The sequence below is a fragment of the Chroococcidiopsis sp. CCNUC1 genome, from assembly GCF_023546805.1.
Taxonomy (GTDB): Bacteria; Cyanobacteriota; Cyanobacteriia; order Cyanobacteriales; family Chroococcidiopsidaceae; genus Chroococcidiopsis; species Chroococcidiopsis thermalis.
The window spans coordinates 6,050,888-6,166,230 of sequence record NZ_CP097480.1 but is presented as its reverse complement, the minus strand read 5'-3'; the positions used below and the strand labels follow the sequence as shown (position 1 = coordinate 6,166,230).

At 44.9% G+C, this 115,343-nt stretch carries 105 protein-coding genes and 3 pseudogenes (1 of these 108 cut by a window edge); 41 read left to right on the top strand and 67 right to left on the bottom strand.

The genetic code is table 11. The features are described from left to right. Window positions 1-548 carry the start of a gluconeogenesis factor YvcK family protein gene (yvcK, locus tag M5J74_RS28545; protein ID WP_015157253.1) on the bottom strand. The gene continues 841 nt to the left of window position 1, outside the view, so only the first 548 of its 1,389 coding nucleotides appear in the window; its start codon is at window positions 546-548; the stop codon falls past the left edge of the window. A 203-nt stretch (window positions 549-751) separates the two neighbouring features. On the opposite strand from yvcK, the gene ruvC reads away from it, so the two are divergent. The 3 genes from ruvC (at window position 752) to M5J74_RS28530 (ending at window position 3,695) form a co-directional block, all read left to right on the top strand. Then, the gene (ruvC, locus tag M5J74_RS28540; protein WP_041463549.1) at window positions 752-1,297 is read left to right on the top strand and encodes a crossover junction endodeoxyribonuclease RuvC; all 546 of its coding nucleotides are present in this window, start codon (window positions 752-754) and stop codon (window positions 1,295-1,297) included. Window positions 1,298-1,477: 180 nt separating this feature from the next. After that, window positions 1,478-2,719: an FtsX-like permease family protein gene (locus M5J74_RS28535; protein WP_015157251.1), complete on the top strand. Its 1,242-nt coding sequence runs from the start codon at window positions 1,478-1,480 to the stop codon at window positions 2,717-2,719. A gap of 202 nt (window positions 2,720-2,921) precedes the next feature. Continuing rightward, window positions 2,922-3,695 (top strand): ABC transporter ATP-binding protein, encoded by a 774-nt coding sequence (locus M5J74_RS28530; RefSeq protein ID WP_015157250.1) that lies wholly within the window; start codon window positions 2,922-2,924, stop codon window positions 3,693-3,695. A gap of 82 nt (window positions 3,696-3,777) precedes the next feature. Here M5J74_RS28530 and M5J74_RS28525 read toward each other — a convergent pair whose 3' ends face one another. From M5J74_RS28525 to M5J74_RS28505, 5 genes are all read right to left on the bottom strand, one after another. Next, window positions 3,778-4,752 carry an NAD-dependent epimerase/dehydratase family protein gene (locus tag M5J74_RS28525; protein ID WP_015157249.1) on the bottom strand — a complete coding sequence of 325 codons (975 nt, stop codon included), beginning with the start codon at window positions 4,750-4,752 and terminating at the stop codon, window positions 3,778-3,780. Continuing rightward, window positions 4,727-4,960 (bottom strand): hypothetical protein, encoded by a 234-nt coding sequence (locus tag M5J74_RS28520; protein ID WP_250014638.1) that lies wholly within the window; start codon window positions 4,958-4,960, stop codon window positions 4,727-4,729. Before M5J74_RS28520 ends, M5J74_RS28525 begins: the two co-directional genes overlap by 26 nt. Window positions 4,961-4,975: 15 nt before the next feature. Then, entirely contained in the window at window positions 4,976-6,112 is a 1,137-nt protein-coding gene (locus tag M5J74_RS28515) for a hypothetical protein (RefSeq protein ID WP_250014636.1), read from the bottom strand. 223 nt (window positions 6,113-6,335) lie between these two features. Continuing rightward, entirely contained in the window at window positions 6,336-7,616 is a 1,281-nt protein-coding gene (locus tag M5J74_RS28510) for an aminotransferase class I/II-fold pyridoxal phosphate-dependent enzyme (RefSeq protein WP_015157246.1), read from the bottom strand. A 278-nt stretch (window positions 7,617-7,894) separates the two neighbouring features. Continuing rightward, complete coding sequence (locus M5J74_RS28505) at window positions 7,895-8,989, bottom strand: aromatic ring-hydroxylating dioxygenase subunit alpha (RefSeq protein ID WP_015157245.1); 1,095 nt, start codon at window positions 8,987-8,989, stop codon at window positions 7,895-7,897. A gap of 289 nt (window positions 8,990-9,278) precedes the next feature. Here M5J74_RS28505 and M5J74_RS28500 point away from each other — a divergent pair, with 289 nt between their 5' ends. Continuing rightward, window positions 9,279-10,478, top strand: coding sequence for an MFS transporter (locus tag M5J74_RS28500; protein ID WP_015157244.1), 1,200 nt, complete (start codon window positions 9,279-9,281; stop codon window positions 10,476-10,478). Here M5J74_RS28500 and M5J74_RS28495 read toward each other — a convergent pair. From M5J74_RS28495 to M5J74_RS28480, 4 genes are all read right to left on the bottom strand, one after another. Continuing rightward, on the bottom strand, window positions 10,438-10,575 hold the full coding sequence (locus M5J74_RS28495) for a hypothetical protein (RefSeq protein WP_250014635.1): 138 nt from the start codon (window positions 10,573-10,575) through the stop codon (window positions 10,438-10,440). The genes M5J74_RS28500 and M5J74_RS28495 overlap by 41 nt on opposite strands. Further along, window positions 10,565-12,250, bottom strand: coding sequence for a GH3 auxin-responsive promoter family protein (locus M5J74_RS28490; RefSeq protein WP_250014633.1), 1,686 nt, complete (start codon window positions 12,248-12,250; stop codon window positions 10,565-10,567). Before M5J74_RS28490 ends, M5J74_RS28495 begins: the two co-directional genes overlap by 11 nt. Window positions 12,251-12,353: 103 nt before the next feature. Continuing rightward, entirely contained in the window at window positions 12,354-12,500 is a 147-nt protein-coding gene (locus M5J74_RS28485) for a hypothetical protein (RefSeq protein ID WP_250014631.1), read from the bottom strand. After that, window positions 12,490-14,184 carry a GH3 auxin-responsive promoter family protein gene (locus M5J74_RS28480; protein WP_015157242.1) on the bottom strand — a complete coding sequence of 565 codons (1,695 nt, stop codon included), beginning with the start codon at window positions 14,182-14,184 and terminating at the stop codon, window positions 12,490-12,492. The genes M5J74_RS28485 and M5J74_RS28480 overlap by 11 nt, the downstream gene beginning before the upstream one ends. Window positions 14,185-14,393: 209 nt before the next feature. On the opposite strand from M5J74_RS28480, the gene M5J74_RS28475 reads away from it, so the two are divergent. From M5J74_RS28475 to M5J74_RS33710, 3 genes and pseudogenes are all read left to right on the top strand, one after another. Further along, window positions 14,394-15,362 (top strand): cupin-like domain-containing protein, encoded by a 969-nt coding sequence (locus M5J74_RS28475; protein WP_250014629.1) that lies wholly within the window; start codon window positions 14,394-14,396, stop codon window positions 15,360-15,362. Window positions 15,363-15,460: 98 nt separating this feature from the next. After that, a complete protein-coding gene (locus M5J74_RS28470) occupies window positions 15,461-15,670 on the top strand; it encodes a type II toxin-antitoxin system HicB family antitoxin (protein ID WP_106218440.1) in 210 nt (69 codons plus the stop codon). Further along, window positions 15,663-15,893, top strand: a pseudogene (locus M5J74_RS33710) (type II toxin-antitoxin system HicA family toxin). The gene M5J74_RS28470 and the pseudogene M5J74_RS33710 overlap by 8 nt, the downstream one beginning before the upstream one ends. A gap of 22 nt (window positions 15,894-15,915) precedes the next feature. On the opposite strand, the gene M5J74_RS28460 reads toward M5J74_RS33710, so the two are convergent. Then, window positions 15,916-16,632 carry a CPBP family intramembrane glutamic endopeptidase gene (locus M5J74_RS28460; protein WP_250014628.1) on the bottom strand — a complete coding sequence of 239 codons (717 nt, stop codon included), beginning with the start codon at window positions 16,630-16,632 and terminating at the stop codon, window positions 15,916-15,918. A gap of 326 nt (window positions 16,633-16,958) precedes the next feature. Between M5J74_RS28460 and M5J74_RS28455 the strand changes: the two genes are divergently transcribed. After that, window positions 16,959-18,065, top strand: a complete 1,107-nt coding sequence (locus M5J74_RS28455; protein ID WP_250014626.1) for a precorrin-8X methylmutase — start codon at window positions 16,959-16,961, stop codon at window positions 18,063-18,065. Window positions 18,066-18,445: 380 nt separating this feature from the next. Here M5J74_RS28455 and M5J74_RS28450 read toward each other — a convergent pair whose 3' ends face one another. The 9 genes from M5J74_RS28450 to M5J74_RS28410 all read right to left on the bottom strand — a co-directional run bounded on the left by M5J74_RS28450 (window position 18,446) and on the right by M5J74_RS28410 (window position 30,421). After that, a complete protein-coding gene (locus M5J74_RS28450) occupies window positions 18,446-19,483 on the bottom strand; it encodes a glucokinase (RefSeq protein ID WP_106218437.1) in 1,038 nt (345 codons plus the stop codon). Between the two features lie 10 nt (window positions 19,484-19,493). Continuing rightward, window positions 19,494-20,144 carry a histidine phosphatase family protein gene (locus M5J74_RS28445; protein ID WP_015157236.1) on the bottom strand — a complete coding sequence of 217 codons (651 nt, stop codon included), beginning with the start codon at window positions 20,142-20,144 and terminating at the stop codon, window positions 19,494-19,496. 281 nt (window positions 20,145-20,425) lie between these two features. Beyond that, window positions 20,426-20,857 (bottom strand): hypothetical protein, encoded by a 432-nt coding sequence (locus tag M5J74_RS28440; protein ID WP_250014624.1) that lies wholly within the window; start codon window positions 20,855-20,857, stop codon window positions 20,426-20,428. A 64-nt stretch (window positions 20,858-20,921) separates the two neighbouring features. Beyond that, window positions 20,922-22,727 (bottom strand): ABC transporter ATP-binding protein, encoded by a 1,806-nt coding sequence (locus tag M5J74_RS28435; protein WP_051033376.1) that lies wholly within the window; start codon window positions 22,725-22,727, stop codon window positions 20,922-20,924. A gap of 223 nt (window positions 22,728-22,950) precedes the next feature. Further along, window positions 22,951-24,453 (bottom strand): CHAT domain-containing protein, encoded by a 1,503-nt coding sequence (locus M5J74_RS28430; RefSeq protein WP_071925458.1) that lies wholly within the window; start codon window positions 24,451-24,453, stop codon window positions 22,951-22,953. Further along, a complete protein-coding gene (locus M5J74_RS28425) occupies window positions 24,420-25,847 on the bottom strand; it encodes a tetratricopeptide repeat protein (protein WP_250014622.1) in 1,428 nt (475 codons plus the stop codon). Before M5J74_RS28425 ends, M5J74_RS28430 begins: the two co-directional genes overlap by 34 nt. 38 nt (window positions 25,848-25,885) lie before the next feature. Beyond that, window positions 25,886-27,730, bottom strand: coding sequence for a ShlB/FhaC/HecB family hemolysin secretion/activation protein (locus M5J74_RS28420; protein WP_250014620.1), 1,845 nt, complete (start codon window positions 27,728-27,730; stop codon window positions 25,886-25,888). Beyond that, a complete protein-coding gene (locus M5J74_RS28415) occupies window positions 27,720-30,014 on the bottom strand; it encodes a filamentous hemagglutinin N-terminal domain-containing protein (RefSeq protein ID WP_250014618.1) in 2,295 nt (764 codons plus the stop codon). Before M5J74_RS28415 ends, M5J74_RS28420 begins: the two co-directional genes overlap by 11 nt. 122 nt (window positions 30,015-30,136) lie before the next feature. Next, window positions 30,137-30,421, bottom strand: a complete 285-nt coding sequence (locus M5J74_RS28410; RefSeq protein WP_250014616.1) for a hypothetical protein — start codon at window positions 30,419-30,421, stop codon at window positions 30,137-30,139. Window positions 30,422-30,925: 504 nt separating this feature from the next. On the opposite strand from M5J74_RS28410, the gene M5J74_RS28405 reads away from it, so the two are divergent. Together M5J74_RS28405 and M5J74_RS28400 are read left to right on the top strand one after the other, a co-directional pair. Beyond that, complete coding sequence (locus M5J74_RS28405; RefSeq protein ID WP_250014614.1) at window positions 30,926-32,449, top strand: carboxypeptidase M32; 1,524 nt, start codon at window positions 30,926-30,928, stop codon at window positions 32,447-32,449. A gap of 129 nt (window positions 32,450-32,578) precedes the next feature. After that, window positions 32,579-34,999: a sucrose synthase gene (locus tag M5J74_RS28400; RefSeq protein WP_015157228.1), complete on the top strand. Its 2,421-nt coding sequence runs from the start codon at window positions 32,579-32,581 to the stop codon at window positions 34,997-34,999. Window positions 35,000-35,033: 34 nt separating this feature from the next. Here M5J74_RS28400 and M5J74_RS28395 read toward each other — a convergent pair whose 3' ends face one another. Further along, window positions 35,034-36,683, bottom strand: coding sequence for an alpha-amylase family glycosyl hydrolase (locus M5J74_RS28395; RefSeq protein ID WP_015157227.1), 1,650 nt, complete (start codon window positions 36,681-36,683; stop codon window positions 35,034-35,036). Between the two features lie 543 nt (window positions 36,684-37,226). On the opposite strand from M5J74_RS28395, the gene M5J74_RS28390 reads away from it, so the two are divergent. Next, window positions 37,227-38,174: a hypothetical protein gene (locus M5J74_RS28390; RefSeq protein ID WP_015157226.1), complete on the top strand. Its 948-nt coding sequence runs from the start codon at window positions 37,227-37,229 to the stop codon at window positions 38,172-38,174. A 9-nt stretch (window positions 38,175-38,183) separates the two neighbouring features. Here the strand turns inward: M5J74_RS28390 and M5J74_RS28385 are convergent, their stop codons facing one another. The 8 genes from M5J74_RS28385 to M5J74_RS28350 form a co-directional block, all read right to left on the bottom strand. After that, on the bottom strand, window positions 38,184-38,804 hold the full coding sequence (locus M5J74_RS28385; protein WP_015157225.1) for a hypothetical protein: 621 nt from the start codon (window positions 38,802-38,804) through the stop codon (window positions 38,184-38,186). A gap of 177 nt (window positions 38,805-38,981) precedes the next feature. Next, the gene (locus tag M5J74_RS28380) at window positions 38,982-39,815 is read right to left on the bottom strand and encodes a class I SAM-dependent methyltransferase (protein WP_250014613.1); all 834 of its coding nucleotides are present in this window, start codon (window positions 39,813-39,815) and stop codon (window positions 38,982-38,984) included. A 54-nt stretch (window positions 39,816-39,869) separates the two neighbouring features. Beyond that, window positions 39,870-40,145 (bottom strand): hypothetical protein, encoded by a 276-nt coding sequence (locus tag M5J74_RS28375; protein ID WP_015157223.1) that lies wholly within the window; start codon window positions 40,143-40,145, stop codon window positions 39,870-39,872. A 502-nt stretch (window positions 40,146-40,647) separates the two neighbouring features. After that, on the bottom strand, window positions 40,648-42,075 hold the full coding sequence (locus M5J74_RS28370) for a ribulose bisphosphate carboxylase small subunit (RefSeq protein WP_250014611.1): 1,428 nt from the start codon (window positions 42,073-42,075) through the stop codon (window positions 40,648-40,650). A 79-nt stretch (window positions 42,076-42,154) separates the two neighbouring features. Next, window positions 42,155-43,057, bottom strand: a complete 903-nt coding sequence (locus tag M5J74_RS28365) for an Rpn family recombination-promoting nuclease/putative transposase (protein WP_250014609.1) — start codon at window positions 43,055-43,057, stop codon at window positions 42,155-42,157. A gap of 56 nt (window positions 43,058-43,113) precedes the next feature. Then, on the bottom strand, window positions 43,114-43,458 hold the full coding sequence (locus tag M5J74_RS28360) for a ribulose bisphosphate carboxylase small subunit (RefSeq protein WP_015157220.1): 345 nt from the start codon (window positions 43,456-43,458) through the stop codon (window positions 43,114-43,116). Window positions 43,459-43,553: 95 nt separating this feature from the next. Beyond that, the gene (locus M5J74_RS28355; protein ID WP_015157219.1) at window positions 43,554-43,955 is read right to left on the bottom strand and encodes a chaperonin family protein RbcX; all 402 of its coding nucleotides are present in this window, start codon (window positions 43,953-43,955) and stop codon (window positions 43,554-43,556) included. A gap of 138 nt (window positions 43,956-44,093) precedes the next feature. Continuing rightward, on the bottom strand, window positions 44,094-45,524 hold the full coding sequence (locus M5J74_RS28350; protein WP_015157218.1) for a form I ribulose bisphosphate carboxylase large subunit: 1,431 nt from the start codon (window positions 45,522-45,524) through the stop codon (window positions 44,094-44,096). A 319-nt stretch (window positions 45,525-45,843) separates the two neighbouring features. On the opposite strand from M5J74_RS28350, the gene panB reads away from it, so the two are divergent. From panB to rlmN, 4 genes and pseudogenes are all read left to right on the top strand, one after another. Further along, the gene (gene panB, locus M5J74_RS28345) at window positions 45,844-46,614 is read left to right on the top strand and encodes a 3-methyl-2-oxobutanoate hydroxymethyltransferase (protein ID WP_106547394.1); all 771 of its coding nucleotides are present in this window, start codon (window positions 45,844-45,846) and stop codon (window positions 46,612-46,614) included. 20 nt (window positions 46,615-46,634) lie between these two features. Further along, entirely contained in the window at window positions 46,635-47,351 is a 717-nt protein-coding gene (locus tag M5J74_RS28340; RefSeq protein ID WP_250014607.1) for a GNAT family N-acetyltransferase, read from the top strand. Between the two features lie 25 nt (window positions 47,352-47,376). Next, entirely contained in the window at window positions 47,377-47,544 is a 168-nt protein-coding gene (locus M5J74_RS28335; RefSeq protein WP_250014599.1) for a hypothetical protein, read from the top strand. Window positions 47,545-47,581: 37 nt separating this feature from the next. After that, a pseudogene (gene rlmN, locus M5J74_RS28330) lies at window positions 47,582-48,601 on the top strand (23S rRNA (adenine(2503)-C(2))-methyltransferase RlmN); the annotation flags it as partial. Window positions 48,602-49,304: 703 nt separating this feature from the next. Here rlmN and uvrC read toward each other — a convergent pair. Further along, window positions 49,305-51,272 carry an excinuclease ABC subunit UvrC gene (gene uvrC, locus M5J74_RS28325; RefSeq protein ID WP_250014597.1) on the bottom strand — a complete coding sequence of 656 codons (1,968 nt, stop codon included), beginning with the start codon at window positions 51,270-51,272 and terminating at the stop codon, window positions 49,305-49,307. Window positions 51,273-51,765: 493 nt separating this feature from the next. On the opposite strand from uvrC, the gene M5J74_RS28320 reads away from it, so the two are divergent. Then, window positions 51,766-51,945, top strand: coding sequence for a hypothetical protein (locus M5J74_RS28320; protein ID WP_015157212.1), 180 nt, complete (start codon window positions 51,766-51,768; stop codon window positions 51,943-51,945). 14 nt (window positions 51,946-51,959) lie between these two features. On the opposite strand, the gene M5J74_RS28315 is transcribed toward M5J74_RS28320, so the two are convergent. From M5J74_RS28315 to M5J74_RS28305, 3 genes are all read right to left on the bottom strand, one after another. Then, a complete protein-coding gene (locus M5J74_RS28315) occupies window positions 51,960-52,367 on the bottom strand; it encodes a response regulator (protein WP_015157211.1) in 408 nt (135 codons plus the stop codon). Window positions 52,368-52,592: 225 nt separating this feature from the next. Then, window positions 52,593-53,903 (bottom strand): LL-diaminopimelate aminotransferase, encoded by a 1,311-nt coding sequence (locus M5J74_RS28310; protein ID WP_250014595.1) that lies wholly within the window; start codon window positions 53,901-53,903, stop codon window positions 52,593-52,595. A gap of 59 nt (window positions 53,904-53,962) precedes the next feature. Beyond that, window positions 53,963-54,286: a co-chaperone YbbN gene (locus M5J74_RS28305; RefSeq protein ID WP_106169018.1), complete on the bottom strand. Its 324-nt coding sequence runs from the start codon at window positions 54,284-54,286 to the stop codon at window positions 53,963-53,965. Between the two features lie 223 nt (window positions 54,287-54,509). On the opposite strand from M5J74_RS28305, the gene M5J74_RS28300 reads away from it, so the two are divergent. Continuing rightward, complete coding sequence (locus tag M5J74_RS28300) at window positions 54,510-55,487, top strand: alpha/beta hydrolase (RefSeq protein WP_106216766.1); 978 nt, start codon at window positions 54,510-54,512, stop codon at window positions 55,485-55,487. Between the two features lie 260 nt (window positions 55,488-55,747). On the opposite strand, the gene M5J74_RS28295 is transcribed toward M5J74_RS28300, so the two are convergent. Both M5J74_RS28295 and M5J74_RS28290 read right to left on the bottom strand, forming a co-directional pair. Further along, window positions 55,748-56,527 (bottom strand): PspA/IM30 family protein, encoded by a 780-nt coding sequence (locus tag M5J74_RS28295; protein ID WP_250014593.1) that lies wholly within the window; start codon window positions 56,525-56,527, stop codon window positions 55,748-55,750. Window positions 56,528-56,744: 217 nt separating this feature from the next. After that, window positions 56,745-57,440, bottom strand: coding sequence for a PspA/IM30 family protein (locus tag M5J74_RS28290; protein WP_106169022.1), 696 nt, complete (start codon window positions 57,438-57,440; stop codon window positions 56,745-56,747). 336 nt (window positions 57,441-57,776) lie between these two features. Here M5J74_RS28290 and M5J74_RS28285 point away from each other — a divergent pair, with 336 nt between their 5' ends. Together M5J74_RS28285 and M5J74_RS28280 are read left to right on the top strand one after the other, a co-directional pair. Further along, complete coding sequence (locus tag M5J74_RS28285) at window positions 57,777-58,340, top strand: DUF721 domain-containing protein (protein ID WP_106169505.1); 564 nt, start codon at window positions 57,777-57,779, stop codon at window positions 58,338-58,340. A gap of 410 nt (window positions 58,341-58,750) precedes the next feature. Further along, window positions 58,751-59,059, top strand: a complete 309-nt coding sequence (locus M5J74_RS28280) for a hypothetical protein (protein WP_015157204.1) — start codon at window positions 58,751-58,753, stop codon at window positions 59,057-59,059. 288 nt (window positions 59,060-59,347) lie between these two features. Here M5J74_RS28280 and menB read toward each other — a convergent pair whose 3' ends face one another. Next, window positions 59,348-60,181 (bottom strand): 1,4-dihydroxy-2-naphthoyl-CoA synthase, encoded by an 834-nt coding sequence (menB, locus tag M5J74_RS28275; RefSeq protein ID WP_250014578.1) that lies wholly within the window; start codon window positions 60,179-60,181, stop codon window positions 59,348-59,350. Window positions 60,182-60,332: 151 nt separating this feature from the next. Next, window positions 60,333-61,247 (bottom strand): LysR substrate-binding domain-containing protein, encoded by a 915-nt coding sequence (locus M5J74_RS28270; protein WP_371934096.1) that lies wholly within the window; start codon window positions 61,245-61,247, stop codon window positions 60,333-60,335. A 213-nt stretch (window positions 61,248-61,460) separates the two neighbouring features. On the opposite strand from M5J74_RS28270, the gene M5J74_RS28265 reads away from it, so the two are divergent. Next, complete coding sequence (locus M5J74_RS28265) at window positions 61,461-62,318, top strand: SDR family NAD(P)-dependent oxidoreductase (protein WP_250014568.1); 858 nt, start codon at window positions 61,461-61,463, stop codon at window positions 62,316-62,318. A 208-nt stretch (window positions 62,319-62,526) separates the two neighbouring features. Here the strand turns inward: M5J74_RS28265 and ilvC are convergent, their stop codons facing one another. Beyond that, window positions 62,527-63,522, bottom strand: a complete 996-nt coding sequence (gene ilvC / locus M5J74_RS28260) for a ketol-acid reductoisomerase (RefSeq protein ID WP_015157199.1) — start codon at window positions 63,520-63,522, stop codon at window positions 62,527-62,529. 163 nt (window positions 63,523-63,685) lie between these two features. Beyond that, the gene (gene puuE, locus M5J74_RS28255; RefSeq protein ID WP_250014567.1) at window positions 63,686-64,597 is read right to left on the bottom strand and encodes an allantoinase PuuE; all 912 of its coding nucleotides are present in this window, start codon (window positions 64,595-64,597) and stop codon (window positions 63,686-63,688) included. Between the two features lie 149 nt (window positions 64,598-64,746). On the opposite strand from puuE, the gene rsmH reads away from it, so the two are divergent. The 4 genes from rsmH to carA all read left to right on the top strand — a co-directional run bounded on the left by rsmH (window position 64,747) and on the right by carA (window position 70,318). Next, window positions 64,747-65,658: a 16S rRNA (cytosine(1402)-N(4))-methyltransferase RsmH gene (gene rsmH / locus M5J74_RS28250; protein WP_106216762.1), complete on the top strand. Its 912-nt coding sequence runs from the start codon at window positions 64,747-64,749 to the stop codon at window positions 65,656-65,658. A 289-nt stretch (window positions 65,659-65,947) separates the two neighbouring features. Continuing rightward, window positions 65,948-66,253: a hypothetical protein gene (locus tag M5J74_RS28245; protein WP_015157196.1), complete on the top strand. Its 306-nt coding sequence runs from the start codon at window positions 65,948-65,950 to the stop codon at window positions 66,251-66,253. Between the two features lie 140 nt (window positions 66,254-66,393). Continuing rightward, the gene (gene cphA, locus M5J74_RS28240) at window positions 66,394-69,003 is read left to right on the top strand and encodes a cyanophycin synthetase (protein WP_250014565.1); all 2,610 of its coding nucleotides are present in this window, start codon (window positions 66,394-66,396) and stop codon (window positions 69,001-69,003) included. Between the two features lie 178 nt (window positions 69,004-69,181). Then, window positions 69,182-70,318 carry a glutamine-hydrolyzing carbamoyl-phosphate synthase small subunit gene (gene carA / locus M5J74_RS28235; protein ID WP_106166856.1) on the top strand — a complete coding sequence of 379 codons (1,137 nt, stop codon included), beginning with the start codon at window positions 69,182-69,184 and terminating at the stop codon, window positions 70,316-70,318. Between the two features lie 82 nt (window positions 70,319-70,400). Here carA and M5J74_RS28230 read toward each other — a convergent pair whose 3' ends face one another. The 5 genes from M5J74_RS28230 to M5J74_RS28215 form a co-directional block, all read right to left on the bottom strand. Beyond that, a complete protein-coding gene (locus tag M5J74_RS28230) occupies window positions 70,401-71,117 on the bottom strand; it encodes a DUF1028 domain-containing protein (RefSeq protein ID WP_250014561.1) in 717 nt (238 codons plus the stop codon). A 178-nt stretch (window positions 71,118-71,295) separates the two neighbouring features. Further along, a complete protein-coding gene (locus M5J74_RS28225) occupies window positions 71,296-72,606 on the bottom strand; it encodes an ABC transporter substrate-binding protein (protein WP_106216760.1) in 1,311 nt (436 codons plus the stop codon). A 217-nt stretch (window positions 72,607-72,823) separates the two neighbouring features. Next, window positions 72,824-72,964, bottom strand: a complete 141-nt coding sequence (locus M5J74_RS33705) for a hypothetical protein (protein WP_371934095.1) — start codon at window positions 72,962-72,964, stop codon at window positions 72,824-72,826. 167 nt (window positions 72,965-73,131) lie between these two features. Further along, entirely contained in the window at window positions 73,132-73,425 is a 294-nt protein-coding gene (locus M5J74_RS28220; protein WP_250014559.1) for a hypothetical protein, read from the bottom strand. Between the two features lie 316 nt (window positions 73,426-73,741). Further along, the gene (locus M5J74_RS28215; protein WP_106216758.1) at window positions 73,742-74,350 is read right to left on the bottom strand and encodes a DUF3318 domain-containing protein; all 609 of its coding nucleotides are present in this window, start codon (window positions 74,348-74,350) and stop codon (window positions 73,742-73,744) included. Window positions 74,351-74,579: 229 nt separating this feature from the next. Here M5J74_RS28215 and M5J74_RS28210 point away from each other — a divergent pair, with 229 nt between their 5' ends. Together M5J74_RS28210 and M5J74_RS28205 are read left to right on the top strand one after the other, a co-directional pair. Further along, complete coding sequence (locus M5J74_RS28210; RefSeq protein WP_250014557.1) at window positions 74,580-74,810, top strand: hypothetical protein; 231 nt, start codon at window positions 74,580-74,582, stop codon at window positions 74,808-74,810. 424 nt (window positions 74,811-75,234) lie between these two features. Next, window positions 75,235-75,444, top strand: a pseudogene (locus M5J74_RS28205) (hypothetical protein); the annotation flags it as partial. 71 nt (window positions 75,445-75,515) lie between these two features. Here M5J74_RS28205 and M5J74_RS28200 read toward each other — a convergent pair. From M5J74_RS28200 to M5J74_RS28190, 3 genes are all read right to left on the bottom strand, one after another. Beyond that, entirely contained in the window at window positions 75,516-76,679 is a 1,164-nt protein-coding gene (locus tag M5J74_RS28200) for a glycerate kinase (RefSeq protein WP_015157188.1), read from the bottom strand. Between the two features lie 94 nt (window positions 76,680-76,773). Beyond that, window positions 76,774-78,252, bottom strand: a complete 1,479-nt coding sequence (locus M5J74_RS28195) for an ATP-binding protein (RefSeq protein WP_250014555.1) — start codon at window positions 78,250-78,252, stop codon at window positions 76,774-76,776. Between the two features lie 170 nt (window positions 78,253-78,422). Then, window positions 78,423-79,928 carry an SLC13 family permease gene (locus tag M5J74_RS28190; protein ID WP_250014553.1) on the bottom strand — a complete coding sequence of 502 codons (1,506 nt, stop codon included), beginning with the start codon at window positions 79,926-79,928 and terminating at the stop codon, window positions 78,423-78,425. Window positions 79,929-80,316: 388 nt separating this feature from the next. Between M5J74_RS28190 and M5J74_RS28185 the strand changes: the two genes are divergently transcribed. Then, window positions 80,317-82,050 carry an iron uptake porin gene (locus tag M5J74_RS28185; protein WP_250014551.1) on the top strand — a complete coding sequence of 578 codons (1,734 nt, stop codon included), beginning with the start codon at window positions 80,317-80,319 and terminating at the stop codon, window positions 82,048-82,050. Window positions 82,051-82,061: 11 nt separating this feature from the next. On the opposite strand, the gene M5J74_RS28180 is transcribed toward M5J74_RS28185, so the two are convergent. Further along, window positions 82,062-82,295, bottom strand: a complete 234-nt coding sequence (locus M5J74_RS28180; protein WP_015157184.1) for a hypothetical protein — start codon at window positions 82,293-82,295, stop codon at window positions 82,062-82,064. A 164-nt stretch (window positions 82,296-82,459) separates the two neighbouring features. Between M5J74_RS28180 and M5J74_RS28175 the strand changes: the two genes are divergently transcribed. Next, window positions 82,460-84,595: an NAD(P)/FAD-dependent oxidoreductase gene (locus M5J74_RS28175; RefSeq protein WP_250014549.1), complete on the top strand. Its 2,136-nt coding sequence runs from the start codon at window positions 82,460-82,462 to the stop codon at window positions 84,593-84,595. 111 nt (window positions 84,596-84,706) lie between these two features. On the opposite strand, the gene M5J74_RS28170 is transcribed toward M5J74_RS28175, so the two are convergent. After that, a complete protein-coding gene (locus M5J74_RS28170; protein ID WP_015157182.1) occupies window positions 84,707-86,038 on the bottom strand; it encodes a hypothetical protein in 1,332 nt (443 codons plus the stop codon). 370 nt (window positions 86,039-86,408) lie between these two features. On the opposite strand from M5J74_RS28170, the gene M5J74_RS28165 reads away from it, so the two are divergent. The 3 genes from M5J74_RS28165 to M5J74_RS28155 all read left to right on the top strand — a co-directional run bounded on the left by M5J74_RS28165 (window position 86,409) and on the right by M5J74_RS28155 (window position 88,563). Beyond that, window positions 86,409-87,185: an alpha/beta hydrolase gene (locus tag M5J74_RS28165; RefSeq protein ID WP_250014548.1), complete on the top strand. Its 777-nt coding sequence runs from the start codon at window positions 86,409-86,411 to the stop codon at window positions 87,183-87,185. Then, entirely contained in the window at window positions 87,068-88,234 is a 1,167-nt protein-coding gene (locus M5J74_RS28160) for a hypothetical protein (RefSeq protein ID WP_250017181.1), read from the top strand. Before M5J74_RS28165 ends, M5J74_RS28160 begins: the two co-directional genes overlap by 118 nt. A gap of 146 nt (window positions 88,235-88,380) precedes the next feature. Then, window positions 88,381-88,563, top strand: a complete 183-nt coding sequence (locus M5J74_RS28155) for a hypothetical protein (RefSeq protein ID WP_041462642.1) — start codon at window positions 88,381-88,383, stop codon at window positions 88,561-88,563. A 93-nt stretch (window positions 88,564-88,656) separates the two neighbouring features. Here the strand turns inward: M5J74_RS28155 and M5J74_RS28150 are convergent, their stop codons facing one another. After that, the gene (locus M5J74_RS28150; RefSeq protein ID WP_106545418.1) at window positions 88,657-88,866 is read right to left on the bottom strand and encodes a hypothetical protein; all 210 of its coding nucleotides are present in this window, start codon (window positions 88,864-88,866) and stop codon (window positions 88,657-88,659) included. Here M5J74_RS28150 and M5J74_RS28145 point away from each other — a divergent pair. From M5J74_RS28145 to M5J74_RS28135, 3 genes are all read left to right on the top strand, one after another. Beyond that, a complete protein-coding gene (locus tag M5J74_RS28145; protein WP_250014546.1) occupies window positions 88,842-89,186 on the top strand; it encodes a hypothetical protein in 345 nt (114 codons plus the stop codon). The two genes, M5J74_RS28150 and M5J74_RS28145, sit on opposite strands and share 25 nt — an antisense overlap. A gap of 422 nt (window positions 89,187-89,608) precedes the next feature. Further along, on the top strand, window positions 89,609-91,666 hold the full coding sequence (locus M5J74_RS28140; protein ID WP_250014544.1) for a serine/threonine-protein kinase: 2,058 nt from the start codon (window positions 89,609-89,611) through the stop codon (window positions 91,664-91,666). Window positions 91,667-91,678: 12 nt separating this feature from the next. Next, complete coding sequence (locus M5J74_RS28135) at window positions 91,679-92,539, top strand: alpha/beta hydrolase (RefSeq protein WP_250014542.1); 861 nt, start codon at window positions 91,679-91,681, stop codon at window positions 92,537-92,539. Window positions 92,540-92,732: 193 nt separating this feature from the next. Here M5J74_RS28135 and M5J74_RS28130 read toward each other — a convergent pair whose 3' ends face one another. The 4 genes from M5J74_RS28130 to M5J74_RS32965 form a co-directional block, all read right to left on the bottom strand. Continuing rightward, window positions 92,733-93,236, bottom strand: coding sequence for a pyridoxamine 5'-phosphate oxidase family protein (locus tag M5J74_RS28130; RefSeq protein WP_250014540.1), 504 nt, complete (start codon window positions 93,234-93,236; stop codon window positions 92,733-92,735). Window positions 93,237-93,373: 137 nt separating this feature from the next. Continuing rightward, window positions 93,374-93,814 carry an ester cyclase gene (locus tag M5J74_RS28125; RefSeq protein ID WP_106168318.1) on the bottom strand — a complete coding sequence of 147 codons (441 nt, stop codon included), beginning with the start codon at window positions 93,812-93,814 and terminating at the stop codon, window positions 93,374-93,376. A gap of 90 nt (window positions 93,815-93,904) precedes the next feature. Continuing rightward, a complete protein-coding gene (locus tag M5J74_RS28120) occupies window positions 93,905-94,774 on the bottom strand; it encodes an AraC family transcriptional regulator (protein WP_250014539.1) in 870 nt (289 codons plus the stop codon). Further along, window positions 94,749-94,877, bottom strand: coding sequence for a hypothetical protein (locus tag M5J74_RS32965; RefSeq protein WP_256498641.1), 129 nt, complete (start codon window positions 94,875-94,877; stop codon window positions 94,749-94,751). Before M5J74_RS32965 ends, M5J74_RS28120 begins: the two co-directional genes overlap by 26 nt. 97 nt (window positions 94,878-94,974) lie before the next feature. Between M5J74_RS32965 and M5J74_RS28115 the strand changes: the two genes are divergently transcribed. From M5J74_RS28115 to M5J74_RS28100, 4 genes are all read left to right on the top strand, one after another. Beyond that, complete coding sequence (locus tag M5J74_RS28115) at window positions 94,975-97,614, top strand: DNA polymerase III subunit alpha (protein WP_127022266.1); 2,640 nt, start codon at window positions 94,975-94,977, stop codon at window positions 97,612-97,614. A 1-nt stretch (window position 97,615) separates the two neighbouring features. Then, window positions 97,616-98,395, top strand: coding sequence for an LAGLIDADG family homing endonuclease (locus M5J74_RS28110; protein ID WP_250014537.1), 780 nt, complete (start codon window positions 97,616-97,618; stop codon window positions 98,393-98,395). Beyond that, window positions 98,388-99,731 (top strand): trans-splicing intein-formed DNA polymerase III subunit alpha C-terminal partner DnaE-C, encoded by a 1,344-nt coding sequence (locus M5J74_RS28105; RefSeq protein WP_015157173.1) that lies wholly within the window; start codon window positions 98,388-98,390, stop codon window positions 99,729-99,731. The genes M5J74_RS28110 and M5J74_RS28105 overlap by 8 nt, the downstream gene beginning before the upstream one ends. 104 nt (window positions 99,732-99,835) lie before the next feature. Further along, window positions 99,836-100,258, top strand: a complete 423-nt coding sequence (locus tag M5J74_RS28100) for an EVE domain-containing protein (protein ID WP_106216753.1) — start codon at window positions 99,836-99,838, stop codon at window positions 100,256-100,258. Between the two features lie 9 nt (window positions 100,259-100,267). Here M5J74_RS28100 and M5J74_RS28095 read toward each other — a convergent pair whose 3' ends face one another. The 4 genes from M5J74_RS28095 to M5J74_RS28080 all read right to left on the bottom strand — a co-directional run bounded on the left by M5J74_RS28095 (window position 100,268) and on the right by M5J74_RS28080 (window position 104,975). After that, a complete protein-coding gene (locus tag M5J74_RS28095) occupies window positions 100,268-101,338 on the bottom strand; it encodes a hypothetical protein (protein ID WP_015157171.1) in 1,071 nt (356 codons plus the stop codon). Window positions 101,339-101,524: 186 nt separating this feature from the next. Next, window positions 101,525-101,800: a hypothetical protein gene (locus tag M5J74_RS28090; protein WP_250014536.1), complete on the bottom strand. Its 276-nt coding sequence runs from the start codon at window positions 101,798-101,800 to the stop codon at window positions 101,525-101,527. Beyond that, complete coding sequence (locus tag M5J74_RS28085) at window positions 101,779-103,782, bottom strand: amylo-alpha-1,6-glucosidase (RefSeq protein WP_250014534.1); 2,004 nt, start codon at window positions 103,780-103,782, stop codon at window positions 101,779-101,781. The genes M5J74_RS28090 and M5J74_RS28085 overlap by 22 nt, the downstream gene beginning before the upstream one ends. 239 nt (window positions 103,783-104,021) lie before the next feature. Next, on the bottom strand, window positions 104,022-104,975 hold the full coding sequence (locus tag M5J74_RS28080) for a stage II sporulation protein M (RefSeq protein WP_250014532.1): 954 nt from the start codon (window positions 104,973-104,975) through the stop codon (window positions 104,022-104,024). A gap of 331 nt (window positions 104,976-105,306) precedes the next feature. On the opposite strand from M5J74_RS28080, the gene M5J74_RS28075 reads away from it, so the two are divergent. Both M5J74_RS28075 and M5J74_RS28070 read left to right on the top strand, forming a co-directional pair. After that, the gene (locus M5J74_RS28075; protein WP_106167748.1) at window positions 105,307-106,149 is read left to right on the top strand and encodes a hypothetical protein; all 843 of its coding nucleotides are present in this window, start codon (window positions 105,307-105,309) and stop codon (window positions 106,147-106,149) included. A gap of 46 nt (window positions 106,150-106,195) precedes the next feature. Further along, window positions 106,196-106,981: an RDD family protein gene (locus tag M5J74_RS28070; protein WP_250014531.1), complete on the top strand. Its 786-nt coding sequence runs from the start codon at window positions 106,196-106,198 to the stop codon at window positions 106,979-106,981. Between the two features lie 44 nt (window positions 106,982-107,025). Here the strand turns inward: M5J74_RS28070 and M5J74_RS28065 are convergent, their stop codons facing one another. The 5 genes from M5J74_RS28065 to speB all read right to left on the bottom strand — a co-directional run bounded on the left by M5J74_RS28065 (window position 107,026) and on the right by speB (window position 111,373). Next, complete coding sequence (locus tag M5J74_RS28065) at window positions 107,026-108,159, bottom strand: geranylgeranyl reductase family protein (protein WP_015157165.1); 1,134 nt, start codon at window positions 108,157-108,159, stop codon at window positions 107,026-107,028. A gap of 153 nt (window positions 108,160-108,312) precedes the next feature. Next, complete coding sequence (gene frr / locus M5J74_RS28060) at window positions 108,313-108,861, bottom strand: ribosome recycling factor (protein WP_015157164.1); 549 nt, start codon at window positions 108,859-108,861, stop codon at window positions 108,313-108,315. Further along, window positions 108,848-109,576 carry a UMP kinase gene (gene pyrH, locus M5J74_RS28055; RefSeq protein ID WP_041463533.1) on the bottom strand — a complete coding sequence of 243 codons (729 nt, stop codon included), beginning with the start codon at window positions 109,574-109,576 and terminating at the stop codon, window positions 108,848-108,850. The genes frr and pyrH overlap by 14 nt, the downstream gene beginning before the upstream one ends. Window positions 109,577-109,639: 63 nt before the next feature. Beyond that, window positions 109,640-110,185: a thioredoxin family protein gene (locus M5J74_RS28050; RefSeq protein ID WP_015157162.1), complete on the bottom strand. Its 546-nt coding sequence runs from the start codon at window positions 110,183-110,185 to the stop codon at window positions 109,640-109,642. A 255-nt stretch (window positions 110,186-110,440) separates the two neighbouring features. After that, on the bottom strand, window positions 110,441-111,373 hold the full coding sequence (gene speB, locus M5J74_RS28045; RefSeq protein WP_371934094.1) for an agmatinase: 933 nt from the start codon (window positions 111,371-111,373) through the stop codon (window positions 110,441-110,443). Between the two features lie 211 nt (window positions 111,374-111,584). Between speB and M5J74_RS28040 the strand changes: the two genes are divergently transcribed. Then, window positions 111,585-112,130: a DUF4385 domain-containing protein gene (locus M5J74_RS28040; RefSeq protein ID WP_199755356.1), complete on the top strand. Its 546-nt coding sequence runs from the start codon at window positions 111,585-111,587 to the stop codon at window positions 112,128-112,130. Between the two features lie 39 nt (window positions 112,131-112,169). Here the strand turns inward: M5J74_RS28040 and chlG are convergent, their stop codons facing one another. From chlG to M5J74_RS32960, 4 genes are all read right to left on the bottom strand, one after another. Continuing rightward, the gene (gene chlG, locus M5J74_RS28035) at window positions 112,170-113,222 is read right to left on the bottom strand and encodes a chlorophyll synthase ChlG (protein WP_250014527.1); all 1,053 of its coding nucleotides are present in this window, start codon (window positions 113,220-113,222) and stop codon (window positions 112,170-112,172) included. Between the two features lie 64 nt (window positions 113,223-113,286). Then, a complete protein-coding gene (locus tag M5J74_RS28030) occupies window positions 113,287-114,381 on the bottom strand; it encodes an ArsA family ATPase (RefSeq protein WP_015157158.1) in 1,095 nt (364 codons plus the stop codon). Between the two features lie 80 nt (window positions 114,382-114,461). After that, entirely contained in the window at window positions 114,462-114,653 is a 192-nt protein-coding gene (locus M5J74_RS28025; RefSeq protein ID WP_015157157.1) for a DUF2862 domain-containing protein, read from the bottom strand. 258 nt (window positions 114,654-114,911) lie between these two features. Further along, the gene (locus tag M5J74_RS32960; RefSeq protein ID WP_256498640.1) at window positions 114,912-115,040 is read right to left on the bottom strand and encodes a hypothetical protein; all 129 of its coding nucleotides are present in this window, start codon (window positions 115,038-115,040) and stop codon (window positions 114,912-114,914) included. Window positions 115,041-115,343 lie beyond the last annotated feature (303 nt).

Here is a 115,343-nt window from a genome sequence, read left to right as displayed (position 1 = left end):
CCGATTTCGCGACGCAACCTTCCAGAGGAACCGCCATCGTCCGCTACGGTGACAACAGCAGTAATGTTAGCACTGTATGTTTTCAATCCCCGTAATAGCGTTGATAGTCCCGTACCACCACCCACAACCACAATTTTTGGTCCTCGGTTTAAGCGGCGATAGTTCAACAGTAAATCGATCAGTTCTTCATCGCCATCCGTGCGGAATACCTCAGTAATTGAACCTACGGTTCGAGATTGCCCCCAGAGAATTAACAAAAAGCCCAATAACAAAACTAAAGGACCGCTAATATAGCTAGGTAAAATAGTTGTAACTTTATTGAGAAACCCTTCAACTAATTGAATTGCATAAAAAATTGGTGTTAGTTTAATCCAGATTGCCAAACCTAAACCAACAAAACACACTCCACTAGCACTAATTAATAACCAGCGCTTGATTGATAAACCAGGAGATAACCACTTAAACCATTGGTTGACACGATAGGGAGTGACAGCGCGGGAGTCCTGCCGAAAATACTTGAGAATTCGTTTAGGAGTATTAAAAGGCATAACTGGATACGTGGCAGGTGGACATAACGCAGGTGAATCTGATGCAGGTGGATATGACAATGTATATCAGACGATCGACCAACTAGAAACTAAGTCACTTTAGAGAACTTGCAAAAGAGAACTTGCGGAACAATGATAGCAATCTAGACATGGGAACGAGGTAAAAGGGTTCAGTGGGATCGAAACAACAAATTGAACAACGGCTGGAAAAACGCCTAGAAAAACGGATTCTGGGATTAGATCCCGGGCTAGCAATTTTAGGCTTCGGTGCTATTTGTACGCCAGTAGGAGATCCGATCGCAACAGCAACTTCATTAAAGTCTGCCCCAATTCCGACCCAAGCGATCGCCACTTCGGTCAAGTTGCTAGACTTTGGCATAATTCAAACTGCTGCTAAAAACGAGATCGGCAGCCGACTTTGTACGATTTATGAAGATTTACATACCATACTTCAAGAATGGCAACCGGACTTAGTAGCAATTGAAAAGCTGTTCTTTTACCGCATGGCTAGTACTATTTCCGTAGCTCAAGCACGGGGAGTTTTAATGCTTGTCCTAGCCCAGCACAACATCCCCTACATCGAGTTTACTCCCGCCCAAATTAAGCAAGCGCTGACGGGGTGGGGCAATGCCGATAAACGCGATGTCCAACTCGCAGTAGCCCGCGAATTAAATCTAGACTACATCCCTCAGCCAGACGACGCTGCTGATGCTTTAGCAGTAGCCTTAACTGCATGGTTTCAAGTCTAGGGAGCAGTTACCAGTTATCAGTGACTAGTGACCAGTGACCAGTGACCAGCAACCATTAACCGTCAACTATCAACTACCAATTACCAATTACCAATTCCAAATGACAAATAACAAACTGTCTACTGTCAGAAAAACAAAAGTTGTTGCTCGGTAAGATATTCCTATACACGCTCTTGTCTTATGGTTTCACTCGCTCGTAAAAACCTGCTGGAAGATATTCCTCGCTTTTTGGTAGCGCAAGCAGGAATTATGTTCGCCGTGAGCCTGGTAACTATTCAAACAGGGATCTTCAATGGATTTACGCGATCGGCAGCACAGTTAATATATAATGCCAATGCTGATATTTGGGTAACTTCTGATACATTAGTCCAGCCAGAACTCAGCTTGCCGCTACCAGCAACAACATTAGACCAAGCTCAGGAGATAGCAGGAGTAGCACGCGCTGAAGCACTGATCTTTAAAAGTGCTGTTTGGCGACATTCCAGCAGCGATATCAATTTGGTAAGGGTGATTGGTTTCGATCCGCAAGGACAACTATTTAACCCCAACAATTTGATCCAGGGTAGTAGGCAAGCTTTGCAACAACCTTACACAGCGATCGCAGATACTAGCACGTTGCGATCGCTAAATGTTAGCAAAGTTGGCGACATAGCAGAACTTGGTTCTCTACCAGTGCGTTTGGTAGGCTTGACTCAAGGTAATCGCTCGATTACTTCTAATCCTTTTGTTTTCACGTCTTTAGAGAATGCCAATGCTTATGCAACTGGTGGTCAGAATGCTAGGTTGTCCTGTAAGTTGCAGACTGGTTCAGAAGACATTCAATGTACGAGTATACCGACAAATCAGAAACAGAGTCCTCAAGCTAAACCACGTCAGCTAGCAGCTTCAGATACGATTTCTTTCATTTTAATTCGCGCTCAATCTGGGCAAGACCTGCAACAGCTCAAGCAGAGATTAGAAACAGCTATTCCCAATACCACTGCATATACTCAAGCTGAGTTGATTAAGAAAACGCAGCAGTTCTGGCAGCGCCGAACGGGGGTTGGTTTTATTTTGGGGTTGGGTGCAACTGTAGGCATTATCGTAGGGGGCATCATTGTGGGTCAAATTCTCTATTCTTCCGTCTCTGACCATTTGCGCGAGTTTGGCACGCTTAAAGCAATGGGGGCATCCGATTGGACTATATATGGCGTAATTATCGAACAATCGCTTTGGATGGCGGTTTTGGGCTATATCCCAGGTATAGTTCTTTGCTTTGGAGTCGGTGCATGGACTTTTGCGACGCAGGGTATCACGATCTTGATTACCCCTGCTACGGCGATCGCCGTGTTTGGCATTACGGTAGCAATTTGTGTCGGTTCGGCAATCTTTGCCATTCAAAAAGTAACGCGGGTCGATCCGGCAATCGTCTTTAAGGCATAATTTCCTTCTTCCCAGGGAGAGAAAAAAACTATTTACAATATCTATATACAACTTCATAAATGCTTCATTTATTCCGAAAGCTATATAGGGAGAAATAAATAAGGTAAGTAGAATACATTCATGCATTACAAAGTTTAATATTTTTCCTGGCTACTCCAAATTTTCGTGAAGTTAAAACCATATCGATTAAATATTTGCAATAATGACAGCCTCTTTAATCAATTTCGCCACTGCAATTAAGCCTTCAATCAAGCACCGCAAAAGATCGGCGGAATCGAACTGTGGTGCAAATATCCCAGAATCGTCAGCCATTGTCGCTAAAGGGATAGAAATGGCATTTCAGTCAGGACAACAGCAGTATCCCGTGCTGAAGGGGATCGATCTCGAAATTCGAGCTGGTGATATTCAATTACTTATGGGACCATCCGGTTCGGGTAAGACAACTTTGCTATCAATTTTGGCAGGATTGCTTACGCCAACAGAAGGATGCGTTTACTTGCTTGGCAAAGAGATTACTAGAATGTCTCGGGAAAAGCTGGCGAAATTTAGATTACATAATATTGGTTTTATCTTCCAAGGTTTTAACTTATTTCCGGCGCTGACGGCAGCAGAAAATGTCGAGTTAGTGCTGAACTATAAGGGGATTAATGGTGCGATCGCCCAAAAACAAGCACGAACTTTGCTAGAACAAGTAGGATTAGGGGCGCAGGTGAATCAAAAACCTAGCGATCTATCCGGCGGACAAAAACAGCGAGTCGCGATCGCCCGTGCTTTGGCTGGTAATCCCAAGTTGATTATGGCAGACGAACCCACAGCAGCTTTAGATTCTCAAAGCGGTCACAACGTAATTCAGTTACTTCGCAATTTGGCAAAAGAGCAAGGTTGTACTGTTTTGATGGTGACACACGACCCCAGAATTATTGACGTTGCCGATCGCGTCAGCTATTTAGAAGATGGGATGTTGACGCAGAAGTAGGAATCGTAGGGTGTGTTAGATAACGCACCCCAATAAAAATTTCGATGTGGGTAGGGGCGCACAGCTGTGCGCCCCTTCCGTGTTATACCGATGATTGCGTTAATTCTTTCACAATTTGACGCAATACTTCTTCCACCGATCGCGGTTGCCAGCCTAACTCTTTTCTTGCCTTTGTCGCATCAACCCGCACGCAGCGATCGTACACGTAATGAACTCGTTCGCGGCTGAGGGGAGGTTGCCATTTTAGCAGTCTGCCAATTGGATCGAGAACATTACCGACAAGCTTTACAAGAGATTTGGGTGCTTCCTTGGGAACGGGAATTCCTGACTCTTGGGAGATAATTTGAAACATTTCCTTCGTAGGCAAATCTCCGGCAGAGATAATGAAATGTTCGCCAGTTTTGCCTTTTTCAGCAGCTAAAAGCATCGCTTCTACTAAGTCATCGACGTGAACGATACCCGTAATGCGATCGCCCCCCGCCCATAATTTCAGTCCGCCTTTAAGAAATTGTTTCAGTACGGGTCCGAAATGGGGATCGTCAGAGCCAAAAATACCCGAAGGCATGACACTAACTACAGGTAAACCTTGGGCAGCAAATTGGTCGGCTAACTTTTGTGCTTTGTATTTAGTCACGTCATAAGCAGAGGAAAAGTCAGTTTGAGTGCGATTAAAAGTTTCATCAATAACTTTCCCCTGAGTATCGCCGTAAATTCCTACAGTGCTACAGTAAACGACTTTTCCTACTTTCAATTCTTGGGCAACATCTAAGACAGCGTGGGTTCCTTCTACGTTGACCCGTTCCATCTTAGCTGCATCGACTATGCCTAATTCCACATAAGCCGCCGTGTGAAACACCACGTCTACACCAGCCATAGCAGCACGCAGAGCATGGCGATCGCTAATATCGCCGTAAACTAGCTCTATGGGGCAGTCAGCCAGACGGGAAAGATTGCTAGACTTGCGTATCAAACCAACAACAGTATCTCCTCGTTGGGTTAAAGCACGGACTAAATGAGAACCTGTAAAACCGTTAGCGCCAGTAACTAGTGCTTTCATGAAGGGTGTGGGTAATTGGTAGTTGGTAGTTGGTAGTTAGTAGTTGACGGTTAATGGTTGTTGGTAGTTGGTTGTTATTCTCCCTTGTCTCCCTTGTCCCCCTTGTCCCCCTTGTCCCCCTTGTCTCCCTTGTCCCCCTTGTCCCCCTTGTCCCCCTTGTCCCCCTTGTCCCCCTTGTCCCCTTTGTCCCCCTTGTCCTTCTTCCCACGAGTAGCTAAAACACTCACAAAGCTTTCTCGTAAATCCGGTAGGTTTTGTGAATTTTACCACCAGCAGCCTCTACAAGCTTGCGAGAAGCAGAGTTATCTTCGTAAATATGTCCTAATTCCGCTCGTTTGTAAGGCTTGCCTTTTTTAATTCCGCCTTGCATTCCCAAATAAATGAGAGCCAAAGAAACCATTTTGCGGCGATATTCAGGGAGGGAGCAAATGTAAATTACTCTCCCTTGGTCAATTTGGCGGCGATACCACAAGAATTTTAACGTGCCGAGCCAATCGAGTTTGCCACCTAGATGCTTGAGAGCGATATTGTAGTCAGGTAATCCCATCCACATCCCCACCATTTCACCGTTGTATTCCGCAATGGGAAAAACATCAGGATCGATCAGAGATTGGAACGATCGCGCTTTATCTAAAAACTCTGCTGGGGTTTGCGGTGAATAACTGTAGTTGTCGGTAAACATGCGCACGAGGAGATCGTAAACTTTCAGCGCATCTGCCTCAAATTCCTCACCCTTGGTTCTAATGGGACGAAAAGTTATGCCAGCTTTACAAGCGATACGATAAGCCTTTTCAAATTCCGTTGGTAAAGGTTTATCTAGGGGAAAGTTATACGTGTAAGCATCTTTACCTTTGTACCAACCATCCCGTTCGATAAACTCTGGGTAATAGGGTGGATTGTAAGGCATTAAAATCATCGGCGGGGAGTCAAAGCCATCGACTAAAAACAAACAGCCGTTGTGAGTTGAAAAATCGATTGGTCCCCTAACTACAGTCATACCTTGTTCTCGCAGCCAATCACAAGCAACCTGGAGGAGGGCTTGAGCCACATCAAAATCGGAGATACATTCAAAAAAACCGAAGACTCCGACTGGCTGACCTTCTTTCTCTATCAACCGTTGATTCACAGCAGCAACAATTCTGCCGATTGGTTCTCCTGACTGAGATAGAGCGATAAATTGCTGTGCCTTACCATACTCAAAGAAAGTATTGCTAGGCGAGAATTGCTTGGCTTCACTGCTGCGGATGGGGGGAACCCAGTAAGGGTCGTTCGCATAAACCCTAGCAGGAACATCGAGAAAAAGTTCTTGTTCTACTGGAGTCGTGACAGGTTTAATTTGAAACTTTGTAATCGTTTGCATAATTTACACAACAGTGTCAAAAAATTGTGCGATCGCTCTTATTTGTAACTGGATGAAATACACGCTCCGTGGGGGCGCACAGCTGTGCGCCCCTACAAATGTTATGGACGCAAGCGAAAATTATCTTTGAAAAAACGATTAAGACCAAAATACAGCAATGCATCCTGGTCTTAAAAAATTATCTAAGTTTTTAATAATTGAATTTGGAATTTAGCTCGTTTCGCTAGGCGCTGATCATGGGTTTGTAGATCGTATCCCGAATTGCTACCATTCCTTCGACTAACCGATCCATATCCTCTTCGGTGTGCAAGGCATTAACGGTGATCCGCAAGCGTGGCTTAGCAATGTACCAAATTGCCGATGCCCAGATGCCATGTTCTTGCATTAATTGACGGGCAAAGTATTTCGGATTGCACTCAGTGGGTAACACGACGGGGACGACGTTGGTTTCGCCCAAAGCTTCAAAATCATGCTTAGCCAAACGCGATCGCAAATATTTGGTTTTTGCTTGCAGTTGTTGTACCAGTTCGGGATGTTGGCGCACTTGGCGAATGCTTTCCAAAGCAGCAGCAGCGGTAGGTGCGGGTAAAGAAACCGTGCCGATGGAGGTGGGAGAGAAATTCATCAACGGGATCAATTCAGCCACAGGACTGCTAATTGCTGCCCCAGCCGAAGCCGCAAACTTAGAAAATGTGGTCATAATCAACGGCACGATCCCCCGCGCGATCGCATTTTGAGGGGTTATCCCAAAATACTCGTAAATCCCCCTCCCCGTGGCTCCAATCGCGCCGCTAGCGTGTGCCTCATCCATGACCAGCACGCTACCTTCATAGTTTTGCAGCACATCAAGCATATCTGGTAGAGGGGCGATGTCACCATCCATCGAGAAGACAGCATCGGACACTACCATAATTCTGTCGTCGGGACGAGCATAGCGATATAACTTCCGCTCCAAGTCTTCAGTATCGCAGTGGCGATAGGCTTTGACGCGGACGCGGGGACTGTGGCTGAAGACTTTTCCAGAGCGAGTCCCGGCATTGACAACAGCCGAGACAATACAGCCGTGGTTGAGTACGTCCGTCAGGATCAGAGTCTCTCGCGTATTTTGAAATCCTGGTACGGGAATAGCGAGATGACAAAAAGCATCCATCAAGGCTTGCATTGCCATCCAAGCATTCAAAAATAGCTGGGTGTGGGGCAGATGCTTAAAAGCAGAGATTTCTGCTTCGAGTTGACGGTGTAAGTCAATGCGACCGTTTAAAACTGAGGTTCCACTATTAGAAGTACCGTATTGCAAGATCGCATCAATTGCCGCTTGCTGCACGGCTTCGTTCTGCACCAGTCCCAATACATCATTGGTGCAGAATGTCAAGACATTTTGCCGCTTGCCCGTTGCTCCTTCTTCGATTTCAACTAAATTACCCTGACGGCGATGACAAATGAACTCGTCGGGGGCTAGCCCGCTGTCATATAAGCGCTGAACGTACTCTTTGACTACTTGCACGAATTTACTCCCCTCACCTGAAATTCCCAGATAGCTTTGTGCGTCTGGCTAAACATTATTAATATTTTCCCTGGTTAGGTAATTTTTAGACTATCCAGGTTGTCATTTCCTGCCGGCTCGGGCAGCTTAATTGAGTCTATGAATAAGACATTTTGCCAGCACTATACCATTCCTAGCGATCGAGCCAGCGATCTTTGACTGTATTGACGAGATAATTGCTTCATGCGATTGATAATAAATTAGCTTGACTATACCCGACTAGAAGAGATCGCTGCCGATTAAGACAGCGATTCCCCCTGCTGGTTCCCTGAAAGTTGGGAAGACAGGGTTTTGCGGCGATATTGCTCGTATTGCCGCATCATGACCTTTTGCAAGGCAATAATTGCCGGATTAATCTCTACATAGCGACGTTGGGGGTTGTTTGAATAAGTGCGTTGCTCGCTCTCCATCATTTCGATATCTTGATCGAGAAACTTGGAAAATAGAAAGCGCCAGATATAAGCAGAAATCAGGGGTTTGAACGGCTGCACCAACCACTTAGGTAAATTCAGCCGCAGAAACATCAAGGTAAACGATTTGGTTTCTGTTGCTCCCATAGGCGATCGCATCAGGTATAAAGAGGAAACCCCCTCTAGAGAACTGTGGTAGTGGGGATATTGGTAATGGAGCGTGACAGTCCGGGTTGTCACCTCATCACCGCGATCGCTCAAACCCAGAATTTTCGTCATGACTCCCTTATAAGACACTCGATAATCGGCATGAACCGATGATTCTGTTGTCTTCAAGCTAGTCAGCACGGGGTCAAACCAACCTTGGAGATTTTTGTGTAAAAACCCGTGAAACACATCCATCGTGTTTTCGTTGCAGATGGTGAAATGCGCCTGGAAATGAGCCGGAATCGGAACCATCAGACAATCTGGATCGTCGAATTCCGGTATTTCTGGTAAGGGAATGCTAGTTGCCAAACTCGCATCGCCAGGAAAAATCCAGATCAGATTATACTTTTCGCGGACGGGGTAGCTACGAACTTGAGCGCATGGTAGTTTGTGTGTCTCAGGGAGGTATGGGATTTTGACGCATTGACCTGCACCGTTAAATTCCCAACCGTGATAGGGACACAATAAATGTTTCCCTTGAATTTGCCCTTTATGTAGAGCCACACCCTTATGCGCGCACGCATCATCTAAAGCATGAAGTTGTCCGTCCGTGTCGCGGAAAACAGCAATTGCTTGTTTCCAGATCGTTACGGGCATAATATGACCAGGTTGCAGTTTATTTGCCCACCCAACCGGATACCAGTAATCTGGATTAATCCCGATCTCGCGGATAGCATTCTGAACTGTCTGACTTGTTAAGGTCGTAGCCAGTTCCATGAATCGTTCCTCTCTTGCCTGATTCTGACAATATTTAGCTTTCTAGTGTCCCTTAATTCAGCTAAATTGTCAGCATAATTCCTGACAGCACGCCAACTGTCCACTCATACTAATAGGGAATAGGGAGAGGAGAGCTGAGAGAGCCCAGGAGGCTGAGGGAGAGTCGCGGAGAAAAAACAAAAGTGCCTCTTGCCTCTCGCCTTTCACCAACAACCATCAACCAACAACCATCAACCAACAACGAATGACAAATGACAAATGACCAACTATCAGTGACGACTTCCTCAACATGCGCAAATTATCACTATCGCCAACAGTAGCTTTTGCCGCGATCGCCCGTAACCCACAGTTAATGGTGTTGATGGCGGCTGGCTCCCTAACTACGATGACTGGAGCAGTGTTTAACCCTGCCTTGGGGGAGATCAAACACCAACTTCAGCTGGCTCCAGAGATTGGCGGTTATTTAGCAGCCGCTCATGTTTGGGCGCTGGGTCTTTTTAGTCTTCCCTTGGGAATTCTCTCCGATCGCGTGGGGAGAGTAAAGGTACTCGTAGTTTCCCTACTTTGCTATGCCGTCTTTGGTGCTGCGGGAGTCACGGTAGACAATTTCCTCCCCTTAATCGCGTTGCGAGGATGTTTGGGCATCGCTACAGCCGGAATTACATCTGCTAGCTTGGGTTTGCTCACAAGTATGTATGAGGGCGAGGAACGAGCCAAAGCATTAGGTTACGCCACGGGGACGCTGACGCTAGCGGGGATCGTCTTTCCATTGTTAGGGGGCGGAGTTGGCTATTTCTTCCACTGGCGATACATTTTCTGCCTATACGCGATCGGGCTACCATTGGCAGTATTGACAGCCAAGATTTTGCCACAGCCACCCGAACGTACTTCAGTCAAAACAGAGCAACGACCTAAGCATAAACTATGGCAAGTTTTAGGACGCTACCAAACAATTTGGTTATTGCTAACTCTGAGCTTGACATCAATCGTGATGTACTCGGTTGTCTTCTATACCCCGCAGTATTTCAAAGACACCATTAATGCCAATACGCTAACTAACAGCCTCGTCTTAGCTTCTCGCGCTCTGGGTGCAGCCATTATTTCTGCTTTTGGAGCCAGAAAGCTATCTCAATCGTTGGGTTTGTATAAAGCTACGGCTGTAGGCTTCATCATGATGGCGCTGACACTTAGCACAATTCCCTTTTTACGAGAGATTAGTTTAATTATGTTAGCTGCGGTCGGTTTTGGTGCTGGGTTTGGTCTGATCCTACCCAACCTTTACGATGCTCTAGCGAGTCTGGCGCCTTCCCAGTTGCGATCGAGCGTTCTATCAGCGGGGGCTGGCGCGGGCTTCATCGGGCAATCTTTCTGTCCAATTGTGTTAGGCTTTATCGTCAAAAACAACGGCATAGAAGCTGCTTTTTACACGGCTGCAAGTGCTTCGATTGTCATCGGGATGCTGTTGCTCGTATTCGGGAGTCAGGAATGAGTGGTGCGTGGTGCGTGGTGCGTGAATGAATTTTGAATTTTTTGAATTGCTCCCTTGTCCTCCTTGTCTCCCTTGTCCCCTCCATCCTATGCTTCATCTTCTGGTAACCTCACTTCTTGCTGTACCTGCAAGCCAGATAAGAAATTGCGGTCTTCGCTGATGTGGGGAAACTTGAGTTGAGAATCGGGAATGCCCTTTTCTATCTGTCGTTGGCGGAGGATGGCAAAGCTACCAGGAGCTAAAATTCGCAGTCGGGGTGGCGGAATCGGATCTTTGCGGCTAATTTCATAGTGGGTGTTTGCCGCTTGTAATTTGCGATCGCACTCGCTTAAAAAAGCTTGCGGATCTTCAAGCTTGTAGCCATTAGCTAACTCAATATTGAGCAGGTAGCGAGCGGGAAAATCATTTTCCGATAAAGTCATACAAAAATCTTCTAGTAATAAGCTAAATTCCTGCTGTACGGCTTGCATCACCTGAGTCGCATGGGCTTCCGTCGTCTTTTCTGTCGTAGAAGAAATCAATCCACCTTGACGGTGACGAAATACGATTAACGGTGCTTGCTCGTAAAATCCGACTACCTCGATAACATCGCCAATATCGTAGCGATAAAATCCGTTATAGCTCGTAGTCAGAATGCGATAGCGTTCTCCCGATCTGACTTCGGTAGCGAGTAGCGTTTTCGGTTGTTCTTCTTGCCACTGGTCTTGCGGGATAAATTCAAAAAAACCGCTTTCCAGGGCTAAAATGCTGCTGTCGTCGTCGAGTTCGTGATAGATACTAAACATCCCTTCGGCAGAAGAAAATACTGCGCCGAAAATGGGTGTATTGTTGAAGTAGGTAGGGAATCGCTGAAAGTAAAAGTCGGACGTACCTCCACGGGCGCAGGCGACAAAAGACAAATTTGACCAGGCGAGATGAGGGGTGAGCTTACCTTCCGACTGGAGAATTTCCCGTAATTCATTGGCTCGAACTGGATTGGCTGATAAGCGCTGCTCTAATGCCAGTCGTAGTTCCGGTTCTACTTCTAACCAATTGGCAATGGTTCCTGTTTCGATATCGTGGATTAGGTCTTCAGCAAATTTCTCTAAATAGTTGCAGGTACGGAGGATGAGCATGGGAAAGTTAGCTAACATCCCCCGCATTAAAGGATCTTGTAAGGCAAATAATAAGGCGAGGTAGTGACGGGCAGAGCTATCTGCGACTTGGAGAGTCTCGTATGGCTGAGCAAAAAATTGCCCGTACAGCCATTTATCCATGCTGAGGACACCAGCACTAGCAGGACCGTAGGGAATACCAGCACTAGTACGTCCCCATTGTTGAGTAGAATTTGTCAGGAGAATTTTGCCAAACTGTTGCCCTCTAGAACGTAAGGCGGCGGTTAGAAAACCCATACTGGTTAGGGTAGCTTGACGAGTGATATTTTGCGATCGCCTCGTCGTCGGAATCATTTTCTTTTTCCCCGTCGAACCACTCGTCAGCGTCAAGTACACCACCGGATCGGCTGTTAGGATATTTTGCTTGCCATTGGCAATGCGCTCCAGAAAAGGTTCGTAGCTGGAATACGGTAAAATTGGCACTCGATCGCGAAAGCGATCGACTGTTTTAATCTCACCGAGCTGATATTTTCTACCAAATTCTGTATCGCGATGAGCTTGTAACAAGCGTAATAAAAACCGTTCTTGTACTTCTGCCGTCCGGCGAGTTTTTTTGATAAAGTTTGCCTTTGTCAAATCTGTAACAGCATTTAAAGCGGACAGAACGAGATTGACCATTCAGCTTTCTCAACTCATCAAATACTGATTCAAGCAGATTAATTGTGTTTAGAATATGACAATTTGGTGTCGAAGTAACTGGTAATTGAGGAGTGGCTGGTGGTTAGTGGCTAGTAGTAAATAGAGTATGGGAAGTGTGGGAAGTGTGAGAGGAGACAAGGGAGAATTTTTTCTCCCTTGTCTCCCTTGTCTCCCTTGTCTCCCTTGTCTCCCTTGTCTCCCTGCTCCCTGATAACTGGTCACTGGTCACTGGTCACTGACAACTGTACTTCTCGTTCCACTTGCAAGCCAGCGAGAAAATTGCGGTCTTCGCTGATGTGGGGAAATTTTAGTTGAGAATCTGGTACTCCTTTCTCTAATTGCCTTTGCCGCACGATCGCAAAGCTGCCAGGGGCAAGAATTCGCAATCTTGGCGGAGGAATTTGATCGTTGTTAATCCGCTTGACGGCGTAGGAAGTGTGAATTGCACTCAGCTGACGGTCAAAGCGATCGAGAAATTGCTGCGGATTTTCTAATATTTTTCCAGGCGCAAGCTCGATATTCACCAAATAATATGCGGGAATGACATCATCCGATAAGGTAATACAAAAATCTTCTAGAGGTAAGTCAAATTCTTGTTGTAATACCTGCATGACTTGAGTAACATGAAATTCCGTAGTTTTTTCTGAGGTTGAAGACAGCAAGCCACCGCGCCGATGGCGGAATACAATCAGTGGTGCTTGTTCGTAAAATCCGACGACTTCCATGACATCGCCAATGTCGTAGCGATAGAAGCCGCTGTAATTACTCATCAAAATTCGGTAGTAGTTTCCAGGTTTGACTTCGCTAGGTAGTAGTGTTTTTGGTTGTTCTACATCCCACTGATCTTGAGGAATAAACTCAAAAAATGCACTTTCGATCGCTAAAATACTAGCATCAGAATTTAGCTCTGGGTAAATGCCAAACGCGCCTTCTGACGAACAACAAACCGCGCCAAAACCTGGTGTCTTGCTAAAGTAAGTCGGAAAGCGCTCGAAGTAAAAATCTGAAGTCCCGCCTCTGGCTGCAACTGTGAAGGCAAGATTCGACCATACTGCTTCGGGGGTGAGTCTACCTTCTGCTTGCAAGATTTCTTGTAGTTGCTTGGCACGGTTGGGGTTAGCGACTATTTGCCGTTCTAGTTTTAAGCGCAATTCTGGTTCTAGTTGCAACCAAGGTGCAAGCATTCCTTTGTCAATGTCGCGAATAAAGTCTTCTGCATATTGTTCTAAATAGCCGCAGGTGCGGAGGATCAGCATGGGGAAGTTGGCGACTATTCCCCTTGTATCTGGCTGTTGTAGCGCAAATAGCAGACAAAGATAATGGCGCGTCAGGCTATCGGCTGCTTGCAGTGTCTCAAAGGGATGAGCAAATATTTGCTCGCAGAGAAATTTTCCCATCCGTAGGACTCCAACGCTAGCGGGACCGTAGGGAATTCCACCACTGGTACGTCCCATCAGTTGAGTTGAGTTAGTGGCGATCGCTTTGCCAAATTTAGAACCCCGTTGTCTTAATGCCGAGCTGAGAAAGCCAATACTAGTTAAGTTGGGACGGCGCAAGGAGTTTTGAAAGCGTTTGGTGACTGGGATGAGCTTGTGCGCTCCTGTAGAACCACTCGACAGGTTAAAAAAAACAACGGGATCGGGGGTGAGAATGTTCTGTTCCCCCTGGGCAATGCGATCGCAGTAGGGTGCATAGCTACTGTAGGATGATGTGGGGACACGCTGGCGAAATTGCTCGGCAGTTCTAATATCTTTAAATTCATACTTTTGCCCTAACTCTGTCGCCTGATAAGCTCGTAGTAAATCTCGCAGAAATCGCTCTTGTACTGCTTCAACTTGGCGCGTTTTTTTAACAAAGTTATCCTTTGTATGCTCGGCAACAGTTTGCAACAGTGGTAGCAATAAATTCGTCATTGGCTCCTCACACCTTTTGTCTGCGTTATTATAAATAATAATTGCTTTACCTAATTATTTCGAGTGCGCTTTGTTTAGCAATCGTTAATATATTTCTATGTCTTGCCAAGCTAAAAGTTATTAATAATTATTTAAATTGTATTAAAAAAGTATTTTTTCTTGCCTCGATGGGTAGGTTACGGAAAGTATATCTTACTCTTCATTTTTTTATGCGTTTAACTACTGATAATACTGCTGACAGTATAGCTGATAATACAGCAGTCTCAATTTCACGGATGGAGCTATCGTCGATATCGCCAGATTTATTTTTTGAAAGATATCAGAAAACGGGAACTCCAGTTATTATTACTGGATTAAAAGTAGATGACTGGAATCTAGAGTATCTTTGCAAACAGTTAGATCGGCAAGAATTTCTTTTTCGTTATTACGGACGCGAAAGATATCAACAAGATAAACGCACTTGGCAAAACATTGGCAGCGGGGTTCCTCTCAAAACAATGTCATTTACAGACTATGCAAAGCTGTTGCAAAGTCATGAAGCTCACGAAAAAGATCTTTATTTGGCTAAATGTTCGTTAAAAAATACAAAGTTAGCCGAGAATAATTTTTTTAGCAATATTAGTCAACAACTAGGGTTAAAAAAGCCTATAGGCAATGTTAATCTTTGGGTAGCCCCTGGAGGGCATTTAGAGTGCCTGCACTACGATACGCTGGATGGTATTTTGATCCAGATGCATGGAGCGAAAAAAGTCTTGTTATTTCCACCCAGTCAGACTTATAATCTATATCCATTTTCAATATTTGTCCATTTGCTACGCGGCTTAGAATTGCGTGCTTGGTTTAGTACGGTATATCCAGAAAATCCAGATTTGGTAGCATTTCCCAAATTCAAAAAAGCATTAGAACACAAGCAAGAACTAATCTTAGAGCCAGGAGAAATGCTGTATATTCCTATGGGTTGGTGGCATGAAGTTACGGCATTAGGTGATGAAATGGTGTGTTCTGTCAACCAATTTTGGGGTGTGTATCCTATCTCAAGAGCAATTTTATCTTGGTGTCGTTGGCGAGTGATTTTTAGCAATATGTTGGCAATACCTTACTTATTAACCAAGTTTGCGATCGCTTTTCTGAGTCAAAGCAGACAGCAGCAGATAAAACAAATTTTTTATCGGTTTTGAAAACTCAACTGTAGTAGGGTGCGTTAATTAACGCACCCTACTACTGAGCATAGGTTTTTACTTTTGGTAGTATTAACAAAGTTACCTAAACTCCTGTCATGAAAACTCGAAATTTTACTGCGATCGTTTATCGAGAAGATGATATGTATGTTGCTGAATGTCCAGAAGTCGGTACAGTAGATCAAGGAGAAACTATAGAACAGGCGGTTGCTAACTTGCGCGAAGCAACAAAACTTTATTTAGAAGAGTTTTCTTTACCTGAAATAACTCCTAGATATATTACTAATATAGAAGTTAGCTATGCCTAAGATACCAAGGATTTCTAGTCGGGAAGCAATTCGTGCTTTGGAACGTTTAGGATTTGTGCAAGTGTGACAAACAGGTAGCCATGTCATCATGAAGAAAGTAACAACAGAAGGCGAAATTGGCTGCGTCGTTCCAGTACATAGAGAATTGAAGATAGGAACCTTGAGCGGGATTCTTAAGCAAGCTAGAGTAACACCTGAAGATTTGATTGAAAGTCTTGATTGAAGATAGTAGTAGGGTGTGTTACTTAACATACTCTATTACTACGATGAGATACATTTGCAAAGTAAGGTAAAGCTAATTGCTGTTTGTACCAATTTTTATAAACAAAGCGAATCATAAAAGGAACTGTAACTATTGTCAACACAAGTCCCCAGTGTAGATATTCAGAAAAATTATAATTTATAGTTATTTGTTCACTGGGAAAGAAAAGTTCTAGAACAATTGTGGCAGCATTATTTATGGCATGAGCGATCGCAGGTACAATTAACGAGCGAGTTTTGAAATAAAGCAGTGTTATCAAAATTCCAAAAACTGCTGCACCGAAAGGAACAATATGCCCCAAACCAAAAATGATTGCAGAAACTAATATTGCTGGCGATATTCCCCATTTCATTGCCCACCGATGTATGAGTATACCTCGAAAAATAAACTCTTCTGTAACGGGAGCTACTACAACTAAAGAAATTACATTCAATAAGTAAGCAAGAACTGGTAAAGCTGAAGTACTAGCTGGGGGATCTTGCAACCAATTAACCAGGCTTACAGTTAGTGAAGGAGAAATTAAAGATAAGCTGTAAAAAAATAGCAGATCGATTCCCCACGTAAATAGGCAGATAGCGATCGCAATTCCACATAAAGATAGCCAGCGATCGCGACTTGGTAATTTGCCAATTAAATATTTAGGATGAATAGATAGCTGATGACATCTATGTAAAATCCAGATGCTAGGTAAAAGCATCATAAGATAGTAAATGAAATCGTAAAATATCGGATCGTCACTATTCCAGTTAAAGAAGAGTAATAGAAGATCGGAAATAAAAACAAACTCAACAATCAGAATCAAAAGTAAAATAAATATATTTCGAGTTTTAAATTTTACAAAGGGGTTATCCGATCGCAGGTTAAGCATAGGACTCGATTTGATATGGTGGAGGTAATCTATAGCAATCTAAATTGATTTGTGAACGCTTCCCATGTAGAGACGTTACATGTAACGTCTCTACATGGGCTATCTAACTATTTGATGTAATTCACTTAGATTTGCGATCGCATTCTTTCTTGAAAAACATGACAGCCGCACGTTTAACCATCAAAGAACTTACCGAGGCAGTTGGGGGAAATTGTACCCCAAGGATGGTGCGACACTATCACCAACTCGGCATTTTGCCACCCCCTGAGCGATCGCGTAGCAATTATCGCCTCTATACTCAGGAAAACGTGCAACAGTTGCGGCGGATTGTGGCACTCAAACAGCAAGGCTTTCAACTTTCCCACATTCGCGAACTCCTCAAAAGCGATGCTGCTATCGAAGTAAAAAATTTAACACATCAATTACAACAACAATATCACTCGGTGATGCAACAAATGGCGCGATTGCGGCAGACAGCGACGGCACTAGAAGGATTGATCGGACGCGATCGCTCCTGTCAAAACCTGCAAGCAGAAGCGATCGCGCAGTTACGCTTGTTAGAAGTGGAAAGCCAAGACGGATTGGGACAGTTAGAACAACTGTGGGAAAATTGGGATGCAGCCACTCACGCTCACCCAGAAGAATTTCAGGAATCCTTGCAACAATTGCTACCCGATCTCTCCAATCGTTCGGAGATTGAAATCGATTTGCTGTCCAAACTGGTGCTTGCTTGCGGCGATGTCAGTTTAGTTAATTTTATCCGTGTGGGTAAAGGGGCGATCGCGGCGGCGCGTCATGCCCTCACTCAAGGCTGTGAGATTGTCGGCGATGTTGCCCCTGTGGTTGCAGCTTGCGATCGCACCCGTTTATCTCATTTAGGTTGTCCGGTTACGACCTTAATCGCCGATCCTCACGTTAGCAGCGTTGTAGAAGCCGAGCAAGCCTTTTGGCATCAAAGCCAATGGCAAGAACAGCTACAACAGTTGCCACCAGGCTGTATTTTTGTTGTGGGATACGCCCCATCAGTGCTGATTGCTGCTTGTGATGCTATTGCCAAGGGACATTTTCAACCCGCTTTAATCATCGGGATGCCGATTGGTTTTAGCCATGCCCCAGCTGCCAAACGTCGCTTGATGCGTTCTGGTATTCCCTATATTACTGTCGAGGGAACAATGGGCGGCGGATTATTAGCGGCAGTAGCCTTAAATGCTTTAGTTGAATCGACAATTGAGAAACCGGATTGTCATTGTTATTTAGGAAAGTAGGTAGGGGCGGGTTGACCAAAAATCTTTGTCAAAACGAAGTTGTCTGGTGAACCCGCCCGTACGGGAGTTAGGAAAGGGTGTCGTGTAGGGGCGGGTTGACCAAAAATCTTTGTCAAAACGAAGTTGTCTGGTGAACCCGCCCGTACGGGAGTTGGGAAAGGGTGTCGTGTAGGGGCGGGTTGACCAAAAATTTTTGTCAAAACGAAGTTGTCTGGTGAACCCGCCCGTACGGGAGTTGGGAAAGGGTGTCGTGTAGGGGCGGGTTTAGCCCGAAATTCACAGCCACGGCAAGAAATCTTTCCTCAAAACTCGCCCTTACAGGGGTCATAGCGAATTGCGTAGCTTGCGAGTATCGTAGGGGTATTGCGAATTGTCTCCATCTACAAACGATCTGCGGCGATCGCAGCACCAACTAGCCCAATGTCCGATCGCAGGACGATATGCACGGGAACGTTTTCGAGTAAAGGGCGCATCCGTCCTTTACTGGTGAAAGCGCGGATAAAAGTACCTTCTTGCATTAGGGGAAGAATTTTCGCAGCGATACCACCAGCAATGTATAACCCTGCATACGGTAAGAGTTTGAGGGCGAGGTTTCCTGCTTCTGCGCCGTAAGCCTCAACAAAAATCTGCATTACCCGTTCTGACAGGCGATCGCTTTTTTCTAGGGCGGCTTTGGAAATTGCGGCGGCTGGATCGACGGTTTTTTCTTTCTTGCCAGCTTGTTTTTCCCAAGCTGCTACAACTTGGGCAATTTCTGGCGATTCTTTCACGTTTTGGCGATCGCGAAAAAATTCGTAGATGGCGACAATTCCTTGTCCCGATACCACTCGTTCTACTGAAACTCGTTGGATGTCGTGCTTGTCCAATAGGTATTTCAAGAGGTGAAAGTCTAACTCGGAACGAGGTGCGAAATCAGCGTGTCCGCCTTCGGAACTAAAGACATGGTAAGTGTCGCCTTGCTGAATTAAAAATCCCTGTCCTAATCCCGTTCCTGCACCAATTACCGCGATGGGCGTACCTGTTTGGGGTTTACCTGCTTGGAGGGTGTGCAAATCTGATTCCTGCAAACCCAATATACCGTAACCAACAGCGGCAAAGTCGTTGATTAGGGAAATGGACTCGATCCCCAACTCTTCTTCTAGCCTGGATGCTTCTAGCAGCCAAGTTAGGTTGGTTAACTGTACTCTATTGTTAACAACTGGACCTGCGATCGCAAAACAAGCTTTTTGCGGTAAGAGTTTTTTGCCCAACTTTTCCTCAGATGTGGCTAAAAACTCTTGGACTATGGGCGCTAAATCTGGATAGTCGCGACTGTTATAGCGTTGTTCGTAAAGGGCTTTGGGTGTTGCTTCTGTTGTTTCCACCAAACGCAAGATCGTCTTCGTGCCACCAATATCTCCTGCTAACAGTATTGTCATAGCGATCGCTTTAATGAAATCGAATAATTTTTTCGGTTTTACTTAAGTGAGATGTGTCGCCATTTAACTCCATCACCCAAGGTTGTTCTGGATCTGGACGAACAACTTTCACTAAACAGCACAAAGCAGCGTTAACCTCTGTCTGAGCCGTTGCGCCTACCAGACCCATTGTTGCACCTACTACAGATGCCCCGTGTCCTACCAACAGAATATCTTTGGAAAATTCTTCTGCTAATAACCGAGCCGTTTTACCTGCCCGTTCTAGGACAACTTCTCCAGTTTCGGGATATTCTGCCGTGACGCGAGAACTATAGCTAGTGTCGATCCTGGGAAACATGCGGGTTAAAACATCCAGAGGCGCTCTTTTTGGCGCTTGTGGCATCCAAGCAGGATTGAGCCATTCGCTCAAACCAGATTCTAAGTTAATCGAAAGGCTGAGGGCTTCTGCTACGTAGTTAGCTGTTTGCACCGTGCGCAAAAATGGCGAAGCAAAGATATGACTGATATTTTCTCCCTTCAGCCGTCGCGCCAGTTGTTGAGCTTGAACTTTACCATCTTCAGAAATCGGCGGATCGAAGGGTCGTTCTGCGGTGAGGAACCACTCAGGATTGACAAAATCAAGACGATTGGCGTGACGAGCAATCCAGACAATTTGAGTCATAGGAGACAATTCCCAAAGCATAGAATTCGCAGAATGCCAAACCTAAATATAAGCAAGTTAAAAGTCAAAAGTCAAAAGTCAAAAGTTAAAGGAAACAGGAGACAGAAGGAAAGCATGGATTTAAAATCACGGATTTCACCCACGCCTTATGCGCTTACCACCAATTGGCTCCTAACTTAAACCCAACCAACATGAAATAAGTAATTGGTCACTGATTACTGGTCACTGGTCACTGTTAACAGGCGATCGCCCCCAAGGGACGACATTTTCTAGTTTAAAAGTCATGTTTGCACGTACTGGCTCAAACGTTGCTCTAATTTACCTAATAATGTATCTACATCAGAAGCAAGATGCTCGAAACAAATAGGGGGAGGGGGTTCGATTTCAAATTGAATTAACTTAATTTGTCCGTTACCAATACCAAGAATTAAAACTTGTTTTTCAGGATTATGAGCATCAATAAATCCTAAAACTTCTTGGATCTGACTGTTGACGCGATCGTTTAATTTTTCAATTGCAGATTTAGGACAAAAGATAAAACGCGGTGTCGGTTGGATGTCGATACCCAAGGTGTCATCGCTGGCTCCTTTTTCCAAAAACAACCCCCAAGATAGCGCTGCTAACTCTTGTTGATTCTCCTTAACAAAGCAATCTAATTGCTGTCGCCATTGTCCATCTTCTCCAACAGGTTGAGGGCTACCAAATGAGAACATAGTTGGTAATTGGTAATTGGTAATTGGTAATTGGTAGTTGGTAGTTGTTCTATGAGGAACAAATTTATTTTATGCCGGATTGGACGCGCCAGAGCGTGGCGTAGATTCCTCCACGTTCTAGGAGTTGTTCGTGGGTTCCAGATTCGATGAGTTTGCCATACTCCATGACATAGATACAATCGGCATTGCGGACAGTGGAAAGACGATGGGCGATCGCAATTGTGGTTCTATCGACAATAATTCGTTCGAGCGATCGCTGAATAGCTGCTTCTGTTTCGTTATCGACGGCTGATGTCGCTTCATCCAAGATTAAAATTGGTGGGTTCTTTAATACTGCACGGGCGATCGCAATTCTTTGTCGTTGTCCGCCTGATAATTTTTGTCCCCTTTCCCCCACAATTGTTTCATAATCTTGGGGCAGTTGCATGATAAATTCATGCGCTTCTGCAACCTTTGCTGCTGAGATAATTTTATCTATATTGGCATCGGGACTACCATAGGCAATATTCTCAGCTACAGTACCGTGAAATAAGAAAACATCCTGACTGACTAAACCAATACAAGCGCGTAAATCTCTCAATTTTAAATCGCGGATATCGATCCCATCTAAGGTAATCGTTCCCGATCGCACCTCGTATAATCTGAGTAGGAGTTTGACTAAAGTACTCTTCCCCGAACCCGTGGAACCAACAATTGCAATGGTTTTCCCAGCAGGAATCTGCAAAGATAGATTTTCAATGACGGGCGATCGCTCGTAATAAGCAAAGGTAACATCTTTTAATATCACCTCTCCTTTTACCTCATGAATTGGTAAGGTAATATCTCCAGTATGAATATCAATAGGAGTGTCGAGTAAATTCATCACTCGATTTGTCGAAGCCATTGCCCGTTGATATTGGTCAAAGGTTTCGCCTAATCTAGTTAGGGGCCACAACAAACGCTGAATTAAAAAGATCAAGACGCTGTACGTCCCTACACTCATTCTGCCCGCGATCGCTTCCATGCCTCCAAATAAAAGTAAAGCGGTAAAACCCGCTAAAATAATCATCCGAATTAAGGGAACGAAGGCAGCAGATAGCGCGATCGCTTTTCTGTTACTCTGACGGTAGGCTTGGCTTTCCTCTGCAAGTCTGCTTGATTCATAGGCTTCGGCAGTAAAGCTTTTGATCGTCATAATGCCTGACAAATTATTTGCCAGCCTTGCATTCAATAAGCTAACTTTTTCTCGCACCTCTGCATAACGCGGAGCCAAAAGTCGTTGAAACGCTACCGAACCCCACAAAATAAAAGGCATGGGTAACATCGCCATCCAAGCGACGCTAGGAGCGAGAATAAAGAAAGCCCCGCCGATAATTAGAACTGTAGCGGTAACTTGGATAATTTCATTCGCGCCATTATCCAAAAATCGCTCTAATTGATTGATATCATCGCTCAAAACTGACATCAAGCCGCCCGTACTGCGTTCTTCAAAATAGGCGAGTTCTAATTCTTGCAAGTGGTTGTAAGCATCGAGGCGGAGTTCGTGTTGAATCCTCTGCGCCAAGTTACGCCATTTCCTAGCATAGGCATACTCAAAAATTGATTCTAGTATCCAAATAATCACTGTGAGGACGGAGAGAATCAGAAATTGGGCAAAAACATCCTTAACTCCCCAACGGGCAATAATTGAATCTTGACGCTGTACTACCACATCAACAGCAACACCAATCAATACAGGTGGAGCCAGATCGAAGATTTTATTTAAGACAGAATAGAAAGATGCCAGCCAAATTTCCCCGCGATAGTGGCGAGTGTAGGCGAGTAAGCGTTTGAGGGGATGCTTTGGTTGAGGGCGCAACCTTGGGGAAGATTTGCGTTTTGGCGATCGCATTAATGCCTGCGGCTGCATTATCTGTATTATTTACATCTGTGGGTGTATATTCCAAGATAGCGTGGTGAGTCAGGAGAATTCGGAATTCGGAATTCGGAATTCGGAATTGAATGTCACTTTTGCTTCACTCTTTATCTCTTCTCACGCACCACGACGCAGCTAATATCGGCTTATACGCTTCGCCGCTCGCTGCAACACCCCACGCACCACGCACCACTCACTTTTAAAGCCAATTTCCCACTAAAACATAAGCTGCCCAGTAGCCAGGGCGACGATAGTTAGGATAGTTTTTCATCAGATTCAGTTGGGCTTGACGTAGGGCTTCGGCACGGGTGAGTTTAGTTTTGGTGAGTTGTTTGTAAAATTCACCAATAAAAATAGCGGTTGCTTCATCGTCAATTTGCCACAGAGAAGCTAAGGTACTCCTAGCCCCAGCCCTGACAGCAATTCCTGCTAGTCCCAAGGCAGCGCGTCTGTCTCCTATAGCAGTTTCGCACGCGCTGAGGACGAGTAATTCGATCGCATTTGGACGGCGACGATTGCGCGATCGCAATAAGTCATCAAATTTCCTGACGTTAATTGGTCCATCAGCGGCGAGGATAAATGTATTCTCGGCTTGAGAACTGAATTGACCGTGAGTCGCTAAATGAACTACGTTGAAGCTAGTTGAGTCGATCTTGGTTTCTAGGCTTTTGCTAGTAAAGGCGCGATCGAGTAATTCGGCGATCGCGACTCCGGCTTGTTGAATTAAATTAAATTCCAACCTGACAGCGGGTAAGGGTGGAAAGGGAGAGTTAGCAGGCGGAACGCTAAGTCCAGCAGTTAAGGCTTTGAGATTGGCTGGAGAGATAGGCTGAGGGTTGATGAGTTGCAAACCCGGACTCACGGCGATCGCGTATTTTTCGACCAGATATTGCTTACCATCAAATAATGCAGACATGGGAATATTTCGCAACGCCCCATCTGGGACGAATACTAGGGTTTTGACTCCGCTTTGCTGCAACTCACTAGCAATAGGTTGGATCAGCCAACTGTATATTTGTTGAGATAAAGTTCTGACATCTTTAGTACGATCCGGCTCGGTTAGCGATCGCTGCAATCGTTCTACCGTTTGCTCGACCTGAGTTTGTGGCTGATGGATCGTGTAATGGCGTAGGGGTTGCTGGGGAATTTTGAGAATCACTTCCAGGCGATCGGGTAATATAATCGGATAAATTACCGCTGCTGTAGGATTATCCCGATCCACCACATTATCGATCGCTACAGGTTGGGCTTCGATACAGGCTTCCCGAAAAAAGTTATCTAGTTCCGCTAACTGCAACGCTTCGATCGTTTCGCGTGCCTGGGCGAGGTTTTGCTGAGGAGTTGCCTCGCCTGACTTTTGCTCAGATAACAGCAAGGCAACGAGTTCTCGATAGACTGGTTCTACTTCATCGCGAAAATTAAATTGAATCTCTGGGTTGACAGCGACGAGATCGTTACGCAGAGCTTTTAAAGTTTTGACTGCTTCTCTGTAGGTGGCGATCGCCCCTGAAGTATCTCCCTGCGCTCTCAATAAGCGTGCCAATTGCCACTGCCAGCGATAAGTAATATCCGGTGCATTCACTGCCTGAGATAAGATTAAAGCCTGCTGTGTCAGCTCTTGAGCGCTTTGCCATTGCCGATTTTGCTCGTATAGACTACCTAAACTACCTACTGCATAAGCCTCAGCTCGTTTATCGCCCAAAGATCGAGATTGGTGGACGGCGGTTGCGAGTAATTTGGCAATAAATGTGGGAGTGGTAATTTGTAATTGGTAATTGGTAATTGGTGTTTTTCTCCCTTGTCTTCCTTGTCCCCCTTGTCTTCCTTGTCCCCCTTGTCCCCCTTGTCCCCTTGTCCCCCTTGTCCCCCTTGTCCCCCTTGTCTTCCTTCCCCTAGTCTCATCAAACTTTGAGCGAAATCAATTTGGGCATATACTGTTTTACTACTGGGGGGGATGGTAGCAAGCAGAGATTGAATTTCGGGAATGAGCGATTGGGCAGTAGAATCTTGCGTGTCTACGAATAAGCTGAATTGGTTAAGTCGAGCTTGCAGTTTTGCAATCGGCGCGATCGCAGTAGTAGCAGCCTGTTGATAGTAGGCTAAGGCGGTTGGATTATCTCTTTGCGATCGCGCTGTATTACCGAGGCTAAATAAACTAGCCGCAATATCTGACTGTGAGTTGAGTTTTTGTGCTAAGACTAAACTCCGTTGCAATACTTGTTGGGACTGCGGCAAATCGCCTATCGATCGCAGTAGGTTCCCCATTTGGCGAAGTCCGGCAGCTTTCAGCGAAGAATCTGGAATAGCACTGAGGCTGCGATCGGCAGAAGTTAACGTGTCTAGAGCCCGACGATACAGTCCCAAGGCTTGCAGCGCTTGACTCTGATTCAGTAAACTACGGATGACTCCAGGGCGATCGCCTGCTCGTTCGTACACCGTAGCGGCTTGTTGCCACGTACTGAAAGCTGTGTCTGCTTGTCCCAATCCCAATTGCAAGCTAGCTTGGGTATTTAAGGCTTGAGCGAGAACTAGAAGAACGCGGGACTCGGGAGTCGGGAGTCGGGAGTGGCTAGTGGCTAGTGGCTGGTAGCTAGAATTTCTTCCTTGTCCCCCTTGTCCCCCTTGTCCCCCTTGTTCCCCTTGTCCCCCTTGTCCCCCTTGTCCCCCTTGTCCCCCTTGTCCCCCTTGTCCCCCTTGTCCCCCTTGTCCCCCTTGTCCCCCTTGTCCCCCTTGTCCCCCTTGTCTCCTTGTCTCATTTGCAAGGTATCCCAACAGATCGAAACTAACAGCGATCGCCTGTTCTGCCTGCTGCCACTGTCCGAGTTGCTGATAGGCTAAAGATAAATTGCTGGAGGCGATCGCGAGATTGAGCTTATCTCCTTTGGCTCTATAGTTTTGCGCTGCTTGTTGCCAGATTTTTACTGCTTGGGCAAATTGTCCGGCTGTATAGAGTTCTCTGCCTTGTTGCAATAATTGTGCATCATCACCGCTGCTCTGTGTTGGTTGCACAGCGATCTCTGGAGCGGATGGAGCTGCGATCGCCGTTCCAGGGAGGAAAATTAACAATACTGCGAGGTAAGTTTTTGAGATTGACATTGTTATTACCTCTCACCTCTTACCTCTTGCCTCTTGCCTTAAAACAAACTGTAATTGACCGAAAAATATACGCCGTTTTCTTGCCAGGTGCGATCGCGGTCTTCAATATCGACTAAGGGAATACCCCAATCTAGACGAGCAGTTACGGTGTCTGCTAGTTGAAAGCGCAATCCCAAGCCTACCGATACTAAGGTATCTTCGTCTTCAGGCGGAGTCAAATCATCCACCGATCGCCCAGCTTCGTTCCAAATCGTTCCAAAATCGACGAAGGGCGTGACTTGTAGTGTCAATTGCCGTTCGGGAACGCGATAAACTGGAATGCGCAGTTCTGCCGAAGCAAATAAACCACCATCTGATAGCAGTGCATCTTGACGGTAGCCTCTGACGCTTTCGAGTCCACCTACGCCAAATTGTTCTAAAGGTACGAGCGGATCGTCAGCAATTTGGATATTTGTACGGAGTAGGAATAAAGTATCGGGAGCCAGCAACCGTACCCATTGCGCTTGTCCTTGCCAGGAGAAGAAGCGACTGTCTGGAGCATCGCTGTTAATCGTAGCGTCAAATGCTCCCACACCTAAATTAAATTGCGATCGCGCTGCAAATACTTCTCTGGTATTACGTTGCGTCCATTCTTGAAAGAATTGGACGGCTGAAATGCGAGTATCTCCATCCTCATCTGCGCCTGGTGATAGCAAAGAGGAAGGATAGTCAAACTCTTCTAAAACATCAGAAGAAATTTCGCTTTCACGCCGCGCTGCTGTTAAACCAAGAGCGAATTCACGATTAGGAGATTGCAATATAGGTTGACGATAGCTGAGTTCAAAATAGCGGGAATTACCATCAATTTCGAGGTCGTCGAATGGAGGTTCGATCACGTTGCTGTCGGTAAATCCAACATTCAAGCTAACCGCGCCATTTTTAGCATTTACGGGGATTGTATAACTACCATCTATGCCGTTGCTACCATCGGTATTGCTATATGCAAAACTCAACCCATCGCCAAATCCGAGTAAATTAGCTTGATTCAATTGCACCCGTCGCCGGAAGCTACCAACACTAGGCGATCGCCCGTTATCCAATACAATTTGCGTATCAAAGGTATCTGCTTCTTTCACAGTGACATCTAGCACGCTCGTACCTGCACGAGTCCCTGCTGAAAGTTCGGCTGAGAGGTTTTGAATTAAGGGATTGAGTTGTAGCAGTTGCAAAGCCTCTAACAGGCGTTGTTGGTTCAGGGGTGTGGCTTGCGGAATGCGATCGCGAATGTAACTAGGTCTTAATCGCCGCGTTCCCTGTATGTTAACTGCTTCTAATCCCCCTTCGACGACTTGAATTTTCACTACGCCGTCTTGGATGGCTTGGGGTGGAATTAAAGCCCCAGAGGTAATATATCCTTTATCTATATATAGTTGCGTAACAGCAGTACGGGCTTGAAACAGTTCGGCAAAAGACAGCGATCGATTTGTGAAGGGAGCTAAAACTTTCGCGAAATCTTGGGGGCTAAATACCGTACTGCCAGTCACCTCAAACCTTTTAACTGTTAGTTTTTCTGGAATTTTTCCCGGTATAGGTGCGGGTGTGGGAGGTGCATCAGGTGGCTGTAATAAATCTTCTGGTGGTGGTAAGGGAGCGGGTGTCGGGAGTTCTGGAGGCGCGGGTTCGGAGCGCGGAATTACATCTTGGGGACGCGGAGGCGGTGCAGGGAGACGGGGAGTTTGAGCGATTGGGAGTTGTGCTTGTAAGTTTGTCCGTGCAACGACCGCCGGATCGGGGCTAGCATTAAGACTAGGAGTCAGTAAACAAAAACTAATGCTTATACAACCAATCCCTCCCGTTATTTGTATGAGGAGGGATGCAAAACTATTGTAAAATTTACGTTCCATTACAGCTATTCGGTCTAAACCAAGGAATATTAAGCGTATCGGTAATAACAGAAGCAGTCAGTATGACCTCACCATTAGAACCTACCACCCACCCTGTAGCTTCCACAAGTGGGGCGGGATTAACTTTATTGGAAATTTCTGCGGGAGTCGAAATTGCTTTTGACTTTTGACTTCTAACTTTTGACTTTTCTGCAATGCCCAAATCTGCCAAGATGGACTCGCTTCTAGTTGTTTCGGCAGGAGTTGGAGGTAAGCCACCTCGTCCAGCGATCGCGAAGCTGCTTTCTCCTGATGCTACGCCATCTACAGCACACCCTTGAGCCACCAAACCGCTGACATCGACGACATCTGCTGGTAAGATGACTAATTCAGCGCTGGGATCTACATCTGGTCTTCTAATTTCTACGATTCCATTAATGCCGCGATCGGAGCTGGCATCGATCGTACTATCGGGAGACACAAAGAGTCCTTGGGTTGTAATGCTGATATTACCACCGCGACCATCGACAGCTTTAGCTGTAATTTTGCTTCTTTCTGCTAGTACTAGATTGTCTGTATCAACATTTATATTGCCACCATCGCCTGCACCTTCCGCACTAGTAGAAATTTCACCATTGTTGCGTAATGTAAGTAAGTCCAGGTTTTGTAAGTTTATATTTCCACCGTCACTGCTGAATTTACTGGTAGCAGTAAGTTTGCCACCATCTTCTACACGGATGGAATTAGCTGTAACTTCCAAGTTGCCTGCATTACCCGTACCGAAACTGCTGACACTTATTTCCGCCTCATTCCCAATCGTCAAACTTTTTGTATTAATTCTCAGATTTCCAGCAGTTGCACCACCTTGAGCGATCGCAGTTAAGGTACTCGGAGAACCATTTTTTGTAGTCCCCGTCAGCTCTACAGATTCAGATGCGTTGATAGTGAGGTTTCCTCCTTTGCCTGTTGCTGGTACGAACTGGTTGAGAGTTAGATCGAAAACAATTCCCTCTGAGGCTGTGGATATTTTTGCTCCATCTCTGACAATGAGTTTTGAAGTATTAATTGTTAAGTCCCCTGCATTTCCAGCAGCAGCAGTTGCACTAGATAAACTACTAAATGCCTCAAAATTATCAATAGACAAAGGAAAACTACCGATTATTTGTACTGATTCTGATGCGTTAACAGTTAATTTTCCTCCAGCACCTGTAGCAAAAGTAGAAGTAAAAACTTGCGCCCCTTCTTTCACGGTTAAATTTTTAGTATTGAAAGTAATACTTCCGCCATTTCCTGCTCCAAAAGTTAAAGTAGATATTACGGTATTTACGCCCGCCAATTCTATATTATCTGAGGCGTTTATAGTCAAATTTCCTGGCTGTATTTCTTGTCTATTTATAGAGGTCAATCCATAATTGTTAATTTGAATTACCTTACCTTGAAGGTGAAGATCGCCATTACTTTCACCACTGACATCTAAATAAGGTATGTTTGCAAAGCTATTTAACTCAATATTTTGAAAATTTTGTACCTGCTCGTATCCCAACTTCCAGCCTTTTTCTGTGGGCTTGAGATTCACTAAACTATTATCGAAAACACTGCCTAGTTCAATTCGTCCCTCTGCTGCTGTCATATTTCCACCCTCTTGTAAAATACTACCTCCTACAAGTGCTAATGTTTTACCTGTCACTACTTGTAAACCAGCAGGAAAGCCAAAGTAATTTACTGCTCCGTTGAGAGACGCTTGAGAGCGGTTAACGATCGCGCCAGAATTGGAGCCAAATTGCAAGCCGATCGGCGTATTAACTGTTAGTAAGGGCGGAGTTTGAGAATGATTTGCATCGAACTGAGTGCCATCGGCAAAAATAATGCTACGCGCTGTACTAGCGAGAAATGAACCACCAATATTGAGCGAGGCATTAGTGCCAAAAATAATTCCATTTGGATTGATTAACAATAAGTTGGCGCTACCGTTAGCGGCGATCGCGCCATCTATATTAGAAGCACTAGAGCCAGTCACGCGGGTGATAATATTTTCAATATTTACATCGTTATTGAAGCGCACTTCACCATTTGCTGGGATAGAAAACTGGTCGAAGCTGTGAAATAGATTTTTACCCCGCGCTGCTCCACCTTCAATTTGAGAAGTTAGAGGAGTAGTTTGGTTAACTGATGAGCTTTCAGCACCTAATGTATTGTCGGGAACAACCTGAGCTGAAATCCGATCTTCAGTAGCGATCGCTCCACTAACTGCTACACAGCACGCCAGCCGTAGCCGCCAACCCCAACTACTCCTACTTTGAGCCATTTTTAAATTTACTCAGACATCGACATACTTAAGAGCATATCTGAGTATGTCAGACAGGCAACAATATAACTTAGAAAACCCCTCTTGTTGCAGGAATAATTCTAAACATACCTGTGGCTGTATCACCCAATCCACTTACCAGGAGGTGGCGCACAAGCTTGGTTTGGGGGGCAAGGGCAAAACCAAGCAGTGGTTCGGAATACACTATCTGGTGAGGGATCTGGCAACACGCTGGTATTTGGACGGCAATCGCGATCGGATGGTGTTTTCTCAAAAAAATTGAATTCTATGGAAATATTTTTAGTGTCTAACACGCCATATTTTTGAAATATGTTATTTAGTGAGGACAATATATCTTCCTGATTGAGAAGTGCCATTATTTCTTGTTGAATAGCATCGTTGTCCATTGTGCTTCTCCTAGAAAACTCTATTTTGTCAGCGATCGGTTGACAGCGATCGCCCACAGCTAAATTTCAATACAGAAGAAATAAGTTGAGTTCCCGAAATCTGTCAATCATAGTACTTTTGTGCTAAATCGAGCGATTTTTGAAATAGTTATGCTGTACAAGCGATCTGATGCTTTCAGGTGGGAAGCAAGAAGCTGAAGCTTGGCAATTATAAATCGCCGCTATAAAGGCTTAACCGATCTACCATGAGTCTGCGCTAACAGACTTTGTTAATGTAGTTACGGATTACATTCGCCCTTTCTCATAGCGATTTTCGATTGGGTAAAACACGCGATCCGTAGGGGCGCACAGAGAAAGCGCCCCTACAAATGTCACGCACGCAATCGAGAATTGCTATCAGACTAGAGTTTCCTGTTTCCTGAAAATAGTTGGCACTTCCATGCACATCTGGGCAAGTCGGACTTAGTATTGACAAAAGGAACCTAGAATCCACACGCTCAGCCCATGCAAACTCTGGAAAAGACAGAACCCAAACTCGCCCAACTTAAAACCCTCCTGACAGAGATTAACGACATTGAATCGGCTGCATCCCTCCTCTATTGGGATCAAGCAACGTATATGCCTCCCGAAGGCGCAGCAGCAAGGGGAAGGCAATTAGCCACGCTAGCGCAGATTGCCCACACGAAATTTACCGACCCGCAAATCGGACAACTATTAGAAGATTTACGCCCTTACGAACAAAGCTTAGCCTACGATTCAGATGAAGCAAGCCTGATCCGCATCACGCGCCACGACTACGAACGTGCGGTCAATATTCCCCCTGCTTTTACAGCTAAGTTTTCACAACATACGGCTGAGTGTTATGAAGTTTGGGCAAAGGCAAGGGCTACAAATGATTTTGCTACAGTTGCGCCTTATTTAGAAAAGACATTAGAACTGAGTCGCGATCGCGCTAACTTTTTTCCTGGGTACGAGCATATTGCCGATCCATTGATTGCAGATGCAGATTATGGCATGACAGTCAAGAGCGTGCGATCGCTATTTACTCAACTGCGTCAGGAACTCGTCCCCATTGTCGAAGCAATTGCTTCTCAACCCGTAGCCGACGCATCTTGCTTGCACCAGCATTTCCCTGAAGCCGAACAACTAGACTTCAGCTTCAAAGTTATCGAACAACTCGGTTACGATTTTCAAAGGGGACGACAGGACAAAACCCTACACCCCTTCATGATTAAATTCTCTACAGGGGATGTCCGCATCACCACTCGCGTGCGCGAAAATGACTTGAACGAAGGGCTATTTAGTACGATTCACGAAACCGGACACGCACTCTACGAACAGGGAGTGAGTCGGGCATACGAAGCCACGCCACTAGCGGGAGGAACTTCAGCGGGAGTGCATGAAAGTCAATCGCGGTTGTGGGAAAATATGGTGGGCAGAAGTCGTCCTTTTTGGAAATGCTTTTATCCCCAGTTGCAGGAAACCTTTCCCCAACAGTTAGGAAAAGTTGACTTAGAAACATTTTACCGAGCGATTAATAAAGTCGAGCGATCGCTCATTCGCACCGATGCCGACGAAGTCACCTATAATCTCCATGTCTTGATTCGTTTCGACCTGGAATTGCAGCTATTAGAAGGTAAATTAGCAGTTCGCGACCTTCCTGACGCTTGGAACGAACGTTACAAATCCGATCTTGGCATTACCCCACCCAACGATAGTATTGGTGTTTTACAGGATGTCCACTGGTACGGTGGTGCGATTGGCGGTGCGTTCCAAGGATATACCCTCGGTAACTTAATGAGCGCTCAATTCTTTGCTACTGCAACGCAAGCACATCCAGAAATTCCTCAACAAATCGCCTCTGGTAACTTTACCACCTTGCACGACTGGCTGAAACAAAACCTCTACCAACACGGTCGCAAGTATACGGCGGCGGAATTAATCCAACGGGTGACTGGTAGTCCCCTGCAAATCGAACCCTTTATCAGCTACATCAAACAGAAATTTGGCGAATTGTATGGAATTTAGGGAGTAGTGTCTGGTGACTAGTGACTAGTGACTGGATTCAAGATTCTGGTTCCACTAGCCACTAGCAACTCACCAACTACCACTCACCAACTACCAATTACCAACTACAACATTCTTGGGGAATTTATCATGTCCGAACTGCTGCAAACTGTTCTCGATAGTGAAGAAAGAAGCGATCTGCGCCAGTTTTTTAGCGAGATTCGTCATCAAGATAAGAAGTATTTGTTGAGAAACGACATTCTGATGTCGTATGTCGAGTACTGCAATAAGTACCAAAAGTCGGCTGAATTTTATAGCGGTTCTCATCTGGGTAAGCTCATTTACTATACCCAAGAAATCATTCTAGAAAATGGTAATCTTTGTTTAATTATCCGCCAAAAAATTGCCAGTCAAGAATTCTATCGAATCACAGAAGATTTGATGGTAGAAGTGCTGACGATACAGGAATTGCTTGATGTTCGCGATCGCTTTGTCAACCGCTACCATCCAAATGAAGGGGATATTCTCGAACTCGATTTTGGACCTTTTTACGACTACACTCCCACCATTCGCGACCCGAAAAATATTGGTAAGGGGGTACAGTATCTCAACCGCTATCTTTCCAGCAAATTGTTTCAAGACCCCAGACAATGGTTGGAAAGTATGTTTAACTTTCTCCAGGTACATCAATATGATGGAATTCAACTGCTAATTAACGGCAGAATTAAGTCCCATCAACAATTATCCGATCAAATCAAAAGAGCGATCGCATTTGTGGGCGATCGCGCCAGTGAAGAACCCTACGAAAATTTCAAATTTGACTTACAAATGATGGGGTTTGAACCTGGCTGGGGAAACACGGCGGGGCGGGTACAAGACACTTTAAGTATTCTCGATGAATTGATCGATTCTCCCGATCCGCAAACCCTGGAAGCTTTTATTTCTCGGATTCCGATGATCTTTAAGATCGCCCTTGTTTCATCCCACGGCTGGTTCGGACAAGAGGGAGTTTTGGGACGACCCGATACAGGGGGTCAGGTGGTATACATCCTCGACCAGGTAAAAAGTTTAGAAAAACAGTTGCAGGAAGATACGACCCTGGCGGGTTTGGACGGGATGAATGTGAAGCCGAAAGTTGTCATTCTCACCCGCTTAATTCCTAATAGCGATGGAACTCTTTGCAATCAAAGATTAGAGAAAGTTTATGGAACGGAAAATGCTTGGATCTTGCGCGTCCCGTTGCGAGAATTCAATCCTAAACTGACACAAAACTGGATCTCGCGGTTTGAGTTATGGCCCTACCTAGAAACTTTCGCGATCGATGCTGAGAAGGAATTACTAGCAGAATTGCATGGAAAACCCGATCTAATTATCGGTAACTATTCTGACGGTAATTTAGTCGCATTCTTACTATCGCGGCGGATGAAGATTACTCAGTGTAATATTGCCCACGCGCTAGAAAAGTCCAAGTATTTGTTTAGCAACCTGTACTGGCAAGATTTAGAAGATAAATATCACTTCTCGCTACAATTCACCGCCGATCTGATTGCCATGAATGCGGCTAATTTTGTCATTAGCAGCACCTACCAAGAAATTGTCGGGACTCGCGATAGTGTCGGGCAGTATGAATCCTACAAGTCCTTTACAATGCCAGACTTGTACCACGTTGTCAGCGGAGTCGAACTATTCAGTCCTAAATTTAACGTGGTTCCGCCTGGTGTGAATGAAAGTTACTACTTCCCATATTCGCGGATGGAAGACCGCGTGCCAAGCGATCGCGAACGGGTAGAAGACCTATTATTTACCTTGGACGATCCCGTTCAAGCTTATGGCAAACTCGACGACCCCAGCAAGCGTCCGATTTTCTCGGTAGCCAGGTTAGACCGGATCAAAAACTTAACTGGTTTAGCTGAGTGTTTTGGGAAAAGCGAAGCATTGCAAGAACATTGCAATTTAATCTTAATTGCTGGGAAATTGCGCGTTGAAGAATCGGAAGACAACGAAGAAAAGGATGAAATTGTCAAGCTTTATAGCATCATCGACCAGTACAATTTGCATGGCAAGATTCGCTGGTTAGGGGTACGCTTGCCTAAATCTGCTTCTGGGGAAGTTTACCGCGTCATTGCTGACCGTCACGGTATTTTCGTGCAGCCAGCGTTATTTGAAGCTTTCGGCTTAACCGTATTAGAGGCGATGATTTCTGGTTTACCGACTTTTGCCACTCAGTTTGGGGGACCGCTAGAAATCATTCAAGATAAGGTAAATGGTTTCTACATCAACCCAACGCATCTAGAGGAAACAGCCGATAAAATTTTGGAATTTGTGACGAAATGCGAACAAAATCCTAATTATTGGTATGAAATTTCCACGCGAGGAATTGACCGAGTTTACAGCACTTATACTTGGAAAATTCATACTACGCGCCTGCTATCTCTGGCACGAATTTACGGTTTCTGGAATTTTATTTCCAAAGAAAACCGCGAAGACTTGTTGCGTTATCTTGAGGCTTTATTCTATTTAATTTATCGTCCAAGGGCGCAACAATTGTTAGAACAACACATGCATCGTTAAGTTATCGGGTGCGTTAACAACGCACCCTACCTTACTACTGCCAAACAAAAACTTTGGCTTCGTAAGGACCAATGTCCAGCAGCATATCTTCCCCAGATTCGAGGTCGTAATTCCCCGTCCATTCGTGCCATTTTCCAGCAGCAGGGAAGTTATCGACGCGATACCCAGCTAAGAAGTTTTCTGAGAAATTAGCGATTACAACTACGCGAGAACCTTCATCGTTCCAACGAGTGTAAGCTACGACTTTAGCTTCTGGATTTTCGTGGAAGAAATCGATATTTTCCGTGTAAAGCGCGTGGTTGTGCTTGCGGAGGTTAATTAAGCCTTTGTAGTATTCAAATAAGTTGCGATTGAGATCGTTGCCCAGCAGTCCCCACTCGATTTTGGCAGATTCAGTTGTTTTTGGCTTATATTCGCCAAACTCTTCACCCATCCAAACTAAAGGAACACCAACAGCTGTCATTAATAAGGCAACTCCCAATCTAATTCTCCTGAAAGCTTCTTCGTCAAAGATTTGGCGATCGCCTAACTCTACCATCAAATGGTTGTGGTCGTGGTTGGTCAGGTAATTGACAACATTAGTTGCACCCATGAAGCCTTGACGCTTGCAGTCAATGACATCTTTAAGTCTTTCTAAGTCGAAGGTGTCACCGCAAATGTGCGCCAAAACATCGTGGTAAAAACTATCGTGCCAGCAACCATCCATCGGACCATCTACATTAGTAATGGATGTTGTTTCGGGAATGTGTTCGGCAACAGTATAAAATGGCTTCATGCTGGCTTTTTGCTTGGCTTCATTCACTATCCAATGCATGAAGTCATAGTTGGCAATTTGTCTTGCAGCGTCAAAGCGAATGCCATCAATATGAAATTCTTCCACCCAAAATCGCACGTTGTCGCCAATAAATTTCCGTGCTGGATATGTTTCTAAATTTTCATCGTAAAATTCGTAATTAAACTCTGGTCCCCAGTTATTATCGGGGTCGCGGGGTTCGTGATGATACCAATAATCGTGGTCGATTTGAGTTAGCGGACTTTCTGCTTCTGAGTGGTTGTAAATCCCGTCCATGATAACGCGAATGCCTTTTGCATGGCATTCATCGATCAGTTTTTTCAATCCCTCTGTAGAACCGTAGCTGGATTCTGTAGCGAAAAAGTGACGGGGATTGTAACCCCAGCTATGATCTCCCGGGTATTCTTTAACTGGCATCAATTCGATTGCGTTAACACCAAGTTCGCACAGATAATCTAATTTTTCAACAACGTGTTTGTATTTACCGCGTGCGTGAGGGTCGTCTTCACCACCAGAAAAATCGCCAACGTGCATTTCATATATTACCAACTCGCGATCGCTCGGTAATGGCTTGTCGTCGTGTTGCCATACATAAGTATCCAGAATCCGCTGTCCATCTTTTACCCGCACTACTGCATTCTGCGTTGGGTTATCGATATCTGTAGCATAAGGATCGATAACATCTACCCATTGGTCGGGTTCAAAGAACCAAGATTTAGACTGGACGCGAAACTTATATTGATATACGCCATCTTCTAATTCAACTTTTGTCCGAAAGTACCCGTCTTTACCTTTTTCCATCGCTATCTCTTCCCAATTGGAAAAGCAGCCAATTAGCTTCGCACCTTTGTTATATGGAGCAAATAAACTAAATTCTATTGGGCTTGCCATGATTTTTTTAATACAGTGACGAACACCCGTATTGTCTTACGCGCAAACAGAGTTTGAAAATCATTCACGGGGTAGAAGATAGGTTAATCTACCTTCCTCCCCAAGATATACGAGCGAACGATTCTTTTCAGGCAAGTCCCAAAAATTGATGAATTAACTGAGTGTTCGATCGCATCTCTATCAATTTTATGAAAAATCTCAATCCTATCTCCATCAACTGTACTTCTTCAGATATATGTCTATAGCCAGAGTTTGAAGTGGAGCGCGATCGCGCTTCAAAATATTTGTTAAGATATGTGTAGCTGATAATACAGACTTACATTTTATTTAACTTTAAATTTTCATTATTTAGATAGAACTGTGTTTTGTCTTGCGGCAGAGGGTGAGTAAACTGTAACAAAGCTAACCTAAAAACTAGGAAAGGAAATAGTTGGAGCTTTCCCTTTCTAAACCAAATTATTTTCAGCCAAATTATGGCGCTTGTACTGAATTAAAATTTCAGATGATGCGGCTAGAATAGACCTGATTTTTTCTAAAAATCCTATGCAGCTAGAATCCCTAAATAAAAGTTACAAGAGTAACAATATACCTGCGATCGAATTTCCCTTAGTCTTTTCTAGCTTTAGAAATGGATTGTGGCTGTTTGGAATTCCTTCCTGGTTATTTGGTATTGTCGATCGCAGTTTTGCCGCTTTTACTGATGGATATGTCTCTTCTATAGAGCTGGTACACTTATTTACAGCTTCTTTTTTCTTACTAGGCTGGATTTATCTCAAACCTGAAGAAAGCTCAAATATTGGTGGAATTGGTGCAGTCAGAAGTTATGCAATTGAGGCACGAAACTCTATAGATGAGCATAGCTTACACGCAACCACAGCTAGAATGTCAGAGCTGCAAGAGCAACATGTCATTCGTCAAGAATATATCTTACCCTTTCATTACATTTGCCAAATTTACCATCTTTTAAATCTCAAACACTTAGAGACAATCCACCATTTCAGTCTTAACAACCTTAAAGTGATTGGAGTTAGTCAAATTCAGCCGACACAAAGCGGGGGAATGGTAAGATTTCAAACTGTGTTAGATTCACCTGCTAACGTGTTACGAATTTGGCGACAACCAATAGTCGAAGTAGGATTAACCTTACATACTCCGTATACGGTAGAGTTGAGTATTCCGGTTTATAACCAGCGATACATTACTGTTTTGTTCAATGTTATTCCCGTTGGTGCTAACGAGCATAAGCTCATTATCGATATCTACAGCAATCTCAATTGGCCCCGACCATTATTGCAAGTCGTGTTGCATTTTGCCGCTTGTTTGACTTTGTTTGAAGATTTACCTTATTTGCAAAGAATCGCTCAGAAAAAAGTACATCATCTCGTCAATCTCAAAGGAATCTCCGAAAGAGATACGATGTGGTTGTATCGAAGATTTGTGAAATTGCATGGAGCGCGTCAAGTACTAAGCTTACCTGAAGCAAAGGCTTAAATATACGTGTTAATAAATCTCTTTCCAAGCTGCTACAGTACTCTTCCCGATTTCGCTATCTACAATTTCTCCGCTTTCCGTCACCAATCGAATGCCAATATTTTCACTTGGGGAGTTTTTCAAGGCAGAGGCTAAATCTGGTTTGACGCGAAACCTACTATTATCTCCTTCTAGTTGAAAAACGCGATCGCCGACTTTGATATATAGATTGGCAATTCCCAAAGCTGCGTTTGCGGTTAAACAGTCTCTACTGATACGATGGTCAAACCAGCCATGACCAAAATTGCAATCGCGATCGCTATAAGCTAATAAGAAGCGTACCGAATCATTCCGCCAGAGGCTAACGACTTGTATTCTGGCGTTTGTATTTAAAATACGTCGATAAAAGAAGTTTTTATCGAAAATACCCACATACTCTCCCTCAAATGGATCGATAATTCTTACAGGTTGCGACCACGGCACGTCAATCCCTGGATCTAAAGCTGCCGATCGCACGATCGGGAGTTCTTGGGAAATCGCAGATGGAATAGAGATATATACTGTAGCGATCGCTAAAGACGCAAAACATAATTTGACTGCTTGACGCTTCAGCGAATGTCTAAAAACACAAGTTAGGCTGATGGAAGACATAGAGTAATACCAGAAAGTCAGCTATTTTCACTCTAGTACTTTCATTGTAGTCTTCTCCTCCTTCATCAAGCCGATCCATTGCCACCGATATCAACCTAGTACCAATCGTCAGTTTTTTTAGTAGGGTGGGCGATGTCCATCTTACGCTTGAGTTTCACTCAAAAAAAACTATAATTTTTAAGCTATCTCAATTCGTAAAATTCGACCAGATTTTTTATATAAAGGTACTAAGATTGGAGTTAGGTATTTCAACCACCACGGTTGCAAACGGTGGGGATATTTGGCAAATTCGGTTAAATAATAAATTTCCTCTTTAACTCTAATTCCTACATTCCAAGTTTCTAGTTCTTGAGAATTGTCAATTCCCCAGCTAAATTGAGCGTTGGTTTTAGATACTGTATCGTGAGCTTGAGTATTCTTTGCTCGTTTAGAACTCAGCACGTCAAAAAGCATCTCGACTGGAGAAAACTGCTGGTGAATCTGCTGAAATAAGGTTCGTACTTCTGATGCTGTCAGATACATACTAACCCCTTCCATAATCATTAATACAGGTCGATCTTCTGCTCGATTAATTTTAGAAATCCATGCAGCATCTAAAAGCGAACTCGAAATTAACTGATAGCGATCGCTCGGAGTTACTAACTTGCGTTTTAGTTCGATGACTTCAGGGAAATCCACCTCATACCATTGCACCTCACCGTTATCGATGCGAAAAAATCGCGTGCAAAGTCCCGCACCTAAATTCACAACAATAGCTGTAGGATGAGTTTGCAGAAAATTGAGTACAGCGCGATCGTAAACTCTGGCACGAATAACACAACCTAGTTGAGATACCCATCCTTGACTATATTTCTCAAAGTCATAGTCTAACTTTTCGGCAATTTCTACTGCTTTTTCATCCTTGAGGATAGCATCTTGGCGTAAAGTTTCTACAGAACGAGCGTATAGAGTAATTGTTAGCGTTTCAGCCACACCCGTGAGTTTAGCAGTCGATTCTTTTACTTGACTCATAGTCTTTTAGATGCTGAAAAATTGGCTAGAGTTTTGGCGATCGCAAGTTTCAATCTATTCAAATTTATGCTGACATTGACGGCAAGCATGACATGGCTGAGTTCTGGGTTCAAAGTCGCGACAGGCAATTGCTGCTTCCGTACAGGCATTTATTGGGTTTACCGTGCATTTGAGCCGATAGTCGTTGGTGAAAAAGGCACACCCAGAACAGGGAATTTGATGTAGTGTTTTGATGCGATCGCTGGCTTTTTCAATGGAAAGGATGGCGCTAACGCAAGCGCCAATTGTCATTGCCCAAGCACAGCAAGCAAGAAAAATTGTCATTAACATTTGATTCCTATAGTTGGTTGCATGTCACGAGAGAGCTGCATTTCAAGATAATTTTGGCAGTGAAACCTAGATGTAATGAGACGAAGACAAACGAATTTTGCGTGTCAGCCGAGAATCTGGCTCACCGCACTTTTGGAACAGGCAAATTTTTTTGGAACACTCAAATTTTATTGATAATTACTTTCAATAAATTATTTGTATATAAAACTTAATATTTGCTGTCTGAACTCATACTGAAACCATGTTACTCAAACTAGACTACAGAAATTCATCTGTAGTCCCCCTGTTTAAGGGGGGTTGGGGGATCTTCTCTGCCGTAGTCAAATGTAAATCAGTGCGTGATACTTGTAGGGGCGCACAGCCGTGCGCCCCTACAGAGCGTGTTTTACCCAATTGAAAATTGCTATCAGTCGCACGTGCCAAACCTCCGTCAATAAAACAAATCAGGCGCTACAGCTAACTGCGCGCCCATACAGATTTATTACACTCAAACGAGAATTACTTACTCCGGTCGGTGGATAATTGTTTCCATCACCCGGCGCTTTGTTCTTGGCTCAATTCCGAATATTCGCAAATACTCATTTTGATATTCAGACAAATTGACTTCGAGCGCAGTAATTGCTTCTGATTCACCTACAATACTTTGACCGCAACTCTTCCAAGAATTAGTCCGAAATCGGCGTTTATCTACATGTTCGATACCAATGTGGTAGCCTTGCGCTATTAAATTTCGTACTTGCTCCAAAGTTTGTAAGCCAATTTGAGTTGATATTACCTCATTGTGACGATTATTATGAACTGGAAGCTCGTAAGATTCAACTGAGTTTACTACTCCACTACTAGCTTGGGGCAATTGAATACTTTCATTGACAAATCGATTCCCAGATTGCCAAACAGGAAGAGGCGTTTGTGTAGGTGAATAATTTTTTACTGGATTCTTTGCGGATTCTGCACCATTACCAAAGGGCGAAGTGACAGTTTCTGGCTGCGATGATTTCGGTTTTTCTAGTGGCGCTGGAGGAGTATATTCTCTAAAATACCTGTTTCCATCTAAAGCTCGATTATACTCTTTGACTAGCTGAGAACTCTGTACTTGTTGCTGCTCTTTCACCATCAAGTTACCCATTTCAATCAAACGGGATAGATTGAATTTGGGCTTGCTAAATTCTGGTGGTCGATCGGCACTATTTACAACTCTTCTCGATACCTGCTCTATACCAATTTTGAAGATAAAGTCGCGAATTTGCTCGTCGTAAATTCTAGAACGCAGGGCACTAAAGAAATCGACTGACTGGTTGGAGAAAGTATCGACTAACTGCTCTATTTCCCGTGATGAGAGTCCGTCGTCTGAATAAATTCCAGCTACGATACCGACTTTATCACTGCGATCGGGTTGCCAGTAAAATTTTTCCATTCTACCGTCTCGAATTAATGGCGCGTATAGAGTGGAAAAATCATTACCTGTAACAATAATTGGGACGCGATGTAAAGGTGTTTCGTCGTAACTACCAGGTAATTGTACGTTAGTTGGATTATCCGCAATATTCATCAACGTGGCGTTTACCAACTGAGTATTCACCGTATACTGAGTGCCTTCATCAAATCGTCCTGCGCCTGCATCGAGATCGTTAATCATGATGGCGCACATTTTACCCCGCACGCGGATCAATTCTGCTGTCTCTCGATAGCGCAGACGCAGCAAACGCGAAGGATCTCCAGCATCGGGGCTTTCCAATTCACCACCAGAAATATGAGTAATTTCTATCCCCATCTTCTCGAATACTAAATCGCACTGAAAAGATTTTCCCTCGCCTTTACGTCCGTGAACGCCTAAAATCAACGGTACGCGAATACCAGGAATATTTAAATAATTCTTGGTGATAAATACAGCGATTTTTTCGAGAAAACGAGGTGCAATGTAGTAATTCATGAATCTATCAGATAGGTCGAGCCGCTTAAACTTATCTTAAGTTTTTTTTGGTTGTTGCGATCGCTTTTTCTCGATCTACTTAAGATTGCTGTTGTGCTACTTTTCTCACAGCATCTATGTCTAATTGCAGTTGCTCGGCAATCTGTTCTACTGTTAATCCTGCTTTCAGTAACAAGGGTACTGCTGCTAGTTTACCTTCCTCTCTACCTTGTTCTCTACCTTGTTCTCTACCTTGCTCTCTACCTTGCTCTCTACCTTGCTCTCTACCTTCTGCTAAAGCTTCCTGGTAGACTTTGGTTTGTTTTAGTTCGTTTAATCCCAACATCGCTTCTATCTCCTCTCTGCTCAAGTCTGGAAATTTGTAAACGAATACAGTTTCTACTAATTCTATAAATTTTCTCTGATTTCCGGCATCGGTTAATTCACGTCTAATTCTTCCTACCAACCGCCTACCCCGTTCCGAAGCAACCTCTTGTCTTAAACCAATGAGTTGCAATAAACTTAGTCCCAAAGATAGATTTTCAGTTTCGCCTAATTCATCTAAGTAGATGCGCTGGAATTGGGAACTAGATGCAAATACCCGATACTGTCTAGGTAAACCTGGATCTAAACTACGTCTGGTAAAAACTAAAATGGCTTGCCAATCATTAACTGGTTGGTAGTCGTGTAAATACAAAAAAATTTGGCTAAAAAAACTGGAATAAAGAACTTTTTTGCTGTCTTTATAACCTTGAACTTCGACAAAGACAATAGGTAAGTCAGTAGCGTAAATTGGCGGTACTAAAATACCATCTATCCGAAAGCTAGTTTGTTTGACTTCTTGGGAGGCAAAGCTGTAGGTAATATTTCTAGCGGATAAATTACCTATAAGTTCAAAAACGATACTTGGATCGGTTTGGAAAATTTCGTAGAATAGACTATCTGTTTGCACGGGCGATGCCAAAAGCGGTTTGCGAAGCAACCACCGCACTAAAAAATCCACAAAAGGAGAGGTAGAATCTACCCCTCCTTTCAAAACACTTTAACTATTTCTAGTTTTTAGTAGTATCTACCACCACTGCTGTTGGGTTTGTGAACCAAGAAGCTGAGGATTTGACACTGCTTGACGTTATCGAAACCAACGATCCGAATGTAGCAGTTGGAATACTGAGAACGGCAAGCTTGAACTTCATTCAATACTTCTTGAGTGCTTCCAGCTCCAAACAAAGGCAGCTTCCACATTGTCCAATAACACTCTGTTGGTTCAGAGCTTTCGTTGAACTCAATTGCTGGAATGTATCCTTGACTCAGAATGTACTGAACTTGACGACTAATTTGAGCGTCAGTTAGAGGAGGCAAATAAGATAGAGTTTCGTAGCGCCGATCTTTTGGTAGCGTTTGCATGGATTATCTCTGTGGGTTGCTGAAAAATTGATGATTGTCATTTGTCATTTGTCGTTTGTTGTAGAAACAACTAGTAACCAATAACTAATGACGATTTAAGGACTATCCAGATTGGTTTCTGAGGTAGTTTGCGGCTCAGAATCAAGGCTAGGATTTGTTTCTAGTTGCGTAATCCGCTCTAGATGCTGCTTGCGGTGTTGCATGTTGGCTTGCTGAATCCCAGCACGTACCATCTCAGGTAAGAAATCAGCCACTTCCTCCGCTAAATGTTCTCTGACAGTCATGATTCGCAATGCTAAATCAGGCTTTTCTCGAAACAAATTTTCTATGTACGCTTCGCCGTCTTGTATTCTGTCAGTCGCAGAAAAGCGATGCAGCCACAGTGCCAGAGGAGGGTTAGTTTCACCAATTTGCGCCAACACCGTTCTTACTGCCTGATAAGTTAGGTAGCTTTGCAGCGTCTTGGCTGTGTCCTTCGCAATTCGCTTTATATCCATGCTTGACCCCAGCCTTTGTAGAGTTATGAGGTATGAGTCGTGAGTTTTGAGTATTCTAGCTCACTCACCACTACGAAGCTAATGGGGCGCGAGGACACCTCGCCGCCCGCTGCTTCACCACTCACTACTCGCCACTGATTAGAGGGTATCAACTGCCTTGAACTCGAACTTGATTTCCTTCCACAGTTCGCAAGCAACAGCCAACTCAGGCGACCACTTAGCAGCTTCGCGAATTACATCGTTACCTTCGCGTGCCAAGTCACGTCCTTCGTTACGAGCTTGAACGCAAGCTTCTAGAGCTACGCGGTTAGCAGTTGCGCCAGGAGCGTTACCCCAAGGGTGACCGAGCGTCCCACCACCGAACTGCAAGCAGGAGTCATCACCAAAGATTTCTACTAGCGCTGGCATGTGCCAAATGTGGATACCACCAGAGGCTACAGGCATTACACCAGGCATGGAAGCCCAATCTTGAGTGAAGAAAATACCGCGAGAACGGTCTTCTTCAATGTAGTTTTCGCGCATCAGGTCAACGAAGCCCATCGTGATCCCGCGTTCGCCTTCTAGCTTACCGACTACTGTTCCAGAGTGCAGGTGGTCGCCACCAGACATCCGCAAGCACTTAGCTAATACGCGGAAGTGAATGCCGTGATTTCTCTGACGGTCGATTACGGCGTGCATAGCGCGGTGGATGTGGAGTAACAAACCATTATCGCGGCAATACTTCGCCAAAGTGGTGTTAGCAGTGAAACCACCAGTTAGGTAGTCGTGCATGATGATTGGCGTACCGAGTTCTTTAGCAAACTCAGCCCGCTTCATCATTTCTTCGCAGGTAGGAGCAGTAACGTTAAGGTAATGACCCTTAACTTCGCCTGTCTCTGCTTGTGCCTTGCCAATTGCTTCTTGAACGAATAGGAAGCGATCGCGCCAACGCATGAAAGGCTGAGAGTTAATATTCTCGTCGTCTTTGGTGAAGTCTAGACCACCGCGCAAGCACTCGTATACAGCCCGACCGTAGTTTTTCGCCGATAGACCGAGTTTGGGCTTAATCGTACAACCCAACAATGGACGACCGTACTTGTTTAGTTTGTCGCGCTCAACTTGAATCCCGTGGGGAGGTCCTTGGAATGTCTTCAGGTAGGCGACAGGAATTCTCATGTCTTCCAGACGCAGCGCTTTGAGGGCTTTGAAACCAAATACGTTACCTACAATCGAGGTCAACATATTAGTGACGGAGCCTTCCTCAAACAAGTCGAGAGGATAAGCCACAAAGCAGAAGAACTGGTTATCTTCACCTGGTACTGGCTCGATGTAATAACAACGACCTTTGTAGCGGTCTAGGTCGGTTAACAAATCCGTCCATACAGTCGTCCACGTACCAGTGGAGGATTCAGCAGCTACAGCCGCGCCAGCCTCTTCTGGAGGGACTCCAGGCTGAGGCGAGACACGGAAACAAGCCAGAACGTCTGTATCTTTGGGAGTGTAATCGGGGGTGTAATAAGTCAGTCGGTAATCTTTAACCCCTGCCTGGTAGCCCGATTTGGTCTGGGTTCTCGTTTGCGCGTAAGACATATTTTTCTTCCAAGAGTCAGTCTCTTCCACTCGCTAGTTAGTAAGTCTATTCCTTGCCAACCAACGCGGTTTTTAACAATATATCAAGAATTGAATTAGTTAAAATTTAAATGTACTGTACACATTTATAAAAATTTATTATTAAACTTGTATTTTATTAAATTTTGTTACAAATACTGCTGAATGTATCTGAATCAGTTACCAGTTATCAGTTATCAGTTATGAGAGGGCGCAGGGAGTAGAGAGCAGGGAGCAGGGAAAAACTTACCTCTTGCCTCTAACCAATTACCCATTACCCATTACCCATTACCACTCTCTTATGCCAATCACTACCCAGCAATTAATTCAATGGAAGCAACAAGGACAGACAATTGTTGCTCTAACTGCGTGGGATTACACTACGGGGCGATTGTTAGATGCTGCGGGAGTGGATTTAATTTTGGTAGGTGACTCTTTAGCAGTCATGCTGGGCTACGAGACTACTATACCTCTGACATTAGAAGAAATGTTACATCACGCTAAGGCAGTCCGCCGAGGCGTGAAAAGAGCGTTGTTAGTATTCGATTTGCCGTTTCTGACTTATCAGGAAAGCTTTCAGCAGGCTATGCATTCGGCGGGAAGGGCGTTGAAAGAAGCAGGGGCGCAGGCGGTAAAAATCGAAGGCGGACATCCGGCAATTATAGAAACTGTTTCGCGGTTGGTACAGGCGGGGATTCCAGTCATGGGACATATCGGTTTGACACCCCAATCGATCCATCAGTTGGGATTAAAGCAACAAGGTAAAACAACTACGGCGGGAGAGAAACTGATTGCTGAGGCGATCGCTCTCGAAGCAGCAGGAGCCTTTAGTATTGTCTTAGAACACATTCCATCAGACTTAGCGGCTCAGATTAGCCAAAAATTGACGATTCCTACTATAGGTATTGGTGCTGGTTCTAAGTGTGACGGGCAAGTATTAGTCACTGCCGATGTGTTGGGTTTGTCTGAACGGCAACCGCCCTTTGCCAAGGTGTATGTAAACCTAAGTGAAGCGATCGCTCGGGCAGTGCAAGATTATGCTGCTGAGGTGAGAGAGCATAAATTTCCATAGGAATTCTTTCTATCGATCGTATGGAAACTAGTTATGACCGTGATTTTGCAATGTCTCTACCCGATACTCCACGTTGGGTAGAAACTCGTTCGCTGTTAGTTTCCCGTGAAGGCGAAATTTTTGGCGTGGATGAAACAGCAGGAAAACTAAGTTTTATTGTTTGTAGTTCGACTAAAAAATTAATTTGTATAGTCGGCTCTCCTAATCAAAAAGCAGTAGAACAAGCTGTGACTTATGTAGGGGAAGGAAGTGAAATTATCGCCGCACTGGAAAGTAGTAACTATATCGCTCAAATTTTACCAAACTGGCGATCGCAACTAGCATGGCTGCATACACTCACCGATCCTCGCAAGTTACCTAAAGTTCCTCCAGGGAAGGTACGTTTACTTTCCACAGATGAAATTGGCAATTTAAAGCATTTACCAACTGACTTACAAACAGAATTAGCGATCGCCTCTGATTCTTGCTCAATTGCCGCTACTATAGCCGATGATGTCCCAGTCTCGTTTTGCTACGCCGTGGAAACCGAAACTTTGTGGGACATATCGATTGCCACATTAGCAGCGCATAGAAATCGCGGCTATGCAGCTTTGTGTGTTGCCTACATGGTGGAATACATGCACCAAAAAGGTAAACAGCCAGTTTGGGGTGCAGAAGAATGCAATTTACCCTCGATGAAGCTAGCAGCTAAACTCAGATTTGTCCCCGTCGATTGCCTCATATTACTTCATCAATAAGCTACCGTCATATAGTGAGCTGAGATTGGTTACTGCAAAATTATGGTTAATAGTAATACTGACAAGAGACAAGGGAGACAAGGGGGACAAGGGGGACAAGGGGGACAAGGGGGACAAGGGGACAAGGGGGACAAGGGGGACAAGGGAGACAAGGGGGACAAGGGAGACAAGGGAGACAAGGAAGCAATTCTAGCCACCAGCCACTAGTCACGAACCACTCACCCCACACCCCATTACTAGGTTTAAATCAAGCACAACTCACCGCCTGGGTACAAGCACAAGGACAGCCAGCTTATCGCGGTAAGCAATTATACGATTGGATCTATCACAAAGGAGCGCGATCGCTATCTGAAATCTCAGTGTTTCCGAAACAATGGCGTAGTAGTGTAGAAAATGTTTCGATCGGGCGATCGCAAATTCATCATCGCACTGTAGCCCCTGATGAGACTGTCAAATACTTACTTCAACTTGCAGATAATCAAATTGTTGAAACTGTAGGTATCCCAACTGACAAGCGCCTTACCGTATGCGTCTCGACTCAAGTAGGGTGTCCGATGGCTTGCGATTTCTGCGCCACGGGTAAAGGGGGCTTTCGTCGCAACCTCGCCCCGCATGAAATTATCGATCAAGTTCTGACAGTCCAATCCGACTTTCAACGGCGCGTCAGCCACATTGTTTTTATGGGTATGGGCGAACCCTTGCTAAATACAGAAAATGTCGTGGCAGCGATTCAATCTCTGAACCAAGATGTGGGTATCGGACAGCGTTGCATGACTCTTTCTACTGTGGGAATTCCAGGGCGAATTCTTAAACTTGCTAAATACCAACTACAAGTTACCTTGGCGGTTAGCCTTCACGCCTCTAACCAAGCTACCAGAGAAAAACTGATTCCCAGCGCCCAAAAGTACTCTCTCCATGACTTACTTTCAGAATGTCGCGAGTACGTGCGTCTTACTGGTCGCCGCGTCACGTTTGAATATATCTTACTTGCTGGGGTAAATGACGGCATAAAACAAGCAGCTGAGCTAGCTCAGCTGCTACGAGGTTTTCAAAGTCACGTCAATCTAATTCCTTACAATCCGATTCGAGAAGCAGATTATCAGCGACCGAGTTCAAGTCAAATTCAGGCTTTTGTTAACGTCCTGAAGCAGCAACAGATCGCTGTGAGCGTCCGCTATTCCCGTGGATTGGAAGCAGAGGCGGCTTGCGGTCAACTACGGGCGCAGCAGCTACAGCCTTCATTGGGTTAATACCCGGCGCATATGCTTCTATAACTTTTCCTGTACGAGCGCACGTCACCATGAGATAGTCACAGCTATTGCATTGCGTGCGTGTTAGTTCGCTACTTAATACATAAAATCTTTCTGCTTCGCTGCCACAGTTGGAGCATCTAATCTGTTGTTTTATTTGCATTTGACAAACCTTTTGAGCCTAAGAATTTTTAAGAAAGAAGAAATAAAAACTGGAAGGTCAATCGAATATATAGTTGGGAACGCGATTGTTGAAATCTAGCTAGTCGATCCAGCTAGGTTTTGTCCGAGACAGTCATTTTTTTTCGTTCCAGTATATATTCTCGCAAGATTTCAGCTCAGTATCCATGCCACTTTTGGTAGAAAATATAAAAAGTTTGCGTGGACACTACTTCGATTTACTGCGATCCCCATGATGAATCCTTTGATTTTGTAGCTTAGATAACAGTGTTAACAGACTTTCTAATGGCAGTGAGCGTTGACTCACTACTAAGATAATCGGTAAACCGATCCCCGAGTCCAATCAATAATTTGACTCACGATCGGGTTTTCTCCTATCAATTTTTAACCATTTATTAAGGTTTGGTTTCCATCGAGAGTTAGATTGCTTGGATACGATCCCCAAGCGAAACAGATAGAAAAACGCCGAGCGCTTTTCTATCTACAAATTGTCAACTTATGTCAAATTAAATAGAAAAATTGGTCAATTTATGCTTTGAGGTGGGTGAAAATAGTTATAAATTTCCCCTGCCAAGCGAGAACCGATACCATCTACTGTTGCCAGTTGCTCGATACTGGCTTGGCGAATGTAGTCGATCGAGTGAAAATGCGCTAGGAGTTGTTTCTGGCGATGGTAGCCCAAACCAGGAATTTCTTCTAGACGCGATCGCCTCATCTTGTCGCTACGCTGCTGGCGGTGGAAACTGACAGCAAAGCGATGTGCTTCATCTCTCAGTCGCCTAAGTAATTGTACTCCCGATTGTTCCGCATCTGTCGCCAAAGGTTGAGATTCGCCTGGTAAAAAAATTTCTTCCCGCTGCTTGGCTAAGCTAACCACTCGCAAGTCTTCCATCAAGTTCATTTCTTGCAAGACAGCTACAACTGCCGATAATTGCCCCTTACCGCCATCAATCATCACTAAATCGGGCCAGTCGGGGTTTCCCACTCGTTGCATTTGCGGATCTTCCACGTATTTACGAAAGCGGCGTTGAATCACTTCCGCTAAACTGGCAAAGTCATCGGAATGACCAGCCGTAACCGTAGGATTTTTAATCTTGTAGTGACGATAGTATTGTTTGGCAGGTAAACCTTCAATAAACACCACTTGGGATGCAACCGCATTGGAACCCTGAATGTGAGAAATATCGTAGCCTTCAATTCGATGGGGTAAGTCGGGTAAGTCGAGAATGGCGGCTAGATCTTCCATAGCTTGGGAGTTGCGATCGCTCAATTTTTGCGTCCGTGCCAGTTCGTACTCGGCATTTCGTTCTACCATCTCGATCAATTCTGCTTTCAATGCCCTCTGGGGATTCACAATCGTGACTTTCCGCCCCTTACGTTGGCTTAACGCTGTCGCTAGCATCTCCGCTTCCGGTAATTCGTGCTGTACCAGAATTTCTGTAGGAATTTCTACATCGTCAGCAGTTTCATAATGTTGTTCTAAGACACGCTGTAAGATTGCTCCTGGTTCTAATTGGGGTGTGGGGTGTGAGGTGTGGGGTGTGGGGGCAGAAATTTCTAAATTGGGTGTGGGTAGGGGCGCATAGCTATGCGCCCCGACTTCGGCGACAAAACCGAGGCGACCGACAAGTTGTCCGGCGCGAATTTGAAATAACTGAATGCAGGCGTGCTTTTCATCTGCTGCCAGGGCGATCGCATCTCGCGAGATCGTATCATCAGGTAGCGATACCTTTTGATCGGCATTCAGCGACTTTAAACCAGCAATTTGGTCGCGAATTCGTGCTGCTGATTCAAAATTTAATGCTTCGGCGCTAGCTTGCATTTGTGCGGTCAGGACATCGATCAATTCCTGCGTTCGTCCTTGAAAGACCATCGCTACCTTTTGCACGGTTTTGCGATATTCTTCTGGTGAAATTAGTTTTTGACATACCCCTGGACAGCGCCCTAAGTCGTAATTGAGACACGGACGGTCTTTAAATAACGGTTGCGGGCGTTGCCGCAGAGCAAAGATTCGCTTTGATAGCCGTAGAATCGTTCGCAGTAAGTGAGCGTCAGTGTATGGTCCGTAAAACTTGTCTTCTTTTTTACCTTGGCGGCGATTGCGCGTGATGAAGATGCGGGGATATTGCTCCGACCAGGTGATACAGACGTAAGGATATTTCTTGTCGTCTTTGAGTAGAACGTTGAAGTAAGGCTGATTTTGCTTGATGAGATTAGCTTCTAAAGCAAGGGCTTCTGCTTCTGTATCGGTAACGATAAACTCAATATCGGCGACCTGTCGCACCATCATAGCAATCCGATCGCTCAGTTGCTTGGGGTCGCGAAAATACGAACGTACCCGCGATCGCAGTTTGCGCGACTTGCCGATGTAAATAATGCGATCGCTGCTGTCGCGCATGAAATAAACCCCTGGTTCGGGAGGAATTTCTTTCAGCCGACTTTCTAATCGATCTGGATCTCTTACCAGTGGTAATGTCTTCGATGCTGTCACTACCCTCTAAACCCGCTTGCCTGAAGTCTCTTCCTCTGTCATCCTATCAAACTGCACGCAGAAGGGTTGAGGATTGGCGGCTGGAGGTTACAGACTTTAGTTGAACTCTCTATACTGAGGGTGAAATCTCAATTCTCATTCCCAGACTTCGACTTGCTTCCTAATACCTACTAATAGTCAGAGAAGCTTTGTTTATTCCTTACCGCTCTTCTTACCTATTGATTTGCACCAAATTAATTCTAAAAAGAATATACTGATCGAATAAATTGTCTGCTTTAGCCGAGTTATTTATATTTCTATAATAGTAAATATACTCTTTTTATTTCTAAAGGCGTGATAAATTATACACCAACTATAAAGTATAAATTAAATTTGGGTTGCCAAAGATGAAATTCTCACAGATTGGCTAAATTCTACATTAGCTGAGATTAAATTGGTTCTAGAAGTCAAAAACGATAAGTTATTTGAGGAGCTTGCTGCAATAGGCTGAGTTATGAATATAGAAGAATTTGAACTGAACTATCGAAACGGTATTGATGACACGCTCAATCAACTTCAGACAGCGGTGTTGTTATTAGCACAACTAGAAGATCGAATTACAGTTATCGGTCAGGACTTACAAAATCTCAGCCAGACAGTAGAGGAGTTTGTGACGCAACAGCGCGATGAATGATTTCAGAAGAGGTTCTACGATCGCTGTAGTTCTTCTTCTATTGCCTGTTTCAAATCTCTCAAACTGACTGGCTTGACAAAATAACGCTTTGCACCCAATTTCAAAGCTCGCTGCTGGTCGGCTTTGAAAGCAAAAGCAGAAACCACAATAACTGGAATACTTTGATAGTCTTGTCTGCAACTCTTTTGTTCGAGTAAAGTATAACCGTCAATACCTGGTAACTTTAAGTCTAATAAAATTAGTTCGGGTCGAAAGTCAGCCAAAGCTTGAAAAAATCCAGTGCCATCCGCTAAACCCAAAACCTGGTATCCACAAAAAACTAGATAATCTTCCAACATCTGTCGATTGAGATAGTTATCTTCAACCAATAAAATTCGTTGTGGAATAGGGTTGGCTGGTGCAACCGATCCAGCGTTGCTCACTTGTGTAATTAAATAACTGTTGTTGCTTGTATCACACTTCAAAGTCTTATATTGAAGACCAATTTAAAACAAAACTGAATTTACATTTGCGACTAGTTGTTACTTAGCTAGTTATCATTCATATTAATCAAGCACAAGTATAATGGCAAATTGTCACCGAGCGAGCAGTTAGCGAGTGTCGGAAGCAAGCAAGGGTGCAATTACCAAAATTTTCTAATCTTTACTCTAATCATTTAAGAATTGAGCGATCCGATCCACAGCCGTTTCTAAAACATCAGGCGATTGAACCAGAGCAAAACGGACGTATCCTTCACCAGATTTACCAAAACCAGCACCGGGAGAAACTGCAACTCCAGTCGCTTCTACTAATTGAGTGCAAAAGCTGACAGAATCTCTATCCCAAGGTACAGGTAGTTTTGCCCAGATATACATGGTTGCTTCAGGGATGGAAACTTGCCAGCCAATACGATGCAAAGCACTCACAAAGCGATCGCGGCGTTGGCGAAAAGTTTCTACCATTCTTTGCACTCCAGTTTGGTCGCCACTCAAAGCAGCGATCGCCCCATTTAATATGCCTCGATATTGATTAAAATCGACTGCGGCTTTCACCTGGCGCAAAGCTGCAATCAGTTGAGAATTACCGATTGCATATCCGACGCGGAAGCCTCCCATGTTATATGACTTAGAAAGGGTAAAAAACTCAATCGAAACGCTTTTCTCTGGATCGGCTTGCAAGATAGAAGGAGCTAGGGGAGAATTCGGAATTCGGAATTCGGAATTCGGAATTAATTGTGACTTGTGACTTGTGACTTGTAATTGCTCCCCCAGCCTCCTCAGTTCCCTCAGCTCCCTCAGCTCTGTTCTACTCCCTGCTCCCTGCTTCCTGCTCCCTAAGTCCTCAAACACCAAATCGACATAGGGGAAATCGTGGACTAAAACTAAATCGTGTTGTTGGCAAAAAGCGACTGCCTCGCGGAAGAAGGAAAGGGGTGCGACGGCGGTGGTGGGGTTGTGGGGATAACTCAGTACCATCATCCGCGCCTGTGCTAATACCGGGGCAGGAATGTCGGCTAAAACAGGTAAAAAATTATTTTCTGCCAGCAGGGGCATGGGATAAATTTGACCGCTAGCAAGGTAGACTCCGCCAGCATGGGAAGGATAGCCAGGATCGAGGAGTAAAGCAAAGTCTCCTGGGTTGAGTATGGCTAGAGGTAGATGGGCTGTCCCTTCTTGAGAGCCAATTAAGGGCAGAACTTCAGTTTGTGGATCGACAGCAATACCAAATTTTTGCTCGTACCACTGGGCTGCGGCTTGGCGAAAGTTTTGAGTGCCGTGAAAAAGTAAGTATCCGTGGGTTTTAGGGTCGTGGAGAGATTGGGCGATCGCTTCTGTAACGTGCGCTTCTGCGGATAGATCGGCAGAACCCAGGGACAGGTCGATCGCATCTCGCCCAGCTAATATTGCTCTTGCCTTTGCCCGATCCATATCGGCAAAAACATTTGCTTTCAAGCACTCTAAACGATTGGCAAACTGCATAATTTTTTGAGGAGTTAGGTAGAGGCGCACGGCTGTGCGCCCGTAGAAGTTTCTTATTGCTACAAATAGGTATCTAACATATCGGTAATTTTTTGTTTGCTCAGCGCTCCTTCGGAAGCAGCAATGACCTCCGTACCGCGAATTAAGCGCAGGGCAGGGACTCCTTCTACTTTGTACAGCTTGACTGTAGCAGGGTTAGGATCGACTTCCATTTTCACGACCTTGAGGCGATCGCTATAGTTCTCAGCGACCCAATCAATAGCAGGTGACATCAATCGGCAAGGACCACACCAAGAAGCCCAGAAGTAGATCAATACGGGTCGGTCAGCTTTTACAACTTCTGTTTCAAACTCTTTGTCTGCGATCTGAATTGCGTTGCTCATGTGACTATTCCTTAACAGCCTCTTGTACCACTCAACTATTATCAGTTATCAGTTATCAGTTATCACTGACCGATCGCCACTGACCGATGACTAATGACCAAGCTGGTTTAAACATAAATGCCCGGTTTTCCAAAAATTCATCAGTTGCAGGTGTAGTACTCATAGTATTCTATCTAGCCCTTTGAATTGTCTTTGCGATCGACAGCGTTCTAAGAGGATTTGTATGAGTTTTACTGCTATGCAACGAAAATGGGCTATGACTGCGTTAGCGATCGCTATTTTCACAGGTTTAGGCAGAACTAGCAGCGCTCGAACTGCAACAGCAACACCAACACCTTTATTCGAGCGAGTTGCCAGTTACAGTACGACGATCGCGGCGAATCAAAATCCAGCAGACATATATTATCCCCAACAGCCTCCTAAAGAGCAGGGGCGACAGCGATTTCCCGTTGCCTTACTGCTGCCAGGAGCAAATGTTGATAAGTCTAGTTATAGCGATTTCGCCAGAATTGTCGCTAGTTACGGGTTTGTTGTAGTCGTTCCCATTCAACAGCGATCGCTGCCTCAATTTGGATTTACAGGGCTGCTGCCGGATACTTCTCAAATCGACGCAGTTTTAAACCAAATTAAAACGGAAAAATCTAATTCTACTCCAATTGCGAAGATTGTCGATCCTCAAAAACTCACATTACTCGGTCACTCTGCTGGTGGTGCTGTCGGTTTATCTGCGATCGGCAACTTGTGTATTATTCCTGTTACGTGTGAGGGTTCCTTCAAACGTCCTAAAGAGCTTGTAGGTGGGGCATTTTTTGGCACAAGTCTGCGCGACCCAGCAACTCAAGAGTATATTCCCATCAAAAATGCTGGTATTCCTATTGCTCTGATTCAAGGCGATCGCGACAGCATTGCTTTACCCAAAAGAGCGCAAGCTACTTATGCCAATATCCAATCTCCGCCCAAAGCTCTAATTACCGTTTCAGGTGCAAATCATTACGGCATTACGAATACCAATAATCCACCAGGTCCAATCCCCGACTCTAATAAACCACAAATCGAGCAATCGCAGGCAGTAGAAACTGTAGCGCGTTGGAGTGCGCTGTTTTTACGGGCGGAGGTATTAGGCGATCGGCAAGCTTTCGATTACGTCTACAAAACGGGAGACGCTCGCGATCGCCGCGTCAGCGTTACTAGCCAACAGTGAACAGTTATCAGTTATCAGTTATCAGAAGGAGTCGTGGGGGCGGGTTCACCAAAGCTCTCTGACTGCGACGAAGATTTCGGGTGAACCCGCCCGTACAGGAATCGTAGGGGCGGGTGCGCGCAAATAGATGAACAACTTCAGCCGGAAATCTAGGCTCAAAACCCGCCCGTACAGGAGCCAAGAGTAATTTTAAATTTTAAATTTTGAATGCGTGAATTTTGAATTCTCCCCTTGTTTCCCTTGTCCTTCGTTGCCAAAATTTACAATTGATCCAACTGTTTTTTCAGGTCTTCTAACTCTGCATCCACAACTGGACTTTTGGCAGCAGTTGACTGCTCGTTTGCTTGTGGTAGAGAAGGTTGATTTGATGATGTTGCTGGACCTAGAGACATTTGAGCTTTTAATGCTGCTAGTTCGTCATCGACATCGCTACCAGCTTCTAATGCAGCAAATTGGCTTTCTAGATCGTTCCCAGCTAGTTCTCCAACCGCCTGCGCTCGGGCTTCTTGCATCATGACTTTTTCTTCCATGCGCTCGAAGGCTGCCATAGCACTGCTAGTACCTAAGCGTCCGACTGTGCCTTGTAGTTGTTCCTGCGCTTTAGCAGCAGAACTACGTGCTTTGAGCATATCTTTTTTCGTCTTCGCCTCAGAAATTTTACTTTCCAAAGCAATCAGGTTGCGCTTGAGGGTATCAATTTGAGTGACTTGCCCATCTAAAGTAGCTTTGAGCGTATTTGCCGTTTCGAGATAAGTTTTCTTACGCTCTAGGGCTTGCCGAGCTAAGTTTTCATCGCCTTTTTGCAAAGCTAGACGGGCGTTGCGATCCCACCTTTCTGATTCATTTTGATTTTGTTTGTATTGCTGTTCGGTACGTTTTTGGGCAGCGATCGCTTGAGCAACACCTTGCCGCAACTGGATTAAATCTTCCTGCATTTCTAGAAGCGCTTGCTCTAGAATTTTTTCTGGATCTTCTGCCTTGCTGACTAAATCGTTGAGGTTAGATTTGACAACCCTGCTAATCCGGTCAAATAATCCCATAATTGTGCTTTTCCTTCGGGGTTCACGGTTTGAGTAGTAGGTAGCGAGTGCTGGCGCAGCACGAATGATTTATGTTTGCTCAAAGCAAAGTTAATTCATCTCTGCTTTTATTCTTAACATATGCCCTATATACAGTTATCAGTTATCGGTTATTAGTTATCAGGGTGTATGGGTGTAGGGTGTGGGGGGTGTGTGGTACGTGGTCACTGGTCACTGGTCACTGGTCACTGTTGGGTAGTTGCGGCGGGGGTGTTTGTCCTGAAAGTTGTGCTTTCATGCTGGCAAGTTCAGAATCAATGTCGCTGCTGGCTTCTAGGGCGGCGAATTGTTTTTGCAAGTCGTCGCTACTTAATTCGGCGATCGCCTCTGATTGAGCTTCTAGCTGCAAAACTTTTTCTTCCATCCGCTCAAACGCACCCAGAGAACTCGTTGTATTGACACCCCCTATCATTTCATTCAGTCTTTGAGTAGCTTGTGCCGATCGCGCCCTAGCGATATACATATCTTTCTTAGTCCGCGCTTCAGAAATTTTGCTCTCCAGTGTTTGCAAATCTTTCTTCAGCCTGACGACGATATTATTTTGCTGTTCGATTTGGGCTGTGAGGGCAGTAGCCGTGTCTTGATAGGATTTGCGGCGCGTCAGTGCTTCCCTTGCTAACACGTCGTTCCCTTGCTGTAGGGCAAGTTGAGCGCGACGATACCATTCTTCAGAGTTAGACTGAGCTTGGTGAGCCTGTCTTTCGGTGCGCTTTTGGGTAGCGATCGCCTGTGCTACAGCCTGTCGCAGTTGAACTAAATCTTCCTGCATATCCATGACCGTTTGCTCCAGAATTTTTTCTGGATCTTCCGCTTGCCCAACCAAGGCATTAAAATTAGCGCGAATAACTCTGAGGATGCGGTCAATCAATCCCATGACAGCTCTCCATTCTGATGAACGACTTAATTGGTGTTGTTCTGGCTTAAAGCTAAATCCCTCCAACCCGTCACTGGCAAAAGCTAAATTGCTCAACAACTAATTTAGTTAGAGTATTAAACACATGGTATCTTACCTGAGATTCAGTTATTCAGTTGTCAGTGAAGAGTGGCTAGTGGCTGGTGACTAGTGGAACCAGAATTGCTTCCTTGTCCCCTTGTCTCCCTTCGCCCCCTAATCCCCACTCCCTTCGGTCGCGGGGAAGAGCGAGTTCCCCTTGTCTCTCTTATCCCTCAGCTCCCTGGGCTCCCTCAACTCTCTTCTCCCCGACTCCCCATGTCCTTAAATTCTTTAGGAAACATATTAGAGACTGTCAAACAAGAAAGTCGCTGGCAAGAGCAGCCGCTTCAAAGGGTATTACAGTGCTGGGTTGAGGCTGTTGGGGCAATGGTGGCTACTCATACTCGCCCAGTTTCCATTCAAAGACAAGTTCTCTGGGTTGCGACTTCTAGTGCTGTCTGGGCGCAAGAACTCGCTTTCAGACGACAGCGGATTTTGGAGAAGTTAAATGCTCAATTACCGCAACCTTTGCTAGATATTCGCTTTTCTAGCGCTCAGTGGCAGCAGCTGGCAAAGCAGGATTCATTAATTGACGATCGCATTTCTTCTAGTTCCAGGTCAGGGCGCGCTCATCCGAGTTGGGTTGGTAACGATTCAGCCGCTAAGAGCGATCGCCAGCTGCGCTTTCGCCATCCTCAAGCAGCGTTTAGACACTGGACTGAAGTAACACAAACGCGATCGCGTCACTTACCCTTATGCCCTCAGTGTCAGTGTCATACCCCTGTAGGCGAACTAGAGCGATGGGGAATTTGTTCGATTTGTGCTGCGAAGCAGTGGTAGGAATTGCTGCTGGCATTTCATCAAAAGCTTGCCTCAATTAGTACCTTTTTTAACTATTTATTTAAGTAATAACAAAATACCTCTAGCGATAGAGGCGAGATGATTTGTAGTAAATTTACTGTTAGCTAAAATTCCCTCTTCAGTTTCGCGCTTTTAGAGCATTTTTCTTTGTGAAAGTCAATGTAAGTTTTACGAGTTTAACATTTTCTTCCAATTGATCCCCAATCGTTTTGGCTTGAATTTAAGTAGTTATTATTTGAGCCTTCTGGGACAAGTCTAAATAAATTCTAAAATTATTTTTAGCTTTGAGAGCGCTAGAACCTAGAGTGATTCTTCAGTTGATGCCTCTGAGTCCCTAAAACCCTAGAGGCAAAATAAATGCTGTAGACCCATCCACAACAGCTACTTATATGACCAGCTGCAATCCTGCAACTTCTGCCTGTCGTTATTGTCAGCACTACCAGCCAGAAGGACGGCGAGGAGGTAAGTGTCAGATTCTCGAAGTGCCAGTTCAGGGCAATTGGAAAGCTTGTAGTTTAGCTGTAACTGCTTTTGCTTCCAATTGGGAAAGTTTAGTAGAAGAAATGATGTCTTTGACTTCTGCTTCAGTGCTTGCTGCTCCTGTCGCAACTACTCTCAAACTGCCTGAGCCTGAGTTACTAGAAACAGAGTTCAGCCACGTTCGGATTCAGAGACAGCAGCAGGCGTTACTAGCATAGTTGTATCTTTATGTAACGGTTGTTTGGCTCCGGCTAAATACACCAAAGATGTAATTTAAACCTAATTTAATTTAAAAAATCTAAGCAATCATTTTAAAACTTACATCGCATCCCAATTTCAGTGGTGCGATTTTTTTATTGAAAAGAATAAAAAATTGAAGAGATACACGATAGCGTCTCTTCATAGCAATTCTCGATTGTATGGATGACATTTGTAGGGGCGCGAGCGAGAAAGCGCCCCTACCAGACGTGTATTGCATCCAATTGAAAACCGCTATCAACTCAAAATTAAGGCAACCAAGGATATTGGCGAAAATCTGGTTGGCGCTTTTCTAAAAATGCCTGTTTGCCTTCGGTTCCTTCTTCTGTCATGTAATAGAGTAAAGTGGCGTTACCAGCCAGTTCTTGCAAGCCTGCTTGTCCGTCACAATCGGCATTAAAAGCAGCTTTGAGACAGCGAATTGCCAAGGGGCTTTTTTGTAAAATTTCACTTGCCCATTGAATTCCTTCTGATTCTAGTTGTTCGACGGGAACGACGGAGTTAACTAAACCCATTTCTAAGGCTTCGGTAGCATTATATTGACGGCAAAGAAACCAAATTTCTCGCGCCTTTTTCTGTCCGACAATTCGCGCCAGATAGCTAGCCCCAAACCCACCATCAAAACTCCCAACTTTGGGACCTGTCTGTCCGAATATGGCATTATCAGCGGCGATAGTGAGGTCGCAAACGACGTGCAGGACGTGTCCCCCTCCAATCGCATATCCAGCCACCAAAGCAATGACAACTTTGGGCATGGAACGAATTAGGCGTTGTAAATCTAGGACATTTAAGCGGGGAGTCCCTTCATCATCGACATAGCCAGCTTTACCCCTAACGCTTTGGTCGCCGCCCGCACAGAAGGCATATTTACCATCGGTATGAGGTCCAGCACCCGTGAGCAAAATAACGCCGATGTTCCTATCTTCCCTTGCATCGCAAAATGCATCGTACATTTCAAAGATGGTTTTGGGACGAAAGGCGTTGCGCTTGTGGGGACGGTTGATGGTAATTTTGGCAATTCCGTCTGTTTTGTGATAGAGGATATCTTCGTAGGTTTTGGCAATTTGCCAGTTAACTTGCATGGGTTTTAAGGTGCGATCGCATTTTATCGCTTGAACTATGGCTTGAAAATTTTATCTTAGTATCTGGCGTTAGCGGAGCTAAACCAAGTTAGGCTGCTTCAGGTTACTGCCCAGACAGTACTTGAAGGCTATTAGGTGAGGCGATCGCTCTTTAACTGCCTCGCGTATCATCACGATTTGATTCCCCTCGTGTCGTTTTCCGTGCCAAGCCCAGAAATGCTCTTACTGCTGGAGAGGAATCATGCTGCCGCCAAGCCAGATAAAGTCCGGTTTTAGGGATCTGTTCCTGCAAGGGTCTGTAAATGACTCCGCTTCTGTGGAAGTTTTGCAAGGAGGCGGGGACGATCGCAATGCCCAGTCCTGCTGCAACTAAGCCGACGATAGTTTGCATCTGAACTGCCTCTTGAGCCACTTGCGGACGAAATCCAGCTTGTTGACAAAGGTTAATAATCTGCTCGTAAAAGACGGGTCCCATTTTGGCAGGAAATAGGATAAATGATTCCGAAGCCAATGTGGAGAGAGACAATTGAGTCTGGGCAGACAACGGATGGGTTTGTGGCAACGCCAAGACCAATGATTCTGGCAAAAAGCACTCCACACTCAAACCTAGTTCGCTGATGGCAGAACGAACAATGCCGATATCAACCTGTTTGTGATGCAGAGCTTGAATTTGCTCTTGCGTCGTCAGTTCATGCAATTGTAGTTCTAGAGCCGGAAACTGTTCTCGAAAGACCCTTAAAATCTCTGGTAGTAACGTATACATTGCAGAGTCAACAAAGCCGATCGCTAACCGTCCAATCTCACCCCGCCCGATCCGTTGTGTCACTGCGATCGCCCGATCGAGTTGCGCTAACACTCCATAGGAGCGCTCTAAAAACACTTTGCCTGCTTCAGTCAGCTGCACTTGCCGCTTCGTTCTCTCAAATAGCCTGACTCCTAGTTCATCTTCCAAACCGCGAATCTGCTGACTTAAGGGGGGTTGGGAAATGTGCAACCGCTGGGCTGCTCGACTAAAATGCAGCTCCTCAGCCACCGCGATGAAGTAGTGCAGATGCCGTAGTTCTATCACACTTATATGTCTAACCTATTAATCTTAGTCAAATATATATTGGACAGTCACATGGCTGTCTCCTATCGTAAGAAATATGAGGCGCGTCTCATCATTTTTGTATTAGGGAAAACAAATGAACTGGGACAAGAATCCTGTCGCTCCTAAAGTTTGGTTGATTACAGGACATACACCCACTAAAGCTCAAGATTTCAGTCAGGAGAGAGGCAAATGATTCGACTCGACGATCGAGTAGCCATTATCACGGGCAGTGGACGCGGCTTAGGAGCAGCCTATGCCCGTTTGCTGGCAGAAAGAGGGGCGCGAGTCGTGGTTCACGACGCAGGCGTTAACAAAGAGGGGACGGGTTCCGATCCAACGGTGGCAGCTGATGTCGCCAACAACATTCGAGAAAAAGGTGGAGTGGCGATCGCCAGTGACGTACTCCTGAATAGTCGAGACAACTGCCGCAGCCTGGTAGAAATGACACTAGAAAAGTTCGATCGCCTCGATATCTTAATCCACAATGCTGGATGGGTTGCTTATCAGTCAATCCAAGACCTGTCACCTGATTTTCTAGAACGCGCCATCAACATCAACATAGAAGCACCAACGTGGTTGTCTCAAGCTGCCTTGCCCAGGATGAAGCAACAACACTATGGACGGATTGTGTTGACGACTTCGGATCGAGCGATTTATCAGCAATATGCTCTGGGCGGTCTTGCAGCTTACGCGATGGGAAAAATGGCACAGATAGGTCTAATGAACGTGCTGGCGGTTGAAGGCAAAGAGCAGGGAATTCTAGTGAATGCGATTTCGCCAGTTGCCAAAACGCGGATGTGGAATGTCCAGGATGAACCAGAAGATTTACGACCAGAACAAGTGGCTCCAGGGGTGTTATACCTTGCCTCTCCAGAATGCCAGGAATCTGGATTTATCTTAAGGGCAAGCAATGGTCAATTCACAGCCGTGCGCCCCATCGAGCGATCCAACGTGAACTATCCATTCAACCTTGCCGCTGTTGAAAGTTCTACTGCGGAGGATTTAGCTACTCGCTGGCAGGAGATTGCTGCGGATGTTGCGTTTTAAGGAGGAGGCTTGTACTTCGAGATAGGATGTAGGGAAACAATCGAGATGATTGGTGGGGGCGTAGTTGAAAGGATGTGGGGAAGGGGCGATCGCTTCTTTTAAGGGGAATTATAAGAGTCTACGTTTTAAAAGTCCCCCTTGTTATGGGGGATTTAGGGGGATCTCCGTTTTAAAAGTCCCCCTTGTCAAGGGGGATTTAGGGGGATCGTTAATCTTGCTTCATCCAGCTGAACATGGCGCGTAAATCTTTGCCAACTTCCTCAATTGGGTGTTCGGCTTCTTGACGGCGTGTGGCAGTAAATCCAGGTTTCCCAGCTTGGTTTTCTAATACGAATTCCCGCGCAAATTGACCCGATTGAATTTCTTGCAGCACTTTCTTCATCTCTGCTTTGGTCTGCTCGGTGACAATCCGAGGACCGCGAGTATAATCGCCATATTCAGCAGTATTGGAAATGCTATCGCGCATTTTTGCCAAACCACCTTCGACAATTAAATCAACAATTAACTTGACTTCATGCAGACATTCAAAATATGCCAATTCCGGTTGATAACCAGCATCAACTAACGTTTCAAAACCTGCTTTAATTAGCGCGCTCAAACCACCACACAATACTGCTTGTTCGCCAAATAAATCGGTTTCTGTCTCTTCTCTAAATGTGGTTTCGAGAATACCAGCGCGAGTTCCACCAATACCTTTAGCGTAAGCCATAGCGCGATCGCGGGCTTGTCCGCTAGCATCCTGATATACGGCAAACAAACAGGGTACGCCTTGTCCTTGTTCGTATGTCCGCCGCACCAAATGCCCTGGTCCCTTCGGTGCAACCATGACGACATCGACATCCGCAGGAGGCACGACCTGAGCGAAGTGAATGTTAAATCCGTGGGCAAAAGCTAAGACTTTACCTTCTTTCAAATGCGGTGCAATTTCTTGTTGGTAAACGCTTTTTTGCACTTCATCCGGCAGCAGAATCATAATTAAGTCTGCTTTTTGTGCTGCCTCAGCTACCGGATATACTGTTAAACCCGCAGCTTTGGCTTTTTCTGCTGACTTGCTGCCAGGATACAGCCCGACTATGACATTTATACCGCTATCTTTGAGATTGAGGGCGTGGGCGTGACCTTGAGAGCCGTAGCCGATAATTGCAACTGTTTTCTGCGCTAATAAATCTAAATTGGCATCTGTGTCATAGTACATCCGAGCCATAACAACAACTCTCCTTGGGGGCAAGCATCTAAAGTCTGCAAACTTTCTATAATACCTGAAATTGGGTAATTGGTAATTGATAATTGGTAATTAGTAACAATCAAGCGTTTTGACTTTTGACTTTTGACTTTTGACTTTTGACTTTTGACTTTTGACTTACTTATTACCCTTTGGGCTGATGGTGTTCGTGCCAGTGACGGGCAATGTCGATGCGGCGACAGATCCAAACGCGATCGCGCTGCTGAATATAATCGAGAAAACGTGCTAAAGCCGCAGTCCTACCAGGTCTACCGACAAGGCGACAATGTAACCCAATACTCATCATTTTGGGGGCTGTTTCTCCCTCGGCGTACAAAACATCAAAAGCATCGCGCAGATAGGCAAAGAATTGATCGCCTGAATTAAACCCTTGCGCCGTCGCAAAACGCATGTCGTTGTTATCTAAGGTATAAGGAATGACGAGATGGGGTTTACCGTAGTCATGCACCCAGTAAGGCAGATCGTCGGCGTAGCTGTCGGAGTCGTAGAGAAACCCGCCTTCTTCTACTACCAACTTGCGCGTATGCGGGCTATTGCGTCCCGTATACCAGCCGAGGGGACGGCTTCCCGTTGCTTGGGTATGAATGGCGATCGCTTTTTGTAAATGCTCTCGTTCCAAATCCTCGCCAAAATATTTATAGTCAATCCAGCGATAGCCGTGGCTGGCAATTTCCCAATCTGCTTCTTGCATGGCGGCTACTGCTTCGGGGTTGCGTTCTAACGCCATCGCTACCCCGTATACCGTAATGGGAATCCCTCTTTGCGTAAACAGCCGATACAGCCGCCAAAACCCCGCCCGACTGCCATATTCATACATGGACTCAATATTCATGTGCCGCGCCCCTGCTAGGGGTTCTGCACCGATAATTTCTGACAGAAAGGCTTCAGAAGCCATATCTCCATGTAGAATGCAGTTCTCTCCACCTTCTTCGTAGTTAATCACAAATTGAACCGCTACGCGGGCTCGTCCTTGCCATTTAGGATCGGGAGGGGTACGACCGTAACCAATTAAATCGCGGGGATATGGTGTAGGCATTGTGTCTGTGTACTCATACGAGAAATTTCAGCGGAAGCGATCGTCGTTATTTTCAACGATAGTACTCGCGACCTAGAGAAAAAAATCGGCAAAATAGAGGGAGCAACGATTTACACCAAACTAAAAAATACTAAACAAACAACCTCCAAATGAATGTTACCCCCACACCGCTAGAACCAGAAATCCTAGAACCAGCTACATTCAGCCACGTTCCTGTATTGAGCCGAGAGTTAATCGCTGGTTTGGCGGTGCGAGCGGGGGGACACTATCTAGATGCTACCGTCGGAGGTGGGGGTCATAGTAGGCTAATTTTGCAAGCTGCGCCAGATGTGAAGCTAACAGCACTCGATCGCGATGCAGCCGCGATCGCCGCAGCCCAAACTCAACTAGCAGAATTTGGCGATCGAGTACAATTTTTACGGAGTAATTTCGCGACTTACACCCCTCAAAACGCAACTTTTGATGGTATTATCGCCGATTTAGGTGTAAGTTCTTACCAATTTGATACAGCGGCAAGAGGCTTTAGTTTTCGCCATGAAGCGCCTCTGGATATGCGTATGGACGATCGCCAATCTCTGACAGCGGCGGCAGCGATTAACACCTGGGATGAAAAAAAACTAGCAGATATTTTCTTTCATTATGGCGAGGAAAGATTTTCACGCCGGATTGCTCGGCGGATTGTGGAAAAACGCCCGTTTCATACGACGACAGAACTAGCTGCTGCGATCGCCTCTGCTGTTCCTGGTGCATATCGTCATGGAAGGATTCACCCTGCTACCCGCGTGTTTCAAGCATTGCGAATTGCTATAAATGACGAACTAACCTCCCTAGAAAATTTCCTGCAACTAGCACCAACTTGGCTTAAACCAGGGGGAAGTCTTATCGTTATTAGTTTTCACAGTTTAGAAGATCGGATTGTCAAAAATGCCTTCCGAGCGTCCGAGCTATTACAAATTATTACTAAAAAACCACTCATTGCCCAAACAGATGAACTAGCCCAAAATCCTCGCTCTCGCTCAGCTAAGTTACGAATAGCAACAAGAAGAGATGGTAATGGGTAATGGGTAGTTGGTAGTTGATTGTCAGTTGTCAGTAAGAGCGTGAAGAAAGGATGTGGGGTGTAAAGATTTTAAATTTCTTTCTCCCTCAGCAACCTTGCGCTCCCGATCGCTCCCTCAGCTCTCTTCTCCCTGCTCCCTACTCCCTTAGCTTGATTTCCGATGCGATCGTTCACAAATCCTTCACATCTTTTGCCTAAGCTCTAAGCTAATTGGAGTCAAGAGCTACAAAATGCAGGTTTGATGAGGGATATTCAAACTCCGCGATCGCATACAAAGGAAAACAAGTCATATGGATTCAAACTGGAAACATAAAACTAAATTTCCGCTTCGTTTATATCTCAAACAACTATTTTTTGGTTCTCTGGATAAAGTTATTCTCAGCCCTACTGCTTTTTGGTATACGTACCAGATCGAGCTTTTAGAAAAATGTTGGCTACAAGATATAAGTCAGCAATTAGAAGACTATTTATATGATAATTGGGACTTCTTCTTAATTGAAAACCACTGGGACTTTTATTGGATGTATCAAGTAGAACGCTGTTGGGAACGAGATTGCATAGAATTTTTAGAAAATTGTTGGCTGCAAGAAGAATAAAGTCAAAAGTTAAAAGTCACAAGTCAAAATCGAGGAGACAGGCGACAAAAGACAGAAGTTATGACTAACCACCGATCGTTAGTCACTAATAACTACTCACTTCCCAATAACTACAAATTGCCCAGGAGGAATGAATTAGGATGAGAATTCTTAAAGTTCAAACATTGCGGGGTCCAAACTACTGGAGCATTCGCCGCCATCAACTAGTTGCTATGCAGCTAGACTTGCAAGAATTGGCAGAAAAACCATCTAATGAAATTCCAGGTTTTTACAAGGGTTTAGTTGAAGCACTACCCAGCTTAGAGGGACATTTCTGTTCTCCTGGGTGTCGCGGCGGCTTCCTAATGCGGCTACGAGAAGGCACGATGATGGGTCATGTAGTCGAACACGTAGCCTTAGAACTACAAGAACTAGCAGGAATGCCAGCAGGCTTTGGACGTACCCGCGAGACGGCTACTGCTGGGGTTTATCACGTTGTATTTGAGTACGAAAACGAGAAAGCCGGACGCTATGCAGCCCGTGCCGCTGTAAGGCTGTGTCAAAGTATTTTGGATCTGGGATACTATCCCCAATCGGAACTAGAACGAGATCTTCAAGATCTCAAAGCACTTCACCAAGATGCGGCTTTGGGTCCTAGTACAGAAGCAATTATTCAAGCAGCAGAGGCGCGAGATATTCCTTGGATGCAACTCGGGGCGCGTTATTTAATTCAACTCGGCTATGGCAAACGGCAGAAGCGCATACAGGCAACTTTAAGCGGCAACACGGGTCTTTTAGGTGTCGAACTTGCCTCTGATAAAGAAGCTACTAAATATATTCTCAGCAATGCTGGCGTACCCGTTCCTAGAGGTACGGTTATCAATTATTTTGACGAACTAGAAGATGCGATCGCCTCTGTTGGTGGTTATCCCATCGTTATCAAACCGCTAGACGGCAACCACGGTAGAGGCATTACACTCGATATTCAAACTTGGGAAGCCGCAGAAGCCGCCTATGATGCAGCCCAAGCAGTTTCTCGATCCATTATTGTCGAACGCTACTATCAAGGGCGCGACCATCGCGTAGTTGTAGTTGATGGTAAAGTTGTCGCAGTTGCCGAACGCATTCCCGCTCATGTTGTGGGAGATGGTAGGAGTACGATTGAGGAATTAATCGAAATTATCAATCAAGACCCCGATCGCGGCGACGGACACGATAATATCCTCACCCGCATTCAGCTCGATCGCAATAGCGATCGCCTCTTAGCACAACAGGGCTACAGTTTAGATAGTATTCTAGACCGAGATGAAATTTGCTATCTACGAGCTACAGCAAACCTCAGCACTGGTGGTATTGCTTGCGATCGCACTGATGAAATTCACCCGGAAAACATTTGGCTAGCGCAACGTGTAGCAAAAATTATCGGTCTAGATATTGCCGGAATCGATATTGTTACCCCAGATATCAGCCGTCCTTTGCGAGAAGTGGGTGGCGTAGTGGTAGAAGTGAATGCCGCGCCTGGTTTTCGGATGCATACCCATCCCAGCCAGGGTAAGCCTCGCGATGTCGCGGGAGCAGTCATCAACATGCTGTTTCCCCCCGGTAAATCCAGCCGCGTTCCCATCCTTGCTGTCACCGGAACCAATGGTAAAACCACAACCACGCGCTTACTTGCCCATATCGTCAAGCAAACTGGTAAGACTGTCGGCTACACCACAACCGATGGGACGTATATCGGCGATTGTTTAGTCGATCGAGGCGATAATACAGGTCCTCAAAGCGCTCGGTTAATTCTACAAGACCCCACAGTAGAAGTAGCTGTATTAGAAGCAGCACGAGGCGGAATTTTGCGCTCTGGGTTGGGATTCAATGCCTGCGATGTCGGAATTATTTTGAATGTAGCTGCCGATCATTTAGGAATTGGCGACATTAATACAGTCGAGCAACTAGCTCACCTCAAGAGTGTCGTTGCAGAAACCGTATTTCCCCACGGTTATGCTATTCTCAACGCTGACGATCCTTTAGTTGCAGCAATGGCAAAACGGGTGAAAGCTCAAATAGCCTACTTTTCACTCAACCCAAATAATCCCATCGTGCGAGAACATACTCGACATGGGGGCTTAGCGGCAGTTCATGAAGACGGTTATTTGTCAATACTGCAAGGAGAAATCAAACTACGACTCGAACAAGCAGTCAACGTACCGCTAACGATGGGCGGACGCGCCAACTTTGCGATCGCCAATGCCTTAGCTGCGAGTTTGGCAGCATTTACCCAAAGAATCCCCTTGGGACAGATTCAAGCTGGATTGCAGACATTTCAACCATCTGCCAGCCAAACCCCAGGTAGGATGAATTTATTTGAGTTAGGCGATTATCACGCACTAGTTGACTACGCCCATAACCCCCATAGTTACGAGGCATTGGGTAGCTTTGTCCGCAACTGGCAAGGAGAAAGGATCGGCGTAATCGGGGGACCTGGCGATCGCCGCGACGAAGACTTCATCACCTTGGGCAAACTCGCCGCCGAAATGTTTGACTTTATTATCGTCAAAGAAGACGACGATACGCGCGGTCGTCCCCGTGGCGAAGCCGCAGACTTAATCGAAAAAGGCATCCGTCAAGCCAATTCCGACTGCCACTACGAATCCATTTTGGCAGAGACAAGAGCCATTAACACCGCCCTCGACATGGCTTCTCGTGGTAGTTTAGTAGTCGTCCTCCCCGAAAGCGTCAGTCGTGCCATTCGTTTGATTGAATCTCGCCGAGGATAAATCGGGAGTCGGTAGGGGCGGGTTTTCAAACCCACCCGTACGGGAGTCGGGAGTCGGGGAAGAAGAAAGCAGAGGGAGCAATTCCAAGTCACAAGTTGCAAGTAGCAGCACTCACCACTACCAACTACCAACTACCAATTACCAATCACCAATTACCAATTACCAACTACCCCTAGTTATGACCCCTCAACCCGCCCTTCTCGTTCTTGCTGATGGTACTGCTTATCATGGTTTATCTTTCGGTGCTACTGGTACTACCGTTGGCGAAGTCGTGTTTAATACTGGTATGACTGGGTATCAAGAAGTCTTAACCGATCCCAGCTATCGCGGTCAAATTGTCACCTTTACCTACCCAGAATTGGGAAATACAGGCGTAAATCCTGAAGACGAAGAATCCGATCGCCCCCAAGTCAAAGGTGCGATCGCCAAAAATGTCTGTTACCGTCCTAGCAATTGGCGCTCTACTGGCAGTTTGCCTGACTACCTCAAACAGCACAACATCCCTGGAATTTACGGCATCGATACCCGCGCCTTAGTCCGCAAGATCCGCGAAGTAGGATCGATGAATGGCGCTATTTCTACAGAAATTCTTGACGAAGCAGAGTTATTGCAACTCGTCCTCGCTGCCCCCAGTATGGCAGGATTAAACTTGGTCAGTGAAGTCACCACATCCACTGCTTATGAGTGGGCTGGAACGACTGATTCTGTATGGGAATTTAAACCAGTATCCCCAGATGGCGAGACTCTCACCGTTGTTGCCATTGACTTTGGCATCAAACGCAACATTCTGCGGCGACTAGCGAGTTATGGCTGTCGCGTCATTGTCGTTCCTGCTAATACGCCACCAGAAGAGATTCTGAAATACAATCCCGACGGCATCTTTCTTTCCAATGGACCTGGTGACCCCGCCGCCGTTGCCGAAGGACTTGAAACGACAAAAGCCCTTCTTTCAGCCCAGAAACCAATATTTGGTATTTGCATGGGACATCAAATACTAGGTCGGGCGTTAGGGGCAGAAACCTTCAAGCTAAAATTCGGTCATCGCGGTTTGAATCAACCTGCTGGCTTACAAAGGCAAGTCGAAATTACCAGTCAAAATCACGGCTTTGCGATTGATGCGGATTCCATTCCCGCAGATGTCGAAATTACTCATCTCAATTTAAACGATCGCACCGTAGCAGGATTGCGCCACAAATCCCTACCCCTATTCTCAGTCCAATACCACCCTGAAGCTAGCCCTGGTCCCCACGACGCAGATTACTTATTTGCCAATTTCGTCGAATCCATGCGCCAGTCACGCACTGTAGGAGTGTAAAAGTCAAAAGTTAAAAGTCAAAAGTCAAAAATCAGAAGTGTTTCACTAGTTGTTAACACTGATAACTGTTAACTGATAACTGTTAACTGATAACTGTTAACTGATTCTTGATTGGAGTAGCTAAATACTTAGCGATCGCACTTACCATAGTACGAGGACACTGGGGAGGCATAGATTGCCGAAACGACTGATAATAATCTTGACGCGATTCTTCAAATAGATAGCGCAGTTCCACTAATGGATTCGCATGATGATCGACGCGCAAATCCAGATAGGGATAAACATCTTGATGCACCACATACAGCGCTGCCGATTGTCGTCCCCGTTTGTCTCCTCCAGCCGCCTCGCCAGCTTCTAAAGCGTGTAATAGGCGATCGCAAAACTCCATTTCCGCCGTAGCTTGATAGGCATCTGCCATCGCTACCAAAACTTGTTCGCCTACCAGCATATTTCCGGCTACAGAAAAGTAGGGATATGTCAAGTGTCCCGCCCAACCAACGCAATCTTCACCTGTCCAAGCTGCCGTATGACCGCGACGATCTACCAGATGTAGCTGACGCTGGTGGCAATTGAGATCGTCTTGTAGCAAAAGCTGTAATGTATCTTCAGCCGAAACCCCATGTTCTAACAATTGCAGGCTGCAAATTCCCAATAACGGGTTAGTTTGACCTTGAGTCGCGATCGCCCCTACAGTTGCCTTAGCATGAGGTACGAGCGCCCCTACAGCCAGATGCTTAGTTGCCACTGCTACCCCAGTCATTTGCGTTGCTGCATCCCAAGCCACAATTGAGAAGGTCATAATTCCAGAGCGCCCGAATCGTCAAGTCACGTACATGAATGTTATTCCCAAATAACATTTATTTGCGATCGCTGACTGTTTTGGATTTAACAATTTGTAGGAAATGGTAATGAGTGAGTGACTGGTGGCTAGTGGCTAGTGGCTGTATTCTTAATTTCTAATCACCAGTCACTAGTCACTAGTCACTGTTCTGAAAAATCAAATCCAACCTTCGCTGTGCTGCTTGTAATGCCTCGGTAGGGGTGCTTTTCCCTAATAAAACAGCTTCTAGCGCCCTACCTAAATTTTCTGACAAGCGACTGTAACCAGGAAAAATGGGACGCGATCGCCCGTATTTTGCTTGTGCTAAAAACACTTCTACGGCAGGCTGTTTTTTGATGAAATCTTGATACTTCTGGCTTTCCCTTGCCTTCATATTGACGGGTAAATATCCCGTACCAATTGCCCAATCAGTTTGAAATCCTTCGCTGACAACATACTCAGCAAACTTGAGGGCGGCTCGTTCGCGTTCGGGCGTAGACTTGAATACAAATAGGTTTTCTCCACCAATTGCAGTTGCTTGGCGATCGCCTTGAGGAATTGGAAACACGCCAAAATCTATTCCTGTGGTTTGGAACTGTCCCAGCGTCCAGGGTCCAGTCAATTGCATCGCCACTTTCCCAGCTAAGAAAGCATCGATTTCAAATCCTCGTTCTGGTAAAGATAGAACGACAGAACCATCATCGACTAAATCGCGCCACAATCTCAGCGAGGCGATCGCACCCTTGTCGTCTGCTACATTTACATTTGCTGGTTGTTGGGGATTGTTACTTGCCAACTCGCCACCGCCACTCCACAGGAAGGGTAGCCACAGAAAGACGCTAAATTCTCCTTTCCCTAACGGCAAAAACATTCCGTGTTGGTCGATCCGCTTGTCTCCGTCTTTGTCGATGGTTAATTGACGTGCGACTTGACGTAATTCTTCCCAAGTTTGCGGTAACTGGGTAATTCCTGCGGCTTGAAATAAGCTGGGACGGTAAAATACGCCTACGTTATTTACGCCAAACGGCACAGACCAAGTATGCCCTTGATACTCCATCGTTGCAAACAGGCTAGGATCGATTTCATCTTTGACGGGAGAAGTTTGTAGCAGATCGTCCAAAGGACGAATTGCATCGAGTTCCACTAACTGTCCAGTTAGCGTGGCATTAAACCATAGTAAATCTGGTGGTGCATTTCCTACTACCGCTGCCAAAATTTTCGGTAATTGCTGTTCTGCTTGTCCGACATATAAAGATTCTACTTGAATGTCAGAATGCTCTCGATTGAAGCGATCTACCAGCGTTTGCAAAACATCTCGATTGGGTGGTGGATTTACCCCTTGCCACAGCGTAATTTTGGTAACTCCAGAATTACTAGGTGTAGCCTGACATCCTACCAAAGTTAGGGTTACTACGAGTAAGAGGAGAAGAAATTTAGTTTTGACTAGGTAGCGATTGAGCAACTTCACTAGTTTTTTCAATTGACTTTTAAGTTTTATTGTCGAAATTTTAGTCTAGAATTGCCTTCTGTAGATAAACGCGGGTAAATAGGTATTTTTGATATATTGTCAGATATATTCCGATCCCTCTTCTGTCACTTTAGGCAAATTCAACGAATCTACGTGGTTTTAGCCTACGAAAAATCAAGGTTTCACCCCAGTTTGACAGAAGAGGGCTGAGCCCAATTTAAGATGAAGCTGCATAGAAAAGAGCTTCTAGAATAAAGTTAGAAGAAGAGATTTCTGGGATGCGATCGCGTAAATCTTGTAGAGAAGAGAAAAGTTGATTTTTGAGAGGTTTTTTGAGGAATTGCCAAAGTCTCTCAATCGGATTGAGTTCAGGGGCTGATGCTGGTTGAAACAGAGGAATACTATTTTCCGGTCAACGAATTGCTGAACTTGTATGAGCAGATGCTCGCTCGATCTGTAAAATGGCATAATCCGAGCCTAATTCCTGAGATAGCCAGTCCCAGCACTGTTGAAAACACTCACTATTCAATTTTGGATACTCTCAAGGAAGTGGTCCCCAGTCAATGGTTCAATCGCACCGTAAATCCAGAAGTTTTCCCATTGCCATTTTACTCCAACAGTGGGCTTGACTCCAGAAGCAGTAATCACTTTTCCTGTAAGAGTTTTGAGTCCAACCCTAGTTTTATCTTGACACAAGTAATACACACACTTACCTTGTGCCAACAGTTGTTTGAGAGTTACTAGAATCACAGCTGTTTGTAGGAGTTTTTTTAGTTCCTTTTCGCTCTCGGCGATCTCAATCTTAAATGGGCGGCTCATGGCTATGTGAACTTATCGAATTTGCTTACCTCTATATGCAGCTTCATGTTGAATTGATATGAGTCAGTTATATTCAGTTATATAAAGATCGGAAAATTTTTAGTAAGGAATTGTCATGAATAAAAAGGCAAAGAGATGTTGACTTCGCAATTTAGTTTTGATAAGCTCTTTTTTATAATGGAACTATAGACGAATTTTTAGATTTTCAAATATTCCCATTGTAAAGCGTACACGCTAAATTGTAGCAGCAAAAATAGCACGGGACAACCCCTTTTTAGAGCTAATTATTGTGCTTATTAAATAAGTAATCTATTGATTATTTTTCTCTGAGAGTTTCTGGAATACCAACAGAAGAAAGTCCGGCGATCGCTTGCAAATTTTGACGGCGGAGTAGTTCCATAAAATCTAAAGTCGGTCGTCCTTCCATCTGTGCCACCGCTTCAATTGCCGACAACAGATGTTGAGCCGCCTCTGCCTCAGCATAACCCCGCCTCCCAGCAACGCGCACTGCTGCCTCATCTGCTTCTACCTCAATTTGAGAACTGTGGTTATTGCGCCAAATCCGAGTCCCGGCGATCGCGGTTAATGCTCCAGCTGCCACAGTACCCACCACATCCCCCTGCACGATCTCTACTACCGTCCCCAAAAGCCCCGCTAAGACAACTCCCTGATAGACATCCGGTTTAAACCACTTTACTGCCGTCAACCAGCTAACAGTCCGCAACAGCAACAAATCTCGCTGTGGTTGGGGTAGCCGCCGCCAGAGATCGAAATTAATGGAAATGCGACGTTCCTGCTGCCACGGCATAGGAAAAGCATAATCGATAACTTTAGTTTGCTCCCGCTTACCGACAATCTTAGTCAACATCCGACCGGAAGCAGGCATCAAGTCCAGAAGGCGGCGGATTTCAGTAGTTGGTTCCATGAGTAGAGGATGGGGAAAGTCAAAAGTTAAAAGTCAAAAGTTAAAAGTCAAAAATCATGTATTGGGATGGGTGGGATTTAAGGTAAAATTTCCAGCCAAGGCTGTCCATCTGTTTACTAAACCCGCTCGTACACAAGTTAAAAGCTCACTACACCTCACACCCTATACCCTACACCTTGTTTGCCGATCGCTGATAATAAACTAATAGACTTAAAAAATTATCTCTTCAATGGATGCATTTGCACCGATTCCGCCTCAATGGACTAAACAGGCAACTCATGCCAATGAATTTTGTTGTCCCCGTTGTCGTTCTGGTAGCCGCGAAGCAGAAAGAGTCTGGCTAAATCGACGATCGCCCGTATTTACCGAAAACAACCGTCGCAAGTGGCAAGAGTTTTATCAGTGTCAATGCAGTTGTGTCTGGTGGGCATGGAGTAACGATCGCCCCCCTCAGATTTAACACCGAAAGAAGACTGCGAGCGTTAAGTTGATGGTTGGTAATTGGTGGTTGACGGTAAACGCCCTCCGCTACACTACTCCGTGAAGACGGTGATTGAGAAGTGGCTGGTGGAACCGATGACGCTTTGGCTGGAATCTTTTCTAGTCACCAGTCACTAGTCACTGATAGCTGGTCAAGAAATCATTACCAAAAACCATAAATTCAAGCAAATATTCCTGTTGGCAACGGGCAAATCTGTCTTGATGAGATAGAATACGATACAAATAACGGTACGCTTGTCAAGCTGATGAAATACTTCTTTAGAACAATGGCGGTTAAAAGAAATATTTCTTAATCTGGAGGCAAAGCCAGACAGAGAATTTAACCGAAAAGTCCGTACATTGCTGCCCAATCAATGACTCGTTGAATTTATAGGAATAAAGTTATGAGCGATCGCTCGCCATCGGAAGCATCTATCTTTTTGAGTTATCTCAGAAACGGGATCTGGTTTTTGGGAATATCTTTTTGGTTATTTGGCATCATTGACCGAAGCATTGCTTCTTTCTCTGATGGCTCCCTATCGAGCGTAGATACGCTCCAGCTGTTTACAGCCGCCTTTTTCTTCATCGCTTGGTTGTTCCTGAAACCAAAGTCGGGGCATCGGGAGAAACAGGAAGTTAGGAATCCTAACCCTTCCTCAGCTTCCTCAGTTCCCCCCGCTATTTTCTAACTTCCAGTTGCTAATTTTTGTCCTACTAAAACAGAGCGGACAACCCGTTCGGCAGCCTTAGTAACGAGTTCTGGAGCATTGGCGATCGCATCTCCTAAACTACAAGGTGCATCGAGAATGCTTTCAAAGGAGTCGATGCCGCAATTGAAATTCACCTCAGCATCACGCCCGATAGTTCCGGCAAGGGCAATAACTGGTAGCTGATATTTCTTGGCTCTTTGTGCCACTTCTGCCGGAATTTTGCCGCGTGGAGTTTGAAAGTCAATACTTCCCTCCGCTGTAATCACCAGATCGGCATCTTCTAATAAGCGATCGAGGTGGAGATATTGCATCACAATGTCATAGCGAGGATGCAATTTTGCCCCTAATAAAGCATACAAGCCCGTACCCAAGCCACCAGAAGCGCCACTTCCGGGCATTTCTCGCACATCTATACCCATGTCGCGTTCGATAATAGCAGCATAATTATCGAGTGCTGCGGCTAGCTGCTCCACAGTTTCTGGTGAAGCACCTTTTTGAGGTCCAAATACTCGCGCTACACCTTTTTCGCCACACAACAGATTGTGCCAGTTACACGCCACATCAATTTGTACCGATTCCAAACGGCGATCGCGATCTTTAAGATCGATGCGTTCTAGTTTTATCAGTTCGCCACCACCGCGATCGATTTCCTTCCCATCTGCATCTAACAGGCGTACTCCCAGAGCTTGCGCCATTCCCGCACCACCATCATTCGTACCGGAATCGCCACAACCAACCAGTATCCGTTCTGCACCCGCATCTAGCGCTGCTTTAATCAGTTCTCCCACGCCGTAGGTTGTTGTCACTAGAGGGTTACGTTCGTGATGCGGCACTAATCTCAGTCCCGCTGCCGCTGCCATCTCTAAGACAGCAGTTTTTGTCTGCGTATTACCCAGAAACCCAAAATAAGAATCTACAGGCTGTCCGACAGGACCGGCGACCGTCAGATGGTGTAAAGTCCCGCCCGTAACTGTTACGAGGGCTTTGGTGAACCCTTCTCCACCATCTACTAAGGGAGCTTTGTGGATAGTAGCATCGGGTAAAACGCGCAAAATTCCCGTTTCAATACAATCTGCTACCTCATCAGCTTCCAAGCTTTCTTTAAATCCCGAAGGTGCAATCAAAATACGTAAGCTCATAATTATCTCCTGTAATGAATGAGTAGCTAGTGGCTAGTGGCTAGTGGCTAGATTCTGAGTTTTGTTCTAGTCACCAGTCACTAGTCACTGATAACTACTCTCGTAGTGGCAATGAAATCTGTACGTATGTTCCCTGACCAGGTTCGCTATCAATGGTGAGTTGACCCCCATGCTGTTCGACGATCGCTTTGCTTAAGGTAAGTCCCACGCCTGCACGCTGACCGTTGGTAGTGACTGTGGGAGAAAAAACCCGTTCGATCGCGGGTTGTTGAATTCCCTTGCCGTTGTCAGCGACTTCAATTAAAAGATTCGTAGCATCAGGATCGATGCGCGTCCGCAAACCAATACGTCCACCTTGTTCTGGCAATGCTGCTAAGGCATTCCGTACGAGTTCGCTCAAAACCTCGCGTAACTTCGGGCGATCGACAACTGCATAACTGACTTCTGGAGCAATATCCAGATCGACGCTCACGGCGCGTTCGACGAGTTCGGATTGAAACCGCAGCAGCAGATCGTAAAGCAGCGCTCTGATATCGGTACGGGCAAGATTCAAATCTAAGGGAAAGCCAAAATCAGTAATTCGCGACACGGCTTGTAATAGTAGATCGAGCTGCCCGATCGCCGCCCGTTGTTGCCCGTCAAATTCTTCGTTGCCCTTAAAACCATTGTGGTGCTGCAACTGAGTCACTCGCGATCGCAATTGCGACAATAATCGATGCAAAGTGACTCGTGAAGGCAAATGCTGCCAAGCAGAATCTTCTACGCCATCTTTAACAACACCATTAGGAACGGCAGCCAAACCTGCAACCTGCTGCCGTTCTGCCATTGCCTCCATCATGCGATTGAAAGCTCGGCTGACTGCTCCTAGCTCGTCTTGACGTTCTTCACCGAGGCGGCGTTTGAAGTCTCCCTTAGCTGCGTCGTCTAATGCCTCCTCTACCTCTTCTAATGGTGCAAATAAATCTGAAGCTAAATAAGCTGCAAGAAGCAACATCAGTGAGATTGTGCCAAAAGCCGCGATCGCTAGAACTAATTGCGCAGTTTGCCGCGTATTTTGTGTTTGCTGGCTGATGATTTGGCGATTTTGGCGATCGGAAGCAACGGCTTGTTGAGTGACTTGCTCAAATCTAATAAAGTCTATGTCTTCTAGTTGTTTTTCTAAAATTGTAAAGGCGCGATCGCGTTGACCTTGTGCTACTAAAGTAAAAGCTTCGCGGGCATCCTGGATCAGCGCAATGTATGCATTGCGAACTTGTTGAACTTGTTTTCGTTCTGCTTCAGTATCGGCTAATTCTGCCCAACGCTTAAAATCGGCTTCTGCTGGTTTGAGAAAGGCTTCAAATTCTTGTCGTGCATCTGGATCGTCGCTAATAATCGCATCTGGCAATTCTTTAAAAGCCCGAAAAGTTGCCGTTCTGACGCTCTCCAGCAATAAACTACGTTGATAATGTCCTTGCAACCTGCGTTCGCTATTTTGCCACTGCGCGATCGCCCACACAGTCACACCCGCCGTTGCCAGCGCCAGCAACGCCAACCCGCTAAATGTTGTTAATAGTTTCTTTCTTAAATTCATAATTTAAGGGAGCAGGGGGGAAGAGAGCTGAGGGAACCGAGGAAGCGGAGGGAGTTGAGGGAGCAGCTATCAAGTCGCAAGTCGCAAGTCGCAAGTCGTAATTAATTCACTACACCCTACACCCTTTCTTCACTGGTCACTGGTCAGGAGTCACTGGTCACTGATAACCGTCATAGCCTTAAGCCGATCCATTGCCAGTAACCGTAATAGAACACCACGATCAGTGCCAAATGAACTAGCAAGAGTACGGAACTCAGACGCAATAAGTCTGCTGGTTTATAGGTTTCGCCTTCTAATTCTTGAAACATCAACAGCGCTTTGGAACTGACGGGAAAAGTCAAACAATAGTCCATGCCGACGTTGCTGAGGAATAAAACCGCTACGGGATTGAGTTGCAAGCTGTTGCCTAGATATAACAGCGCTGGGACTAGAGCTACAGCTCTGGCTGTATGCGAAGTCATGTAAATGTGGGAAGTCAGGGCAATTAGAGATAATACGAGCAAGATCAAGAGGCGCGATTCTGTGCCAGCAATGCCACTTGCGGCAAATAGCTGGTTGATAATCCATTCGGCTGCATCAGATTCAATCAACGCCTCGCCTAAAACCAAAGCTGCACCCACAAATACAATTAAGTTCCAAGAAACTGCTTTCAACCCATCTTTCCAGCTAATGACTCCAATACTAGGTGCAGTTAGTACTAAAGCCCCAATCACCGTAACGGTGGCGATTTCCAACCCATGCCAACTTTCCGTCAACCACAGCCCTACCATGACCAAAACGACAAGCAGTGTTGTTCGTTCTGCTGTAGAAAAGGGTTTTTTTTGCTGATAAGGAATCTGAAGTTGGCGCTGGCGGCGATTTTTGTCTAAAAATAAGCGCAAAATTACCCAGCAAGAAATATAACTAGCGACAACTCCAAACGGCACGCCATAAAGCGCCCACTGTGCGTAAGAGAGCTTGACATCAGCAATTTCGTCTAACAAGTCGATCGCGATCAGATGGGAACCAGCACCGATGAGAGTAGAAATCGTGGCAACTAAAATAATTGTCGGCATCAGTAGCGCCATTGCACGGGTGATGCGGCGATCGCCTGCGGCGTTGGCAATGCTGCGAAATACAGGAATGACTACAGCTGCCCTGCCAGAAGTGGAAGGAATAACGAAAGACAAGGGAATTAATATAGTTGTCAACAGCCAAAATACACTGCTGACATTCCGGGCGCGACTGACGACCAACTGCGTTAATCTTGCCGCTAAGCCCGTTTGCTGTACGGCTCCACCCAAAATGAAAGCACCGATCATCAGCCAAATTACATCTGATTCCAGTGCCTCAAATAACGCTTCTTGTTCGCTACCACCAGATAATATAAGCAACACCACCGTTGCCAGAGCAACGTATGCTGCATTCAGGGTTGTGGTTGACCACAAGATTACCGCTAAGGCAAAGGCAAACAGAGATAATCGCGCCTCTGTTGGCAGCGAACTTGGTAGAAGAATGGCGATTCCTGCTATGAGAGTCAGCGCCAAAGGTAGCACGGCATCAACCACCCAACGAAACCGTCGCTGACGTGGGTGAGTTTTAGGTAGAGGGCGCTTGCTCTCAATGCGCGACCAAATGCTAGTCGTGCCTAGTCGCTCCTTGCTACCTGCCTTTTGAGTGGCAGCAGCTTTATTCATCTTTCCTCCTAGTCACCAACTAACGTGCGGTATGACGACCTGTACTGAGTGATTGTTTCACTCGATTGACACAAGCGATCGCCCGTGCTTAATCAGAGACTAACATCTTCTTAAAGTAAATTTAATTTCTTGTCTAAGTATCTACCCTGGGATGGAAGGCAGAAGTTTTTACCTCAATTTAGCTTTTTTCATAGATCGATTTCTAGTATTTCTGCAAACGTAATTTTGCACTTTTTGAAATTTCGTATTTTTGCACTTGTGAAAATTAAAAGAGAGGTTATTCGAGCAAAATTATCCAAACATGCTTCAGAAATCCTTTGAAAACTCAACTTTATGAAATTTCAAATATAGTTGCTTTAATTTCAAAAAATAAATAAAAATAGTAAGCATGAACCAAACTTTAATGAAAAAGTTAATTTCGATCGTCGCTCCTCTAGCGATCGAATTATTGCTTTCTCCTACAGTCATAGCAGAACAAATTCTGCAACATACACATATTGACCCGAACAGCAACGAGCGCCAAAGTATAAAAAACAACTTTCAACTATCAAAGGACATACCTCAAACTACTAGTATCATAGATAACATTAACCAAGATGAAAAACGGTTTTCGATCGCCGAGCGTCGCGATCGTAAAGATCCCCCCTTCGCCCCCCTCGATCGGGCGGGTTGGGGGGATCTTCAGATGAGCCAAGTCACGTCTGTTTCGCAGTTATCTGATGTCCAGCCTAGCGATTGGGCTTTTCAAGCCTTGCAATCTTTAGTGGAGCGCTACGGAGTCATTGCTGGCTATCCAGACAGCACGTTTAGAGGCGATCGGGCAATGACGCGGTATGAATTTGCGGCAGGGTTGAATGCAGCATTAGAAAGAATCAACGAACAGATCGCAACTGGCAATCCTATAACTCAAACAGACTTAGCCACCCTACAAAAACTGCAAACTGATTTTGCTACCGAACTGGTGACTCTACGCGGGCGAGTCGATCGCTTAGAGGTACAGACAGCTCAGTTAGAATCTAATCAATTCTCTACCACCACCAAACTAGAAGGAACGGTGATTTTTGCCCTCAGCGATGCTTTTGGCGGAGCGGGCGACGACAACAATACAGTGCTGCAAAGTCGAAGCAGACTTGCTTTTGAAACCAGTTTTACTGGAAAGGACTTACTGACCACCAGGCTTGATTTTGGCAACTTCGAGCAATTTGACTTGCCAACAGATGAAGGGCGTTTAGGTTTTGACTCGAACACCGAAGGAAGCGTGGAACTGGGGAACCTAGAATATGAACTACCAGTGGGTGAAAAAATAACGCTGTTGTTCCAATTCAACGATTCAGACAGCGATGATTTTACGGATGTAATCAACCCTTTGTTTGAAGATAGCGATACGGGGGCAATTTCTCGCTTTGGACGACGCAATCCTATTTATCGCGTCCCCAATAGCAACACGGGAATTGGAGCGAGGTTACAGTTATCTGAGGCAATGAGTTTTGATTTCGCTTATCTGGCTGGAGATGCTAACGATCCGGCAGCTGGTGCGGGACTATTTAACGGCGATTACGGCGCGATCGCTCAGTTAACATTAACGCCCAGCGATCGCCTTGCTGTAGGCTTAACTTATATTCATTCTTATGGAGCTGCCGGTCAAGGTTTAGATACAGGTACGGGTAGTACAGCCGCTAATTTAACTCAAATCGGCACGCCAGATCTCGAACTGCCTGTAGTCGGTAACTCCTATGGCATTGAAGCCAGTTACAGAATTAGCGAGGATTTTGCGATCGGTGGCTGGGTGGGCTATACTGCTGCTCGCGCGATCGGTTTGGGAGATGGATCGATTTGGAATTACGCCATCACCCTCGGATTTCCCGATCTGGGCAAAGAAGGCAATCTCGGCGGAATTATAATCGGGATGCAACCGAAATTAACTGGTACGAGTAGCGGTTTAAGAGCGATAGGGCAATCGAGCGACCCCAATACTTCAATTCACGTTGAAGGCTTCTACAGATACCAAGCTACAGATAATATCTCTATCACCCCTGGTTTGATTTGGCTGACAGCTCCAAATCATAATACTGAGAACGAAGACATCGTGATTGGAACAATTCGCACTGCTTTTGAGTTTTGAGTGCTACACAATTAGGCAAATTTTTCCCACGCCTGGGTGACAATCTCGCTCAGCCTGCGGCGCTGGCGATCGTCTAATAAGCTATCATCTGCAAGCAGTTGGGCAGTTAGCTGTTCTAAAGATTGTCCTTGAGAACGGACGAACTGAATCACGCCCGCGATCGCAGTGGCTACCAATTCATCGCTAATTGGTTTTTGTCTGAGATTAATAATTTCTTCGGGGCTGGTTGGGATGGGATAATGCATGGCGGGAGTTTACAAGATAAAAAACTGTTTTAATAAATCCAAACACAATTGTAAATTTTCTTAAACTTGTTCTAAGCAAGCTTATTTTTGGCAAGCTTAGCCTAGTCTAAACCCTTGTCACCTCTGTCCAAATTGGTAGTTTACCCATAGACAAAAGCGCCAAGATGAAAGAACTCTTGTACATTGAAATCCCCACACCAGACACATCTGTCGTTCGGCACTGGTTGCAAGCGGAATTTGAACCAGGAATCGGGCAAAAAGCGATCGCGCCTGAAGGTTTTCGCTTGCAAATACCTATAGATACAGCGATAAAGACAAATATTTCAGATCCAACGGCAAAAAAGCTAGGGGAGATCTCCGCTTTTGTTTGGTCTGTACAGCGTACTACATATCTCAAGGTCTTCCGTTGGGCAGATTCTCCCCTACCAGGAGAACGGCAAATTCTGCAAAGTCTTGTAAAGCAGATTAGAATTAAGTTTCCTCATAACTATCCCGCACCACCAGCAATAGATTTATCCCAACAATCTATTTTTGAGGCGCTTGCTCCCCACTACCCCCTCACCGTCAAGTATTTTCAGCAAATGCCTAATGGCGAATACGATCTCAAGCGAGTTTACTGGTGGGAGCAAAGGTGGCGCGAAGGAGTGCAGAATCCGCAGCAGCCGCGTCAAGTTGTGTTTTCTAGGGAAAATGTAGAGACGTTACATGTAAACAATGTAGAGACGTTACATGTAACGTCTCTACAGCCATCCTACGATCTCATTTACATCGGTGGCGCATTAGGCGTAATTCATGCAGCAGTGATGGCGCAACTGGGTTATCGCGTGTTGTTGTTGGAGCGTTTGCCATTTGGACGGATGAATCGGGAGTGGAATATTTCTCGCACGGAATTACAAAGTTTAATCGATCTGGGTTTGCTAACTCCTGCAGAATGCGAAAGTGCGATCGCACGAGAATATAAAGACGGATTTAATAAGTTTTTCGATGGGAACAATCCACCCCACTTAAAAGCACCGATCCTCCATACTCCAACGGTGCTGAATATAGCCTTAGATGCAGAAAGGTTACTGCGGCTGTGTGGAGAAAAGTTAAAAGCTGCGGGGGGTGAAATTTGGGACGAAACCGAGTTTCTCCGTGCTGATATCGAGCGATCGCAAGTTACGTTACAAGCTCGGCATTTACCCAGCCAAACTCAAAAACAAGCCAGCGGACGAGTTTTGGTAGATGCAATGGGGACAGCTTCTCCGATTGCTTGGCAACTCAATGGCGGTCGTGCTTTTGATAGCGTCTGTCCGACGGTAGGAGCGGTAATTAATGGCGGCTTTGAGCCTGGGGTATGGGATGCTCAATATGGCGATGTACTCAATAGCCACGGCGACATTTCGCGGGGAAGACAGTTAATTTGGGAATTATTTCCTGGTGCGGGCGAAGAAATCACAGTTTATTTGTTTCACTACCATCAAGTCAATCCAGAAAATCCCGGTTCGTTGCTGGAGATGTACGAGGACTTTTTCACGATTTTGCCAGAGTATCGCCGTTGCGACCTAGATAAACTCGTATGGAAAAAACCTACGTTTGGTTATATTCCGGGACATTTTAGCGTTGGGAGTCGCGATCGCACGGTTGCTTTCGATCGCTTAGTCGCGATCGGCGATGCAGCTTCGCTGCAATCTCCCCTCGTCTTTACTGGTTTTGGCTCCCTCGTTCGCAATCTCAGCCGTCTTACAGCCTTATTAGATACGGCATTAAAGCACGATTTGCTCAGTGCTAGCGATTTGAATCAAATTCGCGCCTATCAAAGCAATGTTGCCGTGACTTGGATGTTTTCTAAAGGCATGATGGTTCCCACGGGTAAATTTTTACCACCAGAACGGGTCAACTCGATGCTGAATAATTTCTTCGGACTGTTGACTGACGAACCTTTAGAAGTTGCCGATCGCTTTATCAAAGACCGCTTTGATTGGTTTACTTTTAATCGTTTGGCGCTGAAAGCTGCCAGAAAAAATCCCGTCTTGCTGCTCTGGATTTGGGAATTAGCCGGAGCCAAAGATTTGCTGCGATGGCTGCTGAGTTACTTCAACTTTAGCTGGAATTCCTTGTTGAGTCTTTGTTTTAGCGGCTGGTTGCCGAGTTTCTTGCGCCAGATCCAGCCGTGGTTAGAACGCCGCTATCCCAGATTGTGGTTGAGGCTGCTGACACAAAGCTACGCCCTAACAACTGGTATGGGAAGACCCCAACTGGCGATCGCCCCTCATCCCCGCACGCCTGCAATTGGTTCTCAAGATGTGGTTAGTAGTTAGTTGTTGGTTGTGGGTGAGTGGCTTGTGGCTAGTGACTAGTGGAACCAGATTCAATTCTTGTCACCGGTTCCACTAGTCACTGACAACTGATAACTGACAACTGACAACCGCTCACTGATTCTGGTTTCTGCGTGGAAATTTTGGTAATTCAATTGATGCTAGTGATTTTCTACCTTTGGGTGGATGCCAGGGATAAACAACTGGTGAGGGCCAGTTGAGGTTAACCTGATTCTGGCTGGATGGGGAAGCATCGGCAGGGGAAGCTTCTGCTTCGCCTGCTGGTTCCTCCGTCTGCGATTCATTGGTTGGGTGCGATTCTGATATCTGTGGTTGGGGCGCGAGCCGATCGAGGTCGAGCGACGTTGTATCGTCAGTCTCGATCGCCTCTGCTGAAGCTTCTTCTTGTAACAAACTCAAGAAATCGTCTAGGTCTACTTCTTGGTTAGTTTCTGAAAAGAAAAAACTTTGCTCTGCGGAGCTATTCCCACTTTGCAAATCGAAAGATCCAGTACTGGGGGTGGAATTGAAACTGTAAGGCGCTTGGCGATCGCTCAAAAAGTTTTCCGCCGTCCACTCATTCAATGGTGAATCTGAGGATTCTTGTCGGTCGCGATCGATAAAATTCGGGGTTTGAATCGACCACGGAGTAATCGGTTGCGGGTTGGGGAATAACGATTGCGTTCTCAAACTACTAGCATGATTTTCTGGGGGTCGATCGGTTGTGGCAGCGGGTGATTCCGCGCACTTTTCTAGCGCTACTTTTAACTGCATGGTGTAGCGTTGCTGGCGCAGTAAGCGAGAGCGGAGATCGCGGCAGGATGTCTCGACTTGCATGAGCTGATAGGATTGCTCATTATATCTAGACTGCACGAGAGAGCATTCTCTTTCCATTTGAGCGATCCGTTCTTGGCTGGCGTTTAAGTCATCGGTAAGGGTCTCAACCACAATTTTCTGCTGCTGGATGGCTTGTTCTGCCGTCTCTAGCTTGGCAGATAAAGATTCTACTTGCGATCGCGCTTGCTCCTGAGCTTGAATTTTTTGGGCAAGCTTCAAATCTGCCTCGCGCGATCGCCCTCTGATGTAATGCAATTCATTTTGGCTGTTTTCTAGCGCTCTCTCTAACTGAATTACCCGTTCTACTAGTTTGGTGTTGGAGCCGCGCATCTCTTGGATGAAACTCAATAATGTCGCGACTTCTTCAGGAGTTAAGGATGCTCCACCATTCTCTGCCGAGTCCATCCAGCGAGCAACGGACGACCAAGAACCTACTGCGGGTTCTGGTTCCACAGAAACATCGCGGGCAACAGCAGCATCGTCCGCTGACTCAGATAAATTGGTTTCGTCTTGGTTTGCTGGGGATGCCTCACCATCGGCAAGCCCACTATTAGCAAAATTAAACCACTCAGCAAATGGCGCACTATTGACTTTTTCTGCTTCACTCATGGTCTTGTACCCCGCTGTAAAAATTCTTAGCTGCCCCGATATCAGACTTTCTATTATTCATCCACTTTTAAAAGATTTTTTTAAAGATTCAGACTTTCTTAAAAAAAATAGATCTTCTACCATAAATGAATTTTTCAGTATTTATACTGGTAACTTTTCCCAAATTCTGTATGCAGAAATATAAAATAATTAGGCGCGAGTTGTTACTCTCGTTTCTATCCTGTAGCTATCTTACCTCCACCACCTCAATTGAAGAAAGTCAGTTGTCAGTGGAAAGTGAGTAGTGAGTTGCTAGTGGCTGGTGGCTGGTGGCTAGATGCTTCTGACTTGCGAATGCGCGAACGTGCATCACTAATTAATTATTTGCTCTATGTCATTTAATTTTCCGGCTCGGACTTGGTTAGGAGTTGTGGTAAGTAGTTTAGGACTGTGGTTTTTACCCATACCTGGAATCGCCAACTCCGCGATCGCGGCAAAAAAAATTTATATTTCCTATGGAGCGATCGAACGGTCTATTTCTGTGAACTCCTTGGAAAGCTACGCTAAAAAAGGCATAGTTGACGACGAGTTAGCTACCTATGCAGCATATGTCAGTCCCCAACGATTGTTACAATTACAACGAGTTTTACTCAAACGGATCGATCTAAGTCCGGTTGCAGTATCCCAGTTTCTTTATACGCCAACTGGAACAACCCTGTTAAAAAGACTAGGCGAGGTTGTCCAAACTGAATCTCGGCAATCGGGATTTTATGCCCTGCGCTCGGCACTCATTTTAGCAGCAGCAGATCCAAAAGGCTTAACACTCCTGAACATACTACACAAATTTCCAACTAACGTACGAGTTAATATGGGGCGGATGCTTCAGATGGCTGAAGCCCTAGAAACCTTGATTAGCCAATCACGCAGAGCGATCGCCTTAATTTCCGAAAATTCGACAGTCGCAGCTGCTCAAGTCCAAGGAATAAATTTTTCTCAGTTACCAGATTTGCGATCGCCCGGACGTTTTAGTTGGAGCAAGCAAACCTTAAAATTAAGCGATCGCCGCCGCGATCGGGCTTTTGTTGCCGATCTTTATTTACCCAGGGAGCAGGGACAAGGGGGACAAGGGGGAACTCGGGACCCCACGACCGAAGGGAGTGGGGATTAGGGGGCGAAGGGGGACAGGGAGACAAGGAAGCAATTACCAATTACCAATTACCAATTACCAACTACCAAAATTTCCCAGTCATAGTCATATCCCACGGTTTAGGGAGCGATCGCACGAGTTTTATTTATCTAGCCGAGCAACTGGCAAGTTATGGTTTTGCTGTTGCAGTTCCCGAACATCCTGGTAGCAATGCAGAACAATTGCGATCGCTGTTTTCCGGTCAAGCAGCCGAAGTAGCAGAGCCAAGCGAATTTGTCAACCGTCCTTTAGACGTGAAATACTTATTGGATGAATTAGAGCGACTGAATGCAGTTAATCCCAGTTGGCAGTTGAATGTACAACGAGCAGCGATTATTGGTCAATCTTTTGGCGGTTATACTGCCTTAGCTTTAGCAGGCGCAAGCTTGAATTTTAGTCAATTGCGTCAAGATTGTAACAACCCTAAAGATATCTGGAATCTATCGCTACTGCTTCAGTGTCGTGCTTTGGCTTTACCATTGACTCAAGATAATTTGAAAGACTGGAGAATTAAAGCCGCGATCGCCATTAACCCATTTACTAGTAGTATTTTTGGGGAATTAGGGTTGAGGAAGATTCAAATTCCCATAGCGATCGTCAGCAGCAGTGCAGATACAATTGCTCCTGCCTTACCAGAACAGATTATTCCTTTTGCTTGGTTAACAGCAGAGCGAAAATACTTGCTCTCCATCGATCGCGCCAGCCATTTTTCTACGATTGGCGAATCAGCAGCGGAAGATGCCGATCCGATTCCCCTACCCGCACAAGTTATCGGTCCCAATCCGGCGATCGCACGTCGCTACGTTAGCATTTTGAGCGTGGCATTCATGGAAACTTATCTCGATCGAAACCCCCAGTATCGTCCTTATCTCAGCTCCTCCTATATTCAAACCGTCAGCCAAGCACCGCTAGATGTGAGTCTCGTTTCATCCTTACCACTAACCCAGCTAGCTAATTCTATCTGTACGGTGGTCACAGCCCAACAGAATTTTTGTCCTCAAGCTTACAGGCGGGGGAGAAAAGAGAGCTGAGGGAGCTGAGGGAGCTGAGGAAGCTGAGGGAACTGAGGAGAGAATAATAACCAATGACCAATGACCAATGACAAATAACTCTAGTTAGAGGTCAATTTGCGATCGCGCTTGCTAACTTGGTGAATGAGATCGAGACGAGGAGTTAAATGGTAATGGACAAGACTTTATTGATGATTTTACTGTTGGGTTTGCTACTCAGCTTCATCGTAGCGCCGTTTTCTGGCTTAGCCTTACTGATGATTTTCCTGCTAGTCTCAGCTGTTTTGTGGACAGGCTGGACGCTTGTGAGTATTTTAATCCGTGGTAAGACAAGCGACAGTAATTCGTAGTTCAGCGATCTACGGTTCGGTAGGTTCACCAATCGATGCGGTCATATGTGAGTTGCGATCGCCACTAAACCATCGTAGTTGCAAAACAGGTAGTTACAAAAAAGAACGATAGATTTCGCTTTCTAACGTACCGCTAAAATACCCCTGTCCAATAGAGGTTCTCTGCCAGTCTGCCAATGCTTCATCTGGCGTAATTCTAATCGTAGATACTAATTCTGCCCGAATCTGCTGAATGAGTTCCTGCTCTTTCAGCTTAGTATCTCTTACTTTTGGTGTAGATGTGGAAGTTCGAGCGATCGACATTATGGCTTATCCCTCTTGCACCAAGATTTATTTCTCAATATTCTCAGGCTATAACTGCACCCACGTTCGTCAGCTTAAGAATTCTTGATAAAGAGGAGACAAGGGAGACAAGGGAGACAAGGGAGACAAGGGAGACAAGGGAGACAAGGGGACAAGGGAGACAAGGGAGACAAGGGAGACAAGGGAGACAAGGGAGAGGGGGAGACAAGGGAGAGGGGGGAGACAAGGGAGCAACTACTAATTCCCTACACCCTACACCCTTTCTTCACGCATCACGCACCACTCATCACGTACCACTGTTTACTAGACCTCCTGCATGAATCAAACAGGAGTTACGCACTTGAGTTTCAGTCCTCGACGATCCCTCCTAGTTCCTCCCTTAAAAAGGGAGGAATAAAGCCCCCTTTTTAAGGGGTTGGGGATCGACTGCGTAACTCCTGTCAAAAAATCATGGATGTCATTCTGTTGGCGAAGCCTTCCCGAAGGGTACGCAACGCAGTGTAGTGAAGAGTCTCCCAGATGTTTCGCTTCGCGTGTGGATGACAATTCAAGTATTCACGCAGGAGGTCTACTGATAACTGAAAAAAGTGTCACTGGAGATGAGTTAAAGAGAAAGAGCGTGAGTTATTTAAATTTGTAGATATACTCATAATGCCCTGTAAAAGCTGGGATGGTGCGTAATTCCGAATTCCGAATTCCGAATTCCGAATTTCCTCGCTTCTCATAACTCCTTCGCTGTCATATGTCCGTATACTGCACTCAAGGTCACGAAAACTTGCCTGAAAGTCGTTTTTGTATGCATTGCGGCGAGAAGCTGTCTCTAGCGTCGGGAAATGGCTTGTATTCAGGACAGATGTTAGGCGATCGCTACTCGATCGTACGTTTGCTAGCACAAGGTGGTTTTGGGCGCACCTATCTAGCGGAGGATACTAACCGCTTTCGCGAACTCTGCGTTTTGAAAGAATTTGCGCCGCAAGCACAGAGTAATACTCTTTTACGCAAAGCAGCAGAATTGTTTGAACGGGAAGCGGGAGTGCTTTACAAATTGCAGCATCCGCAAATTCCCCGCTTTCGCGAATTATTTCGCGTCAAAATTGACAGTAAAGAACATTTATTTCTGGTTCAAGATTACGTAGAAGGGGAAACCTACCGTAGCCTGCTAGATGAGAGAATGCAGCAAGGAAAATTTTTTAGCGAGACAGAGATCGTTCACCTCTTGCAGCAAATTCTTCCTGTATTAGATTACATCCACAGTGTAGGAGTCATTCATCGGGATATTTCCCCAGAAAATTTAATTTTACGCGCTAGCGATCGCCTACCAATGCTAATTGATTTTGGTGGTGTCAAACAAGTTGTTGCGACTGTTTCATCAGCTAAGTCTGGTAGGGGAATGCATACCGCTACGCTACTAGGAAAAGTCGGCTACGCACCACCCGAACAAATGCAGCAGGGGGTAGTTTATCCTCACAGCGATTTGTATGCCTTGGCTGCTACGGTATTAGTTCTACTTACAGGTAAAGAACCACAAGAATTAATCGACGATCGCCATCTTACATGGCACTGGCGGCGAGAAGTCAGTCTTACGCCAATGGTAGGGACAATGTTAGATAAAATGCTATCTCCTCGCCCTAGCGATCGCTATCATTCTGCACAACACGTTTTACACCTCTTACAGCAGCATAGCACCGCTGCGACACCCCTACCTACTCCCATGACAGTAGCAGTTAATAAGTCGCCAGTTGCCGTTGCTGTCAAGCCAGTTATTAATATTTCCCAACCCGTTATTAACATTCCGAAGCCAGTTATTAATTTTTCTCAGTTGGTTAACAATTTTCCCAAACCAGCAATTAACATTCCGAAGCCAGTTATTAAAATTCCTAGCGTTACTTTTTTCAAAACCAAAAAAATTTGGTTTGCATTACCAATAGGAATTATATCTGCATATATGGGTTGGTTAGCAGTGAGTGGTTGGTTGCAATTTCAATCAAATCTAACTGACAAGAAAGTACCTCAGTCGCCAAAAGTAGTCGCTAAACCTCAGTTTTCTGCTGCCGAACAACGTCGGAAAAATCAATTGCGCGATCGCCGCCAGCGAATAGGGATAAATAACAGATATTATATTGCTTTAGTAGACCAAGTTTTTTGGGAAAGATATCCTCAGTATAAAGGTCGTCGTCTCACGGCGAATCCAGAGGATGCAAAAATTAGGGCTGATTGGGATAATTTGGCGGCGGACTGTTTAGATTGGTTGCAATTTCTGCCCTTAGAAACTCGCAAGCGTTTGGGTAGTTACTCGCAAAAAGATCGATCGCGTTGGCAACAGCAATTGTATCAACTAAACCTAAGTAATAGAGTTTTATACGATTTAGCTGATGCTGCCTTTTTACAAATGTTTCCCCAACAGCGGGGACAAAATTTTATGAACAAACCAATTAATCAGGTTTGGTATGCGATCGCTGAGGAGAAGTTGCAAGCTATCCTGAAGGGAAACGCTTATGAGAAAATTGAGTTTGATTCTGGAACGAGTGAAAGACAAGTTAGTGGTAGGTTGAAGTCTGGCGAAGGCAAAACTTTTGTTGCCGAATTAACAGAAGAACAAGTGATGCAACTGGAATTGGAAGCCGATCCGCAAGTATTAATTTCCGTATATTCTCCTACAGGTAAAATTAAGCTGATGGAAGATTCTCGCAATCGTACTTGGGATGGAGATTTACCAGAATCCGGTTTTTACGAGTTTGTTGTCGTATCTACTGCGTCTGGTAAGAGCGATTATCAGCTTAAACTAATAATTAGCGAATAGCAGTCTGCATCCATGTCGATAAAATTTCTATGGCGATCGCTATTATCTGTAACTGCGATCGCTGGTAGTCTGTATATCATTGCTTGTTTGTTTCTCTACTTTCAACAAGCGCGATTTATCTTCTTTCCTCGCGCTACTATTGATACTACTCCAGCAGCTTTTAATCTACAGTATCAAGAAGTGTGGTTGCCTGTAAAAACGGCATCTAGTAAGGTAGAAAAAATACATAGTTGGTGGATACCTGCATCGACACCAAGTAACAGAGCATTGCTATATTTGCACGGTAATGGAATTAATATCGGGGCAAATGTTGCTCATGCAAGCCGATTTCATCGTATGGGTTTTTCGGTACTACTCCCTGATTACCGCGGTTATGGTTTGAGTCAGGGTAATTTCCCTTCTGAATCGCAAGTTTATCAAGATGCACAAGTAGCTTGGAATTATTTAGTTAAGGAGAAAAAGATTCCAGCCAATCAGATTTTTATTTACGGACATTCTTTAGGTGGTGCAGTGGCGATCGATCTGGCGGTTAAGCAACCAAAGGCGGCTGGATTAATCGTCGAAAGTTCTTTTACTTCAGTGGCGGATATGGTAAATCATCAGCAAATTTATCGTATTTTTCCAATCAAGCTACTATTACATCAGCGGTTTGATTCTATTGATAAGGTGGGTTCTTTAGCTATGCCAGTATTATTTATTCATGGTACTGCCGACTGGCAAGTTCCTGCTAGCATGAGTCAACAATTGTATGAAGCTGCACCGCAACCAAAGCAAATTTTTTTGGTTCCGAAGGCGGGGCATAATAATACTGCTGAGGTTGCAGGGAGTCAGTATTTTCAAGTGGTGCAGCAGTTTGTTAAGCAATCCATTTGAAGAAAGTGTTACTGTAGGGGCGGGTTTTACCAAAAATTTCTGTTTCTCACAAATACGTCACGTAAACCCGCCCTGACAGGATATGTATTAATGTCACGCAAAGGCGCAAAGACGCAAAGGGTTATTAAGGGATTTTGCGTTAATTGAAAATGTTTAAAAGGAGAATTTAAAAATGCAGTTTCTTTTTGCTGCATCACTTCTTACTTTCCTCAAGCACCCAAGTTTTTTCTACTTTAGTTAATATAGCAGGTTGAAGCTCAGACAAAGGTTCCGATGCTACATGACGCGCAAAATTCATTAATTCAATTCTGGACGGTACGAACTTAATCAGTACATAATCATTGCTTTGTATTCCTGCTGGAAAGTAGACAATCCAATCCTCTTGCCATCGCTTTTGCTTCTCGTAAGAATCGGTTTCTACAATTGCTATACCTAAAGCTGTCACATAAGCTTGTTCGCTGTCATCTTGAAAAGTTACTGTTACAGAATTTTTATTCAGGATTTCACGCACTTTCCGAGATTTTGCATTTGTGACAAACCAAAGCGTCATATCTGCTTCAAAATTGAAGTGTTCGACGAGTCTAGCATGAGCTTGCTTTGATTCATTAATTGTAATGAGAAAGCAATATTTCACCGATTCGATCGTGTCTTTTACAACTTCAATCAAATACTTTGAAGTCATTAGTGTTGTTTCCATTTTTCTCTCCTTTGTAGCAAAGCGTGGAAAGTTTAGGACATCAACGTAGCTTGAAACCTTTAGCTGCAAAGTTTTTTCCTTCTGCCATCTGCCATCTGCCTTCCTTTAATAAGTTAAGGGTGGCAAATGTAGATAATCTATTTCAAGGCAGGTTCAGCAATAACTCCCATTTGTTTCATAACTTCTAGCAAGTTCACCTCATACCACCATTCCACAATCTTGCCATCAGAAATGCGTAATAAATTGAAGCTACCATTTACAGTTACAACCTTACCTGTAGGTGGTAATCCCATGAACATTCCCGTGTGTGTACCTTTGAGAGTGGAACGATACATTACTTTATCTTCTTGAGCAATTACATCTTTAATTGTCTGTTGAATGTCGGGAAATCCTTGAAATAAACTCGCTTCAAATTCTTTATTTGCTTCTATACCGCAAATCGGTTCAGCCCAGCTACAAAAGTAATGAACAAGATCTGGTGATACTAATTCGTCCCAAGCTTTTTTCCAATTAGGATTAGTTCCCCAACATTCGTTAGCAAAACGCAGGGCGATCGCTTTATTTTGTTCGATGGACATAAAAGTGTCTCCAATGCGTGAATGCCATTAATTTAATTGGGCTATTCCACATGTGTCGCGCAAGTTCTTGCAATTTTGAGCAGATTCTTGCTATTGTTGCTGAAATGTTTTAGGAGACACCCCCACCAAGCGCCGGAAATGGCAACTCAAGTGACTTTGATGCGAAAAACCGCATTGAAATGCTACATCTGCGATCGCTAAATCTGGCTGTCTGAGTAATTGTTTTGCCCGTTCTACCCGCAGCCGAATTAAATATTGATGGGGACTCATGCCCGTAGACTGTTTAAATAGACGACAGAAATAATATTGACTCATGCCTACAGTACGAGCTAAATCTGATAATTTAATTTCTAGATTGAGATGAGCCTGAATGTAATCAGTTACCTGTTGCAGTTTGTACTGAGGTAGTCCATCTGAATATGTAGAAATTTTTGGTGGTAACGTGGAGCAGGTAATAAGTAAGTGTACGGCTAAAGCAACACCCAAAGACTCGCCGTAAATTCGTCCAGCAGGACATCCAGTTTGTAAGTCTGCTTTTAAGGCTGAGGCGAGTTGTTGAATTACCGGATCGACAAATTGAAAACGAGGAATTAGTTCTAGGCGATCGCGACCTGTACATTCAGTTGCCAAGCGTGCTAAAAGTTGAGGAGCAAAGGTAATCAGAGTAAAGCGTGCCTCTTGCTGCCATACTGCCCAATGCAGCGTGTTAGCCGGACAAAAAGCAATCTCACCATTACCAAACCAGTAAGACTGGTAGCGATCGCCGACACGCCTTTCATGTTCTACACAATTGCTGCGATCGGTGACATCAAGGACGTGTTGCGTCATCAAATGCTCTATTGGAGTCTCATAACCTGGATGATGGTAGTAAGCTAGAAAAACCTCGTTCCAGCCTGCTGAGTGACTGTTAAGTAGCGGTGGATGAGGGAGGACTTTAGTAGAGTCCTCCAGCTTCGTCATATCCAATTTGAGTGGCTGTTGCAGCATATGTACTTACACTCCTCAAGTAATCTTCTACACGAAAAGTTTTTCCTTCTGCCTTCTGCCATCTGCCTTCTGCCATAACTATATGAAATTGCTAAGAGAATAGACAGACCCACCCCAGCGCACCCAAAATCCGGTATCCTATATGTCTGTCATAGCCACTGTGGGATGCTCCTATGTCTTTCGTCGGTCTACACATCCATAGCGATTACAGCCTACTCGACGGTGCAAGCCAGCTGCCGCAACTGGTAGATCGGGCGATAGAATTGGGTATGCCTGCGATCGCGCTTACCGATCACGGTGTCATGTATGGGGCGATCGAATTAATTAAAGTTTGTCGTAGTAAGAATATTAAGCCAATTATTGGCAATGAAATGTATGTCATCAACGGCGATATTGGAAATAAAGAACGCCGCCGAGTTAGAAAATACCATCAAGTTGTCTTAGCAAAAAATACTAAAGGCTACAAGAATTTAGTTAAACTTACGTCGATTTCTCACCTGAAAGGATTTCAAGGTAAAGGGATATTTGCCCGTCCTTGTGTCAATAAGGAGCTGTTACAACAGTACCACGAAGGCTTAATTGTTACGAGTGCTTGTTTAGGTGGAGAAATTCCCCAAGCCATTTTACAAGGTAAACCAGATGTGGCGCGAGAAATTGCTAAATGGTATAAAGATGTTTTTGGGGAGGATTATTATTTAGAAATTCAAGATCACGGTTCTCCTGAAGATAGAACCGTGAATGTGGAAATCATCAAAATTGCTAGAGAATTAGATATTAAATTTGTTGCTACGAATGATTCCCATTTTATTTCCTGTTTTGACGTTGATGCTCACGACGCACTATTATGCATTCAAACTGGAAAGCTAATTTCCGAAGATAATCGGATGCGCTACAGCGGGACGGAGTATTTGAAATCTGCTGAGGAAATGGCGCAGTTATTTCGCGATCATTTACCAGATGATATTATCCAAGAGGCGATCGCCACAACTTTAGAAGTTGCCGAAAAAGTCGAACCATACCACATTTTAGGCGAACCGCGACTGCCTAACTATCCCGTTCCTGCCGGACATACAGCCGATACTTATGTAGAAGAAGTTGCTTGGGAAGGATTATTAGAACGCCTCAATCGTAAATCTCGCAATCAAATCGAACCAGTCTATAAGGAAAGACTGGAATATGAGTTGAAAATGCTTCAAAAAATGGGATTTTCAACTTACTTTTTAGTCGTTTGGGATTACATTAAATACGCTAGAGATAACGACATCCCTGTAGGACCAGGACGCGGTTCCGCTGCTGGTTCTTTGGTTGCTTATTGCCTACAAATTACTAACATCGATCCGGTACATCATGGCTTGTTATTCGAGCGATTTTTGAATCCAGAACGAAAGTCAATGCCTGATATTGATACCGATTTCTGCATCGAAAAACGCGATGAAGTGATTGAATATGTGACGCGGAGATATGGTGAAGATCGAGTCGCGCAAATTATTACATTTAACCGCCTCACATCCAAGGCTGTTTTAAAAGATGTGGCGCGAGTCTTAGATATTCCCTACGCCGAATCAGACAAAATGGCGAAATTAATCCCTGTGGTGCGGGGTAAGCCAACTAAACTGGCGGTGATGATTTCTGACGAAACACCAGAACAAGAGTTTAAGGATAGATACGACAACGAACCCCACGTTCGCCGCTGGATTGATATGGCGATGCGAATTGAAGGAACGAACAAAACTTATGGCGTTCATGCAGCCGGAGTTGTGATTTCATCCGATCCGTTAGATGAAATCGTCCCGTTACAAAGGAATAAAGAAGGCGATGTCATTACCCAATATTTTATGGAAGACATCGAAGCAATGGGATTGTTGAAAATGGACTTTTTAGGATTAAAGAATTTGACTTTAATTCAAAAGTCTATTCAACTGATCGAACAATATCGCCAAATAAAAGTCGATCCGTATGAAGTTACGGCAAATGAAAGAAAAGTACAGAAAATTTTAGCTAAAGGTGAAACTGATAAAATTCCTGAAGATGTAGAAAAAGCTTATAAGCTGCTAGAAGCAGGCGCGTTAGAAGGAGTATTTCAGCTAGAATCTTCGGGAATGCGTCAGATTGTTCGAGATTTAAAACCTTCTTGTATCGAAGATATTTCTTCTGTGCTAGCTTTATATCGACCAGGACCATTAGATGCTGGTTTAATTCCAAAATTTATTAATCGCAAACACGGTAAAGAAGCAATTGAAAACGAGCATCCCATATTAGAACCAATCTTGCAAGAAACCTATGGAATTATGGTGTATCAAGAGCAAATTATGAAAATTGCTCAAGATTTAGCCGGATATTCCCTCGGACAGGCGGATTTGTTAAGACGTGCCATGGGTAAAAAGAAAACCTCTGAGATGCAGAAACAAAGGGAACTTTTTGTTGATGGCGCAGCCAGAAATGGGGTGAAAAAACAAATAGCTGAAGAGTTATTTGAGAAGATGATGAAGTTCGCAGAGTATTGTCTCAGCTACGATACTGAAATTTTAACTGTTGAATATGGAGCAATACCTATAGGTAAAATTGTAGAAGAACGTATCGAATGTACAGTTTACAGTGTCGATAATAATGGTTTTATCTATACTCAACCAATTGCTCAATGGCATAATCGAGGACAACAAGAAGTATTTGAATATTGTTTAGAAGATGGTTCAATTATTCGTGCGACTAAAGACCATAAATTTATGACATTTGAGGGAGAAATGTTACCAATCGATGAGATTTTTGAACAAGAGTTAGATCTAAAACAAGTTAAGTCAATCCAAAATCTGTAAAATGTTAGTGAGCTATCGGCAATTAAATTTACAACATAAACAACAAATAATAGATGCTTTTGTTGCAGGAATAGAGTGCGGAAACATTCCTAGTTATGTTGGTGTAAGTGAAAGAGCCGTTGCTAGAGTTCTTAAAGAAGCGGATATTAATACTAAGCGTCGAAATCGCTATACATTAAATGAAAGCTACTTCGATGCAATTGATACTCAAGCTAAAGCATACTTATTAGGCTTGTTAGCAGCAGATGGGTGTGTTACTAAAACTAACTATATTGCTTTTGAATCAATCGATCGCAAACTGACAGAGCTACTTAGTCGAGAACTATTATACTCTGGAAATATTAGAATTATTAAACCTCAAGGCTACGCTCCTCACTATCGAATCAACTTTTCTTCACGAAAAATAGCTACTGCTTTGTGCAACTATAGTGTGGTAACTGGGAGAATGTTTTCTGGTGCTTACTATTTTCCTGAATCAGAATATTTAGCTTCTTATGTATTGGGATATTTTGATGGAGATGGCTGTGCTTATGTAAACGAGGGAAGAAGTGGCGGACTTGTTTGTATTGTAGGTTCTTTCGAGTTCACAAGTGAGCTGGCTAGACTTTTAGATATGGGTGTTGTAGAAGAACATGTCTCAGGAAAAGCTTATGATTGGAGAATTTACAGTCGTCAGAATATTCAAGCATTTTATAACTTCGTATATCAAAATCCATTATTAGGACTAAGCCGTAAAAAGCAGAAAATTGAGCAAATTCTTGGGAGTTATAGACGTGGTTAAGATAATTAGTCGTAAATCGTTAGGAATTCAGCCAGTATATGATATTGGGGTTGAACGAGATCATAAATTTGTTTTAAAAAATGGATTAGTTGCTTCAAATTGCTTCAATAAATCCCATTCCACAGCTTACGGCTACGTCACTTATCAAACTGCATATCTCAAGGCGAATTTTCCTGTAGAATACATGGCGGCGCTATTAACAGCTAATAGCGACAAAACAGAACAGGTACAAAAATATATTGCTACCTGTTTGAACATGAATATTCAAATCGAACCACCAGATATCAATCGCTCTGGTGTAGATTTTACACCAATAGAAAATAATATTTTATTTGGACTCTCAGCAGTTAAAGGGTTAGGCGGAGAAGCGATCGCCTCGATTTTAAAAGCGCGTTCGGACGGAGAATTTAAATCTCTAGCTGATTTTTGCGATCGCGTTGATTTACGTGCTGTCACCCGTCGAACAATTGAACCACTCATTTATTGTGGTGCATTCGATAAACTCGAACCAAATCGTCAACAATTATTAAAAGATTTAGAACTAGTCCACGATTGGGCGCAATCTCGTGCTAGAGATCGGGCGATCGGTCAATTTAGTTTATTTGACTTGGGAGGACTGACGGATACTAGTCAGTCAGAAAGTAGCTTTGATTCTGCACCCAAAGCACCACCAGTCGCAGATTTTCAACAATCAGAAAAGTTACGCAAAGAAAAAGAGTTATTAGGTTTTTACGTCTCCGATCATCCCCTCAAAGCAGTTAGACAAGCAGCACAAATTTTGTCTCCAATTAACCTCAGCGATTTGGAAAATATCCATAGCGAAACCTCTGTGAGTTCGGTAGTGATGCTAACTAGCATGAAACCCGTGACGACGAAAAAAGGCGATCGCATGGCAATTTTACAACTAGAAGACTTAACCGGACAGACAGAAGCAGTTGTTTTTCCGAGAACCTACGAACGCATTTCCCATCTTTTAGAAGCAGATACGCGATTAATTGTTTGGGGTAAAGTCGATCGGCGAGACGACAAAGTACAAATGATTATTGAAGATGTGGAACCAATAGAAAACGTCCGTTTAGTCATGGTAGAACTCGATCCCTTACAAGCTGGAAACATCCAAGAACAGCATCGCTTACAAGAAATTTTGCAGCAACAAGTAGAAGAAAAGGAAAAAGCAAAAATTCCAGTTTTTGCTATTATTCAAGATGCCCGCAATCGTCGATTAGTGCGCCTCGGTCGTAGTTATTGGGTACAAGATAGTAGAACCGCCGTAGAAGCACTTAGAACTGCAAAATTTCCCGCGCACGTACAACCATTGTTAGTAGGTAATGGGTAATAGGTAATAGGTAATGGGGAAGTCAAAAGTGAAAAGTTGAAGGTCAAAACTATTGAACAAACCTCAACTAACAATTACCGATTATCAACTACTACAAATGACAAATGACAAATTACTGGCTATTTCAAGGTAACCCTAAATATTACCGAATTTTAGATGCGATTCGGGATTTAGAAACAATTCCGTGGCGGGTAACTCGCTATAGCAAAGATATTGCTGTTGGTGATGGAGTATTAGTGTGGATGGCAGGAGAAAAAGCAGGAATATATGCGATCGCGGAAGTTGCCGAACCCGTACAAGCTTTGACAGAATTAGCTGATAAAGACTATTGGCTCGATCCGAGCAAAGCTGGTAGTAAACTCCACGTTAAAATCCGTTGTCTTCGCAGACTGCTGGGACAACCATTGAGGCGATCGGAACTGCTTTACGATCGCGTTTTAAGCAATTTACCTGTAATTCGCGCTCCTGGTATTAACTATAAAATCACGCTGGAAGAATGGCAGCGAGTCCATCAATTAAAAGGATAATGATTTTAGTCAAGATTCTACAACAAACTGACTTTGCGATCGCTCGAATGCCCGTATAAGCCCGTTCGTGTAAGGCTTGAGAAATCTCTGCTCGCTCATCCAAGTGCGACTCATTATCTCTGCTACTAATAGAACGTTCCACACAGCGGTCATTTCCCAAGTCGCACCCACCCGTGGCATGACCATCGTACACAAACGCACTAGCTCATCTTCAATGGGAGCCAAGTTACCCTGCAACACGCAAAGCCACAAGTATGCTTGAAACATATCTAAGTCTCGGAGGCACGAATGCTTCACGCTAGGATGATCTAATCTTCCCCTCCGTGTAGTGGTTTTAGGAAACTGTCGCAAGAGATTCATATAAACCCGATGAGAAATCGCCTCGACTTCTGGTAGCATGTGTTGAACTATTTGAAACGCAGGCGAACTCAGCTCGTGCATACTTGCTGCCTCGCAAACGCGCAGCCACGGCAACGCTACCTGCTCTTCTAGAAACTTGAAGTAAGGTCTGACAAAAATTTGCTCGGCAGCATTCAAATTTTCCAGTAGTGCCACATTGCTAAAGTTGAAGTGAGTCGTGAGAAACCCTAGCTTCGCCCAATCATCAGAAATTTGGTGACGCTCTTGATACTCTAATAGCAGTGGTTCTATAAAGCTAGCTAGCTTTATGAGATCTGTATTACTCAAGCCAACCAATCGCAGATCGCGATCGCCCTTGCTGTTCTGCAATGTGTCAGTGAGAAGGTATGATGGCTGCTTGTAAAACTCCAGTAAATTTAAGTAGATTTCAACCGTACACTGCACAATGCTGGTAATTTCACTCGGACTTGTAGCCGATGGAATGCATTCATACAGTTCGCTCGCTTTACTAGCAGCATACTCGCAGTTCAGCTCGATCAGCGATCGATGCAACTTCGCAACAGTTTCACGTCTGCCCTCCGGCGAAATCAGGTGAAGCAGAGCATCAGAGGCAAAATGATGTTGCGCGGAGAAGGAGATTTGAGGCTTATATCGCTCTGCCCAAATTTTGACAAGCTGTTGAGTGGTTAGGTTTTGTGAAATATCTGAGCTGATGAGCATATGAAGGCACCCCATTTCATCAGTAAAGTTAGGAATTCGTAAACAAATAACACACCCGCTAGCCCTCAACCGCGATCGATCCCGTTCGCCGAGCGAGATCGATCGCGGGACAAGAACTTCATCATTAATCGGTGAATATTGCTGCTATTGTTTCAATATCTTTACTTTAACATCACGCAGCGATCGCTAAGCTACACGTTTACTAGTACTGTTGTTGGTAATTGGTAATTGGTAATTGGTAGTTGGTAAGAAAGTGGTGCGTGGTGCGTGGTGCGTGATGCGTAGTGTTTTTTCCCCCTCAGTTCCCGAGAGCCTCCTCAACTCCCTCAGCTCTCTTCTCTCCCTTCGCCCCCTAATCCCCACTCCCTTCGGTCGTGGGGAAGAGCGAGTTCCCCCTTGTCTCCCTTGTCTCCCTTGTCCTCCCCCCGACTCCCGACTCCCTATTCCTCCGTAGCAAACCAAGCCCGCAAAACTTCTGCAACAGTCCAAGCTTGGGCAATGCAACCGCGTGGAGTCATGGGCGCATCGCCGTCAAAAATTTCGCTTAAACTACCAATACCGCGATCGCAAAGGTGGTTTGCCATCGGTTCGAGAAATTGACGCGCCTGCACGGGATTTTTATAAACGCGCAAATGCGCACAGACAAATGCACCAATTAACCATCCCCAGGTTGTCCCCTGATGATACGCGCTATCTCGTTGCAGCGGATCGCCACCATAACGTCCTCGATATTGGGAATGTTCGGGGGAAAGCGATCGCAAGCCGAAAGAAGTCAATAATGTCTGTCCGCAAGCATCGACGACACCTTTTTGCTGCATTGGGTTGAGTAGAGGTGCAATGCCTTGCGCCCCCACCAAGGGTAAGGAGACGGCAAAAATTTGGTTAGGACGTAGGGATAGATCGTCTCCATCAGGACCATCTAGTACGTCGTAGCAGTAGCCTAAATCTTGATTCCAGAAACGAGAAAACCTCGCTAGCGTGCGGTTGGCGATCGCCTCGTACTCTTGATGGGGCTTACCTAGCCGCCGGGCAAAATTTGCCATACTCCGCACAGCATTGTACCAAAGTGCGTTGATCTCAATCGGTTTACCAATTCGAGGTGTGACGACCCAATCGCCAACTTTGGCATCCATCCAGGTTAACTGCCATCCTTCTTCCCCAGCATAAAGCAGTCCGTCAGCGGCATCGAGATGGATGTTGTAGCGCGTACCGCGACAGTGCCAATCGATAATATCTGCTAGGACTGGAAATAGTTCTTGGATGAGGGCATCATCTTCTGTAGCACTGTGGTAGGCACGAATTGCTTCAAAGTACCACAAAGTCGCATCAACAGTATTGTAATCCGGTGCTTCCCCCACATCTGGAAAACGGTTGGGAATCGTGCCGCGATCGACATATTTAGCAAAGGTACGGAGAATATAACGGGCAATTTCCGATCGCCCCGTGCAAAGAGTCAAACCTGGTAAGGCGATCGCCGTGTCGCGTCCCCAGTCGCTAAACCAAGGATAACCAGCAATAATCGTTTTGCCCTGCGGTTCGTCGGCAAGGGGGCGATCGACGATAAACTGGTCGGCAGCTAGAACTAGTTGATGTATCCATTGCGGCGGTTCTTTCGCTTTAATCGAACGACTGGCTTTCCACTGTCCGAGTAGCTTTTGTTCTTGGGTGTGACGCAGTTTCAAGGCTGCTGCGCCATCTAAATTTGGTTGGCTTTCCGTACTCGCCACAAAAGTAAAAGATTCCCCAGGGTTGAGCGTCACCTGAAAAGTTGCTGCGTGCAAGTGGTCTTCGCGATCGCTCAGTCCTCGGTAGCGTTCTACTGCTAAGTCAAAGCCATAGTACCAGTTGTGAACGATTGTTGCCGTTGCACCATCACCTAGCAAGTAAAGGGGTGTAGCACCAGGGTAGGGGGTAACGCAAATTCCCAGATCGACTGGATCTAATACCATCTGCCAGCTGTTACCTTGAGTAATGCCGTGATAGTCGCGATAATTAACCATCGCTTTCAGTCCCAACTGTAGCGGTGCAGTGGCGCGAACTGAGGCATACTGAATGTAAGTCGTATTGGCTCCCTGCTGCATCCATACCCGCTTTTCCAACAGGGCATCAGCATAGGCAAATCGCCAAACGGGGACTGTCCCTTCTAGAGAAAATTGCTCGACACACAAATAACCTTCAGGGCTGACAATTCCATCCCCCCAGCGATTCGTATTTAAAGGATAGAAGCGATCGCCATATAAAATCGTTTCATCCAACTTTGCTAACATTAACGTGCGACCCAAAGGCGGTTTGAGGGCTGCGACTAATAACCCGTGGTAGCGTCGAGTCAGCAATCCCGCTACCGTACCAGAGGCATAACCGCCAATCCCGTTTGTCACCAGCCACTCTCGCGTTTCCGCGATATCGAGGTTGCCGCAGATTTCCCGCCCAAATTGAATCCCCATATCAACCTACTGCTTGCTACTGAAGCGCGATCGCTACTATGTTTGAGTATGCACCGCAACCATAATATATCGTCGATGGGGATTAGAAGTTAGGGGTGAAGGGTGATAAATTGTTGAGAAATTGCTGAGACAAGAACACAGGAGTGTTAGAGAGCAGACGTTGTAGGGGCGGGTTCACCAACTAACTTTGACTCAAACAGAATTTTCCCGTAAACCCGCCCTGCCCCCTACAAATATCATTATGTTTTTTTCCGCTGACAATACATCACCAACAACGCAAACAAACCAATTCCAGCCAGATATTTCAAAGGTGAGGGAACAATTGGACTGGGAGAGAAAAACCCTTCAATGATTCCGGCAATGACTAACATCGGAACGATTCCCAGTACTAACTGGGCGGCTTGAGTGCCATAAAATTTTATGGCATCTCCCCGTTTGTATTTACCAGGAAATACAATTGCTCTAGCAATTAAAAACCCTGCCCCACCAGCAAAAAAGATTGCAGGTAACTCTAAAGCCCCGTGGGGAAATACAAATGCCCAAAAGGGATAAGCTAAATTATTTTGTCCGACTAAAGTTGCAACTGCTCCTATACTTAGACCGTTATAAACTAGTAGAAATGTTGTATATAATCCTGCGGTAATTCCCCCAGAGACAGCAGCGAAAGAAACAGATATATTATTCGTCATAATGTTTGTAGATGCTAGTGGCTCGACACCAACAATCGAACCCATCCACAATTGACGATCTTCTTGTACTTTTTTAATTAAATAATCGGGTACAACTAATGATAGAAATGTCGGGTCTTGCCACGCATACCACCACGCTACAATTCCACCAAATAAAAAGAGTAATGTAGCTAATGCAATACAACCAAAATTCCGCTGAATTGCGGTAGGAAAACCCCAGCGATAAAAGTCTAATACTGCTTGCCATTCCTGTCGCCGCGAACCTTGATAGATTTGGTTATAGCTACGAGTTGTTAAAGATTGTAAATTTTGAATAATCATATGACTAGCTTGTTGAGTCCGGGCGCGGGCTAAATCTGCGGCTACGGAACGATACAAACTGGCTAATTCTTTAATTTCACCAGAGCGAAGTGCCTTTATCCCCTTTTTTTCAACCTGTCTTAATAAATCGTCTAAACGCTTCCAGTTTGGTTCTCGGCGAGCAATCCATCGTTGAACATTCATAAATTTTAAACTAGGTCGATCTTGGCTACTTTAAGATAACTGCAATAATTTGGGCAGACTATAGATAGTAATTCTGTTTGAGTCATGAAATACTCGTGAAAATTGTCATTTGTCATTGGTCATTTGTCATTGGGATGTAGATGCGATCGATGGATATTGGTAAATGATAACCAACTAGAAAAAATTCATGACAGCACAAATTGCTACATATAGCAATCCTATTTGATTCATGAACGTGGATCGGGCTTCTATCCTGCCGCAGGCTAGAAGCCTACTTTACAAATCATTTAGAACTGCTATATCTCACTTTTAAATCGGAGAAAATGCCATCATGTCTCAATTTAGTTCTTCTAGTTCGATGCAACCGTTGAATGTCGGCAATGTTGTGACTGCGGGAGTACGGCTGTATAGATCTCATTTTAAAAGATATCTCAGGTTAGCTTTACAAGCTTATTTATGGGTTTTAGTTCCAATCTATGGCTGGGCAAAATTTGCCGCGATCGCTGGACTGATTTCGCGTTTGGCTTTTGGCGAACTCGTCAACCAACCTGAAAGTATTAGCACTGCCCGTAACTATATTAAGTCACGTACTTGGTCATTCTTTTTCGTTGGTCTCCGAGTTGGTATTTTCGTGTTCTTAGCTTATATAGGATTTGCTATTGCAGGCACAATTATCGGTACTATAGCTGTTTTATTTTTAGGCTTTTTGTTACGTTTAATTCTTGGCGAACTAGGTAGTACAATTGCTGTTGGTTTAGTGGTAGTTGCTCTTCTTGGCAGTTTATTATTTGGACTAATATGGTTATACTCTCGTTGGTTTATCTCTGAAGTACCGCTAGCAGTTGAAGAAAGTATTAATGGCGCACAGAGTATCAGCAGAAGTTGGAATTTAACTCAAACATTTATATGGCGCATTCAAGGAATTGTTTTAATAACTTTTATTGTTACATTTCCAATTTTAGCTGTATCTAGCTACATTCCTCAAATATTTTTGTTACGTCTCGAACAAGGCTCCACTGCCTACACAATTGTGTATCTAATTTCTTGGGTTCTAAGCTTTGCCGGAGGAATTTTAATTATGCCATTTTGGCAAGTTATTAAAGCTGTTGTGTACTATGACTTACGGACACGACGAGAAGGACTAGGATTGAAATTACGCGATCGCGATGTCTAAATTTCAGTGATGGGTAATAGCAACCACCAACTACCAACTACCAAATATGCATTTTTTCAACCGCATTACCCACCAAACCCCCGAAAGTGTCGAACTAGAATTCACGTTAGCAGGAATTGGTAGCCGTGCCTGGGCATTGCTGATCGACTACCATATTCTCACCTTTCTCATAGTTGGATTCTTATTTATTTGGAGCTTTATTGCTTATCAAGTCGTAGAATTTTGGCAGCGAATATTTCGGAATACAGATGTTGGCTTATGGATGCTAGCGATCGCCTTTTTAGTAACATTCTTTTTATATACGGGTTACTTTGTCCTATTTGAAACTCTATGGCAAGGACAAACGCCAGGCAAACGCTTTGCTAAAATTCGCGTCGTCAGAGATGATGGTAGACTTGTCAGCATTCAACAAGCAATATTGCGATCGCTCCTGCGACCTTTTGACGATATCTTATTTCTCGGTGCATTTTTAATTATGTTTGGTCAGCGCGAGAAACGCTTAGGCGATTTAGTTGCAGGTACAATTGTAATTCAAACTGAAACTTCCCATACATCTGCAAGCTTTCCCATTTCAGATGCAGCCCACGATCTGATGTCGCAATTATTGCAATCTGAAGCCGATTTTTCGCAACTTTTACCCGATGATTTTGCGGTGATTCGCGAATATTTGCAACGACGCAAGGTAATGTCCAAACAGGCTAAAGAGCAACTGAGTTTAGAACTCGCCAAACAAACCAAAAAAATTGTCGCCCTGGAAAAATTATCTCAAGCCGTCAAGCCTGATACATTTTTAGAAGCAGTGTATCTAGCATACCAGCATGATCGTCAATAGGGGCGCATAGCTGTGCGCCCCTACTCGTAAATCACATCAAAATATTAACCACCCATACCAGGGATCAGACTACCACTGAGACGCTTTAAGGCACGATTTGCTACATCGCCATAACTTAACTCGCCACACAAAATTTGTCCCATGCGCTGAGTCGCAGAGGGGCGCTTGACACCAACTTTATAGCCAATACCAGGAATGCGGTAGAATACACCTGCTAGTTTTTGCGCCCATGCCATATCGCTACCCCATTCTTCGTTGATGGTGTCGGTATATTGTTCTAAGGCGTTGATATCGCCTGCAAGCGCGCGATCGATCGCGGCTGCGGCTTTCACTCCAGTAAAGATTGAGGGACGAATACCCTCAGCAGTGAATGGATCGACGACACAAGCCGCTTCCCCAGCGAGAATGGCATTTTGAGTATGTAGCTTTTGCGTTCCATCCCACAAACAGAGAGGATGACCGTATTGTCTGCAAGTCTTGACATCAATGCCAAATAGAGTGGCATATTCGCTCAAAATTTGTTTAAAGTCCTGTCCTTCTCCGCCTCGAAACGTGCCGATACCAATAGAATAGCCGTCAGCTTTGGGGAAATTCCAGATATAGCCGTTTTTCACCATCCCAAATTCAAAGTGGGCAATGTTACTATCATCCACCTTGGCGGGGGCTTCTGCTTCTAAAGCACCACCCAAGCGGCGCTTGCGTTCTTTGAAGCCCAACCACTTCGCCATTGGTCCTTTTGCGCCGTCAGCTGCAATTAGATAACGTCCTTCAAACACTTGGTTTGCAGTTTTGACGTACCAGCGATCGCCTTTAAATTCGATCCCGTTCACTTCCGTACTATCCCGCAGTTCTGCCCCTTGTTTTTGTGCCTGCTGAATCAAGAAGTGGTCGAATACGTCCCGTCGCACCATCCACATCGGTTCTGGCGTGCGTAACTCAGCCTGTACGGGGTCGTCCATTTTCCAGGTGTAGCGAATGGTATTAACTTTTACCGAAATCGCTGGAGAAAAATCAAAATCAAACCATTTGGCAACTTCAGGCGATACGCCTCCCCCACAAGGTTTATAGCGTGGGAGCGATTCCTTTTCTACAACTAAGACCGAACGCCCCTGTTTCGCTAGATGATAGGCTGCCGATCCTCCACCCGGACCAGCACCAACGATGATGCAATCATACATAAGACTACAATTTAACTCCTATGGGTTTTCTCTACATCAAGGCGGATAGCCTTACAAAACTTTACCTAATTTTGCCCGCTTCCCATACAAAAACTCACATAAAAATCAAAATAAGCAGCCAGACCAGGCTGTACCTGGTCTGTTCGAGGGAGGCTATACGGTCGAAATCTCTTTGTCCTTCTCTGCTAGCAATTCATCAATGCGCTCGATATACTTATTGGTCAACTTTTGCAATCGATCTTGTAGATCTCGCGCTTCGTCCTCAGTCACTTCGCTACTTTTCTCTTGCTTGCGAATCGTCTCCAGCGCATCGCGGCGAATATTACGAATGGCAACCTTACCCTCTTCAGCGTACTTTGCCGCTAGTTTGATAAATTCTTTGCGGCGTTCGCTAGTCAACGGAGGAATATTTAATCGAATTGTAGAACCGTCATTATTAGGAGTTAACCCCACATCTGACATGGAAATAGCTTTTTCAATCGAATTAAGGGTACTGCGATCGAAAGGTTGAATTGTAATCGTAGTTGCATCAGGGGTACTGATGCTAGCTAGCGATTTTAAAGATGTCGGGGAACCATAGTATTCCACCATCACGCGGTCGAGCAGGCTGGCATTAGCACGACCAGTACGAATAGTATTAAAAGAGCGTTGAGTTGCCTCAACAGTTTTTTGCATTGTACTTTCAGCTTCAGCTAACTTCACAAAAACCTCCCACAAGCGTCCCTATAGATTCTCCTATCACAGCGCGGCGAATATTACCTCTCACCGTGAGGTCAAATACCAGAATAGGGATGTTGTTCTCCTTGCACAAGGCGATCGCGGTACTATCCATTACCCGTAAGTCTTGAGCCAAGACATGACCGTATGTCAAGCTTTGATAGCGTTTGGCGTTTGGATTGAGCTGCGGATCGGCATCGTAAACCCCGTCTACCTTCGTTGCTTTAAAAATTACCTCAGCATCTATCTCTGCTGCTCTCAAAGCAGCAGTCGTATCGGTAGTAAAGAAAGGATTACCCGAACCCGCACCAAAAATCACCACCCTGCCTTTTTCTAAATGGCGGATGGCGCGACGGCGAATATATGGTTCTGCAACTTCTTGCATGGCGATCGCAGTTTGTACCCGCGTCTGTACCCCGTTACGTTCTAACGAATCTTGCAACGTGAGGGAATTCATCACGGTAGCAATCATCCCGATATAGTCAGCGGTAGCTCGATCCATACCAGATGCCGATGCTTTGACACCGCGAAAAATGTTGCCACCACCTACGACAACAGCGACTTGCACGCCAAGGGCAACAACTTCTGCGATTTCACCTGCGATTCCTTCGACTACACCTGGGTCAATCCCATAACCCAAGTTACCCATCAGAGCTTCGCCACTGAGCTTGAGCAAAACTCGTTTGTAAGGTTTCAACATACAACTGAAATTTAATTCATATTCGCCTCCCATTAAAGATAGCAGTAGAGGGCAACTCTGTCTCTAGTTTCCCCATTGCAGAGTACAGCCAATGGTTTCTGTAGTAGCAATTGAAATGGGTTGTCCTTGTAGCAATTCCAAAATAGCTTTGCGTAAATAAGGCTGTTTTACTGCTGCTGGTTCTGCGGGGCGATCGTCGATCGCTCCTTGGTAGCGAATGCAGCCTTCGGTATCGATCAAAAAAGACATTGGTGTAGTTTTTGCCCCGAAACTTTCCGTTACGTCTCTGGTAGAGTCCCAGAGATAGGGAAAATTCAGTTGATAGTAGTTGGCAAAGTTTTTCATCTGCTCGAAACGATCTTCGAGATTCTGATTGGCATTAATCCCAATTAAAGTAAAACCTTGGTCTTGCAATTCTATTTGGATTATTTTTAATCTTTCAATATATGACTGCACGTAATCACAACTATGACTCATAAATACAACACCCACAGCTTGAAATTTCTCTAAATAGCGAGCTAGGTGGTGGACTTGAGTATCTATACCACGTAATTCAAAATCGGGTGCATAGCGCACTTTAGGAGGTTGAATGTTAGTTTGAATAGTCATTGTTTTTGAAATAAAAATATTTCTATAACCGATTTAGATGTTCATTAATAGTTAATGGTTAATAAATCTAGCAATCCTATTTGATTCAGGAACGGCTTCTAGCCTGCGGCAGGCTAGAAGCCTGCTTTACAGATCGTTTAGAACTGCTATAGAAATCATTAACTATTAAACATAGCGATCCAAATTGATTTGTAAACCTTTCCCGTGTAGAGACGTTACATGTAACGTCTCTACACGGACAATCGATTTCACGATTCATCTAGAATTGCTGTAGTTACTTTTCCAGTCCTGAACTAATGCTTGATAACCGATTAGTTTATACGCTAATTTCGCTGCCGTGAACTGTGAAACTACTGAATCGGCAACTGGTGCTAATTCCATAATATCCAAGCCAAGGACTTGATGTTTTTCAATGACTTTTCTCAAGAAGGAAAGCAAAGCATACCAGTTCAATCCGCCTGGTTCGGGAGTCCCAACCCCTGGAATCAAAGTTGGATCGATACCGTCTAGATCGATGGTAAGAAAGACTTTTTGAGTTGGAATAGCGGCGATCGCTTTTTCAATCCAATCGGGTTGATTAGCAATTTCTCTGGCGCGAAATACAGTCAGATTTTTCGCTTTAATCAGTTCGGCTTCTTCTTTGCAAATTGCTCGAATCCCAATTTGGACAGTTGGTAAACCCATATCAACCACTCGCCGCATAATACAAGCATGATTGTGGATCGAGCCTTCATATTCATGGCGCAGATCGCCGTGAGCGTCAATTTGCACTACGGTGAAAGGTTCTTCTGGATACGCTTGGCGATATGCCTCGACAACACCTGTTGTAATGCTATGTTCGCCACCTAAAGCAATGACAAATTTTTTGTCTTGAATTAGCTGGTAAACTGTTTCTTGAGTGGATTTCAGCATCTCTTCTGCTGAAACTTGGCGATCGCGAGTATCGGCAATTGAAGGGTACGTATAAATACCGACATCGCAGCCGATCTCCCAGTCAAGTTCTTCATCATAGTATTCCACTTGCTGTGAAGCTTCTAGAATTGCATCGGGACCATTTTCGCAACCACGGCGATAGGTTGTTGTTGCTTCGTAGGGAATCGGTAGGATAACGACTTTAGCAGCATCATAACTTGCTGCAACATCAGCACCGAGAAAGGGAATGACAGAAGTATCTGTTTGAGTTAGCATAAACGGCGATCGAGGAATTGCAACATCACGATCCTGACACACTCCCGCTAAAAGTAGCGATCTGATAGCGGTTTTCGATTGGGTAAACACACGATCTGTAGGGGCGCTTTCTCCGTGCGCCCCTACAAATGTCACGCACGCAATCGAGGTGTTAAGCTATGCCCATCTTTAGCTAAAAGCAACGCCATGCCTTACTAATGACTCATGACAAATGACACATGGCAGCTATAACTTACATGAAGTCATTTATAAAAATCGAAATATGACTGCTTTCGATTATTCTCTTGATTTTAAAACCATTGATTTTCGCCAGCATCCAGAGTTATATCGAGTGGGTAAAGGCGAACAAGGAGTTCTTTTAGTTGAACCATATAAATCAGAAATCTTACCGTACTGGCGATTTAAGACTCCCGATATTGCTAAAGAATCCAGCCAAAAAATATATGAATTATTTCTAAATTATTTAGCAGCAGGTGATTTTGTTGGTGCGGATATGGCGCGAAAGTTTTTACAAATGGGCTACACGCGATCGCGTCGTTATGCAAATCATAAAAGTGGGAGAAAATATAAAAGCAATCCTCAAAAAGTTACTTCTCCAGATGCACAGCTTCAGGCAAGAAAAGAGATTTTGCCTTATGAAGTCGATCCGATTAAAGCTGAGTCTGCGGCAATTTTTAAGGAAAAATGGGTGCAAGCTAAGACAGATGAGAAGTATTTGCAGCTAATGGCAAAGCACAAACAGATGTATGAAGGTTAGGTGATTTTTGTAAGGTGGGCATTGCCCACCCTACCTAGCTTAAATACCAGCATGACCCAATGCTAAGCCAGTCAAGAGCATTCCTAATACCAAAAATGGTTGAGCGCTTGCCTGATATTTGACATCATTTTTCAGCGGATCTCGCAAGAAATACATGTCCTGAAATACGATCTGCGGAATGACTAAAAAGATGAGAATGGTCGCGTACAAGTTTTCACCAATACTGACTAAGTATGCGGCAATTCCCATCTGAAAAATGTCGATCGCCAAGACGCAAATCCAAGCCGCTGTAGAAATACCAAACATCACTGGTAGAGACTTTAACCCTAATTGGCGATCGCCTTCTACACTCTTAAAATCATTTACCACAGCAATTCCCAAGCCTGCCATGCTGTAGATCAGCGTCAAAATTGCGATCGTCCAGTTGAGATCGCCAAATAAAGCATGACCAGTCCACCAAGGTAAGGCAATATAGCTAGCTCCCAAAGCATAATTACCTAACCAACCATTCTGCTTCAGTTTTAGCGGTGGAGCTGAATAGATATACGCTAGGAAAGAACCACCGATTGCCAGGGTTGTAATTGTGAGAAACTGATGTCCTGCCCATAGATCTAAAGCAAAAGCAACTCCCAAACCAGCCACCAGCAGCACGAGAATTTGGGTTACGACTTGGGGAACGGAAATTGCCCCAGAGGGAATCGGACGATAGGGTTCGTTGATTGCGTCGATTTCGCGATCGTAGAAATCATTTAGGGTTTGGGTATAACCCGTCAACAGCGGTCCCGCCAGCAACATAGTAGCAGCGGCAATTAAGACATGTTCCAACGTCCAAGTATACTGTCCCGAAGAAGCCGCCCCACAAATGACGCCCCACATCAAGGGAATCCAGGTAATCGGCTTCATCAATTGCAGGCGAATTTTCCAAATTGAACTTTCGCCAGGACTTGCACCTTTCATGCCTAGTAGCTGCCTAGTTCTACCGCTGCGATCGCTTTGTAAACTAGCAACAGGATTGGTAGCAGACCCAATTTGCTCAGCAGCCTGCTCTGAATTACTATTTGGAAACGCAGAAGAGGGAGTTGGATCTGACATAAAAATAGGGAGTAGGGAGTCGTGGTAATAAGGGCGCACGGCTGTGCGTCCTTATTACTCATAATTACAAAGATACGATCAAATAGCCCTGCTGGAATTTTGCACCAGTTACAGTTTTGCCGCTCAAACCTGGGGGAAGGATAATATTGCGACGATGATCGCCTGCTTCTATAGTAATTTCACCGCCCGATTGAGTCAGCTTGACTTGCTTCTTATCAAATCCTGGTAAAAAGACGCGAACTTGACGTGCTGCTACGTCAATTTCTAGGGGTTTGGGAGCTAGTGCAGGTTGGGTAAAATCTGGTAGAGCATCCATGAGGGATTGCCAGTCGCCAGGAGTCGCAGTCGGAACGCTACTGACTGGCAAAGGCGAAAACTCAGATTTGAGGGCTTCTGTCGCAGTTGTTTGATTGGCGATCGCACCTGCTATGGTTAAGCCGATTAGCTGAGAACTCCCCCACAAATAACGTGCTGTTGCCATACTTGCCGGATTGTCATTCACGACTAAATAAGCTGCAAGGCGTTTGGGGTCGGCAAGGGCAGCTTTTCCCTGCTCTAGGATGTTCGTAACTTTACTCGTCGGTTGGGAAAAGGTGTCACCAGTCCAACTGACATTAAAGATACTGGCTAGGAGGGGCTGGAGAAACGGCGATACCGTTCTCCCCAAGTCGGAATCTGTTATCAACTTACCAAAGCGACGGGCATACCAGCTGAGACTTTCTGGCATTCCCAACACCCGCAGCATCGACGAGTCACCGCTACCGTCAAACACGATCGCGTCATACTTGCCGCTAGCATCATACTCTCGCAGAGCGTTGAGTACCAATGCTTTATCCATTCCTGGCAACACGACCAATTCTTGTCCGTAGACATCCTTAATTATGGGCGTGCGGAGATACTGCGCCTCTAGTTTTTTCACCTCATCCCAGTTGCGTTCCAACAAAGTCGAAGTTTTTAACTGGACGACTTGCAGGTTTGTTGCTACTTCTTGGGGTTCAGCTGCTAGGGATGTATCTAATAACAACCCTAATCCTGGTTGATTGTCATCCGTTGCCAATAAAACGCGCTGTCCTTGACTTGCTAGACGCTTGGCAGCTGCGATCGCGATTGTCGTGCGTCCAGTCCCACCCTTGCCCAAAAATGTCAAAATGAGGGGCATTGTTTGCTTTCCTGATGAGTGCAAATAAGTTATGTCTGGTCAAGTTTCCCTCACGAAAACCCTTCCAGACATCTTCCCAGTCACGTAGGTTTAATTTCGTCTTCAAAAAACCAGGTGCTATAGTTGTCATCAAACTGCACTACAACACCAACGCCGCTACCGTCAGTCATTCTAAAACCCTTGACAGTACCGACTTGTCCGAGTCGCTTGACAACGGGGGGAGATACTCTATCTCTCAGGCGATATACTTTAACTTTCTGTCCGATTTCCATTCCAGTACTGCAATTCGTCACGAACCATGAATCAGTGTAGCTGAATTGGGCGCTTTCTGGGACATGGGGGAGCAGGGAGTAGGGGGTAGGGAGTAGGGAGGGACAAGGGGGACAAGGGAGACAAGGGAGACAAGGGGGACAAGGGAGTAGGGAGGGACAAGGGGACAAGGGGGACAAGGGAGACAAGGGAGACAAGGGAGACAAGGGAGACAAGGGAGACAAGGGAGCAACTACCAATTACCCATTACCAACTACCAACTACCAATGTCCCACACCCCACACCCTTTCTTCACTGCTCGTGCGCTCCCTGACAACTGACTTGACTTTGAAACGACGGTGTGAAAGAGTATCTTGTAACTTTTTGTGGGAAACTAATTCATGCTTCATTTGGTCTTATTCGTTAGTCATCAAAACGATCTCGGCGAAGGCAACTTTTGCTTTGAGCGTAGCTAACGCAATTTAAAGGCTGATGTTGCTGTCAAGCAAATTTTTTATTCTAGTGTTGTCAAAACTCCTATAGCTTGGGCTTAATGCTAACTCCACTGCTCGGTTTGATTCTAGGAATAGCTATCTTACTAGAGGCGACTTTAGCCTACAGAGGAGGTTATTTCCTCCTGCTCCCGCCAATTGCTAGCAGGAAAAAAAGCCATGTTTTGCTGGCAAGCGGCAAAGTTGCGATCGCAATCGCTC

Excerpts from the sequence above, each read along its gene's own strand:
- M5J74_RS28535 (WP_015157251.1), top strand. The coding sequence starts at position 1,478 with ATGGTTTCACTCGCTCGTAAAAACCTGCTGGAAGATATTCCTCGCTTT.
- M5J74_RS28530 (WP_015157250.1), top strand. The coding sequence starts at position 2,922 with ATGACAGCCTCTTTAATCAATTTCGCCACTGCAATTAAGCCTTCAATC.
- M5J74_RS28525 (WP_015157249.1), bottom strand. The coding sequence starts at position 4,752 with ATGAAAGCACTAGTTACTGGCGCTAACGGTTTTACAGGTTCTCATTTA.
- M5J74_RS28515 (WP_250014636.1), bottom strand. The coding sequence starts at position 6,112 with ATGCAAACGATTACAAAGTTTCAAATTAAACCTGTCACGACTCCAGTA.
- M5J74_RS28505 (WP_015157245.1), bottom strand. The coding sequence starts at position 8,989 with ATGGAACTGGCTACGACCTTAACAAGTCAGACAGTTCAGAATGCTATC.
- M5J74_RS28500 (WP_015157244.1), top strand. The coding sequence starts at position 9,279 with ATGCGCAAATTATCACTATCGCCAACAGTAGCTTTTGCCGCGATCGCC.
- M5J74_RS28495 (WP_250014635.1), bottom strand. The coding sequence starts at position 10,575 with ATGAAGCATAGGATGGAGGGGACAAGGGAGACAAGGAGGACAAGGGAG.
- M5J74_RS28490 (WP_250014633.1), bottom strand. The coding sequence starts at position 12,250 with ATGGTCAATCTCGTTCTGTCCGCTTTAAATGCTGTTACAGATTTGACA.
- M5J74_RS28480 (WP_015157242.1), bottom strand. The coding sequence starts at position 14,184 with ATGACGAATTTATTGCTACCACTGTTGCAAACTGTTGCCGAGCATACA.
- M5J74_RS28475 (WP_250014629.1), top strand. The coding sequence starts at position 14,394 with ATGCGTTTAACTACTGATAATACTGCTGACAGTATAGCTGATAATACA.
- M5J74_RS28470 (WP_106218440.1), top strand. The coding sequence starts at position 15,461 with ATGAAAACTCGAAATTTTACTGCGATCGTTTATCGAGAAGATGATATG.
- M5J74_RS28460 (WP_250014628.1), bottom strand. The coding sequence starts at position 16,632 with ATGATGCTTTTACCTAGCATCTGGATTTTACATAGATGTCATCAGCTA.
- M5J74_RS28455 (WP_250014626.1), top strand. The coding sequence starts at position 16,959 with ATGACAGCCGCACGTTTAACCATCAAAGAACTTACCGAGGCAGTTGGG.
- M5J74_RS28450 (WP_106218437.1), bottom strand. The coding sequence starts at position 19,483 with ATGACAATACTGTTAGCAGGAGATATTGGTGGCACGAAGACGATCTTG.
- M5J74_RS28445 (WP_015157236.1), bottom strand. The coding sequence starts at position 20,144 with ATGACTCAAATTGTCTGGATTGCTCGTCACGCCAATCGTCTTGATTTT.
- M5J74_RS28440 (WP_250014624.1), bottom strand. The coding sequence starts at position 20,857 with ATGTTCTCATTTGGTAGCCCTCAACCTGTTGGAGAAGATGGACAATGG.
- M5J74_RS28435 (WP_051033376.1), bottom strand. The coding sequence starts at position 22,727 with ATGCGATCGCCAAAACGCAAATCTTCCCCAAGGTTGCGCCCTCAACCA.
- M5J74_RS28425 (WP_250014622.1), bottom strand. The coding sequence starts at position 25,847 with ATGTCAATCTCAAAAACTTACCTCGCAGTATTGTTAATTTTCCTCCCT.
- M5J74_RS28420 (WP_250014620.1), bottom strand. The coding sequence starts at position 27,730 with ATGGAACGTAAATTTTACAATAGTTTTGCATCCCTCCTCATACAAATA.
- M5J74_RS28415 (WP_250014618.1), bottom strand. The coding sequence starts at position 30,014 with ATGGCTCAAAGTAGGAGTAGTTGGGGTTGGCGGCTACGGCTGGCGTGC.
- M5J74_RS28410 (WP_250014616.1), bottom strand. The coding sequence starts at position 30,421 with ATGGACAACGATGCTATTCAACAAGAAATAATGGCACTTCTCAATCAG.
- M5J74_RS28405 (WP_250014614.1), top strand. The coding sequence starts at position 30,926 with ATGCAAACTCTGGAAAAGACAGAACCCAAACTCGCCCAACTTAAAACC.
- M5J74_RS28400 (WP_015157228.1), top strand. The coding sequence starts at position 32,579 with ATGTCCGAACTGCTGCAAACTGTTCTCGATAGTGAAGAAAGAAGCGAT.
- M5J74_RS28395 (WP_015157227.1), bottom strand. The coding sequence starts at position 36,683 with ATGGCAAGCCCAATAGAATTTAGTTTATTTGCTCCATATAACAAAGGT.
- M5J74_RS28390 (WP_015157226.1), top strand. The coding sequence starts at position 37,227 with ATGCAGCTAGAATCCCTAAATAAAAGTTACAAGAGTAACAATATACCT.
- M5J74_RS28385 (WP_015157225.1), bottom strand. The coding sequence starts at position 38,804 with ATGTCTTCCATCAGCCTAACTTGTGTTTTTAGACATTCGCTGAAGCGT.
- M5J74_RS28380 (WP_250014613.1), bottom strand. The coding sequence starts at position 39,815 with ATGAGTCAAGTAAAAGAATCGACTGCTAAACTCACGGGTGTGGCTGAA.
- M5J74_RS28375 (WP_015157223.1), bottom strand. The coding sequence starts at position 40,145 with ATGTTAATGACAATTTTTCTTGCTTGCTGTGCTTGGGCAATGACAATT.
- M5J74_RS28370 (WP_250014611.1), bottom strand. The coding sequence starts at position 42,075 with ATGAATTACTACATTGCACCTCGTTTTCTCGAAAAAATCGCTGTATTT.
- M5J74_RS28360 (WP_015157220.1), bottom strand. The coding sequence starts at position 43,458 with ATGCAAACGCTACCAAAAGATCGGCGCTACGAAACTCTATCTTATTTG.
- M5J74_RS28355 (WP_015157219.1), bottom strand. The coding sequence starts at position 43,955 with ATGGATATAAAGCGAATTGCGAAGGACACAGCCAAGACGCTGCAAAGC.
- M5J74_RS28350 (WP_015157218.1), bottom strand. The coding sequence starts at position 45,524 with ATGTCTTACGCGCAAACGAGAACCCAGACCAAATCGGGCTACCAGGCA.
- panB (WP_106547394.1), top strand. The coding sequence starts at position 45,844 with ATGCCAATCACTACCCAGCAATTAATTCAATGGAAGCAACAAGGACAG.
- M5J74_RS28340 (WP_250014607.1), top strand. The coding sequence starts at position 46,635 with ATGGAAACTAGTTATGACCGTGATTTTGCAATGTCTCTACCCGATACT.
- M5J74_RS28320 (WP_015157212.1), top strand. The coding sequence starts at position 51,766 with ATGAATATAGAAGAATTTGAACTGAACTATCGAAACGGTATTGATGAC.
- M5J74_RS28310 (WP_250014595.1), bottom strand. The coding sequence starts at position 53,903 with ATGCAGTTTGCCAATCGTTTAGAGTGCTTGAAAGCAAATGTTTTTGCC.
- M5J74_RS28305 (WP_106169018.1), bottom strand. The coding sequence starts at position 54,286 with ATGAGCAACGCAATTCAGATCGCAGACAAAGAGTTTGAAACAGAAGTT.
- M5J74_RS28300 (WP_106216766.1), top strand. The coding sequence starts at position 54,510 with ATGAGTTTTACTGCTATGCAACGAAAATGGGCTATGACTGCGTTAGCG.
- M5J74_RS28295 (WP_250014593.1), bottom strand. The coding sequence starts at position 56,527 with ATGGGATTATTTGACCGGATTAGCAGGGTTGTCAAATCTAACCTCAAC.
- M5J74_RS28290 (WP_106169022.1), bottom strand. The coding sequence starts at position 57,440 with ATGGGATTGATTGACCGCATCCTCAGAGTTATTCGCGCTAATTTTAAT.
- M5J74_RS28285 (WP_106169505.1), top strand. The coding sequence starts at position 57,777 with ATGTCCTTAAATTCTTTAGGAAACATATTAGAGACTGTCAAACAAGAA.
- M5J74_RS28280 (WP_015157204.1), top strand. The coding sequence starts at position 58,751 with ATGACCAGCTGCAATCCTGCAACTTCTGCCTGTCGTTATTGTCAGCAC.
- menB (WP_250014578.1), bottom strand. The coding sequence starts at position 60,181 with ATGCAAGTTAACTGGCAAATTGCCAAAACCTACGAAGATATCCTCTAT.
- M5J74_RS28265 (WP_250014568.1), top strand. The coding sequence starts at position 61,461 with ATGATTCGACTCGACGATCGAGTAGCCATTATCACGGGCAGTGGACGC.
- ilvC (WP_015157199.1), bottom strand. The coding sequence starts at position 63,522 with ATGGCTCGGATGTACTATGACACAGATGCCAATTTAGATTTATTAGCG.
- puuE (WP_250014567.1), bottom strand. The coding sequence starts at position 64,597 with ATGCCTACACCATATCCCCGCGATTTAATTGGTTACGGTCGTACCCCT.
- rsmH (WP_106216762.1), top strand. The coding sequence starts at position 64,747 with ATGAATGTTACCCCCACACCGCTAGAACCAGAAATCCTAGAACCAGCT.
- M5J74_RS28245 (WP_015157196.1), top strand. The coding sequence starts at position 65,948 with ATGGATTCAAACTGGAAACATAAAACTAAATTTCCGCTTCGTTTATAT.
- cphA (WP_250014565.1), top strand. The coding sequence starts at position 66,394 with ATGAGAATTCTTAAAGTTCAAACATTGCGGGGTCCAAACTACTGGAGC.
- carA (WP_106166856.1), top strand. The coding sequence starts at position 69,182 with ATGACCCCTCAACCCGCCCTTCTCGTTCTTGCTGATGGTACTGCTTAT.
- M5J74_RS28230 (WP_250014561.1), bottom strand. The coding sequence starts at position 71,117 with ATGACCTTCTCAATTGTGGCTTGGGATGCAGCAACGCAAATGACTGGG.
- M5J74_RS28220 (WP_250014559.1), bottom strand. The coding sequence starts at position 73,425 with ATGAGCCGCCCATTTAAGATTGAGATCGCCGAGAGCGAAAAGGAACTA.
- M5J74_RS28215 (WP_106216758.1), bottom strand. The coding sequence starts at position 74,350 with ATGGAACCAACTACTGAAATCCGCCGCCTTCTGGACTTGATGCCTGCT.
- M5J74_RS28210 (WP_250014557.1), top strand. The coding sequence starts at position 74,580 with ATGGATGCATTTGCACCGATTCCGCCTCAATGGACTAAACAGGCAACT.
- M5J74_RS28200 (WP_015157188.1), bottom strand. The coding sequence starts at position 76,679 with ATGAGCTTACGTATTTTGATTGCACCTTCGGGATTTAAAGAAAGCTTG.
- M5J74_RS28195 (WP_250014555.1), bottom strand. The coding sequence starts at position 78,252 with ATGAATTTAAGAAAGAAACTATTAACAACATTTAGCGGGTTGGCGTTG.
- M5J74_RS28190 (WP_250014553.1), bottom strand. The coding sequence starts at position 79,928 with ATGAATAAAGCTGCTGCCACTCAAAAGGCAGGTAGCAAGGAGCGACTA.
- M5J74_RS28185 (WP_250014551.1), top strand. The coding sequence starts at position 80,317 with ATGAACCAAACTTTAATGAAAAAGTTAATTTCGATCGTCGCTCCTCTA.
- M5J74_RS28180 (WP_015157184.1), bottom strand. The coding sequence starts at position 82,295 with ATGCATTATCCCATCCCAACCAGCCCCGAAGAAATTATTAATCTCAGA.
- M5J74_RS28175 (WP_250014549.1), top strand. The coding sequence starts at position 82,460 with ATGAAAGAACTCTTGTACATTGAAATCCCCACACCAGACACATCTGTC.
- M5J74_RS28170 (WP_015157182.1), bottom strand. The coding sequence starts at position 86,038 with ATGAGTGAAGCAGAAAAAGTCAATAGTGCGCCATTTGCTGAGTGGTTT.
- M5J74_RS28165 (WP_250014548.1), top strand. The coding sequence starts at position 86,409 with ATGTCATTTAATTTTCCGGCTCGGACTTGGTTAGGAGTTGTGGTAAGT.
- M5J74_RS28155 (WP_041462642.1), top strand. The coding sequence starts at position 88,381 with ATGGTAATGGACAAGACTTTATTGATGATTTTACTGTTGGGTTTGCTA.
- M5J74_RS28145 (WP_250014546.1), top strand. The coding sequence starts at position 88,842 with ATGTGGAAGTTCGAGCGATCGACATTATGGCTTATCCCTCTTGCACCA.
- M5J74_RS28150 (WP_106545418.1), bottom strand. The coding sequence starts at position 88,866 with ATGTCGATCGCTCGAACTTCCACATCTACACCAAAAGTAAGAGATACT.
- M5J74_RS28140 (WP_250014544.1), top strand. The coding sequence starts at position 89,609 with ATGTCCGTATACTGCACTCAAGGTCACGAAAACTTGCCTGAAAGTCGT.
- M5J74_RS28135 (WP_250014542.1), top strand. The coding sequence starts at position 91,679 with ATGTCGATAAAATTTCTATGGCGATCGCTATTATCTGTAACTGCGATC.
- M5J74_RS28130 (WP_250014540.1), bottom strand. The coding sequence starts at position 93,236 with ATGGAAACAACACTAATGACTTCAAAGTATTTGATTGAAGTTGTAAAA.
- M5J74_RS28125 (WP_106168318.1), bottom strand. The coding sequence starts at position 93,814 with ATGTCCATCGAACAAAATAAAGCGATCGCCCTGCGTTTTGCTAACGAA.
- M5J74_RS28120 (WP_250014539.1), bottom strand. The coding sequence starts at position 94,774 with ATGACGAAGCTGGAGGACTCTACTAAAGTCCTCCCTCATCCACCGCTA.
- M5J74_RS32965 (WP_256498641.1), bottom strand. The coding sequence starts at position 94,877 with ATGGCAGAAGGCAGATGGCAGAAGGCAGAAGGAAAAACTTTTCGTGTA.
- M5J74_RS28115 (WP_127022266.1), top strand. The coding sequence starts at position 94,975 with ATGTCTTTCGTCGGTCTACACATCCATAGCGATTACAGCCTACTCGAC.
- M5J74_RS28110 (WP_250014537.1), top strand. The coding sequence starts at position 97,616 with ATGTTAGTGAGCTATCGGCAATTAAATTTACAACATAAACAACAAATA.
- M5J74_RS28100 (WP_106216753.1), top strand. The coding sequence starts at position 99,836 with ATGACAAATTACTGGCTATTTCAAGGTAACCCTAAATATTACCGAATT.
- M5J74_RS28095 (WP_015157171.1), bottom strand. The coding sequence starts at position 101,338 with ATGCTCATCAGCTCAGATATTTCACAAAACCTAACCACTCAACAGCTT.
- M5J74_RS28085 (WP_250014534.1), bottom strand. The coding sequence starts at position 103,782 with ATGGGGATTCAATTTGGGCGGGAAATCTGCGGCAACCTCGATATCGCG.
- M5J74_RS28080 (WP_250014532.1), bottom strand. The coding sequence starts at position 104,975 with ATGAATGTTCAACGATGGATTGCTCGCCGAGAACCAAACTGGAAGCGT.
- M5J74_RS28075 (WP_106167748.1), top strand. The coding sequence starts at position 105,307 with ATGTCTCAATTTAGTTCTTCTAGTTCGATGCAACCGTTGAATGTCGGC.
- M5J74_RS28070 (WP_250014531.1), top strand. The coding sequence starts at position 106,196 with ATGCATTTTTTCAACCGCATTACCCACCAAACCCCCGAAAGTGTCGAA.
- M5J74_RS28065 (WP_015157165.1), bottom strand. The coding sequence starts at position 108,159 with ATGTATGATTGCATCATCGTTGGTGCTGGTCCGGGTGGAGGATCGGCA.
- pyrH (WP_041463533.1), bottom strand. The coding sequence starts at position 109,576 with ATGTTGAAACCTTACAAACGAGTTTTGCTCAAGCTCAGTGGCGAAGCT.
- M5J74_RS28050 (WP_015157162.1), bottom strand. The coding sequence starts at position 110,185 with ATGACTATTCAAACTAACATTCAACCTCCTAAAGTGCGCTATGCACCC.
- speB (WP_371934094.1), bottom strand. The coding sequence starts at position 111,373 with ATGCTAACTCAAACAGATACTTCTGTCATTCCCTTTCTCGGTGCTGAT.
- M5J74_RS28040 (WP_199755356.1), top strand. The coding sequence starts at position 111,585 with ATGACACATGGCAGCTATAACTTACATGAAGTCATTTATAAAAATCGA.
- chlG (WP_250014527.1), bottom strand. The coding sequence starts at position 113,222 with ATGTCAGATCCAACTCCCTCTTCTGCGTTTCCAAATAGTAATTCAGAG.
- M5J74_RS28030 (WP_015157158.1), bottom strand. The coding sequence starts at position 114,381 with ATGCCCCTCATTTTGACATTTTTGGGCAAGGGTGGGACTGGACGCACG.
- M5J74_RS28025 (WP_015157157.1), bottom strand. The coding sequence starts at position 114,653 with ATGGAAATCGGACAGAAAGTTAAAGTATATCGCCTGAGAGATAGAGTA.
- M5J74_RS32960 (WP_256498640.1), bottom strand. The coding sequence starts at position 115,040 with ATGAAGCATGAATTAGTTTCCCACAAAAAGTTACAAGATACTCTTTCA.